Source organism: Kitasatospora sp. NBC_01266 (assembly GCF_036242395.1).
Classification (GTDB): Bacteria; Actinomycetota; Actinomycetes; order Streptomycetales; family Streptomycetaceae; genus Kitasatospora.
The window spans coordinates 6,408,761-6,524,103 of record NZ_CP108458.1; the positions used below are offsets into that span (position 1 = coordinate 6,408,761).

General features: G+C 73.1%; 79 protein-coding genes and 1 pseudogene. 44 read left to right on the forward strand and 36 right to left on the reverse strand.

Features of this window, described 5'->3' with window-relative positions; translation table 11 throughout:
- Positions 1-586: 586 nt before the first annotated feature.
- The 3 genes from OG403_RS27760 to OG403_RS27770 all read right to left on the reverse strand — a co-directional run bounded on the left by OG403_RS27760 (position 587) and on the right by OG403_RS27770 (position 2,719).
- The gene (locus OG403_RS27760; RefSeq protein ID WP_329568978.1) at positions 587-784 is read right to left on the reverse strand and encodes a hypothetical protein; all 198 of its coding nucleotides are present in this window, start codon (positions 782-784) and stop codon (positions 587-589) included.
- 94 nt (positions 785-878) lie between these two features.
- A complete protein-coding gene (locus OG403_RS27765) occupies positions 879-1,673 on the reverse strand; it encodes a hypothetical protein (RefSeq protein ID WP_329568980.1) in 795 nt (264 codons plus the stop codon).
- Positions 1,670-2,719: an ABC transporter ATP-binding protein gene (locus tag OG403_RS27770; RefSeq protein ID WP_329568982.1), complete on the reverse strand. Its 1,050-nt coding sequence runs from the start codon at positions 2,717-2,719 to the stop codon at positions 1,670-1,672. Before OG403_RS27770 ends, OG403_RS27765 begins: the two co-directional genes overlap by 4 nt.
- A 113-nt stretch (positions 2,720-2,832) precedes the next feature.
- Here OG403_RS27770 and OG403_RS27775 point away from each other — a divergent pair, with 113 nt between their 5' ends.
- Together OG403_RS27775 and OG403_RS27780 are read left to right on the forward strand one after the other, a co-directional pair.
- On the forward strand, positions 2,833-3,258 hold the full coding sequence (locus tag OG403_RS27775) for a GntR family transcriptional regulator (RefSeq protein ID WP_329568984.1): 426 nt from the start codon (positions 2,833-2,835) through the stop codon (positions 3,256-3,258).
- Positions 3,255-4,394, forward strand: coding sequence for a DUF1648 domain-containing protein (locus tag OG403_RS27780; protein ID WP_329568986.1), 1,140 nt, complete (start codon positions 3,255-3,257; stop codon positions 4,392-4,394). The genes OG403_RS27775 and OG403_RS27780 overlap by 4 nt, the downstream gene beginning before the upstream one ends.
- 30 nt (positions 4,395-4,424) lie before the next feature.
- On the opposite strand, the gene OG403_RS27785 is transcribed toward OG403_RS27780, so the two are convergent.
- From OG403_RS27785 to OG403_RS27815, 7 genes are all read right to left on the reverse strand, one after another.
- Positions 4,425-4,799, reverse strand: a complete 375-nt coding sequence (locus OG403_RS27785; protein WP_329568988.1) for a hypothetical protein — start codon at positions 4,797-4,799, stop codon at positions 4,425-4,427.
- A 118-nt stretch (positions 4,800-4,917) separates the two neighbouring features.
- Positions 4,918-6,786, reverse strand: coding sequence for an APC family permease (locus OG403_RS27790; protein ID WP_329572609.1), 1,869 nt, complete (start codon positions 6,784-6,786; stop codon positions 4,918-4,920).
- A gap of 1,737 nt (positions 6,787-8,523) precedes the next feature.
- Positions 8,524-8,775, reverse strand: coding sequence for a chaplin family protein (locus OG403_RS27795; protein WP_329568990.1), 252 nt, complete (start codon positions 8,773-8,775; stop codon positions 8,524-8,526).
- A 28-nt stretch (positions 8,776-8,803) separates the two neighbouring features.
- Positions 8,804-9,970: a PLP-dependent cysteine synthase family protein gene (locus OG403_RS27800; RefSeq protein ID WP_329568992.1), complete on the reverse strand. Its 1,167-nt coding sequence runs from the start codon at positions 9,968-9,970 to the stop codon at positions 8,804-8,806.
- A gap of 637 nt (positions 9,971-10,607) precedes the next feature.
- On the reverse strand, positions 10,608-12,146 hold the full coding sequence (locus OG403_RS27805; RefSeq protein WP_329568993.1) for a condensation domain-containing protein: 1,539 nt from the start codon (positions 12,144-12,146) through the stop codon (positions 10,608-10,610).
- Positions 12,143-25,318, reverse strand: a complete 13,176-nt coding sequence (locus OG403_RS27810) for a non-ribosomal peptide synthetase/type I polyketide synthase (RefSeq protein WP_329568995.1) — start codon at positions 25,316-25,318, stop codon at positions 12,143-12,145. The genes OG403_RS27805 and OG403_RS27810 overlap by 4 nt, the downstream gene beginning before the upstream one ends.
- Positions 25,319-25,544: 226 nt before the next feature.
- Complete coding sequence (locus tag OG403_RS27815; RefSeq protein WP_329568997.1) at positions 25,545-26,816, reverse strand: MFS transporter; 1,272 nt, start codon at positions 26,814-26,816, stop codon at positions 25,545-25,547.
- A gap of 378 nt (positions 26,817-27,194) precedes the next feature.
- Between OG403_RS27815 and OG403_RS27820 the strand changes: the two genes are divergently transcribed.
- Together OG403_RS27820 and OG403_RS27825 are read left to right on the forward strand one after the other, a co-directional pair.
- Positions 27,195-28,058, forward strand: coding sequence for a phytanoyl-CoA dioxygenase family protein (locus OG403_RS27820; RefSeq protein ID WP_329568999.1), 864 nt, complete (start codon positions 27,195-27,197; stop codon positions 28,056-28,058).
- A gap of 88 nt (positions 28,059-28,146) precedes the next feature.
- The gene (locus tag OG403_RS27825) at positions 28,147-29,244 is read left to right on the forward strand and encodes a zinc-binding dehydrogenase (RefSeq protein WP_329569001.1); all 1,098 of its coding nucleotides are present in this window, start codon (positions 28,147-28,149) and stop codon (positions 29,242-29,244) included.
- A 12-nt stretch (positions 29,245-29,256) separates the two neighbouring features.
- On the opposite strand, the gene OG403_RS27830 is transcribed toward OG403_RS27825, so the two are convergent.
- Together OG403_RS27830 and OG403_RS27835 are read right to left on the reverse strand one after the other, a co-directional pair.
- The gene (locus OG403_RS27830; protein WP_329569003.1) at positions 29,257-30,801 is read right to left on the reverse strand and encodes an FMN-binding glutamate synthase family protein; all 1,545 of its coding nucleotides are present in this window, start codon (positions 30,799-30,801) and stop codon (positions 29,257-29,259) included.
- Between the two features lie 252 nt (positions 30,802-31,053).
- Positions 31,054-31,914, reverse strand: coding sequence for an NAD(+)/NADH kinase (locus OG403_RS27835; RefSeq protein WP_329569005.1), 861 nt, complete (start codon positions 31,912-31,914; stop codon positions 31,054-31,056).
- Between the two features lie 168 nt (positions 31,915-32,082).
- On the opposite strand from OG403_RS27835, the gene OG403_RS27840 reads away from it, so the two are divergent.
- Positions 32,083-32,703, forward strand: coding sequence for a hypothetical protein (locus OG403_RS27840; RefSeq protein WP_329569007.1), 621 nt, complete (start codon positions 32,083-32,085; stop codon positions 32,701-32,703).
- 71 nt (positions 32,704-32,774) lie between these two features.
- Here OG403_RS27840 and OG403_RS27845 read toward each other — a convergent pair whose 3' ends face one another.
- Positions 32,775-33,479: a helix-turn-helix transcriptional regulator gene (locus tag OG403_RS27845; RefSeq protein ID WP_329569009.1), complete on the reverse strand. Its 705-nt coding sequence runs from the start codon at positions 33,477-33,479 to the stop codon at positions 32,775-32,777.
- A 200-nt stretch (positions 33,480-33,679) separates the two neighbouring features.
- Here OG403_RS27845 and OG403_RS27850 point away from each other — a divergent pair, with 200 nt between their 5' ends.
- Positions 33,680-36,943, forward strand: a complete 3,264-nt coding sequence (locus OG403_RS27850) for a bifunctional cytochrome P450/NADPH--P450 reductase (RefSeq protein ID WP_329569011.1) — start codon at positions 33,680-33,682, stop codon at positions 36,941-36,943.
- 59 nt (positions 36,944-37,002) lie between these two features.
- Here OG403_RS27850 and OG403_RS27855 read toward each other — a convergent pair whose 3' ends face one another.
- Together OG403_RS27855 and OG403_RS27860 are read right to left on the reverse strand one after the other, a co-directional pair.
- Complete coding sequence (locus OG403_RS27855; RefSeq protein WP_329569013.1) at positions 37,003-38,172, reverse strand: hypothetical protein; 1,170 nt, start codon at positions 38,170-38,172, stop codon at positions 37,003-37,005.
- Positions 38,173-38,190: 18 nt separating this feature from the next.
- Entirely contained in the window at positions 38,191-38,952 is a 762-nt protein-coding gene (locus OG403_RS27860) for a hypothetical protein (protein ID WP_329569014.1), read from the reverse strand.
- A 290-nt stretch (positions 38,953-39,242) separates the two neighbouring features.
- Here OG403_RS27860 and OG403_RS27865 point away from each other — a divergent pair, with 290 nt between their 5' ends.
- Together OG403_RS27865 and OG403_RS27870 are read left to right on the forward strand one after the other, a co-directional pair.
- Positions 39,243-40,313, forward strand: coding sequence for a hypothetical protein (locus OG403_RS27865; protein ID WP_329569016.1), 1,071 nt, complete (start codon positions 39,243-39,245; stop codon positions 40,311-40,313).
- 156 nt (positions 40,314-40,469) lie between these two features.
- Positions 40,470-41,057 carry a COG4315 family predicted lipoprotein gene (locus OG403_RS27870; protein ID WP_329569018.1) on the forward strand — a complete coding sequence of 196 codons (588 nt, stop codon included), beginning with the start codon at positions 40,470-40,472 and terminating at the stop codon, positions 41,055-41,057.
- Here the strand turns inward: OG403_RS27870 and OG403_RS27875 are convergent.
- Complete coding sequence (locus tag OG403_RS27875; protein WP_329569020.1) at positions 41,034-41,411, reverse strand: ArsR/SmtB family transcription factor; 378 nt, start codon at positions 41,409-41,411, stop codon at positions 41,034-41,036. The two genes, OG403_RS27870 and OG403_RS27875, sit on opposite strands and share 24 nt — an antisense overlap.
- A 97-nt stretch (positions 41,412-41,508) precedes the next feature.
- Here OG403_RS27875 and OG403_RS27880 point away from each other — a divergent pair, with 97 nt between their 5' ends.
- Positions 41,509-43,497 (forward strand): heavy metal translocating P-type ATPase, encoded by a 1,989-nt coding sequence (locus OG403_RS27880; protein WP_329569022.1) that lies wholly within the window; start codon positions 41,509-41,511, stop codon positions 43,495-43,497.
- Positions 43,498-43,679: 182 nt separating this feature from the next.
- Positions 43,680-44,216 carry a GNAT family N-acetyltransferase gene (locus tag OG403_RS27885; protein WP_329569023.1) on the forward strand — a complete coding sequence of 179 codons (537 nt, stop codon included), beginning with the start codon at positions 43,680-43,682 and terminating at the stop codon, positions 44,214-44,216.
- A 34-nt stretch (positions 44,217-44,250) separates the two neighbouring features.
- On the opposite strand, the gene OG403_RS27890 is transcribed toward OG403_RS27885, so the two are convergent.
- The 5 genes from OG403_RS27890 to OG403_RS27910 form a co-directional block, all read right to left on the reverse strand.
- Positions 44,251-44,688, reverse strand: coding sequence for a DUF1269 domain-containing protein (locus OG403_RS27890; protein WP_329569024.1), 438 nt, complete (start codon positions 44,686-44,688; stop codon positions 44,251-44,253).
- Between the two features lie 194 nt (positions 44,689-44,882).
- Positions 44,883-45,536 (reverse strand): esterase/lipase family protein, encoded by a 654-nt coding sequence (locus OG403_RS27895; RefSeq protein WP_329569025.1) that lies wholly within the window; start codon positions 45,534-45,536, stop codon positions 44,883-44,885.
- 319 nt (positions 45,537-45,855) lie between these two features.
- The gene (locus OG403_RS27900; protein ID WP_329569028.1) at positions 45,856-46,236 is read right to left on the reverse strand and encodes a CBS domain-containing protein; all 381 of its coding nucleotides are present in this window, start codon (positions 46,234-46,236) and stop codon (positions 45,856-45,858) included.
- A gap of 56 nt (positions 46,237-46,292) precedes the next feature.
- On the reverse strand, positions 46,293-47,807 hold the full coding sequence (locus OG403_RS27905) for a DEAD/DEAH box helicase (RefSeq protein ID WP_329569030.1): 1,515 nt from the start codon (positions 47,805-47,807) through the stop codon (positions 46,293-46,295).
- Positions 47,808-48,173: 366 nt separating this feature from the next.
- Positions 48,174-48,377: a cold-shock protein gene (locus tag OG403_RS27910; RefSeq protein ID WP_045694210.1), complete on the reverse strand. Its 204-nt coding sequence runs from the start codon at positions 48,375-48,377 to the stop codon at positions 48,174-48,176.
- A 390-nt stretch (positions 48,378-48,767) separates the two neighbouring features.
- Between OG403_RS27910 and OG403_RS27915 the strand changes: the two genes are divergently transcribed.
- The 11 genes from OG403_RS27915 to OG403_RS27965 all read left to right on the forward strand — a co-directional run bounded on the left by OG403_RS27915 (position 48,768) and on the right by OG403_RS27965 (position 62,300).
- Positions 48,768-49,574, forward strand: a complete 807-nt coding sequence (locus OG403_RS27915; protein WP_329569053.1) for a hypothetical protein — start codon at positions 48,768-48,770, stop codon at positions 49,572-49,574.
- A gap of 208 nt (positions 49,575-49,782) precedes the next feature.
- On the forward strand, positions 49,783-51,072 hold the full coding sequence (locus tag OG403_RS27920; RefSeq protein WP_329569055.1) for a carboxylate-amine ligase: 1,290 nt from the start codon (positions 49,783-49,785) through the stop codon (positions 51,070-51,072).
- Positions 51,060-52,844 carry an N-acetylglutaminylglutamine amidotransferase gene (locus tag OG403_RS27925; RefSeq protein ID WP_329569057.1) on the forward strand — a complete coding sequence of 595 codons (1,785 nt, stop codon included), beginning with the start codon at positions 51,060-51,062 and terminating at the stop codon, positions 52,842-52,844. The genes OG403_RS27920 and OG403_RS27925 overlap by 13 nt, the downstream gene beginning before the upstream one ends.
- Positions 52,817-55,054: an alpha/beta fold hydrolase gene (locus OG403_RS27930; protein ID WP_442911000.1), complete on the forward strand. Its 2,238-nt coding sequence runs from the start codon at positions 52,817-52,819 to the stop codon at positions 55,052-55,054. The genes OG403_RS27925 and OG403_RS27930 overlap by 28 nt, the downstream gene beginning before the upstream one ends.
- Before the next feature lie 541 nt (positions 55,055-55,595).
- Positions 55,596-55,985 (forward strand): transglycosylase SLT domain-containing protein, encoded by a 390-nt coding sequence (locus OG403_RS27935; RefSeq protein WP_329569059.1) that lies wholly within the window; start codon positions 55,596-55,598, stop codon positions 55,983-55,985.
- A gap of 416 nt (positions 55,986-56,401) precedes the next feature.
- Positions 56,402-57,460, forward strand: coding sequence for a polyprenyl synthetase family protein (locus tag OG403_RS27940; RefSeq protein WP_329569061.1), 1,059 nt, complete (start codon positions 56,402-56,404; stop codon positions 57,458-57,460).
- 223 nt (positions 57,461-57,683) lie between these two features.
- Positions 57,684-58,838 carry an NAD(P)/FAD-dependent oxidoreductase gene (locus tag OG403_RS27945; protein WP_329569063.1) on the forward strand — a complete coding sequence of 385 codons (1,155 nt, stop codon included), beginning with the start codon at positions 57,684-57,686 and terminating at the stop codon, positions 58,836-58,838.
- A 45-nt stretch (positions 58,839-58,883) separates the two neighbouring features.
- Positions 58,884-59,132, forward strand: coding sequence for a 4Fe-4S dicluster domain-containing protein (locus OG403_RS27950; RefSeq protein WP_329569065.1), 249 nt, complete (start codon positions 58,884-58,886; stop codon positions 59,130-59,132).
- A gap of 19 nt (positions 59,133-59,151) precedes the next feature.
- Positions 59,152-60,012 carry a UbiA family prenyltransferase gene (locus OG403_RS27955; RefSeq protein WP_329569067.1) on the forward strand — a complete coding sequence of 287 codons (861 nt, stop codon included), beginning with the start codon at positions 59,152-59,154 and terminating at the stop codon, positions 60,010-60,012.
- Between the two features lie 136 nt (positions 60,013-60,148).
- The gene (locus OG403_RS27960; protein ID WP_329569068.1) at positions 60,149-61,429 is read left to right on the forward strand and encodes a lipase family protein; all 1,281 of its coding nucleotides are present in this window, start codon (positions 60,149-60,151) and stop codon (positions 61,427-61,429) included.
- A 175-nt stretch (positions 61,430-61,604) separates the two neighbouring features.
- Complete coding sequence (locus tag OG403_RS27965) at positions 61,605-62,300, forward strand: type 1 glutamine amidotransferase domain-containing protein (protein ID WP_329569070.1); 696 nt, start codon at positions 61,605-61,607, stop codon at positions 62,298-62,300.
- Here OG403_RS27965 and OG403_RS27970 read toward each other — a convergent pair.
- From OG403_RS27970 to OG403_RS27985, 4 genes are all read right to left on the reverse strand, one after another.
- Positions 62,293-62,850 (reverse strand): hypothetical protein, encoded by a 558-nt coding sequence (locus OG403_RS27970; RefSeq protein WP_329569071.1) that lies wholly within the window; start codon positions 62,848-62,850, stop codon positions 62,293-62,295. The two genes, OG403_RS27965 and OG403_RS27970, sit on opposite strands and share 8 nt — an antisense overlap.
- 131 nt (positions 62,851-62,981) lie before the next feature.
- Entirely contained in the window at positions 62,982-63,545 is a 564-nt protein-coding gene (locus OG403_RS27975) for a hypothetical protein (RefSeq protein WP_329569073.1), read from the reverse strand.
- Positions 63,546-63,674: 129 nt separating this feature from the next.
- Positions 63,675-64,118, reverse strand: a complete 444-nt coding sequence (locus OG403_RS27980; protein ID WP_329569074.1) for an SRPBCC family protein — start codon at positions 64,116-64,118, stop codon at positions 63,675-63,677.
- A 320-nt stretch (positions 64,119-64,438) separates the two neighbouring features.
- Positions 64,439-64,768 carry a hypothetical protein gene (locus OG403_RS27985; protein WP_329572735.1) on the reverse strand — a complete coding sequence of 110 codons (330 nt, stop codon included), beginning with the start codon at positions 64,766-64,768 and terminating at the stop codon, positions 64,439-64,441.
- A 259-nt stretch (positions 64,769-65,027) separates the two neighbouring features.
- Here OG403_RS27985 and OG403_RS36785 point away from each other — a divergent pair.
- Positions 65,028-65,090 (forward strand): annotated as a pseudogene (locus OG403_RS36785) (hypothetical protein); the annotation flags it as partial.
- 155 nt (positions 65,091-65,245) lie between these two features.
- Here the strand turns inward: OG403_RS36785 and OG403_RS27995 are convergent.
- On the reverse strand, positions 65,246-65,869 hold the full coding sequence (locus tag OG403_RS27995) for a hypothetical protein (protein ID WP_329572737.1): 624 nt from the start codon (positions 65,867-65,869) through the stop codon (positions 65,246-65,248).
- A 278-nt stretch (positions 65,870-66,147) separates the two neighbouring features.
- Here OG403_RS27995 and OG403_RS28000 point away from each other — a divergent pair, with 278 nt between their 5' ends.
- The gene (locus tag OG403_RS28000; protein WP_329569076.1) at positions 66,148-66,984 is read left to right on the forward strand and encodes an AfsR/SARP family transcriptional regulator; all 837 of its coding nucleotides are present in this window, start codon (positions 66,148-66,150) and stop codon (positions 66,982-66,984) included.
- On the opposite strand, the gene OG403_RS28005 is transcribed toward OG403_RS28000, so the two are convergent.
- Genes OG403_RS28005 through OG403_RS28015 form a run of 3 tightly spaced genes read right to left on the reverse strand, consistent with a single transcriptional unit; the run spans position 66,973 to position 70,999 of the window.
- Positions 66,973-67,491, reverse strand: a complete 519-nt coding sequence (locus OG403_RS28005; protein ID WP_329569078.1) for a flavin reductase family protein — start codon at positions 67,489-67,491, stop codon at positions 66,973-66,975. The genes OG403_RS28000 and OG403_RS28005 overlap by 12 nt on opposite strands.
- Positions 67,492-67,516: 25 nt before the next feature.
- The gene (locus OG403_RS28010; RefSeq protein WP_329569081.1) at positions 67,517-69,700 is read right to left on the reverse strand and encodes a tetratricopeptide repeat protein; all 2,184 of its coding nucleotides are present in this window, start codon (positions 69,698-69,700) and stop codon (positions 67,517-67,519) included.
- Positions 69,701-69,736: 36 nt separating this feature from the next.
- The gene (locus OG403_RS28015; protein WP_329569082.1) at positions 69,737-70,999 is read right to left on the reverse strand and encodes a hypothetical protein; all 1,263 of its coding nucleotides are present in this window, start codon (positions 70,997-70,999) and stop codon (positions 69,737-69,739) included.
- Between the two features lie 437 nt (positions 71,000-71,436).
- Here OG403_RS28015 and OG403_RS28020 point away from each other — a divergent pair, with 437 nt between their 5' ends.
- The gene (locus OG403_RS28020; RefSeq protein ID WP_329569084.1) at positions 71,437-71,712 is read left to right on the forward strand and encodes a hypothetical protein; all 276 of its coding nucleotides are present in this window, start codon (positions 71,437-71,439) and stop codon (positions 71,710-71,712) included.
- Between the two features lie 224 nt (positions 71,713-71,936).
- Positions 71,937-73,598, forward strand: coding sequence for an FAD-binding oxidoreductase (locus OG403_RS28025; protein WP_329569086.1), 1,662 nt, complete (start codon positions 71,937-71,939; stop codon positions 73,596-73,598).
- A 72-nt stretch (positions 73,599-73,670) separates the two neighbouring features.
- On the opposite strand, the gene OG403_RS28030 is transcribed toward OG403_RS28025, so the two are convergent.
- Complete coding sequence (locus OG403_RS28030) at positions 73,671-74,372, reverse strand: GntR family transcriptional regulator (protein ID WP_329569088.1); 702 nt, start codon at positions 74,370-74,372, stop codon at positions 73,671-73,673.
- A 101-nt stretch (positions 74,373-74,473) separates the two neighbouring features.
- Here OG403_RS28030 and OG403_RS28035 point away from each other — a divergent pair, with 101 nt between their 5' ends.
- The 3 genes from OG403_RS28035 to OG403_RS28045 all read left to right on the forward strand — a co-directional run bounded on the left by OG403_RS28035 (position 74,474) and on the right by OG403_RS28045 (position 78,929).
- The gene (locus OG403_RS28035) at positions 74,474-74,896 is read left to right on the forward strand and encodes a VOC family protein (RefSeq protein ID WP_329569090.1); all 423 of its coding nucleotides are present in this window, start codon (positions 74,474-74,476) and stop codon (positions 74,894-74,896) included.
- A 283-nt stretch (positions 74,897-75,179) separates the two neighbouring features.
- Positions 75,180-76,139 carry a LysR family transcriptional regulator gene (locus OG403_RS28040; protein WP_329569092.1) on the forward strand — a complete coding sequence of 320 codons (960 nt, stop codon included), beginning with the start codon at positions 75,180-75,182 and terminating at the stop codon, positions 76,137-76,139.
- A gap of 189 nt (positions 76,140-76,328) precedes the next feature.
- Complete coding sequence (locus OG403_RS28045; RefSeq protein WP_329569094.1) at positions 76,329-78,929, forward strand: collagenase; 2,601 nt, start codon at positions 76,329-76,331, stop codon at positions 78,927-78,929.
- Positions 78,930-79,073: 144 nt separating this feature from the next.
- Here the strand turns inward: OG403_RS28045 and OG403_RS28050 are convergent, their stop codons facing one another.
- Positions 79,074-80,876: an amidohydrolase gene (locus tag OG403_RS28050; protein ID WP_329569097.1), complete on the reverse strand. Its 1,803-nt coding sequence runs from the start codon at positions 80,874-80,876 to the stop codon at positions 79,074-79,076.
- A 39-nt stretch (positions 80,877-80,915) separates the two neighbouring features.
- Entirely contained in the window at positions 80,916-82,019 is a 1,104-nt protein-coding gene (locus OG403_RS28055; RefSeq protein ID WP_329569099.1) for an Lrp/AsnC family transcriptional regulator, read from the reverse strand.
- Positions 82,020-82,158: 139 nt separating this feature from the next.
- On the opposite strand from OG403_RS28055, the gene OG403_RS28060 reads away from it, so the two are divergent.
- From OG403_RS28060 to OG403_RS28070, 3 genes are all read left to right on the forward strand, one after another.
- Positions 82,159-83,325: an alpha-hydroxy-acid oxidizing protein gene (locus OG403_RS28060; RefSeq protein WP_329569101.1), complete on the forward strand. Its 1,167-nt coding sequence runs from the start codon at positions 82,159-82,161 to the stop codon at positions 83,323-83,325.
- A gap of 90 nt (positions 83,326-83,415) precedes the next feature.
- The gene (locus tag OG403_RS28065) at positions 83,416-84,432 is read left to right on the forward strand and encodes a zinc-binding dehydrogenase (protein ID WP_329569103.1); all 1,017 of its coding nucleotides are present in this window, start codon (positions 83,416-83,418) and stop codon (positions 84,430-84,432) included.
- A gap of 274 nt (positions 84,433-84,706) precedes the next feature.
- The gene (locus tag OG403_RS28070; RefSeq protein ID WP_329569106.1) at positions 84,707-87,814 is read left to right on the forward strand and encodes an AfsR/SARP family transcriptional regulator; all 3,108 of its coding nucleotides are present in this window, start codon (positions 84,707-84,709) and stop codon (positions 87,812-87,814) included.
- Between the two features lie 197 nt (positions 87,815-88,011).
- Here OG403_RS28070 and OG403_RS28075 read toward each other — a convergent pair whose 3' ends face one another.
- Complete coding sequence (locus OG403_RS28075; RefSeq protein ID WP_329569108.1) at positions 88,012-88,230, reverse strand: hypothetical protein; 219 nt, start codon at positions 88,228-88,230, stop codon at positions 88,012-88,014.
- 238 nt (positions 88,231-88,468) lie between these two features.
- Between OG403_RS28075 and OG403_RS28080 the strand changes: the two genes are divergently transcribed.
- From OG403_RS28080 to OG403_RS28140, 13 genes are all read left to right on the forward strand, one after another.
- On the forward strand, positions 88,469-89,530 hold the full coding sequence (locus OG403_RS28080; RefSeq protein WP_442911001.1) for an AfsR/SARP family transcriptional regulator: 1,062 nt from the start codon (positions 88,469-88,471) through the stop codon (positions 89,528-89,530).
- Positions 89,531-89,535: 5 nt separating this feature from the next.
- Entirely contained in the window at positions 89,536-91,866 is a 2,331-nt protein-coding gene (locus OG403_RS28085) for a TOMM precursor leader peptide-binding protein (RefSeq protein ID WP_329569110.1), read from the forward strand.
- Positions 91,853-93,796 (forward strand): TOMM precursor leader peptide-binding protein, encoded by a 1,944-nt coding sequence (locus OG403_RS28090; protein ID WP_329569112.1) that lies wholly within the window; start codon positions 91,853-91,855, stop codon positions 93,794-93,796. Before OG403_RS28085 ends, OG403_RS28090 begins: the two co-directional genes overlap by 14 nt.
- Before the next feature lie 33 nt (positions 93,797-93,829).
- A complete protein-coding gene (locus OG403_RS28095; protein ID WP_329569113.1) occupies positions 93,830-95,407 on the forward strand; it encodes a nitroreductase family protein in 1,578 nt (525 codons plus the stop codon).
- Between the two features lie 3 nt (positions 95,408-95,410).
- Positions 95,411-98,185 carry a lantibiotic dehydratase gene (locus tag OG403_RS28100; protein WP_329569114.1) on the forward strand — a complete coding sequence of 925 codons (2,775 nt, stop codon included), beginning with the start codon at positions 95,411-95,413 and terminating at the stop codon, positions 98,183-98,185.
- Positions 98,182-99,300, forward strand: coding sequence for a lantibiotic dehydratase C-terminal domain-containing protein (locus tag OG403_RS28105; protein WP_329569116.1), 1,119 nt, complete (start codon positions 98,182-98,184; stop codon positions 99,298-99,300). Before OG403_RS28100 ends, OG403_RS28105 begins: the two co-directional genes overlap by 4 nt.
- Complete coding sequence (locus OG403_RS28110; RefSeq protein ID WP_329569118.1) at positions 99,297-100,505, forward strand: peptidase M50; 1,209 nt, start codon at positions 99,297-99,299, stop codon at positions 100,503-100,505. The genes OG403_RS28105 and OG403_RS28110 overlap by 4 nt, the downstream gene beginning before the upstream one ends.
- Positions 100,502-102,406: a TOMM precursor leader peptide-binding protein gene (locus OG403_RS28115; RefSeq protein ID WP_329569120.1), complete on the forward strand. Its 1,905-nt coding sequence runs from the start codon at positions 100,502-100,504 to the stop codon at positions 102,404-102,406. The genes OG403_RS28110 and OG403_RS28115 overlap by 4 nt, the downstream gene beginning before the upstream one ends.
- Before the next feature lie 44 nt (positions 102,407-102,450).
- Entirely contained in the window at positions 102,451-103,422 is a 972-nt protein-coding gene (locus OG403_RS28120; RefSeq protein ID WP_329569122.1) for an ABC transporter ATP-binding protein, read from the forward strand.
- A complete protein-coding gene (locus OG403_RS28125) occupies positions 103,419-104,258 on the forward strand; it encodes an ABC transporter permease (protein ID WP_329569123.1) in 840 nt (279 codons plus the stop codon). Before OG403_RS28120 ends, OG403_RS28125 begins: the two co-directional genes overlap by 4 nt.
- 134 nt (positions 104,259-104,392) lie before the next feature.
- The gene (locus OG403_RS28130) at positions 104,393-104,548 is read left to right on the forward strand and encodes a thiazolylpeptide-type bacteriocin (RefSeq protein WP_329569125.1); all 156 of its coding nucleotides are present in this window, start codon (positions 104,393-104,395) and stop codon (positions 104,546-104,548) included.
- 85 nt (positions 104,549-104,633) lie between these two features.
- Positions 104,634-104,840, forward strand: coding sequence for a hypothetical protein (locus OG403_RS28135; RefSeq protein ID WP_329569127.1), 207 nt, complete (start codon positions 104,634-104,636; stop codon positions 104,838-104,840).
- Positions 104,841-105,173: 333 nt separating this feature from the next.
- The gene (locus OG403_RS28140; RefSeq protein ID WP_329569129.1) at positions 105,174-106,190 is read left to right on the forward strand and encodes an aldo/keto reductase family protein; all 1,017 of its coding nucleotides are present in this window, start codon (positions 105,174-105,176) and stop codon (positions 106,188-106,190) included.
- 104 nt (positions 106,191-106,294) lie between these two features.
- Here the strand turns inward: OG403_RS28140 and OG403_RS28145 are convergent, their stop codons facing one another.
- The 3 genes from OG403_RS28145 to OG403_RS28155 form a co-directional block, all read right to left on the reverse strand.
- Positions 106,295-107,527 carry a cytochrome P450 gene (locus OG403_RS28145; protein ID WP_329569130.1) on the reverse strand — a complete coding sequence of 411 codons (1,233 nt, stop codon included), beginning with the start codon at positions 107,525-107,527 and terminating at the stop codon, positions 106,295-106,297.
- Positions 107,524-107,754: an MbtH family protein gene (locus OG403_RS28150; RefSeq protein ID WP_329569132.1), complete on the reverse strand. Its 231-nt coding sequence runs from the start codon at positions 107,752-107,754 to the stop codon at positions 107,524-107,526. Before OG403_RS28150 ends, OG403_RS28145 begins: the two co-directional genes overlap by 4 nt.
- Positions 107,755-107,819: 65 nt before the next feature.
- Positions 107,820-115,328 carry a non-ribosomal peptide synthetase gene (locus OG403_RS28155; protein WP_329569133.1) on the reverse strand — a complete coding sequence of 2,503 codons (7,509 nt, stop codon included), beginning with the start codon at positions 115,326-115,328 and terminating at the stop codon, positions 107,820-107,822.
- Positions 115,329-115,343: the final 15 nt, after the last annotated feature.

Consider the following 115,343-nt stretch of genomic DNA (forward strand, 5'->3'; position numbering starts at 1 on the left):
GTCACCACCAGCGGTTTTCCCGCGCCAAGGGTGCTCGTCGGGGACTCCCCGGCGCTCGTGGCGGCGGTCGGCCGAGGTGGTGGCAGCGGTCCGGATCCGGCTGCCCGGCACTGACGGGAGAAGTTCCGGAGGACGATCCGTACCACTGTTTCCAGAGCGCTTTTCAAGGCGGCTCGATCATTTTCTGAGAGCCGCCGAAAATGCGATTGGAGGGTTACTGCCGCAGGCCTCCGGGCGGACCTGCCCGGAGGCCACCTGAGACAGCCTCGGCGCGTGAAGAAAATGAAAAGTACGGCGGCGACCGACCCGACCGGCGGACTTGGCTCGTAAGTCCCGACATCCGCCGATTTTCCCTGCCTGTCCGATATCGGCGGCTCATTTCCGCTGGGCTGGCCGGAAAAAATGAGTTGCGCCGCCGCCGGCAGCCCTTCGCGGAATGTACTGCCGGGTCGACGGACTCCTCGGCCCCGGCGGTCGGGAATAATTCGGAGTCCGGACACGAAGAAGCGGCAGTCGGCTGGGCCGACTGCCGCTTCGTTGTTTTCCGTACCTGGGCCGGCGATATCGCCGAGGTGGTTATGGCGGGTTAGTTGGGCTGCAGTTGGGTGCGCTGCTGCGCGGTGAGATCGCGCTCGTCGACCCGGCGGAGCAGGGAGACGTGGCGGCCGGCCGGACACCAGCCGAGTCGGCGGGGGCCGAGCCTGACGGTGGTGATCGAGGCGCCGGCGGTCCAGCTGGTCCAGAAGACGTGCTGTTTGCCGCACATGGCGATGGTGTCGGACATGGTGGGTTTCCTCATCTCTGGTGAGCGTCCCAGGGGCAGATCAGCGGGGGCTGGGTCAGCGGGGTGGTCAGTGGGGGTGGTCAGCGGGGACGGGTCAGCCGTCCAGGAGCCGCTGTTCGTCGAAGATCATGGACAGCGTGATCAGGAGCAGTGCCGCCGCTGCGGCACAGCCCGCGATGTAGGACCAGGACAGGACGCCGTAGGCGTCGGGGTCCGCCGTGATCACGACGACGGAGACCAGTCCGGGCAGGATGGCGCCCAGCCGCAGCGGGCCGCCGTTCAGTCCCGCGGCGACCTTCAGCCAGGCCGGCCGGACGAAGGCGATGAACGAGATCAGCGACGCCGTCCACAGCAGGGAGACCAGCGGGAACAGCAGCGTGGTGACGTAGTAGGACCCGGTGACGCGCACGCTGTCGCCGGTCAGGCCGATCACCAGCAGGGCCAGGCCCAGAAAACCGCCGGCCAGGATGCCCCAGGCGAGCAGCGACAGCGAGAAGGCCGCGGCGACGTAGCCGAGGAAGAGCGCTCGCGGCGGCAGGGAGGTGGCCAGCAGGCTCTCCATGACGCCGCTGGAGACGTCCGGGGCCAGCACCGACCTGCTGACGGACAGGCTGATCAGCGAAGCCCCGATGCCCAGCAGCAGGGGGGCGGTGATCAGGGCGGTGGCCATCGCCGCCTGGGTGGCGGTGACGTGTGGGCTGAGGATCTGGACGGTGCCGGTCGCGGGCGGCGTCAGGGTGCCGTGCAGCGCACCCGGCATGACCTGGGGCAGGACGAGCAGCAGCACGACGATGCCGAACGCGGCCGCCAGCGGGATGCCGATCACCTGGCGCCCCTGCTGGGCCCAGGCCCGGACGACGACGGCTCGCCCCAGGCGGCGGACGTTCACTGATCCTCCAGGAGTGAGCGGATGGACGCGTCGGTGTCGGCGGTGGCATGCCGGATGTCGAGCACGGACACGCCCCGTTCGACCAGGGCCGCGACGAGCGCACCGATCGTGCTGCCGGTCTGCACCGTGACCCGGACCAGCTGGTCGCCCAGCGCTTCACCGGCCACCAACTCCGTGGGCCAGCGGCCGCGGTAGCGGATCTCGTAGCCCGCGTCCGACTCCTGGATGAGGTCGTTGTGGGTCCGCAGCGTGCCGTCCTTGAGGACGAGGATCTGCGAGGCCACCGTCAGGGCCTCGGGCAGGTTGTGGGTGGAGTACAGCACCGTCCTGGTCAGTGCCAGGTCGCGGACCAGGGTGCGGACCAGGGCGGAGGTCACCGGATCCAGTCCGGTGAGGGGTTCGTCGAGCAGCAGCACGGCCGGGTCGGGCAGCAGGGTGCGCGCCAGATCGACCCGCTGCAGCTGCCCGCGGCTCAATCGGCCCGCGCGCCGTTCCCACAGGTCGGACAGGTCGAAGGTGTCGCGCAGTTCCGCGAGCCGCTGCTCGCGAACCGCCGGCTGCGGGCAGTAGAGGCCGGCCCAGAACTCCAGGTTGTGGCGGACCGTCAGCTCGGCGGAGACCGCCGCCCGGTGGCCGAGATAGGCGACCCTGTCCTTGGCCCGAGGATCGTGGGAGATGTCCGTGCCGCACACCCGCACTGTCCCCGAGAGCGGCCGGAGGATGCCTGCCATGACCCGCATCAGGGTGGTCTTGCCGGCCCCGTTGCGTCCCAGCAGCGCGTGCACTCCGGTGGACAGGGTCGCCTGGATCGGCCCGATCGTCGTGACGCCGCGATATCCGGCGTGCACCGACTCGAGCTCCAGGCCGGGCACTTGGGCGTCCAGCGGACCGGTTGCCGGATCGGCTGTCGGACCGGTCGTCGGGCCGGTTGTCGGATCAGGGGACGGCGTGTTGGAGGCCGGTCCGCCGGTGTGTCGTAAGTCCATCGCTCCCACCCATGGCGCCTTGATGTAGTGAACATAGAACAGATGGTCCTGACTGTCCATCAAACCGAGTCGGGATGACGATCCGACGGGGTGTGGCTGCCGGGCCGCCGACAGGTGGACCCTCAACGATCCGTTGTTCTACAGTCAGTAGAACAGCGACTCTTGGAGGCGGGATGCTCATCCCACTCGTGCTCACCAGTGAAGTGCCGATCTACCAGCAGATCCGTGATCGGACCGTCGAGGGGATCGCCAACGGGGCGCTTCCCACGGGGACCGTGCTTCCCTCCACCCGGGCCCTGGCCGCTCGCTTCGGCATCAACTTCCACACCGTCAACAAGGCTTACGACCTGCTGCGCCAGGAAGGCCTGCTGCACCTGACCCGCAAGCACGGTGCGGTGGTCGCCCGCGACCACAACAGCGGTCCGCCCGCACCCGGCTTCCTGGCCGACTGGGAGGACCGCGCCCGCACCCTGCTGGCCGAGGCGCACGCCCACGGAATGCCGAGCACCGAATCCCTGGCGCGTTGCCGGGCCCTGCTCGACGGGTTCGAGGCCGCGGCCCAGCCGGCGCACATCGAGACCGCCAGTGGTGGCCAGTGACCGACGCCTTCATCGCTGTTCAGGTGCTGTTCCTGCTCGCGCTCAGCGGGCTGCTCCGGGCCATGCCCGTGCTGGTCCCGCCGACTGTGCCCTTCGGTGTGCGGGTGCCCAGTGCGCGCGCCGACGAACCCGTCATCACCGCCGCCACCCGGACCTACCGCCGCGGCACGCTCGCCTGCGGCCTGGTGGTCGCCTTCGCCTCGGCGGCGACGAACGCCTTCGCCGCCGGCTCCGCCGACACCCTCGCCGCCACCGCCGCCACCTCGCTGGCCGCCCTGTTCGCGCTCTCCTGGGCGCTCTACTACCGCGCGCACCGCAGCATTGCCGCCGCCAAGGCCGAACACGCCTGGTACCAGGACGTTCCCCAGGGCGTCGCCGCCGACCTCCTGTCGCAGGCCCAGCACGAACGGTTCCCCTGGCTCTGGGCCCTGCCGGCCGTGCTGGTCACGGCGGCCACCGCGATCACCGGGGCGTTCCGCTACCACCAGCTGCCGGCCTCCCTCACCACCCACTGGAACAGCCACGGGCGGCCGGCCGGCCACGCGGCCACCTCGCTGGGCAGCGCCTTCGGCCCGGTCCTCCTGCAGGCCGCGGTCACCGCGGTGCTGCTGGCCGCGACCGTCCTGGTGCTGCGCAGCACACCGAAGCTGGACGCCGAGCATCCGATGGCCTCGGCCGCCCAACACCGCATCCTGGTGCGGTGGATCGCTCGCGGAATGGTCCTGCTCGCGCTCGGCGTCGACCTGTCGCTGCTGGGGACCAGCTTCATGATCTGGACCGTCCTGCGGCCCTCCGGTGCCGCCATGCTCACCGTCACCGCCCTGCCGGTGCTCGCGACCGCCGCGGTGCTCGCGATCGCGGTGCTGCCCGTGCGCGCGCTGCGCGCCGCCCGTGCCGCGCAGGCCGACGACCGGCGAACCGGGCACGGCACCGGCCTCGCCAACCGCGACGACGACCGCTTCTGGCGGGGCGGGGTGTTCTATCTCAACTCCGAGGACAGCGCGGTCTTCGTGCCCAAGCGGTTCGGGATCGGCTGGACCGTCAATCTGGGTCGGCCGGCGGGCTGGGCGGTGCTCACCGCGCTGCTGGTCCTGCCGCTGATCGCCGCGTTCATCAGCACCCGCCTGGGCAGCTGAGCCCGGCGCCCGAGCAACCTCGAACACTCCCTAACCGGGGAGCCGCCGAGGCGACGGACGTACCTTGACTCCCGCAGCGCCCGCCCGGTCGGTCCAGGCCTCGGGCGGGTCGCCGACCACGGTGACCTGCACACCTTGCTGCACGAACTCCAGGATCAGCGGCCATGCGAGGTCTGCCAGGATCCGCGCATCACCCTCGAGTGCGCCGGCCCACGCGTCGAGATCGATCGTGACCCCGCCCTGCACCTGGTCGTCGGCCGGGTACGGATCGGCCCCGCCGCCGCTCTCCAGCGGAAGGCGCCGGTTGGCCTCAAGGAAGTCGACGGGATGCCGCAGGCTTCTGGGGACGGGAAGGGCAGGCTCGTCGGGCGTGGCGGGCGACTTCGGCTGGAGGCGTTCGGACACGCTCGCGTGATTTGGGTGTTCGTCAGAAGCCATGGAACACGGGACGCGTAGTGCGAACACGTCGGTTCCTGACGGGTGGTCCAGTCATCAATAGCCCCACGCGCGGTTCCCCGCCGTTCTAGACGTGGAACGGGACGGTGGTGACGACGATCTTCGGGAGGGGCCGTAGCGCTCTGCGCAGGCGGGGTGCGAGTCGGTTGTGCAGGAGTCGGTGGCGCCAGTGCCGTACGACGATCTCCGGGAGGACGACGGTCAGGGTGAGGTCCGGGCGCTGGTGATGGAGCGACTCGATGTAGTCGACCAGCGGTGCGACGATCGCGCGGTAAGGGGAGAGGAGGATCTTGAGTGGCAGGTGGTCGCCCCACAGGTCCCAGTACTCGCGGAAGCGTTGGGCCTCCTGCGCACTGGGGCTGATGTGCAGGGCGAGAACGGGCTGTCGGAGTGAGGCGGCGTAGGCGAGTGCGCGCATGCCGGCCAGGTCCAGCGCGGCGATCGGCACGATCAGCAGGGGGTGGATCTCCTCGGGAGTCTCCTCGCCCTCCGATTCCGCCGCGGTCGGGGACGGTGCCCGGGGTGCCGGGCCCGGTGCGGGTGCGTCGGCTGGTGTCGCGCCGTCCTGCGAGCGTGGCGGTGTGACGGTGTGACTGGGGATCTCGACGGCGTGGGGGTGCAGGGCGAGCGCGGCGGCGACCAGGTCGTAGTGGTGCCGGATCCTGTTCGCCACCAGGATGAACAGGCCCACGGTGAGTGCGGCGAACCAGGCGCCCTCGGTGAACTTGGTGATCGCGGCGGTGATCAGCACGATCGCCGAGAGCAGCGCGCCGACGGCGTTGAAGGTCAGGCTCTTGCGCCAGTGGCGGTCGCGCAGGCGCCACCAGTGCACGACCATGCCGGTCTGCGACAGCGTGAAGGCGAGGAAGACACCGACGGCGTACAGCGGGATCAGCGGTGCGGTCTTGCCGCCGAACGCCGCGTAGATCGCGCCCGCGGCGACCGAGAGCAGGACGATGCCGTTGCTGAAGGCCAGCCGGTCGCCCAGGCGCAGGAAGATCCGCGGTGCCTGGTTGTCGCGGGCCAACAGGTAGAGGACGCGCGGGAAGTCGTTGTAGGCGGTGTTGGCCGCCAGGAGCAGGATCGCGGCCGTGGCGGCCTGGGTGACGGCGTAGCCGAAGCCCGAGCCGAAGGTGCGGTGGGCGAGCTGTGACAGGACCGTCTCCTGTGCGTTGGGGACGACGCCGTCGAGGCGCACCAGCGCGACCGTGCCGGCGAAGAGCGCGATCAGCAGGCCGACCATCCACGTCAGGGTCGTGCGGGCGTTGCGCCATTCGATCGGCTGGAAGGCCGGCACCGCGTTGGAGATCGCCTCGATGCCGGTCATCGCCGTCGAGCCGGAGGCGAAGGCGCGCAGGATCAGGAGCACGCTGGCACCCTCGGTCGCCGTCAACTGCGGTGTCGGGGTCGGGTGGAACCCGCGCCCGGCCGCGTCGTACAGCCCGACGGCGACGAGGGCGAGGACGGCGAGGACGAAGGCGTACGTCGGTGCGGCGAACAGCGCGCCCGCCTGCCGCACACCGCGCAGGTTCCCGGCGAGCAGCACGGCGATCACGACGACGCCGATCGGCACGATGTCGCCTTGGAGCGAGGGGATCGCCGAGGTGACCGCCGCCATCCCGGAGGCGATCGAGACCGCGACCGTGAGGATGTAGTCGGTCATCAGGCCGGCGGCCGCCGCCAGTCCGGGAAGGCGGCCGAGGTTGGCGGTGGCGACGATGTACGAGCCGCCGCCGTGCGGATAGGCACGGATCGTCTGACGGTAGGACACTCCGACCGCGAGCATCAGGAACGCGATCGTCGCGGCGATCGGCACCGAGTAGCGCAAGCCGGCGGTGCCGGCGAGGACGAGGACGGCCAGCATCGCCTCCGGCCCGTAGGCGACCGAGGAGAGCGCGTCGGCGGAGAGCACCGGCAGTGCCACCAGCTTGCGCATCCGCTCGTGCGCGATCGCGGTGCTCCGCAGCGGAGCCCCGAGCAGCAGGTGCCGCACCTTGGCGGCGACCCGGCCGAGCCGAGACGTCCGGGTGTCCTCACTGGTCGTCTCGACCGCCGGCGGCTGCTCGCCGACCGTGGCCACCCGCACGAAACGACCGAAGCGCACCGGCTGAATCTCGGTAGCAGCCGGATAGCGACCGAGCTCCGGGTTCACGGGCAGCGCCCGGCGCCACTCCTGCGGATCCCCGGCCACCCGACCCCACTCACGGCCCACCCGGCGCAACACCCCGAGCTGCTCCTGGTCGAGTGTCGGCAACGAGGCGTCGGGACTGGGCGTGCCGCCCTCCCGAGCGCCGCCGTGGGCGTTCTCTGTATTCGGCACGCCACACAGTGTTACGCATGGCGTCCACCGGCGGGGCAAGGCGCACGCCGGGCCGTTGCACTCCGACCTCGCCGCCGCCGTCCGGCAGCGGCAGGAACATCCGTGTGCCGCCGGCCTGCGGGTGCTCGGCCGGGGAATCGTCGATGGGCGCCGGAATCTCCTGGATCATCCGGGACCGGATTTTGGCAGAAATCGAAAACGGGAATTACTGGCAGCACAATTCTTGCCCGGGATACGAATGCGGTTCGTGCGGAGTATGCTGGACTGTGCCGGAAGACTTACCGGCAGGGCGACTTCGAGGAGGTGCACATGAAACTCGGCAAGACAAGGTCGCTGATTCTGCGCCTCGTGACCGCGAGATTATCGCCCGGCTGTTCAGCGGGAAAGCAATAGAATTCTCACGTGGTCCGCGGAGAGCAGGGTCGGCCTCCTGCCCCGATCGGCGTTCACGCGGGTCGCAGGCCGTTTTCGCAGAGCTGCGGAGGCGGCCTTTTGGCGGGCCGGTCGACCTTCGGTCGGCTGTCGACGGGGTGATCCGAGGACGATCACCTGAGGCACAGTCATGGAATCTCCGGAGGAGGAGGTCTCCGTAGGTGTGGTGCCGGCGGATGGCGGTGCGGTGGCGCAGCAGTCGAACCGCGCGGTCGTGCTCGCCGGTGTCGATCAGGGCGCGGGCGAGCGTGTCCTGGACGATCTCGCGTTCCACCCGCACCCCGCCGATCCGCTCCACCCCCTCGCCCAGGCCGCTCAGGAGGTCCACCGCCGCCTGTGGGCGGCCTGCGGTGACCTCCGCCAGTGCCAGGGCCACGGGGGCCAGCACCTGGCAGCAGTCGGGCCGTTCGTCGTCGGCCGCCCGCCGGGCCAGGGCACGCAGATCGTCGGTGGCGGCCTCGACGGCCAGGGCCAGGTTGAAGGTGTGGAAGACCTCCGCCATCCCGCCCTCGGCCGCCAGCAGCGCGCGGACGTGCGCCAGGTCGCACCGGCGGGCCGGTGTCTGCCCGGCCAGCAGCAGCCGCCAGCTCGTAGGCCGCCTCCGCACGCCCCTGCTCCGCCCGGATCCAGGCCATCCGGCTCACCCATGTCCAGCTGTCCGGGCCGGCCAGCGCGTCCCGGTGGGCGACCGTCAGCTCCGCACGCAACGCGTCGTCGCTCAGGCCCGCGCCGGAGGCCAGCACCAGCAGTGCCCGCGCGCCGCCGAGTTGCGGCTGGTCGGCCACCCACTGCCGCAGGAGCGGCAGTGCGCGCCCGCTCAGGGCCGCGAGCTCCCGCACCGTGGGATCCGCCACCGACGCACCCGGCACCCCGGCAACCATCACCGCTCCACCTGTCTCAGCTGACGCCGGATCAACCGCTTCAGACGCTGGACATGAAAACGGCGGTGCGGATGATGCCGCTGTTGCCGCAGTGGTTGCGGGGCAGGGTCAACGGCAGCGCGGCATGGTTACCGCTGGCCGTGCCGCTGCCGGCGACAGTGCCGCCCGAGGCCTGCGCACCGCCCTGGTTGGTACAGGCGTTCGCGAACGTCGCGTTCCCGATGCCGACGATGTTGGCGTGCGCGGCCCCGGACGGGACGGGGCTGCCGTTTGGGTACGCAGCAGGCCTCAACCGCCTGCCGCGACCGGGGCGATGGACGTCACATGTTCCACAGGGTGGCGCTCGGCCTCGGCGCGGGACTGAAGTTGACGGGCGGCTGCCATTCTCCCGACTTGAAGAACCGCTCGACGGGTTCCATCCAGGCCCGGTAGTCGATGCCCTTCTTGTCCAGCCAGTCGTCGTTGTAGTACTCGGCGGTGTAGCGGGAGCCGGCGTCGCACAGCACGGTGGCGATCGTTCCCCGCTGACGGTTCGCCTGCATGCCGAGCAGGATCTGCACCGCGCCGAACAGACCGGTCCCGGTCGACGGCCCCGGTTCGATGCCCAGGTACTGCGCGGCCACCCGCATGGTGGCCACCGACGCCGCGTCGTGCACCCGGATCATCCGATTGACCAGTGGGAACAGGAAGGACGGCTCCATCCGCGGCCGGCCGATCCCCTCGATCCGCGAGCCCTTGTCGGTCGCCGTGCGGTCATGATCGCGCCAGCCAGGGAGGAACGCGGAGTTCTCCGGGTCGGTCGCACACACCCGCAGCTTGCGGTTGGTGTAGCGGGCGTAGCGGCCCACCGAGGTCACGGTGCCGCCGGTGCCCGCCCCCATCACGAACCAGTCCGGCTCCACCTCGCGGCACAGCTCAGGCGCCAAGCCGTGCTCGCTGCGCCAGTCGTAGGCCCGCTCGGCGTAGGTGAACTGGTCCATGAAGTGGCCGTTGCTCTGCTCCGCCTGCCGACGGGCGACCGTGACGAGGTCTTCCCCGGCCGTCGCCAGGATGACGTTTCCCTTGAGGTCCCTGACGGCTTGCTGCTTCTCCTCGGATGTGCCGCTCGGCATCACCGCGTTGAACTTGATGCCGAGTTCGTTGCTGTACCACGCTTCGGAGATGGCAGTGGAGCCGCTGGATGCCTCGAACACCGGGGTGCCGTCGCGCAGACACCCACTGGCGAGGGCGTTGGTGAACAACGCGTGGGCCAGGCGGTGCTTGTGACTGCCCGAGGGCTGCGCGGACTCGTTCTTGACGAACAGCTTCATCCCGTCGAGCGCGGCGGGCAGCGGGAACTCGATCAGGCGCGTCTTCTTGGGTTGGAGGCGCTGGTCGCGCAGCCGGCTGAGGCACTCGGTGACCCAGCCGCGGTCCTCCGGGTACAAGTCCGAGATGTCCTCCTCGCCTTCCCGAGGCGGCGTCGCCGTGCTCTTCGTCAGACTCATCAACAGCCTCCGCTAGTCATGGTCGGGTGCCGCCCACGGGGGACGGCGGCACCCGACCATGACTAGCAGTGCTGTGCGCGCGGGTGTGAAGCAGCACAGGTAGGACGTATACGTTTCACCCTGGTGGCGCAAGCCGGTTGACCGCCGATGCGACGGTGACACGGCGCGAGAGTCCCGACGTCCACCCAGTCAGATGATTTGTCTACGAAGCATCGGCTGAATCTGTCGCTTCTGTACGCGAATTGGGAAGGTGGAGGTGCGGTCGCGTGACGCGCGCACCGGGGGCGACACCCCCGCGGCAGAAGGAGACGGGAAGATGACGAACGACAACGAATCGTTCTCGAACAGCCTCGAGGAACTTCTCACGAAGATCGGGACGTGGTACCAGGACGACCACAAGGGGTTCAAGACCCTGTACGACTCGGCGGTCAGCCACGTGGTGCCGTACCCGGCCGACACCCCTGAACGAGTGCAGTGCGACTGGAAGAACCAGAAGATCGACTTCCTGTGCAAATGCCCTTCCCCGGCTACGACCCGCAGCAGACGCGCAAGCAGGGCAACGGCGACGCGGGTCTGCGGAAGGGGTGAACGCATTCCGCACGCGGGCGCGGTCCTGGTCGCGATGGGCCTGGTCCTGTCACCGGCCAGGACCGCGTCGCTGAAGCGGGAGATCGAGTTGCCGGGTCAGGTTGCCGACCAGCAGGGCCAGCCAGGACCGGACCGTGGCCGGGTCGAAGAGATCGGCGTCGTACTCGGCCAGGCCCTGCAGGCCGTCCGGGTCCGGGGTCAGGATGAGCAGCAGGTCGGCACGGGCGGAGGGGCCCGGGACGTCCGTCACCTCGGCGGTCAGATCGGGCAGCGCGAGCAGAGCGGGCGGGGTGCTCTGGATGGTGAGCTGGACCTGCGGGAACGCGGCGGGAAATGGCAGCCCGCGCTCGCGCAGCGGCTCCACCAGCAGGCCGAAGGGCACCGCGGCGTGGTCCAGGGCGGTGGCGACCGCGGTGGCGGCGCGGTCGACCAGTGCCCCGAAGCCGTCCGGAGCGGCGGTGCGCAGGCGGATCGGCAGGCTGTTGGTGAGCAGGCCGACCACCTGCTCGTCCGCCGGGCGGGTGCGGTTGGCGTTGGAGAGCAGGACCAGCGTCTCCGGTGCCCCGGTCAGTGAGCCGATCAGCTCGGCCAGCGCGGCCAGGAGCACGGCGGACGGGGTGGTGGAGCGGGCGGCCGCGTAGCGGCCGACCGCCTCGGTGAGGGCGGCCGGGAGCCGGAACCCGGCCGTGCCGCCGTGCCCGGAGCGCTGTTCGGGGCGCGTCCGGTCGGTGGGCAGCTCCACGGTGAGCGGCAGCCCGTCCAGCGTGTCGGCCCAGTGGGCGGTCGCTGCGCGGACGGCCTCTCGGGTGACCACGGTCCGCTCCCAGCAGGCGTGGTCGGTCATCCGGCCGGGGTCCCGCTCGGACGGGTACCCGTCCGGCCCGTACAGCGCGCCGAGGTCCGCCAGCACGGTGGCCAGCGACCAGCCGTCGATGGCGATGTGATGGAAGGTCAGCAGCAGCACCCACTCCTGGTCGGCCAGGCGCAGCAGTCGGGCGCGCAGCAGCGGGGCGGTGGCCAGGTCGAACGGGCGGCCGACCTCGACCCGGGCGGCTTCGGCGACCGCCGCCGCCCGGCTCTCGGGGGCGGTCCCGCGCAGGTCCTCGAACGGCAGCTCCACCGGGCGGTTCGGCTGCACCTGCTGGAGCAGACCGAGCTCGGTGGCCCGGTACCGGGTCCGCAGGCTCTCGTGACGCGCGGTCAGCGCGGTCAGCGCCTCGGCCAGCCGGCCCGGCACCAGCGGTCCGCGCAGGGCGATCCGCTGGGTGATGTTCCACACCGCCGGATCGACCGCCAGGCCGTGCCGCCGGTGCATCTGACGCTGCGCCACCCCCGCCGGGGCGGCGGCCACGGCGGCCCCCACGGCGGCCCCCGCCCCGGTCAGGGTGCTCAGCAGCCGGTCCCGGTGCGCCCGGACGAGCCCGGTCAGCTCCGCGTCCACGGCGCCGGGCGGGGCCAGGTAGCCGAGCCGGTCGCCGGTGGTGCGCAGCACGATCTCGCGCTCGTCGAGCAGAGTGACCAGGCGCTCCCAGCCGTCGGGCACGGCGTCCTCGGCCGCGGCATGCCCGGTCACAGCGCGCCCGGTCACAGCGTGCCCTCCTCGAAGGCCGGGGTCGGCTGGTCCTGGGGCTCGGGCCGGTGGGCGGCCATCGCGCGGATGGTCGGGCGGCGGAAGAAGTCCAGCACGCCGATCCGCAGCCCGGTCGCCTCCCGGACCCGGTTCAGCAGCCGGGTGGCGGCCAGCGAATGACCGCCGAGGTCGAAGAACGAGGTCTCCACTCCGGCGGGGCAGCCGAGTTCCCGCTCCCACAGCAGCTGCACGGTCCGCTCCAGCTCGGTGGCCGGCGCGGCTGCCTCCTGGTCCGCGCCCGGCGCCAGCGGCTCGGGCAGCGCGGCGGCGTCGAGCTTGCCGTGCGCGGTGAACGGCAGCGCCGCGACCGTGGCCCAGAGCGCGGGAACCATGTGGTGCGGGAGGAGGTCGGCGAGCTGGTCGCGGACCCGCGGCAGGTCGGCGGGCTCGCACTGCACGTACCCGGCCAGCACCGTGCCCGCCTCCGTCCGACGCGCCGTCACCGCCGCGCCGCGCACGCCCGGCACGGTCCGCAGCACGGCCTCGACCTCGCCCGGCTCGACCCGGTAGCCGCGCACCTTGACCTGGCGGTCGGCCCGGCCGAGGTACTCCAGGGTGCCGTCCGGCCGCCACCGGCCGAGGTCACCGGTGCGGTAGCGGCGGCCCTCGGGGGAGTCGGCGAAGGCGGCGGCGGTCTCCTGCGGGCGGCCCGGATAGCCCGTTCCGACCTGCAGGCCCAGCAGCTGGATCTCACCGACCGCGCCGACCGGGACCCGCCGCCCGGCGGGGTCCAGCAGCACGATCCGGCTGCCCGGCACCGGGCGGCCGATCGGGGCGTGGTCCGGGCCGTCGGGGGCGATCACCCCGGCCGTCACCGCGTGGGCCTCGGTCGGGCCGTAGTGGTTCACCAGCCGGCAACCGGGGTTGCGGGCCAGGAAGGCCCGCAGTCCGGCGGTGAGCAGCAGCTGCTCGCCGCCCTGGATCAGCTCCCGCAGGTCGGGCACCGGTTCCTCGCCGAACGCCTCCACCAGCGCGGCCAGCGGGGTGTAGGGCAGGTGCAGCCGTTCGGCCCGGGTGGCCCGGACCACGGCGGCCAGTGCCCGCACGTCGTAGCGGGTCTCCTCCTCGATCAGCAGCAGGGTGCCGCCGCCGGCCAGCGTGGTCAGCACCTCCTGGACGCTGACGTCGAAGCCGCAGGAGGCGTACTGCAGGGTGCGGGCCGCCGGGTGCTCGGCCACGTTCCAGGCCACCAGCGCGGCCAGGCCCTGCGTGTGCATCAGCACGCCCTTGGGGCGGCCGGTGGAGCCGGAGGTGTAGAGCAGGTAGGCGGGCGCCTCGGCCGAGGGGACCGGGAGCGCGGGCAGCTCGACCTTCGAGTCGGCGGTGCGGTTGGTGTCGGCGGGGGCGTCGGTCAGCACTGTCGGCAGGTCGAGGCCCATCAGGTCCGCGTCCGAGCGGGTGAGCAGCACGGCCGGCGCGCTGTCCGCGGCGATCAGCCGGCAGCGCTCGGGGCCCTGCAGCGGATCGATCGGCACATGGACGGCGCCCAGCCGCAGCACGGCCAGCAGCGCGGCCACCTGGTCGACCGAGCGCGGCAGCAGCACGCCGACCCGGTCGCCCTCGCGCACCCCGGCCGCCAGCAGCCGCCCGGCCAGCTCCGCCACCCGGGCCGCCAGCTCCTGGTAGTCGGTCGCGGTGCCGTCGGCGCCGAGTACCGCGACGGCCTGCGGCTGCTCGCTCGCCACCGCGGCCACCGCGGCCAGCGGATGGGCGGGCGGCTGCGCGAGCGCGGGTCCGCACTCCAGGGCGGCATCGGCCGGGCCGGCCGTCAACTCGGCCAGCGGGCGCGCCGGATCGGCCACCGCCGCGGCGAGCAGCAGCTCGAAGGCGTCGAACAGCCGGTCCACGGTGGCCCGGTCGAACAGCGCCTCGGCGTACTCCAGATGGCAGCGGATGCCGTCGGGCAGGTTGGTCAGGAAGAGCGTCAGGTCGAAGGCGGAGCGGTCCACCACCTCGTCCAGCGGACGGGCCGTCACCCCGGGCAGGTCCAGCTCGAAGACCGCGTGGTTCTCGAACTCCACCAGTACCTGGAAGAGCGGGTTGCGGCTGGTGTCGCGCTGCGGGTTCAGCTCCTGGACCAGGACCTCGAAGGGCAGCTCCTGGTGCTCGTAGGCGTCCAGCGCGGTGGCGCGCACCCGGTCCAGCGCCTCGGCGAAGGCCGGCTCCCCGGACAGGTCCAGCCGCAGCGCCAGCGAGTTGACGAAGAAGCCGACCAGCTCCTGCGTCTCCTCGGCGCGGTTGGCCACCGGGGTGCCAAGCACGATCTCGTCCTGCCCGGCGAACCGCTGCAGGACCCCGGCGAAGCCGGTCAGCAGCACCATGAACAGGGTCGAGCGCCGGGACCGGGCCAGTTCCCTGAGCTGGGCGGAGAGCTCCGCGGGCAGTCGGCGCACGAAGGCCCGGCCCCGGCCGTCCGGCACCGCCGGGCGCGGCCGGTCGGTCGGCAGCGCCAGCACCGGCAGCTCGCCGCCCAGCACCTTGCGCCAGTACGCCAGGCTGTCGGCGTAGCCGCCGGCGGCCACCTTCGCCCGCTCGCGGGCGGCCTCGGCGGCCGGGCCGGTGGCGAGCACCGGCAGGCGGGCGGCGCGCTGCTGCTGGGCGGCCCGGTACAGCTCGCCCAGCTCCCGGGTGATCACCACGGTGGACAGCGTGTCGATCACGATGTGGTGCATCGACAGCACCAGGACCCGCCGGTCGGCGGCGTGCTCCAGCAGCCGGGCCCGGAACAGCGGGCCCTCGGCGAGGTCGAAGCGGTGCGCACCCTCGGCGGCGACCAGCTCGGCCACCGCCGCCCCGGCGTCCCGACCGTGGGCCGCGACCCGCTCCAGCACCGGGCCGTCGGTGGGCGGCAGCAGCTCCTGGTACGGCTCGCCGTCCCGCTCCCGGAAGACGGTGCGCAGGGCGACATGGCGCTCGATCAGGCCGCGCAGCGCGGTGTCGAGCAGGTGCGGGTCGAGCGGGCCGTCCAGCTCGATGGCCTTGACCTCGTTGTACTGCCCGCAGTCGGGCAGCATCCGGTGCAGGAACCACATCCGCTGCTGGGCGTACGAGAGCGGGGCACCGCGCCGGGCGGCCCGGCGCAGCGCGTCGATCTGCGGCAGTCCGGCGGCCACCAGCTCGGGCGAGAGGCCGAAGTCGATGAAGCAGGCGATCTCGTCCGCGCCGGCCGCCCGCAGCTCGGAGAGCACCTGCTGGGTGCTGTCCGGCGTGCCGATCAGCGCGCGGGAGGCGCAGTAGCGCTCGTAGGCGCGCTCCAGCACGTACTCCAGGTCGTCCTCCTGGGCGTTCTGGTAGTCCAGGGTCAGGCCGAGGCTGTTGGCCATCTGGCCGAAGAGCGAGAGCGAGGAGCGCAGGTAGGTGCAGAACGGGCGGTAGGCCTGCTCGCGCGCGGTGGCCAGGTCGGTGCCCAGGTAGGTGTGGACCAGCACCACCACCCGGCCGGCCTCCGGGTCCAGGCCGTGCTCGGCCCGGGTGCGCCGGTAGAGCGCGATGTTCTCGGCCAGCTGCGGGATGTCCTGGGTCATCAGGTTGGTGATCACCCCGAGGTCGTGCCGGGCGGCCTCGCGGAAGCTGTCCGGGTTGCCGACGATCGCGGTGAACATCGGCGGCTGCTGCTGGAGCGGGCGCGGGTGCAGGGTCACCTCGATCGGCTCCCCGTTGCCGTTGCGGCCCTGGTAGGGCTCGCCGCGCCAGAGCGCCCGGACGGTGTCGATCTGCTGGTGCATCAGCTCCTTGTGGCTGCCGTAGCGCTCGGGGAAGAAGAGGAAGTCGTTGGGGTGCCAGCCGCTGGCGCAGCCGAGGCCCACCCGGCCGCCGGACAGGTTGTCCACCACCGACCACTCCTCGGCCACCCGCACCGGGTGGTGCAGCGGCAGCACGGCGCAGCCGGCGTTCAGCCGGATCCGCTCGGTCTCCCGGGCGAGGGCCGCGGCCAGCACCGAGGGGTTGGGGAAGATACCGCCGAAGGAGTGGAAGTGGCGCTCGGGCAGCCAGAGCGCGTGGAAGTCGTGCCGGTCGGCGAAGCGGGCGCTCTCCAGCACGATGCGGTACTTCTCGTCGTCCGGGGAGTCGAGCGGATAGTCGCCGAAGAAGTAGAGGCTGAAGTCCACCGGCCGCTGCGGGTCGCTGATCGGACGGTAGGACCGCGAGGCGGTGGCGCTCTCGGTGTCGGTGGCGCTGTCGGTGGCGGTGGTGCTCGCCAGGGCGGCGGCCTCGGGGGCGGCCGGGCGCGGGGCCGGCGGCCGGACGCCCGGCGAGGCCGGGAAGAAGCCGCCGCGCCGCAGGTCGCGCAGCGACTCGCGGACCGCGTCGATCACGAATTCCAGGTCGGCGTCGGTGTGGGCGGTGGAGAGGAAGAAGTTGCGCCACTCCCAGACGTAGACCCCGCGGGTCAGCAGGTGCGGGAAGAGCAGTTCCATGTCGGCCCGCGGCTCGAAGCGGAAGAGTGAGCCGAAGTGGGCCAGCCGCAGCGGGAACTCCTCCTCCTCGAAGAACCCGTTGAGGGCGCCGGCCAACTCCTCGGTGCGCGCGTTCAGCCGCTCCTGCAGGCCGGGGCCGGCCGCCTTGAGGTGACGCAGCACGGCGCCGGCGGCGGTCATCGCCAGCGGGTGCTGGATGTAGGTGCCGCCGAAGAAGGTGGTGTCCTTGGGCGGGTAGCTGTCGTCCCCGTACTCCCAGTGGCCGCCGTCGATCCCGTCCAGGATGTCGGCCCGCCCGGCGATCGCGCCGATCGGGTAGCCGCCGCCGAGCACCTTGCCGTAGGTGGACATGTCCGGGGTGACGCCCCAGAAGCCCTCGGCGCCGCGCAGGTGCGGCCGGAAGCCGGTGAGCATCTGGTCGAAGACCAGCACGATGCCGTGCCGGGTGGTCAGCTGGCGCAGCTCGCGGACGAACTCGGCGGGCTGGCGCCCCGGGTGGCGGCTCTGCACCGGTTCGACCAGTACGGCGGCGATCCGGTCGCCCAGTTCGTCGATCACCCGCAGGCTCTCCGGGTCGCCGTACCGCAGCACCACCAGGTCCGCGACCGCGCTGCCCGGGATGCCGATCGAGACCGGGACGGTCTCCCGGTCCGGGCCGTGGCCCAGGGTCCGGCCCAAGGTGTGGTCGAAGTGGCCGTGGTAGGAGCCCTCGAACATGACGATCTTGTCGCGCCCGGTGTACGCGCGGGCCAGCCGGATCGCGCCGGCGTTCGCCTCGGTGCCGGAGTTGGCGAACGCGACCCGCTCGGTGCCGGTCAGCTCGGCCAGCAGTTCGGCGGCCTCGCCGGTCTCCGGACCGCGCGGGCCGAGCCGCAGGCCGTGTGCCAGGTGCTCGCGGACGGCCTCGGAGACGAACTCCGGATCGTGGCCGAAGAGCAGCACGCCGAAGCCCATGGTGATGTCGACGTAGGAGTTGCCGTCGACGTCCTCCAGGCGGGCGCCGCGGGCCCGGCGGGCGGCGATCGGGTACAGCATCTCTTTGGTGGAGGAGCGGAAGCCGACCACGGCGCGGCTGTCCGCGAGGGTGCGGCGGTGGCGCCGGGTGACCTCCTTGGAGGCGGCGGTGCGGGCGGTGAAGCGGGCCACCAGCTCGTCCACGTGGGCGCGCTGCTCGGTGGTCAGCCCGCCGGCGGCCATGCCGGAGTCGCGGGAGACGCTCACCCGGGGGCCGTGCACCTGCGGGGCGGCGGGCGGCTGCTGGGCGGTGGGCGACTGGGGAGCGGCGGCCGCCGGGAGGGCGGCGGGGATGGCGGCGGGGGGCAGGGCGGCGGGGGTGGCCGGCTGGGGGAGGACGGGGGCGGTGCCGGCCAGCAGGCCGAGCTGATCGCGCATCAGGTCGGAGAACTGGCCGAGCAGGGTCAGCTGACGGTCGATCAGTGCGGTGCTGTCGCTCGCGGGGGCGAGCGCGGGCGGGGTGAGCGGCGCCGGAGCCTGGGTGGCGAGGGGCGCCGGGAGTGCCGGGAGCGCCGGGCGGGTGGCGGGCTCGGCGGCAGCCACCGCGGGGGCGGCCGGTTGGACGGGCGCGACCGCAGTCTCGACGGGTGCGGGCGCGACCGCGGGCTCGGCGGCCGGCAGCAGCGAAGCCAGCACCGCCGGCTCCAGCCGTCCGGCGATCAGCCCCGCCAGCCGGGCCGGCGTGTCCGCCGCCTCGAACAGCTCGCGCATCGACACCCGCACCTGGAACGCCCGCTCCAGGTCGCGGATCATGTTGATCATCGAGAGGGAGTCGGCACCGAGGTCGAAGAAGGCCTCCTCCGGGTTGACCGACGCCTCGTCGTAACCCAGCTGACGAGCGGTCTGCTCGACCACCCGGCGCAGCACCGCCTGCTCGGCGATCTGCTCCGGGCCCGCTGCGGCGGCCGCTTCGGGCGTGGTCTGCTGGGGCGGTTCCTGGGGCATGGCGGCGTCCTCGGTGGTAGGCCGGGCGGGTGCGGTGAACCAGTGGCGGCGGCGCTGGAAGGCGGTGGTGGGCAGCGGCACGCGGCGGGCCGGACCGTCCGGCCAGGCACGGGCGGCGGCGAAGCGGGTCCAGTCGAGCGGGACGCCGTGCGCCCACAGCGTGGCGGCCGCGGTGTCGAACTGCTGCTCCGGGGAGGCACCGCGCCGAGCGCCGGCCACGAAGTGACGGTGCGGCAGCTCGCGGCGGCCCAGCCCGGTCAGGGTCCGGTGCGGGCCGATCTCCAGGAAGAGCTCGTGGCCCAGCTCGTCCATGGCGGTCAGCACCTGGTCGAACCGGGCGGTCTCGCGGGTCTGCCGGACGAAGTGCTCGGGCGTCGGCACGGTGCCCGGCGCCAGCACCGCACCGCCGAGGTTGCTGACCAGCGGCACGGTCAGCGGCCGGAAGCGCAGCCGGGACAGCTGGTCGCGGAAGGCGTCGAGCATCGGGGTGAGCAGCCGGGAGTGGAACGCCCGGTCGGCGGCCAGCCGCTCGGTGGTCACCCCGTCGGCGGCCAGCACCGCCTCCGCTGCCGCGACGTCGCGCGGCGAGCCGGCCAGCACGCACTGGCCCGCGCCGTTGACCACGGCGAGTTCCACCCCGGGCAGCCAGTCGGCCAGTTCGGCCAGCCGGTCGGCGCCGACCAGGACCGCGGTCATCGCGCCCGGCTCGGTGGCGCGGTGCATCAGCCGGCCGCGCAGGGCGGTGAGGAACATCCCGTCGGCCAGGTCGAGTGCGCCGGCGGCGTGGAAGGCCGCGTACTCGCCGGCGCTGTGCCCGGCGACCGCGGCCGGCCGCACTCCGAGCTCCTGCCAGAGCCGCAGGTAGGCCGCCTGGACCGCGAAGAGCGCGGGCTGCGCCGCTTCGGTGGTCCAACTGTCGTCGGCGCCCTGCGGCACGGCGTCGAGCAGCAGCGGCAGCAGCGGCTCGCCCCAGGTCTCCCGGTGCAGCCGGTCGCACTCGTCCAGCACGGCGCGGAAGACCGGGAAGGCCTGGTAGAGCTCGGCGGCCATGCCCCGGTACTGGGCGCCCTGGCCGGTGAGGAGCAGCACCGGCAGCAGCTCGCCGCGCCCGGCCTCGCGGCGGACCCGCCCGGCGCCGACGGGCCGGCCGGCCAGGTGGTCGTCCAGGCCCTGGAGCAGCGCGGCGCGGTCGGGGCCGGTGACGGCGAGCCGGTGGCGCAGCGCGCGGCGGCCGCCGCCGAGCGAGAGCGGGAGGTCGCCGGGCGCGAGGGCGGGGTCGGCGGCCAGGCGCTCGCGGACCGCGGCGGCCAGCCCGGTCAGCGCTTCCTCGGTACGGGCGGACAGCGGCAGCACGGTCGGTGCGTCGTCCCGAGCGAGCCGGCCGGTCGCCTCCGGTGCCTGCTCCAGCACCACATGGGCATTGGTCCCGCCGACGCCGAGCGCGCTCACCCCCGCCCGGCGCGGGGTGGCACCGGCGGGCCAGGCCCGGCCCTCGGCCGAGAGTCGGAAGGGGCTGCCGGCCAGGGCGAGCGCGGGGTTCGGCCGGGTGAGGTTCAGCAGCGGCGGGACGGTGCCGTGCCGCAGCACCAGCAGCGCCTTGATCAGCCCCGCCATCCCCGAACAGGTGTCCAGGTGGCCGATGTTGGGCTTGACCGAGCCGAGCGCGCAGAACTCGGCGGCCGTGGTCCGGGCCCGGAACGCCTGGGTCAGCGCCTGCACCTCGATCGGGTCGCCGAGCGGGGTGCCGGTGCCGTGCGCCTCCAGGTAGCCGATGCTCTCGGCCGGCACCCCCGCGAGGTCCAGCGCCCGGCCGACCACCGCCGCCTGCCCGTCCACGCTGGGCGCGGTGTAGCCGACCTTGCGCCCGCCGTCGTTGTTGACCGCCGAGGCGAGGACCACCCCGTGCACGGTGTCGCCGTCTGCCAGCGCCCGGTCCAGGCGCTTGAGCAGCACGGCCGCGACGCCGTTGCCGCCGACCGTGCCGGCGGCCTGCTCGTCGAAGGCGCGGCAGGAGCCGTCGGGGGAGAGGATCGAGCCCTCCTGGTAGCGGTAGCCGGCGGCCTGCGGGATGTGCAGGGCGGCGGCACCGGCCAGGGCCAGGTCGCAGTCGCCGGACAGCAGCGACTGCACCGCCAGGTGCACCGCCACCAGCGAGGTGGAGCAGGCCGTCTGCACGCCGACCGCCGGACCGGTCAGGCCCAACCGGTACGCGACCCGGGTGGCGGCGAAGTCCGCCTGGTTGCCGATCGCGGTCTGCAGCGCGGCCACCGGCTCGGCCGGGTCGGCGGTCGCGGCGAGGGTGTGCTGGTAGTAGTTCCGCAGCGCGTACAGGGTCATCCCGGTGCCGGCGAACACGCCGACCCGGCGCGCCGGGTCGGGGGCGCCGTACCCGCCGTCCTCCAGGGTCTGCTGGCAGATCTCCAGCAGCAGTCGCTGCTGAGGGTCCATCAGCGCCGCCTCGGCGCCGCTGATGCCGAAGGCCTCGGCGTCGAAGTGGTCGATGTCCGGGAGCGCGCCGGTGACCGGGACGAAGTCGGGGTGCCGGTACTCCTCGGGACGCAGGCCGGCCGCCGCCAGCTCCGCCTCGGTGAACCGGGTGGTGCTGCAGACTCCGTCGACGATGTTCTGCCAGTACTGCTCGGGCGTGTCGGCGCCGGGGAAGCGCAGCGCGAGGCCGACGACGGCGATTCGCCGGTCCGCGCCCGGCGTGCTCGGTGCGCCCGCTGTGCCCGGTGCGGCAGGGTGCTCGGTCGACGTGGCGGTGCCCGCGGGGGACGGCGGGGCGCCGGCGGCGGCCGCGCCCAGGTGGGCGATCAGGGCGTCCACCGTGGGGTGGCGGAACAGCTCGGTGGGCGCCGGCGGACTCGGCAGAGCGGCGTTCAGTGCGCCGTGCACCCGCATCAACTGCAGGGAGCCGATGCCGAGTTCGGTAAACGGTAGACCCGGGTCCAGCGGTCCGTCGAGGACCGACTCGAAGGCGTCCAGCACCAGGCGGCGCAGTTCGGCGGTGGCGGGCCCGGTCGGCGCGGCGGCCGTGGCGCGCGGCGTGCCGACCGGCGGCGGCACGGCCTGCTCGAGGACCGGGCGAGGTGCGGTGGCGAGCAGCCGGCGGCGAGCGGCCGGGGCGGCCGGGTCCGGGCCGGCGTACCGGCGGCCCGGCGCGGCGGCCAGCAGCAGCGAGGCCAGCCGGCGGCCCTGTGCGGCGGTCAGCACCGCGATGCCCTGCTCGGCGGCCGCCCGCTCGTGCGCCGCGCCGCGGTTCATGCCGACCTCGCTCCACAGGCCCCAGGAGATGGTCCAGGCCGGGGCCCCGGTCTCCCGGTGCAGCCGCTCGGCGGCGCTCTCCAGATAGCGGTTGGCGGCGGCGTAGGCGGCGGAGCCGACCGCATCCTGCAGGCCGATCATCGAGGAGAAGCCGACGAACTGCGCGCCCGGGCGCTGCCGGACCAGCTCGATCAGGTTGTCGGTGCCCTCGGTCTTGGCGTGGACCGCCGCGCGCCAGTCGTCCGTGCCGGTGTCGCAGAGCATGGCGATGCGGTAGCTGCCTGCCAGGTGGAGCACCCCGTCCAGCGGGGCCTGCCAGTCGCGTTCGGCCTCGGTGACCACTGCGGCGAGTCGCTGACGGTCCGTCACATCGGCCTGGCGGTAGTCCACCTGGCCGCCGTAGGAGGCCAGCCGGCGCAGCGCGGCCCGGCGTTCGGCCGCCTCGGCGGTCGGCGCGTCCGGGTCGGTCCGGCCGACGATCAGCAGCCGGCAGCCGTGGTCGCGCAGCAGTCCGGGCAGCAACTCGGCGGCGACGCCGCCGAGGCCGCCGGTGACCAGGTAGCGCGCGCCGGGGGTGAGCAGCGAACAGCCCTCGGCGGTGGGAGCGGTGGGAGCGGTGGAAGCGTTAGGAACGGCGGAAGCGGCGGACGTGGCGTGACCGGCGGACGGCTCGGGCGGAGCCAGCCGGGGGACCCATGGGCGGCCCGCGCGCCATGCGGTCTCCGGCTCGGGTCGGGGCTCGGACAGCAGCGCCGACAGGGCCGCCGCCTGCTCGGTGACCGGTGCGCCACCCGGCAGGTCGAGGTGCCGGGCGCGCGCGACCAGTTGCTCGACCCGCGCCCCGGCGGTCAGCGCCGCCGTCAACGCGGCACGCGGCTGCGGGAGTTCACCGGCCCGAACGGCATGCAGACCGGCGCTCACGGTGACCAGCTCGAGGCCGTCCGCCCGACCGGCCGTCAGCTCGGACAGCGCCCGCAGCAGGGCCAGCAGTGCCTCGTCGTGGCGCCCGGCCGGCCCGTCGCTCGTGGCGCTCCACAGGTAGACCACCTGCTTCGGCAGGCCGTCGATCGGCGTGTCGGCTCCCAGTACCGCCCGCCACTCGCGCGGGTCGGCGGTCGGCGGCGCGGCTACCACCAGGGCCTGCGGCAGCACCGCGCCCACTGCCTCGGCCAACGTGCCGGGGCCGGCGGGACCGAGCAGCAGGATGCCCGAACCCGGCTGTGCGCCGTCGGCCGGGACAGCGGGGGAGGCCGGCACCGGACGGGGCTCCCAGACGAGCTCGCGCACGCAGTCCGGCAGCGTCCTGGAGTTCGCCTCGGCCAGGTCCAGGGCGACGAGCTGTTCGTCGAGCCCGCCGTCGAGCAGCCGGCCGCGCAGCGCGGTGCGTTGGATCTTGCCGCTGGTGGTGCGCGGGAACTCGGCGAGCGGGATCGGCAGCAGCAGCGCGGGAGCGGGCTGTCGGCGGGCGGCGAGCAGCTCGCGCACCTCGGCGGTGACCGGCGGGGCGGGCGCGTCCGGATCGCTCGGGACGTAGCAGATCACCAACTGCTCGGTGCCGGTGCGTTCGTCCGGCACCCCGAAGGCCGCGACATGCCCGGAGCGGACACCCTCGACGGTGGCGACCACGTCCTCCAGCTCGTGGCAGAAGTAGTGCACGCCGTTGACGATGATGATCTCCTTGCGGCGGCCGGTGAGCACCACCTCGCCGTCGGCCAGGTAGGCCAGGTCGCCGGTGTCGAACCACCCTTCGCCGACGAAGGCCTCCTGGTTCGCCGCCGGGTTGTTCAGGTAACCCGGGGTCACCCGGCCGGAGTTGACCTGGAGCCGGCCACTCTGGTGCTCGGGCAGCACCCGGCCGGTGTCGTCCGTCACCCGCAGCCGGGCGCCCGGCGCGGGCCGTCCCATGCTGAGGAACGCGGTGCCGCGCTCGCCGGTCGCCGGATCAACCGGCTCCAGCCGGCCGGTCAACGAGGCGGTCCGCACCAACTGGCGTGCGCCCGGCTCGTGGTAGCGCTTGTAGGTGATCACGGTGCAGGTCTCGGCCATGCCCCAGGCCAGCAGCAGGTGGTCCGGGCGGACCCCGAACGGGGCGGTGGCGGCCAGGAACTCCTCGAGCACCGCCTCGGTGCACTGCTCCCCGGCGTTGATCAGCGACTTGAGCGCCGACAGGTCCCAGTGCCGCCCGGGCCCGGCCGCCCGGACCGCCTCGGCGACCAGTCGGAAGCCGAAGTTGGGCGACCAGGAGTGTGCCGCCCGGTACCGCTCCAGGGTGTCCAGCCAGCGCAGCGGGTCGGCAAGGACCAGCTCGGTGGGTAACTGCACCTGGTCGGCGGCCAGCACCACGTCGCGCAGATGGAACATCAGCAGTCCGGCGACATGGTCCAGCGGCAGCCAGTTCACCGTGGTGTCCCCGGGTGCTGTGCCCTGCGCGACGGCGCCCGCCACGTACTCCAGGATGCCGCGGTGAGTGATCTGCACCGCCTTGGACCGGCCGGTGCTGCCGGAGGAGAGCTGCAGGATCGCCACCTCGCCGGGGTCCGCGGCGTGCTCGGTGGCGGGGGTGGGTGCGGGGGTGGCGCCGGCCGGGCGGTCGACGGCGATCACCCGCAGGCCGGGTGCCGGGTAGAGCTCCCCGAGACGGGCCAGCCCCGGTACCGCCGCGCCGGAGGCGAGCACCGGCGGCTCGGCCAGGGTCTGCCAGGCGTGCCAGAGCTTCTCCAGCACCGGGTTGCGCTGCCGGTAGTCCGGCGGACGGGCCACCGTGACCGGTTGCAGCCCACCGAGCAGGCAGGCCCACAGGGTGGGGAAGTAGTGCTCCGGCTCCGGGACTTGGAGGATCACCCGGTCACCGGCCCGCAGCCCGGCGGTGGACAGCTCGGCGAGTACGCCGCGGGCCCGGGCGAGCAGCTGAGGGTAGGTCAGCAGGATGTCGCCGCCGTCCGGCCGGACCAGGTGGAGGCCGCGCTCGGGGTGGCGGGCGGCGGCGTGCCGCAGTGCCTCGGCCAGCGTCCGGGGCGCGTTTGGCGCCGGAGCGGGCAGTGCGGCGCCGACCGTCTCCGCGCCGGCACCCTCGGGCACGGTCGGGGACTCCGGTGCGGTGGCGGGCCCGACGGTCGTCACACTGTCGCCGAACGGCCGCCAGTGCGGGGTGAGTTCCCGCAGGTGGCGGCGGGCGGGGCCGGGCGCGGCCGGTGGGCGGTCGACCGCGGCGGCCAGGGCGGCCGGGTCGGGCTCGCCCTCGGGCGTGCGGGCGATGCCGTCCAGCAGGTGCAGTTCCGTGCTCGGGTCGACGTCCAGCAGGGCCGCGGCGGCCTGGCGGCGCAGCGCGGCGAAGTCGCCGGCGGCGGCGGGCACCAGGAAGGCCCGCAGCCCGGGGCGGCCGTCCGCACGCACGACGGGCAGCAGTGCGCAGTCGGCGAGCTCGGGGCGCAGCAGCAGCCGGGCCTCCAGGGTGCGCAGCCGGCTCGGGTCGAGTGCGGTGGAGCTCATCAGGTTCGGCACCTTCCGGATCGGTGCGGGGCGCGGTTGTGGTCGCGCCGGGCAGGGACAGGTGAGGTCGTCGGGTGTGGCCCCCGCGGCGTCCAGCTGGCGGCGTGTCGGATCTCGCCCACGGGTGCTGTCAGTGCTCAGTGCTCAGCGGTCAGCGGTCAGCGGTCAGCGGTCGGCGGTCAGCGGTCAGCGGAACGGTGATCAGGGGTCAGTGGGCAGGCGCGGGTCAGCGCCGGCGGGCGCGGGTGACCAGTAGCAGGAAGCAGAGCGCGAGCCCGATCGGGACCGCGTGCGAGACGCCGACCACGGTCAGCGGGCTGAAGACCGCCAGCAGTGCGGCGCTGAGCAGCATCCCGCTGCCCATGCCGACGCTCTCGGCGGTCGCCAGCAAGCCGAAGGCCTGGCCGCGGTGCTCGTCGGCCAGTGACTGGATCCGGGTGGTGTAGGAGATCTCGGTGAAGCCGTCGCCGAGTCCGGCGCCGATCGCGACCAGCAGGAAGAGCGGAGTGGGCAGCCCGGTGAAGACGAGGATGAAGCAGCTGGACATCAGGCAGGTGCCCAGTGCGAAGGCGCGCTCGCCGGGTTCGATGCCGCGGCGCAGCAGCACCCGGCTGACCAACTGCTGGGCGCCGAGGTTGCCGACCGCCCAGGTGGCCCAGAACATGCCCAGCACGGCGGCCGGGTTGCCGGGGGAGGAGTGGTTGGCGAAGACCGGCAGGCTGATGTTGTGCGCGGCCGAGCCGAAGGCGTCCACCAACCGGATGGCCACCATGGCGCCGACCACCGGCGCTGCCCGCAGCACGGCCAGCGCCTGCCAGCGGCCGGCCGCGCCGTTCCGGCGCCGCCCCGAGGTCTTGCCCGCGTCCCCCGTGTCCCCCGCGTCGCCCGGCCGCTCGGCCCGCGTGGGCAGCGGCAGCCGGAGCACCACCGCCGCGAAGACCACGAAGCTCGCCGCGTCGGTGAGCAGGGCCGCGCGGAACCCGGCCCAGGCCACCAGCACGCCGGCGGAGGCGAAACCGAGCACCATGGCGGTCGAACGGCCGGTCGCCAGAAGGCTGTTGGCCCGGGCCCGGCGCTGCGCGCCGACCATCTCGGGGATGCTGGTGCGGAACGCGACCGCAGACACCGCGGCAGCTCCGCCGAGGACCAGGGCCAGCGGGTAGAGCACGGGGATGCGGGCCGGTGCGGGTGCCAGCGCCACCACCACCAGCGCCAGGGCCTGGGCCAGGGCGCAGCCCGTCATCAGCCGCCGCCGGTCCAGGCGGGCGACCAGTGAGCCGGCCACCAGTCCACCGCCGAAGCCGCCGGCCAGCCGCAGGATCAAGTACCCGGCTGTGCCAAGGGCGTTGCCGGATGCCTGGTAGGCGAAGAGGCTCAGTGCCACCAGGTCGAGCTGGCTGCCGTAGGTGGACAGCGCATCGCCCACGGCCAGCCGGTAGAACGCCCGGGGCATCGTGGCCGCCGTGAGCGGTGGGGCGTGCTGCGCGGTGTTCGGCATTGCTCCCCCCGCTCGCCATGTGACAGTTCAGTGTGACATTGCACAGCAACTCTAAGGGGCTACCTGACGGTAGATCAATATCCTTCCGGCCGACGCTCCGTGCTCCGTCCGCGCTCCGTCCGTACTCGCCGTAACGGCTTGACGGGGGCTCTCGAGCGCTCCTACTGTCAAAGGCGTTGCGCCCGGTGCTGCTGCGACGCAGGAGTCGCGCCGTCGTCACCGGTCATTGACGGGTCGGCAGTTGTCCCCGCGCACCCGTTCCCCTCCCTCCATCGATCGCCGGGCCGGCTGTTGGCACTGCCGCGCCGCGATCGTCCGTGCCCCGCCAGCCGGCCGCCTCCGCACGGCCGCAGCCACCCTGACTGGGAGTCCGGCACCATGCTCACCTCGACCGACGTCGACCGTTACCGGCGGGACGGACTGCTCGTCCTGCCCGCCCTGTTCACGCCCACGGAGATCGCGGCCCTGCGCGACGCGTACGACCGGGACACCCGTGTCCCCGGTGACCACCGCATCGTCGAAGCCGACAGCATGACGGCCGCTTCCGCTTCCGACTCCGACTCCGCCGGCGCCTCAACCGCCGACGCCGACGCGACGCCGGCCGACAAGGTGCGCGCGCTCTACGCCTCCCACCTGCGCCAGCCCGAGTTCGCCGCCCTGGTCCGCGCACCGCGCCTGGTGCGGGCGGCCCGCCAACTGCTCGGCCCCGAGCTCTACCTCTACCAGTTCAAGATCAACGCCAAGCCGGCCGGCGGCGGTGACGGCTGGGCCTGGCACCAGGACTACGTGGCCTGGCGGATCGCCGACCTGCTGCGCACCGCCGAGTTGGTCAGCGCCGTACTGTTCCTGGACGAGGTCACCGCCGACAACGGCCCGATCGCCTTCGTCCCCGGCTCGCACACCGACGGCCTGGTCCGCGCCGACCGGGGCGAGCAGGAGCGCTCCAGCCAGCATCTGGACCCGGACGACATCGCCGTGCCGCCCGCGCTGCTCGACCGGTTGGTCGCCCGCCGGGGTGTCACCGCGCCCACCGGTGCGGCGGGGACGGTGGTCTTCTTCCATCCGGAACTCGTCCACGGCTCCTCGCCCAACAACTCGACCGCCGGGCGGCGGGTCGCCATCGCGACCTACAACAGTGTCCACAACACGCCGTTGGGCGAGCCGCGCGCGGAGTACCTGGTCTGCCGGGACACCCGCCCGCTGCCGGTCGAGGACGACCTGCCGATCATCGCCGCAGTCTGACGTATCGTCAGCTCGCCAGCGCATTCGATCAGTTGCCCGTTGATGCCGGGCCCGCCCGGCTCGCCCTGCCACCTCGGAAGGAAACGCCGTGACCACAGCCCGTGCGGTCGTCCTGCGGGACTTCGCCACTCCGCCCGCCGTCGCCTCGTTCGAGCTGCCGCCCGCACCGGCCGACGGCCTGACGGTGGCCTGCCGGTACGGGGGAATCTGCGGCACCGACCTGCACCTGGCCCAGGGCCACCTGCCGGTGCCGGTCCCGCTGGTCCTCGGCCACGAAGGGCTCGGCACGGTCCACGAACTCGGCCCCGGCACCACTCAGGACAGCGACGGCGCCCCGCTGGCGGTCGGGGACACCGTGATGTGGGCGTCCTCGATCGCCTGCGGCGAGTGCCACTCCTGCCGCACCTTGCGCGAGCCGACGCTCTGCGCGCGGCGCCAGACCTACGGCGTCAACCGCCCCACCAGCGAGGCCTCGCCGCTGCGCGGCTCGTGGGCGCAGTACATCACCCTGGAGCCCCGGACCGCCGTCTTCCGGCTGGCGCCGGGGACCGATCCGGTCGCGGCGATGGCCCTCGCCTGCGCCGGGCCCACGATGATCCACGCCCTCTGGGAGCGCCGCCCGGTCCGGCTCGGCGAGACGGTGGTGGTCCAGGGCAGCGGCCCGGTCGGCCTGGCGGCCGCCTGCCTGGCGCAACTGGCCGGCGCCCGGGTCCTGCTGGTCGGCGGCCCGGCCTCCCGATTGGCCGCCGCCCGCGCGGCCGGCATCGCCGACGAGTACATCGACACCGTGGAGACCGGCACCCCCGAGCAGGCGCTCGCGCGGGTGCTGGAACTGACCGGAGGACTGGGCGCGGACCTGGTGATCGAGTGCGCCGGGGTACCAGTCGCCGTCGAGCAGGGCACCCGGATGGCCCGGCGCGGCGGCTCCTACCTGATCGTCGGCCAGTACACGGACAGCGGCAGCACCTCGTTCAACCCGCACCAGATCGTCCACCGCCAGCTCGACCTGGTCGGCTCCTGGGCCTTCACCGGCGCCCACCTCGGCGCGTACATCCGCCTGCTGCCCCAGCTGCTCGCCCGCTTCGACCTGGCCTCCCTGGTGACCACCTTCCCGCTCGACCAGGTCGGCACCGCGATGGGCGAGGCGAGCCGGGGCACCGCCCTCAAGGCGGTGCTGGCCTGCTGATCCGCCGGCGCGTCAGACGGCCGGCTTCTGGACGGAGCCCGGCTTGCCGGCCAGGAGCGCCGTGATCTCATCGGCGAGGTGCGGGCCGAGCTCGCCCCAGCCGTCCTTGTAGCCGTAGACGCCGGCCAGGGTGCGGGCCTCGTAGTCGCCGTTCATGATCTCGATGTCGTTGGCGGTGATGAGCGCCGGGTGGGCGACACCGACCGCCGCCGAGACCTTGATCAGCTCCCGGCGCAGGGTGCGCAGGTAGACGGCCGCCCGGGTGGCCTTCGAGGTCGGGTCGAGGCCGCGAGCCAGCCACGGGTTCTGGGTCGCGATGCCGGTGGGGCACTTGTCGGTGTGGCACTTCTGCGACTGGATGCAGCCGATGGACAGCATCGCCTCGCGGGCCACGTTGACCATGTCGGCGCCCAGGGCGAAGGCGACCATGGCGTTCTCGGGCAGGCCGAGCTTGCCGGAGCCGATGAAGGTCAGGTCGTCGGTCAGCCCCAGCTCGGCGAAGGTGCCGTAGACCCGGGAGAAGCCCATCCGGAACGGCAGCGACACCGAGTCGGTGAAGATCAGCGGCGCCGCTCCGGTGCCGCCCTCGCCGCCGTCGACGGTCACGAAGTCGACACCACGGTCACCCCGCGCCATCAGCGTGGCCAGCTCCTGCCAGAAGCCCATCTCGCCCACCGCGCTCTTGATCCCGACCGGCAGACCGGTCTCGGTGGCGAGCAACTCGACGAAGTCGAGCATCGAGTCGACGTCGCTGAACGCGGTGTGCCGCGACGGGGAGGCGCAGTCCTTGCCGACCGGGATGCCCCGGATCTCGGCGATCTCCGGGGTCACCTTCGCGCCCGGCAGCATCCCGCCCAGCCCCGGCTTGGCGCCCTGGGAGAGCTTGATCTCTATCGCCTTGACCGGGGCGCCGGCGACCACGTCCTTGAGCTTGTCGAGGCTGAAGGTGCCGTCCTCGTTGCGGCAGCCGAAGTACGCCGTGCCGATCTGGAGCACGACGTCGCCGCCGTTGCGGTGGTACGGCGAGAGGCCGCCCTCACCCGTGTTGTGCATCGTGCCCGCCAGCGCCGCCCCCTGGTTGAGCGCCGTGATGGCCGCGCCGGAGAGCGATCCGAAGCTCATCGCCGAGATGTTCACCACGCTCGCCGGCCGGAACGCCTTGGCGCGCCCGCGCGGCCCGCCCAGCACCTTGGCCGAGGGCAGCGGGGCCTGCGGGTCGTGCGCGTCGGGCAGCGGGCCGGCGAAGGTGCGCTGCTTCAGGTAGGCGTGCCCCTGCACGTGCTCGACGTCGACGTCGGTGCCGAACCCGAAGTAGTTGTTCTCCTCCTTCGCCGACGCGTAGATCCAGGTGCGCTGGTCACGACTGAACGGGCGCTCCTCCTCGTTGGAGGTCACGATGTACTGCCGCAGCTCCGGCCCGATCGCCTCCAGCAGGTACCGGGCGTGCCCGATCACCGGGAAGTTCCGGAGCAGTGCGTGCCTCTTCTGGATGAGGTCGCGGGCAGCCAGAAGCGCCAACGCCGTTGCGGCGGCCGCGCCGATCTTCCGGGCGTGCATGAACGTTCCTCCTCGGTGCACGACTCCATCGCCGTGCGGCGGAGTCGTGGTGTCGTGTTGCGCGTTGGACGGCGGGCACACGACCAGGCGGGCATCAGCGTCCGTCGAAGAATTCGAGATGATAGTAGGAGGCCACGCGGACCGGCATGTGGTCAGGGGCTGGTTCGGGGTTGGTCCGGGGTTCGCCTGATGGGGGAAGCGCTCCCGGACGGCCCGGCTGACACCGCTACCGCAGACCGTCACCGCAGACCGCTACTCGGCCTCCGCCGAGCCGGTGAGCTGGAGTTTGCGCTGGGCGCGCTGGTAGAAGGTGGTCCCGCCGAGCCGGATCACCCGCGCGGCGGCAGGCCGCATGACGACGTCGATGACGTCGCCGGGCCGGGCGGCTCCCACGAGCCGGCCGTCCGCTTCGACGCCCAGCTCTCCGCTGGTGGGCAGGACTTCGAGGGCGAGCTTCTCCCCGGCGGAGAGGAACAGCGCCCGGTTGAACGCGGAGTGCGGGGCGACCGGGATCACGAGCATGCCTTCCGCGCTCGGGGAGACGAGCGGACCTCCGGCGGAGAAGCTGTAGGCCGTCGAGCCGGTCGGCGTTGCCGCGATCACCGCGTCGGCGAGGTAGCGAACGAAGGAGTGCCCGTCCACGCGCAGCGAGACGGCGGCTGAGGGGTGTCCCGGCCTGCGGACCAGCACGATGTCGTTGAAGGCCACGGCCTCCCGCCCGGCGACGACGGCGCTCACCGCGGAGCGGGGCTCGGTGGTGAAGCGGTGCTCGTCGATGGCCGACAGGGCCGGCAGAAGCTCGGGGACGTCGATCTCGGCCAGGAACCCCAGTCGGCCGAGATTGACGCCCAGAACCGGAGCGTGCCCGGCTGCCGCCAGCCGCATCGCCCGCAGCACCGTGCCGTCCCCGCCCAGACCGACGATGAGGTCCGCCCGGCGCGACAGGTCCTCCGGAGTGACCGCGACCGCCCGGTCGGTCGTGCGCCCCACGTCCTGGGCGCACCCGAGGACGACAGCGCCGCGTGCGTGCGCCCAGGTGGCGATCGTCTCGGTGGCATGCCCACAATCACGTTGCGGATGCAGCACCAGCCCGACAGCGCTGACGGCTCGCATGGACCGGCTCCTCAGGTGTCGACCAGTGGACGGCTCTTCCCCTTCGTGGTTTCAGTGACGCACGCGGCAACGGCCCGGACAACCCGGCGGGCGCGCGAGCCGCACCGTGGAGGTCGGGTCCGCCGCTCCGGTGACCGAAGCCGGTGCCACTGTGGGAGAGAGGCCGTCATGGACACCGAATCGCTGGTACGCACCCGCCGCGCCCTGCACGCGGTCGCGGAGCTGGTGCTGGCCGGCCCGCAGTTCCGAACCAGCGGCACGATCAGGCTGCGTGCCTCCCTCGGCGGCTTCGCCACCTGTGCCGAGCCGAACGTGCAGGTCGTCGGTGCGGCTCTGGTGGCATCCGGACAGCGGCTCTTCCTGGAGCGGACCAGCTGCGCCGCGCTGGCGGCTGCGATCGGAGTCACGGCCGGTGCGCCCGCCGGGCTCTACCAGGGCGGATCCGGTGTCGGCCCCGAGGACGTGATCGAAGCCGATCCGCGACCCGCGCACTTGATCGCGCAGGGTTTCGCGGTCGGCGACGCCGCACTGCGCCGGATGTTTCCCGGGGCGGATCCGGTGATCTGGCCCGAGCACTTCGACATCGGCGTGACCGTGGCCGCGGTCGACTACGGAGTCTCCCCGGGCGACGACTTCCGGGCGGAGCCGTACGCCTACGTCGGCCCGCACGTCCGGCAGCAGGGGAAGTACTGGAACGCGCCGTTCGGCGCGGTGGCCACGGTCCGCGAGCTCGGCGGCGTGGACGGGGTGCTGGCCTTCTTCGAGCAGGGCCGTCAGCTCATCGCCTGAGCATCACCGACGGCCGCCGTGACGTTCGCTGTCAGGTCGTCAGGTCGTCAGGTCGTCAGGTCGTCAGGTCGTCAGGTCCGCGGGTCGCGGTGCGCGGGAACCGGGGGCCAGGTCCCCGGTGCGAGGACGCCGGTGGCGTAGGCGCGGGCGACCAGTGCCGCCCTGCTCGTCGTTCCCCAGCGCTGGGACAGCTGCCTGAAGTGGTAGTTGACCCCGTCGTCGGTCAGGCCGACCGCGCCGGCGATCTGGGTGGTCGTGCAGCCGCCTGCGGCCAGGGCCAGTATCTGCGCCTCCACGGCACTGAGTTGAGCGTGCTCCTCCGGGGCCGGGCCGGGGGCGGGCGCGGCGTGCTGGTCCACCATGCGCAGGAGCAGCAGGAGGTTCGGTGACGCGTCCGGCAGGTCGGTGACCACGTCGATGATCAGCTCGCCGTGGCGTTCGGCGCCGCTCGCGCTGGACCAGGAGACCTTGACCGGGTAGCGCGACCTGCGCCGCAGCCGTACCGCTTCGTTGACCGGGTGGAGTTGGGCACCGGCCGTCAGGCGGAAGAGTGCCAGCGCGTTGCGCCCGGTCAGGTGGCCGGGCAGGACGCCCCACTCCAGGGCCATCGCGGGGTTCACCACCCGAATCGTGCCGTCCGACTCGCAGAAGGCGGCCGGCAGCGGTAAGAGGTCGAACAGGATCAGCAGTCGGTTGCGCCAGAAGATGCCTCGCTCACGATCCGACATCGCGGCGTCGGCCAGCCGCCAGCCCGCCTGCTGTCCTTGGGGATCCATTACGCGCTCCTGTCTGTCGCGTCGTGCTGCTCCTATACCAGGGTGCCGGGACTCGCCAGTGCGAGGAGCCCGAGGCCACTACAAAATCATGTAGCCATCCGAGCGATCAACGTGCCCCGGGGGCGGGACGGTGGAGACGGCTGCCGCGGTCGTGGCGGCGCCATCCCGGTAAACCCCATATTCTGGAGGGCAGTTCACCCATGGCCGATACCGTCCCCGCCGTCGACATCCCCGCTGTCGATATCCCCGCTGTCGACATCCCCGTCATCGACATCTCCGCCGTCGACTGGGGCAGCACGCCGACCCTGGGGCTGATGCAAGCGGCCCGGCGCCTCGGCCCGGCCTTCGCGCTGCGCGTGGACGGCCAGGACAACCTCTTCGTCTCCGGCCTGGACCTCGCCACCGAGCTGGCCGACGATCAGCGGTTCACCAAGAACATCGGCCTCGGGGTGGCGAACCTGCGGCCGCTGCTGGGCGACGGGCTGTTCACCGCGCACATCACCGAGCCCAACTGGGCCAAGGCCCACGACATCCTCATGCCCGCCTTCGGCCTGGGGTCGATGCGCACCTACCACCCGGTGATGCTGAAGGTCGCCCGCCGGCTCATCGGGTCCTGGGACCGCCAGGCCGCCACGGGGAGTCCGGTGGAGGTGGCCGACGACATGACGCGGATGACGCTGGACACCATCGGACTGGCCGGATTCGACTTCGACTTCGGCTCCTTCGACCGCGACGAGCCGCACCCGTTCGTCAGCTCGATGGTGCGCTGCCTGGACTGGGCGATGACCTCGGTCGGCCGCAGCGCCGGGGTCGACCACAGCGAGCAGGACGAGGCGATGCGCGTCGACGCCGCCTACCTGGCCTCGGTGGTCGACGAGGTGATCGCCGCCCGCACCGTCGCCCCGGACACCGCACCCGGCCGGCCGCAGGACCTGCTGGGCCTGATGCTCACCGCGACGCACCCTTCCGACGGCGCCACCCTGGACCCGGAGAACGTCCGCAAGCAGATCATCACCTTCCTGATCGCCGGGCACGAGACCACCTCGGGAGCCCTGGCCTTCGCCCTGTACTACCTGGCCAAGAACCCGGCCGTGTTGAGCCTGGCGCAGCACGAGGTCGACGAGATGTGGGGCGACACCCCCACCCCGGAGCCCGCCTTCGAGGACGTCGGACGCCTGCGCTACACCAGGCAGGTGTTGAACGAGGCCCTGCGGCTGTGGCCCACCGCCCCCGGGTTCGCGCGCGAGGCGCGTCAGGACACCGTCCTGGGCGGCCGCATTCCGCTGCGGGCCGGACAGAGCGTCAGGGCCATCACCCCGATGCTCCACCGCGACCCGGTGTGGGGCGACAACCCCGAGCAGTTCGACCCCGCCCGCTTCGCGCCACAGGCGGTCGCCGCGCGCTCCCCGCACGCGTTCAAGCCGTTCGGAACGGGTGAACGCGCCTGCATCGGGAGGCAGTTCGCGCTGCACGAGGCCACCATGGTGCTCGCCATGGTGATCCACCGGTACCGGCTGATCGACCACGCCGACTACCAGCTGAAGCTGAAGCAGTCGCTCACCATCAAGCCGGACGGCTTCACCCTCACGCTCGCCCCGCGTACCCCCGCCGACCGGGCCGCCAACCGCGCCGCACTGCCGATCGCGAGCGCCGCAGAGCCCGACAGCGGCCCGGCTGAGGCCGCCGACCTGCCCACCCGGGTACGCCAGGGCACCGGGCTGCTGCTGCTCCACGGCTCCAACTACGGGACCTGCCGCGACTTCGCCGCCGGGCTCGCCGACCTCGCCGCGGAGCTGGGGTGCGACACCGCCGTCGCCCCGCTGGACGCCCACCGTGGCGCGCTGCCCACCGACCGGCCCGTCGTGATCGTCACCGCCTCGTACAACGGCCAACCCACCGACGACGCGGCCGCGTTCGTGGACTGGCTGCGGCAAGCCCGGGACGGCGCGGCCGAGGGCGTCAGCTACGCCGTCCTCGGCGTCGGTGACCGCAACTGGTCCGCCACCTACCAGCGCATCCCCACCCTCGTCGACGACCGGCTCGCCGCCCTCGGTGCCACCCGCTTGCTCGACCGCGCGGAGGCCGACGCCTCCGGCGACCTGACCGGCAGCGTCAAGTCGTTCACCGCCGCGCTGCGCACCGCACTGCTGGAGCGGTACGGCGACCCCACCACCACCGCCGGGCCGCAGCACGAGCAGGACGAGCAGCACGAGCAGGACGGCCCCGCCTACACCGTCACCGAAGTCACCGGCGACGCGCTCGACGCCTTGGCCGCCCTGGCCGCCCGGCACGGCACGACGCCGATGACGGTCGTCGAGACCGCCGGCCTCACCCACCCGGAGTACCCGCGGGCCAAGCGCCTGGTCCGCCTCGCCCTGCCCGAGGGAACGGCCTACCGCACGGCCGACCACCTCACGGTGCTGCCGGCCAACGACCCCGCGCTCGTCGAGCGCGCCGCCCACCTGCTCCAGGTCGACCTCGACACCGTCCTGAGCATCGTCCAGGGCCGCCCCCGCCGCGACCGGATCCCCGTCGACCGGCTGCTGACCGTCCGTCAGCTGCTCACCCGCCACGTCGAGTTGCAGGACCGCCCGACCGCGGCGCAACTGGCCGTGCTGGCCGCGCTCAACCCCTGCCCGCCCGAGCGGGCCGCGCTCGGTGCCCTCGCCGAGAACACCGACGCGCGCGCCGCCGACCAGCGCACCCTGCTGGACCTGATCGAGGACCACCCCGCCCTGCGCGGGGCCCTGAGCTGGCCCACGCTGCTGGAGCTGCTGCCCCCGATCAGGCCCCGCCACTACTCCGTCTCCTCCTCGCCGACGGCTGACCCGCACCACGTCGACCTCATGGTCTCCCTGCTGGAGGCACCCGCCCGTTCGGGGCGCGGTACCTTCCGGGGCACCGGCTCCGGCTACCTGAACGCCGTACTGCCCGGCGACACCGTGCTCGCCCGGATCCAGCCGTGCCGCGAGGCCTTCCGGATCGGCCACGACGCCGACACCCCGATCATCATGATCGCCGCCGGCACCGGGCTCGCCCCGTTCCGCGCCGCCATCGCCGACCGCCGCGCCCTGCTGGCCGACGGCACCCCGCTCGCCCCGGCGCTGTGCTACTTCGGCTGCGACGCCCCCGACGCCGACTACCTGCACGCCGACGAGCTGCGAGCCGCCGAGCGGGCCGGGGCGGTCTCCCTGCGCCCTGCCTTCAGCAGCGCCCCCGTCGACGGCCGGCGTTTCGTGCAGGACCGCATCGCCGCCGAGGCCGAGGAGGTGTGGGAGCTGCTGACCGCGGGAGCCCGGGTCCACGTCTGCGGCGACGGCGCCCGGATGGCCCCCGGCGTCCGGGACGCCTTCCAGGCCGTCTACCTGCGACAGACCCGAGGCGCCGACCGCACCGACGCCCAGCACTGGCTCCAGACCCTGATGGACCAGAGCCGGTACGTCGAAGACGTCTACAGCGGCTGAGGACCGGCAACGACGACCGGCGGGATCTCGCCCGGGTGGCGTTCGCGGCGGCTGCTCCGCTACGTCAGCCGGTCGCGGTTCTGCGCGGCGACGGCGCGGACGAGTGCGGCGAACCGGGCGCGGCTGCGGCGCTGGTGCCGCTCGGCGGTCTCGTCGTCCGACTCGTCCTCGCCGTCCTCGCCGTCCGGCTCGTCGCCCTCGTCGCCCTCGTCGTCGGGTTCGGCGTACTCGTCGTGCAGGAGCCAGCAGCCGTTGATGCCGGTGAGGAGGTCTTCGAGGAGGTCGCGGGCGGGCCGGCGCGGGTCCAGCGGGGTCAGGCGGACACCGATGAGTACCGCGCCCGACTCGGCGTCGTCGGCGTACTCGGTGATCAGCTCCTCGGCTTCGGCGAGTTGTTCGCGGAAGGCGATCGGGTCGGGCAGCACGCCGTCGGCGACCTTCATGGCGTGGCGCACCAGCCCGGTGACGGCGTCGTAGGGGGACACGCCGTCGTCCAGGAGTTCGAGGACGAGCGTGGGTGTCGCGTGGGGGAGGGCCTCGATGGTGTCCGCCTCGCGCACCACCTCGGTCGGTGCGTGTCCGGACACCTCGGAGACGGCTTCGGCGGCCGCGTACAGCCAGTGGGCGGCTGCCACGGCCGCGGCGGTCGGGTCGATGTCGGAGTAGAGGGCGGCCGGGCCGAACGGGTCCTCGTCCAGTAGCCGGTCGGCGGCGGCGACTTGGACGGGGGAGGCGCCTTCGCGGCTGAGCAGGACGGCCTGCTGGGCGCGGCCGGTGAGGTCGCCGAGTTCGGCGCCCTCGACGGCGGCCAGCTCCATCGCGGTTTCGGCCCGGATCGCCTCGGTCAACTCCGGGATGTCCAGGGCGATGAGCGCTCGGCCGACGCGGTGGGCGTTCTCCAGCACGGGGCTGTAGGAGACGGTCATGGTGCCGCCATGGGGGAGGTTCGGCGCGGCCACGGCCTTGGCGACCTCGCCGAACGCCTTGCGTTCCTGCTCCCGGCGCCAGCCCTCGCTGTTCACCTCCAACGAGTCGGCGGCGCTGGCCGGGTGGGTGTAGGTGCGCCAGGCCGCCGTCGACAGCTGGGTGAGGGCTGCGGCCAGGCGGGAGAGCGCGGCGATGTCGGTGCCGGCCGGGAGTGCGGCGATCCGGGTGGCCAGTTCGCCCTGCCCGGTTCCCCAGGCGGCGATGAGTTCGTGTCGAACAGGGTCGACGCAGTAGCGGGTCATGACGGACCACCTAGCGGGTCAGCCGAAGGTGAAGGAGTAGGCGCTCACCCCCGGGGAGAGCGTGACCTGGAGTGAACCCCGCTCGGGGGTCGAGCGGTTGAGCAGAGTGTAGATGTTCGGTGCGCCGGAGACCGGGAAGGTGGTGGTCTTCCCGTCGGCCGTGGCGGTGATGGTGCCGGTGCCGCCGACGTCGAGGTAGATGTCGTCGGCCTGGTAGTTCAGGGTGATCCCGGCGTTAGCCTTCGCGGTCAGGGACTCGTCGCTGACCGACCAGGTGCCGGTGAGCGCGAACTGGTCGTCGGGGACGGTCGCGGGGTAGTGGAAGGCGGCTGTCCCCGGGGCGAGTGCGGTGTCGCCGGCGTAGCCGGTGGCGCGGGCGGATCCGAGGTAGGTCTCCGGGGTCTGCGCGCTGCTGGTGGGCGTGCGGTCGGCGACCTGGGTCGCGGCGGGCAGGGTGCGGCCCGGGTGTGCGGTGGTGAGGAGTTGGCGGATCAGCGACTCGGTGCCGGGGTAGTCGCCTTCGCCGATGGAGACGTAGCGCACGGTGCCCGTCGAGTCGATCAGGTACTCGGCGGGCCAGGACTGGTTGGCGTAGTCGTTCCAGGTCGTGTAGTCGTTGTCGAGCGCCACCGGGTACGGCCGCCGACCGCCGGGGCCCGCGCCGTCCCGGGCGCCCTGCGCCCCGCCGGACAGGAAGATCACCGGTAGCACCGGCAGGATGCAGGGCGAGATCCCGGTGATCAGACCTCCCACGAGTCCGATCAGGACGAGCGTGATCACTGGGGCCTCCGAGTGGCCGTGCCGGGCGGTGTCACCAGCACCTGGTGCGATCGCCAGCGTAGATCCGCAGGGTGAGAGCCTCCTCGGAGTCGGCTCCCAGCCGCCTTACCGCTTTCTTACCGGTCGCGTGCCCGCGCTGCGGGCCTCGTCCTCCTTTGGCGGGCGTCGGCGCGCGGGATTGCCTGCCCCGGACCTAACTTGGCGTTATGGGAGATAACTCTGAGTCATTTCAGCCGGCTGTAGGGGGACGGGCGAAAGCCTGGCTCCGGACCGGCCTGACCTCGGCGGCCGTGCTGCTGTTCGGGGTTTCGGCCTCGGCCGGGGCCGCCGCCGACGAACCGTTCCTCGGGCCGTTGAACACGGTCACGACGGTGGCCTCGACCGTCCCCGCCAACGGGGACCAGAACCCGTACGGCACCGCGGTGGTGCGGCACAGCGTCGGTGAGCTGCGCCGGGGCAGCGTGTTGGTCAGCAACTTCAACAACGCGCAGAATCACCAGGGCACCGGCAGCACCCTGGTCCAGGTGAGCCCGGACGGCGCCGTCAGCCTGTTCGCGCAGATCGACCCGGCGCACCTTCCCGGGCCGTGCCCCGGCGGCATCGGGCTCACGACGGCACTGTCGATCCTGCCGGACGGCTGGGTGGTGGTCGGCAGCCTGCCCACCTCGGACGGTACCTCGGCCACCGCGCAGGCCGGCTGCCTGCTGGTGCTGGACAGCCACGGCACCGTACGCGAGACGATCGCGGGCGACGGCATCAACGGTCCGTGGGACATGACCGCCCGCAGTTCCGGTGACCGGACCGAGCTGTTCGTGACGAACGTGCTCAACGGGACGGTCGCCGGCGGCGGTTCGGAGGTGGATCGGGGCACCGTGCTGCGGATCACGCTGGACCGGCACGGTGACGAGCCGCCGCGGCGGGTGGCGACCACGGTGATCGGCTCGGGCTTCGGCCAGCAGACGGATCCGGCCGCCCTGGTGATCGGTCCCACCGGCGTCGGGCTCGACGACGAGGGCACGCTCTTCGTGGCCGACACCCTCGGCAACCGGATCACCGCGATCCCGGACGCGGTCAAGCGTGACACCGACGCCGGCACCGGACGGGTCGTCAGCTCCGGCGGCAACCTCAACGGCCCGCTCGGGCTGGCCGTCTCGCCCTGCGGCACGATCCTCACGGCGAACTCCGGGGACGGCAACCTCGTGGAGACCACTGCGGGCGGTGACCAGGTGGCGGTCCGCCAGCTCGACTCCAGCGGCACGCCGCCCGGCGCCGGTGCGCTGTTCGGGCTCGCGGTGAGCCTCGACGCGGACGCGGTGTACTTCGTCGACGACGCGACCAACCAGCTGGACGTCCTGCACTGATCGGATCACCGCGGCGGTGACAGCGCAGTACGCCAAGTGGGTGAGGCTGTTGCCCTGCCTGGCCCGCTCGACCCGCCGGGTCGAGCGGGCCAGGTGGTGGGCGTGGGTGCCGACGCGGACACTGGCCGTATGCCCCTCGCGTGAAAGTAGTCCCTGATGAAGCCTGTTCTCTCAGCAGTTGCGGGTGCTGCCGCCCTGGCGGCCCTGGTGGCCGGCTGTTCCAGCAGCTCCAGTTCCAGCTCCAAGTCCACGTCGAGTTCCGCGTCCGCGCCTTCGGTAAGCGCAACGGCCGCACCGGCCAGTGGGGTTGCCACCCTGAAGACCGCCAACTCGCCCGACGGGCAGATCCTGGTCGACGGATCCGGCCGGACGCTCTACCTCTTCGAGTCGGACACCGGCTCGACCTCGACCTGCAACGGTTCGTGCGCGGCCGCGTGGCCGCCGCTCCTCACGACCGGAGCGCCGAACTCCAGCGGGGTCACCGCGTCCCTGGTCGGCACGAGCACGAGGGCGGACCACACGACCCAGGTCACCTACAAGGGCCACCCGCTGTACCTCTTCGCCGACGACGCCAAGGCCGGGGACGTCAACGGTCAGGGCGCCACGGCGTTCGGCGGGAAGTGGTACGTGGTCAGCCCCAGCGGTGCGGCGATCACCAGCACGGGCACCCCCACGGCCACCAGCACGGCCACCACTCCTGCGGCCACGCCGAGCAGCACGTCAGGCGGTGGCGGCGGCTACTGAACTGTCGGGCAGTCCCAGTCGCAGGTGCTCGACGTGGTGGACGGCCTGGTCGAGGAGTTCGGCGACGTGGTGGTCGTAGAGCGCGTAGACGATCGAGCGCCCGTGCCGTTCGCCGACCACCAGGCCGAGGTTGCGCAGCAGCCGCAGCTGGTGCGAGCAGGCGGACTGCTCCATGCCGACCGCGTCGGCCAACTCGGTGGCCGGCAGCGCGCCCTCGCGCAGCCGGGCCAGGATCAGCAGCCGAGAGGGGGCGGCCAGGGCTTGCAGGGTCGCGGCGACCTTGGCCGCGTTGGACGCGTCCAGCGGGGAGCGCGGGACGGTGCTCTCGGCTGCGCTGGCGACTCCATGGCCCATGGCGACCATCCTACAGCTGATGCTTGAAGAACTGTTCATATGTTCCTGTATGGTGGATGGGTCGCCCCGCCCTGCCTGCGCGAAGGAACAGCAAGCCATGTCCACGACCCTCACCGAGCGCCCGGCCGCCGCCGCGGCCCCGCGCGGCGCGGTTGCTCCCACGCGTCGGACGCGTGTCTTCGCGCTGGCCGAGGCCCGCTGGGCCGCCGCAGCCACCGTCGCGTTCCTGATCGCCCTGCCGCTGCAGCTGACCGGCGCGCCCGCCTGGGCCTGGGTGCCGATGTACGCGATCGCCTACGTCACCGGCGGCTGGGAGCCCGGCTGGGCCGGGTTGCAGGCGCTGCGCGAGAAGACCCTCGACGTCGACCTGCTGATGATCGTGGCCGCGATCGGCGCGGCCTCGATCGGGCAGGTGATGGACGGCGCGCTGCTGATCGTCATCTTCGCCACCTCCGGCGCGCTGGAGGCACTGGCCACCGCCCGCACCCAGGACTCGGTGCGCGGCCTGCTCGACCTCGCCCCCACCACCGCCACCCGCCTGCTGGACGGTGGCGACGAGGAGAGCGTCGCCACCGAGAGCCTGGTCGTGGGCGACACCATCCTGGTCCGCCCCGGCGAGCGCGTCGGCGCCGACGGCCGGGTGCTGGACGGCGCCGGCGACGTCGACCAGGCCACCATCACCGGCGAGCCGCTGCCCGTGGCCAAGCAGGCCGGCGACGAGGTCTTCGCCGGCACCCTCAACGGCACCGGCGCCCTGCGGGTCAGGGTCGAGCGCGACGCCTGCGACTCGGTCATCGCCCGGATCGTCGCCATGGTCGAGGAAGCCTCCGAGACCAAGGCCCCCACGCAGCTCTTCATCGAGAAGGTCGAGCAGCGCTACTCGCTGGGCATGGTCGCCGCCACCCTCGCCGTCTTCCTGATCCCGCTGGCGTTCGGCGCCGCCGTGACCGGCTCGCTGCTGCGGGCGATGACCTTCATGATCGTCGCCTCCCCGTGCGCCGTCGTGCTGGCCACCATGCCCCCGCTGCTCTCCGCGATCGCCAACGCCGGACGGCACGGCGTGCTGGTGAAGTCCGCGGTGGTGATGGAGCGCCTCGGGCAGGTCGACGCCGTCGCGCTGGACAAGACCGGCACGCTGACCGAGGGCACCCCCCGGGTCACCGACATCCGCCCCCTGGCGGGCTCCGGCCTGTCCGAGGCGGAGCTGCTGACGCTGGCCGCCGGCGCCGAGCACCCCAGCGAGCACCCGCTGGCCCGCGCCGTCGTCGGCGCCGCCCGCGAACGGGGCCTCGACATCCCGACGGTCCTGGACTTCGTCTCCACCCCCGGCATCGGCGTGACCGCCACCGTCGCGGGTGACGCCATCGCCGTCGGCGCCCCGGCCCGACTGCTCAACGGCCGCGAGGGCGCGCTGTCCGCCAAGGCCACGGCCGTCGCCGAGGAACTGGAGAACGGCGGGCGCACCGCCGTCCTGGTCGAACGCGACGGCACCCCCGTCGGCGTGCTGGGCATCGCCGACCGGCTGCGCCCGGACGCCGCCGCCACCGTCAGCGCCCTGGCGAGGCTGACCGGCTCCACGCTGATGCTGGTCACCGGCGACAACCCGCGCGCCGCGGCCCGCCTCGCGGGCGAGGTCGGCATCACCGATGTCCGCGCCGGCCTGCTGCCGCAGGACAAGGTCGCCGCCGTCCAGGAGCAGGAGAAGGCCGGGCGCAAGGTGCTGGTGATCGGCGACGGCGTGAACGACGCCCCGGCGCTGGCCGCCGCCCACACCGGCATCGCGATGGGCCGGGCCGGCTCCGACCTCGCGCTGGAGACGGCGGACGCGGTCATCGTTCGCGACGAACTCGCCACTGTCCCCACGGTGGTGGCCCTGTCCCGGCGGGCCCGCGCGTTCGTGGTGCAGAACCTGGTGATCGCCGCGGTGTTCATCTCCGGCCTGGTCATCTGGGACCTGGCCGGCCATCTCCCGCTGCCCCTCGGTGTCCTCGGGCACGAGGGCTCGACCGTCATCGTCGGCCTCAACGGCCTGCGGCTGCTGCGCGAGAGCGCGTGGCAGCGAGCCGGCGCGGAAGGCGCGAAGTGAGCGGGCGCAGCCGCTAGGGGCTGTCGTCAAACCCCCTTCTGCTCGGCGACGAAGGGGGTTTGACGACAGCCCCTGGCGGACCCGGCCGCCGGGCCGGCTCGAGGTGTGCGAGGGTCAGGAGCCATTGCCCGCACCGTCCGTGCTGCTCGAGTCGTACGGCGGAGAAGACCAGGAGCCGTTCCATGTCCGATGAGATCACGCTGCGCCCCGTGACCGCCGACGATCTCGACCTGTTCGAGCGCGAGTTCGGCGGACCGCAGGGGGTCGGCCCGTACCAGTGGTTCGGCTTCGGCTCACCGGCCGGCCTGCGCCGCCGCTTCGCGGAGACCGGCCTGCTCGGTTCGGACGGCGGGGTGCTCTCGGTCGCCGAGGCGGGCGTGACGGTGGGCCGGGTCGAGTGGTTCCCCGGCAGTTGGGGGCGGCCCGACACGTCCGCCTGCTGGTCCCTGGCGATCGGCCTGGTGCCCGCCGCGCACGGCCGGGGCATCGGCACCCGGGCCCAGCGGCTGCTGGCCGAGTACCTCTTCGACCACTCCAGGGCCGAACGGCTCCAGGCCTGGACGGACTGCGCCAACCTGGCCGAGCAGCGCGCGCTGGAGAAGGCGGGCTTCGTCCGGGAGGGCGTGCTGCGCTCCGCCCAGTGGCGCGCCGGACGTTGGCACGACCAGGTTGTTTTCTCGCTGCTGCGCAGTGAGCGATCGGGGGGTGAACCACAGTGAGCACGACGGCGTTACGGTGCGGCTTGCCTCCGGGTCATTGCCCGGCGGCCGGCCCCCGGTCCGCGTCGGACGGGTCACTGAAGGCAGCCCTCAGGCGATCCTCCTGCTGCACCGAAAGGTCCGAGCGCATCAACTCCATGGCGTGTCCCTCGAACGCCTTCGCCACGGTGTCGATTTCGGCGTCGGTGCTCAGCAGCACAAGTGCCGAGGTCCCCAGCGTCATGTCACCTTTCACCGACTCGATCATCGAGCTGTCGATGCCGGCCTTGCTCAGCTTCTTGGCGAACGAGGAGGCCCTGCTGCCCTCGTCGGTCACGTGTTCCTGCACCTGGGGCCCCGCCGCGTACTGCGGCCAGCGGATCACGGCGACATCACGCACATCGATGAGATCCTGACCATCCAGCTGCTTGACCCTGAGGACTGCGTCATCGGCTCCTTCGGTACCACTGAACCGCCATGCCGTCGTTGACATGGAGCCGCTCCTTCCGCCGGGCCGGATGGTTCCGGCCGTGCTCTTGGCCAGTGCGAGTGACCGCAGCAGCCGGCTGACCCAGGCGGCTGGTGGCCATGTCCGGTTCTCCGCGGGGCTGTCGGTGCCGGTCGTCCCAGGCGCTGCCCCCGCCCGTCCAGGCTAACCCGCCATGTCGGGCGTTTCACCTGAGGCTGTCACGGCCGGAGCCGGTGCCCGCGCCCACGGCTGCGGTGGCAGGAGGGGCAGCACCGGGTGGCACTGCGGCGTGACGGGGTGTTCGGGGCGGGGGGAAGTTGGGCTTCGGCGACGGTGATGAGGGCGTCGGTGCGGGAGATGACGGTGGTGTACTGCACGTCGGCACGGGTGTAGCCGCCTTGGGCGGTCTCTCGCATGAAGTCGGATCCGGCGGTGAAGTCGACCGCTGCGGGCAGCGTGGCACCGAGCAGCGCGGAACCGGCGGGCACCGCGCTGATCAGCGGGAGCAGACCGTAGGCGTGGACTCCCCGGCTGGCGGGTTCGAGGCCGACCATGCGGTGGACCTTGGTATCGCCGCCCAGCCGGTTGATGTAGTAAAGCGGAAGTAGGCCGCCCTGGGAGTGGCCGACCAGGTCCGCGGTCCGGGCTCCGGTGGCGGCCAGCACGGTGTCGACGAAGCCGGCCAGCTGCCTCGCCGAGGTGCGCATCGGCCCGGTCTGCTGGATCGGACTACCGGGCGTGCCACCGTAGTTGAACACGTAGACGCAGTACCCGTCGGCGGCGAGCCGGGGTGCGAGCCGGGACCGGTTCGCATCGCTGTCCTCGACGGTGCCGTTGACCAGGACCACCGGTCGCGGACGGGCCGGCGTCAACCGGCAGGCCGCGTCGTTGACGCCCTGCGGGAGCGCGGCGGGATGACGCAGCGAATACGCGAACGCACTCAGCCAGTTGTCCTGGACCGGCCCGTAGGAGGGCCCGCCGACCTGCGTGGCGCCCGCTGCCGCAGCTGCCCGGGAGGCGACCAGGGACAGGTCCTAGGCCGGCACGCACGAGGAGGTGTCTGCGGTACGTCATCACGGCTCCGGCTGCGCGAACTGATCACTGGTTGAATCCAGCTCGTTGCCAAGAGTGGCGACAGTTGCGCCCGGGCACGGCGAACGTGCCCGGGCGCGGGGGAGTGTGCGGCTGGACTCAGAAGCTGAGCAGGCCGATGGCGTGGCCGTCGTGGTCCACCACCGGCCACGCGTCCAGACCGCGGGAGCGCATGGCGGCGGCCGCTGTGCTGGCGGGCAGGTCGGCGGTGGCGAACGGGGCGCGGTCGAGGACGATGTCGCGCACCGCGGTGCGCTCGGTGTACCAGGACCGGGCCTGGAACGGCGCGAGGTGCAGGCGGGTCAGCAACCCGGCGCAGCGGCCGTCGTCGTCACGGACCAGGACGTGGTCCGCGCCGGAGCTCTGCAGGATGTCCATCGCCGTGTCGACCATGACATCGTCGCTGATCTGCAGCTCTGGGCGTTTCATGAGGTCGCCGACCGTGGCGGTGGGCACGGGGCGTTCGAGGGTGATGGTCATGGACGGACTCCTTCGCGTCTCTGTTGCCGGTATCGGCGGTGATCAGGGCGTCGGAACTAGGCGGCGAGTGCGACGCGCCTGGGCGCCGCGCGGCGGGAGCCGTTGGCGGTCTGCGGGTTGCGGCCGGCGTGGGCGGGACGGCCGCGGCGCTTACGGCTCGCGGACGCGCTGCGGCGGGGCCGTTCGACGACGGGGTCGGCGATCACGACGGGGATACCGGTGGGGACGCGGGCGCCGGTGATCCGCGCGAGTTCCTCGTCGGTGGAGTGGACCCGGGCGGAGGCGGGGGTGATGCCGGCGGCGGCCGTCAGGCGGGTCATCTCGCGGCGCTGATTGGGCAGCACCAGGGTGACGACGGTGCCGGACTCGCCGGCTCGGGCGGTGCGCCCGCCCCGGTGCAGGTAGTCCTTGTGGTCGGCCGGCGGGTCCAGGTTGACGACCAGGTCGAGACCGTCGACGTGGATGCCCCGGGCGGCGACGTTGGTGGCGATCAGCGCGGTCACCTGGCCGGTACGGAACTGCTCCAGCGTGCGGGTGCGCTGCGGCTGGGACTTGCCGCCGTGCAGCGCCGCCGCCTTCACCCCGTTCGCGAGCAGGTACTCCACCAGGCGGTCCGCGCCGTGCTTGGTGTCGATGAACATGATCACCCCGCCCTCGCGGGAGGCGATGTGCGCGATCGCCGCGTCCTTGTCCCGGCTCTGGACATGCAGGACGTGGTGCGCCATGGTGCTCACCGTCGCGGCCGAGGGGTCCACCGAGTGGGTGACCGGGTCCTTGAGGAAACGGCGCACCAGCCGGTCGACGTTGCGGTCCAGGGTGGCGGAGAACAGCATCGTCTGGCCGCCCTCGGCGACCTGGTCGAGCAGCTCGGTCACCTGCGGCAGGAAGCCCATGTCCGCCATCTGGTCGGCCTCGTCCAGCACCGTGATGCCGACCCCGTCGAGCTGGCAGTCACCGCGCTGGATCAGGTCCTTGAGCCGCCCGGGCGTGGCCACCACGACCTCGGCTCCGCGGTTCAGCGCCTGCGCCTGGCGGCCGATCGACATCCCGCCCACCACGGTCGCCATCCGCAGCCGCACCGCGTGCGCGTAGGGCGTGAGCGCCTCGGTGACCTGCTGCGCCAGCTCGCGGGTGGGCACCAGCACCAGGGCCAGCGGCCGGCGCGGCTCGGCACGCTGCCCGGCGGTGCGGGCCAGCACGGCGAGACCGAACGCGATGGTCTTGCCCGAACCCGTACGCCCACGGCCCAGTACGTCACGGCCGGCCAGCGAGTTCGGCAGCGTCGCGGCCTGGATCGGGAAGGGTGCGGTGACGCCCTGGCGGGCCAGCACCGACAGCAGTGCCTTCGGCATGTCCAGCTCGTCGAACGACTCGACGGCCGGCAGCGCCGGAGTGGTGCTCACCGGCATCGCGAACTCGCCCTGCGGGAAGGAGCGCTGACGTCCCCCCTGGCCCGAGGACCGCCCGGCGCCCCCTGACGGGGCACGGTGGAAGGCGCTGCCGCCGGAGCGAGAGCCCGCGGTGGCGCGGGAGTTGGCGTTCTGGTACGAGGAGCGACTGGAGCGAGTCATACGAAGACCTTCCTCAGGGCGGCACGTCACGAGGAAGGCTCCGCAGCGCGGGGCGCCGGCGGAGACCGCAAGGGAACGGGCCAGAAGTGTGACAGGCGAAGCGTGGACGGAGAACCGTGCGGCACGTCACCTACGGTCGGCGCTCACCGAACGGGCGGGAGCGGAGACCTCGAACCGTGAGCTGTCACGGCAGGGCGCCGATCCGCACGCGGCGCTGTGCGTCTCGCGTGGGGATGGCCGCCGGTGGCGGAGCCAGGGGGGCCTCAACGGCCGGAGGATGCGTTGTGGCGCAATGCCGAGGGGCCCGCACCGGGCGTGTACGCGGTGCGGGCCCCTCGCTGCTAGGCGGGTGCCATGGCAGAAGAACTACAGCGGACGAATGTTCTCGGCCTGCGGGCCCTTCTGGCCCTGCGTGACGTCGAACTCGACCTTCTGGCCCTCGAGCAGCTCACGGAAGCCGTTGGCGTTGATGTTCGAGTAGTGGGCGAAGACGTCGGGGCCGCCACCCTCCTGCTCGATGAAGCCGAAGCCCTTTTCCGAGTTGAACCACTTCACAGTGCCATTAGCCATAAAGAAATCTCCTTCAAGGGGCTGTCCGAAGCGCGCACAGTGCGGGCTTCGAGTCGCCGCGATGAGCGCCCACCCGGGGAAGAGCCGGGAAACAGAAATGCGCCTGCGAAATACATCAGCAGGCGCACACAAAGTTCATGGGAACCACTACTGCAACTAACACGACTGTAGCAGTCCCCGGCCCGCTGCGGTGGAATATTTCACCCCTGGTTTCGCAGGGGCTCAGTCCAGGGCCGCCGCCCCCGAGTTACCAGGAACAGCGACGCGCCGTGTGCCCGAGATGGTTGACGACGGACCGGGTTGGTGTCAGCGCGGTGCAGTACGGTCTCTGACGACATGTCATTTTGGTTCGAGGGAGCCGAGGTTCGCATGGCCAAGGCGCAAGTTCCGGTGACAGCCGCGATAGTGCTGGCGATCGCCGTCCTGGCGGGGTGCTCCGCCGGCGGCTCAGTCACGCACACCGACCCGACCACGGTGGCCGAGCCCCCGTCGGCCGCCGACCCGGCGGTGCCCGGCGTGACCTCCGCAGGCCCGTCGCCCAGCGCGGCTTCGACAAGCTTCCCGCCGGCGGCGACGCCTGCCCCGGATACTGCGAGTACTGCGAGCGCGGATCCGTCGGTCGTCCTCGGAAGCGTCCTCAAGACGTATCTGCCCACGGCGACAAGCCTCCCGCCGGGCTGGGCCCTCGACACCACCGACAGTGACGAGCAGGAGTCGGACAGCGGAGCGCAGGTCCTCTCCAGGAGCTCGGTGCTGGGGCTTCCCACGGCGCAGTGCAGCCTCCTGAGCAACATGAACGTGCTCGACGGCTACGCGGCGTACGCCACCGTCGAGGTGGAGGACACGGGCGGCAAGTACCACGCCCAGGTGACCGTGGCCTCCTTCAGCACCGGCGGTGCGGCGAACCAGCTGGCCGTCATCAGGGCCTTCATGGCGCGCTGCCCCTCGTACGTGGCCAGTGGCATGGGCGCCGGCGGCAGTGACGTCCAAGTGCTCCTCACCGCCAAACCGGTGGTCGGGCTGGGTGACGAGGGCCTGGACGTCAAGATCCTCCCGCAGGGGGGCTACGTGGGCAACGAGACGGTCCTGGTCCGCATCGGCGATCGAGTTCTGTCAGTCCGCTGCGCCGCCGATCGCGCGGGCCAGTTCCCTGACGTGACATCGCTGGCGCGGCAACTGGCCAAATCCGTCAGGTAGTCACGCCTTCGCCGCTCGACGGGCGCTCAGCGGTTCCGGGCGGTACTGGTGGAACGGTCCGGTCAGGCGCTTGAGCTCTCGTCCTGATGCGGTGCGGGGGCGGGCGTGGGAGTTTGGTCTATCGGGGGTGGGCGACCGTGCGGAGCGGCCGTCCGGGACGCGGCGGCGTAGCAGTCGCCGGGTCGTCGAACCGGTTCGGAGGTACCCGATGGCCGTGTCGATGGGAGTCGAGGAGGAGTTCCACCTCGTCGATGTGCAGAGCCGGATGCTGGTGGCACAGGCCCACGAAGTGCTGGACCGCCTGCCGGACCGCGGCTTCGCCGCCGAGTTCCAGCAGTCGGTGGTCGAGTCCAACAGCGGCGTGCACGTCTCGCTGGAGGCGCTGCACGCCGACCTGATCCGGTCCCGGCGGATCCTGGTCGAGGCGGCCTCCGCGCTTGGTCTGGCGGTCGTCGCGGCCGGCACCGCGCCACTGGCCCGGATGGGGTCGGTGGACGCCACGCCGGACCCCCGGTACCTGCACATGGCCGACGAGTACCGCGTGTTGGCCGACGAGCAGCTGATCTGCGGCGCGCAGTTCCATGTGGACGTGCCCGACCGCGACACGGCGGTCCGCGCGATGTGCGTGGTCTCGCCCTGGCTGCCCACCCTGCTGGCGCTGTCCGCCAGTTCGCCCTTCTGGCTCGGCGCGGACACGGGCTACGCCAGTTGGCGGACCTTACTGTGGCAGCGCTGGCCGACCACCGGCCCGGTCGGCTGCTTCGACTCGGCGGCCGACTACGACGCGGCCGTGACGGGGCTGGTGCGCTCCGGGGTGATCAGTGACGCGGGGATGGTCTACTACGACATCCGGCCCTCCGCCCACCAGCAGACCCTGGAGCTGCGGGTCTGTGACGCCTGCCCCCGGGTGGAGACGGTGGTGATGATCGCCGGGCTGTTCCGCGCGCTGGTGGTCGATGCCTGCGCGGCCGTCCGGGGAACCGGCTGCTGTCAGCACGCCCGGCAGCAGTGGCTGCGTGCGATGACCTGGCGGGCCGCCCGCTCGGGGCTGCACGGCGACCTGGTCGACCCGGCCACCGGGTTGGCGAGGCCGGCCCAAGCCGTGGTCCGGTCGCTGCTGGCGCGGCTGCGGCCGGTGCTGGAGGAGTTCGGCGACTGGGAGGTCGTCTCGGGGCTGGCGGCGGAGACGCTGGGCAGGGGCGACGCCGCCCACCAGCTGCGGCGGGTCGCCGTCGACGGCGGCCTGACGGCGGCTGTCGACTTCCTCGCCGCCCGCACCCGCGCGCGGACCAGCCGCAGGGCTCTGCCGGCCCGCCACCGGCAGCACCAGGCCGCCCGGCTCGCGACCCGCCGACCGGGCGTTCCGCCGCACCGTACGGGCCGGACGGCGGCCGCCGCCGGACCGCCGTTCGAGGGCGGCTGCGACCCGGTGGCGGCCGCCCTCTGCCCGCTCCCGTACCACCGCCCGAACGGGGGTGAGGCGGCATGTGCGGGCTGAGCGGAGAGGTCCGCTTCGACGGCGGGCGGCCCGACCGGGCCGCCGTGGAGCGGATGACCGACCGGCTGGCGGCTCGCGGGCCCGACGGCCGGGGGCTGTGGTCGCAGGGTGCCGTGGCGCTGGGCCATCGGCGCCTGAAGATCATCGAGTTGTCGGAACGCGGCGCCCAGCCGATGACCGACCCCGAGAGCCGGCTCACCGGCGTCTTCAACGGCTGCGTCTACAACTACCGTGAGCTGCGGAGCGAACTGCAGGGGCTGGGGCACCGCTTCTTCTCCACCTCCGACACCGAGGTGCTGCTCAAGGCGTACCGGCAGTGGGGGACGGCGTGCGTCGAGCGCCTGTTCGGCATGTTCGCCTTCGCCGTGGCCGAGCTGGACACCGGCCGACTGGTGCTCGGCCGCGACCGGCTCGGGATCAAGCCCCTCTACCTGGCGCAGCGCGCGGACCGGCTGCGCTTCGCGTCCTCGCTGCCCGCACTGCTCGCGGGCGGCGGGGTGGACACCTCCGTCGACCCGGCCGCACTGCACCAGTACCTGACTCTGCACGGCGTGGTGGCGGCGCCGCGCACCGTGCTCGCCGGGGTGCGCAAGCTCCCGCCGGCCACCGTGCGGGTGGTGGAGCCGGGCGGCGCTCAGCACGACCGGTGCTACTGGCAGCCGTCCTACAGCCGTCGCCCCGAGCACGCCGACATGGACGCCGCCGACTGGCGGGACGCCGTGCTCGACGTGCTGCGTACCGCCGTGCGGCGCCGCACGGTGGCGGACGTGCCGCTGGGCGTGCTGCTCTCCGGTGGGCTGGACTCCAGCCTGATCGTGGCGCTGCTCGCCGAAGCGGGCCAGCACGACCAGACCACCTTCAGCGTGGGGTTCGAGGCGGAGCGTGGTGAGCAGGGCGACGAGTTCAGGTACTCGGACCTGGTGGCCAGGGAGTTCGCCACCGATCACCACCAGATCATGGTTCCCTCGGACCGGCTGCCGATCGCGGTGGACCGGGCGGTGGCGGCCATGAGCGAGCCGATGGTCAGCCACGACGTGGTCGCCTTCAACCTGCTGGCGGAGCAGGTCTCCAAACACGTCAGCGTCGTGCAGAGCGGGCAGGGAGCCGACGAGATCTTCGCCGGGTACCGCTGGCACCCCGCGCTGGCGGCCGTGCCGCGCGAGCGGGAGCCCGAGACCTTCGCCCAGGTGTTCTTCGACCGGTCGCACGCCGAACTGGGCCGGATGCTCCAGCCGGAGCTGCTGGCGGACCGCGACGTCTCCGGCGACCTGGTCCGCGCGCACATGGCGCCCGCGGGGGCCGAGACCGCCCTGGACGCGGCCGTGCGGCTGGACACCCACGTCCTGATGATCGACGACCCGGTCAAGCGGGTCGACAACATGACCATGGACTGGGGTCTGGAGGCGCGGGTGCCGTTCCTGGACCACGAGCTGGTCGAGCTGGCCGCCGCCTGCCCGCCGGAGCTCAAGCTCGCCCACGGGGGCAAGGGAGTCCTCAAGGACGCGGCCCGCAAGCTGCTGCCGCGCGAGGTGATCGACCGGCCCAAGGGCTACTTCCCGGTACCGGCGATCCGCCGGATGGCTCCGCCGGTGCTCGACCGGATCCAGCAGGCCCTGTCGGCTCCCGAGGCCCGGTCCCGGGGGATCTTCCGGGAGTCCTACCTGACCGAGCTGCTGGCCGCACCGGACGCCCACCGCACGGGGCGCGGGGCGAACGCGCTCTGGCAGGTGGCCCTGCTGGAGATGTGGTTGCAGTCCCACGGGATCAGCTGAGCGGGCGGCGGACGGTGGTGGACCAGCGGGCCGATCCCGGGGCCCCGGCGCAGACGGTTCCGCTGGCCGTGGCCCTCCCGCAGGCGCCCGGCACCCGGGAGGGCCACAGCCAGGTGACCGCCCACGGCTGCTGGTACCCGTCGGCGGACCCCACCGGCGCCCGGGTGGCCTTCATCTGCAACCGCGGCGGCGTCCCGCAGCTGTGGACGGGATCGGTGGACGGCGACGACGTGCACCTCCTGGACACCGGGCTCGACCCGGTCATCGAGGTCTCCTGGTCCCCGGACGGCCGCTGGATCGCCTACACCACCGCCCCCGGCGGCGGCGAGCACACGCGGGTGCTCTGCGTCCGGCCGGACGGCAGCGACCGCCGGGTGCTGGCCGGCGCCGTGCCGGGCAGCACCGCCTACCTCGGCCGCTGGACCCGCGACGGCTCGGCCCTCGCCCTCACCGCCACCGATCCGCCGGCCGGCTTCCCCGACCAGGAGCGCGGCGGCGGCCCTCCCGCGCCGTACCAGGCACCCCCGAGCGAGTGGGCCGGCCACGGTGGTGGCGCCGGCCGCCCGGTGCGGCTGGGCGGCGCCCACCGCGGTGAGGTCGGGACGCCGGCCGCGGACGGTGGACCGCCGGGGGCGGCACCGGTCTCGGCCGCGCTGCGCCCGCCGAAGCCGGCCCCGTACCAACCGGCCCCCGAGCCGCATCTCACGGGCGGCGGCCTGGCCGCCTACCTGGCCGATCCGGCCGGAGTGCGGCCTCCTGAACTCATCGCCACCGAACCGGCGGGCGCCACGCTGAGGGTGTGCGACACGACCCCGGACGGCCGGCTCGTCCTGCTGCTGCGAGGGCCGCGCGGCGCGCGTCAGGCCGTGGTGCTGCGGACCGGCACCCGCGAGACGGCCTGCACGGTGCCGGTGGCCGACGGCGATCCCTGGATCGGCCGGTTCTCGCCCGACGGCCGCACGCTGTACCTGCGCAGCGACGCCGACCGCGAGTTCGCGGCGCTGGTCACCGTCGAGCTCGCACCGGACGGCGCCGCTCTGCGCCGGCTGGTGACCGCACAACGCGACGACGCCGACCTGGAGTTGCTGTCGGTGCGGGACGACGGGCGCAGTGCCGTGCTGGCGTGGAACGTCTACGGCCGCAGCGAGTTGGAGACCATCGTGCTGCCCGCCTCGCCCGGCAGCGCGGACGGCGGCCGCTCCCCGTTCGAGCTGCCCCCGCTGGAGCTGCCGCTGCGTGCGCTGCCCCTGGCGCACGAGGTGGTGACCCGGATCAGCCCGGCCGGCCCGACGGGACTGGCGCTGGCTTTGTCAGGTTCGCTGCGCCGGCCCGGCGTCTGGCACCTGGCCGACGGCAGGTCGCCCGTCCGTACGCCGTGGTCCTCGCGCGACGCGGACGCCGTCGCACCCGGCCGCCCGCCGGTGCGGCCCGAGCACCTGCGGCTGCGGGCCCGCGACGGGCTGGCGCTGGCCGGCTGGTACTACCGGGCCCCCGGCCGTGACCCCGGCCGTGACCCCGACCGCCGGGCTCCGTGCGTCGTCCATCTGCACGGCGGGCCCGAACAGCAGGAACGGCCGGTGTTCGACCCGCTCTACCACGAGCTGCTCGGCCGTGGCCTGGACGTCTTCGCGCCCGACGTCCGCGGATCGCTGGGCGCGGGCCGCTCCTTCGTCAACGCCGATCTCGGAGCCGGGCGGTTCGCGGCGATCAACGACGTCGCGGACTGCGCGACGCACCTGGTCACCCTCGGACTCGCCGACTCCCGGCGGCTGGCCGTGATGGGGCACTCCTACGGCGGCTACCTCACGCTGGCCTCCCTGGTCTGGCACCCGGAGCTGTTCCGCACCGGTGTCTCGGTGTGCGGCATGTCGGACTTCCTGACCTTCTTCGCCGGCACCGAGCCGTGGATCGCCCGCTCGGCCGCCGCCAAGTACGGCCATCCCGAGCGGGACCGGGACCTGCTGCACGCGCTGTCCCCGATGAGCCGCATCGACGCGCTGCGGGTGCCGCTGCTGGCCGTCCACGGCGAGCACGACACCAACGTCCCGCCGGGCGAGTCCGAGCAGATGGTCCGGGCGGCCCGGCAGCGGAGGATCCCCGCCGAACTGCTGATCCTGCCCAACGAGGGCCACGAGTTCATGCGCACGCGCAGCCGGGTCCTGTTCCGCCGGACCGCGGCCTCCTGGATCGAACGCCACCTCGCGGGCTGACCGCCGTCGGGCCGCTCCGAGCGCCCCATGACCGTGGGCCAGGTCACCTTGGAGCCCCCCGCCGGGCAGGGTTGCCGGTGACGGTGCTCACGCGCGGATCCGGACTACTACGGCGGGTCGTTGGCAGCCGGGGGCCGGCCGCTGTCATGGTTTCCGGTGATTTAGGCGTTTAGCCACCATTTATGCCGTTTTGGCTGATCAGCGGGGTGGCGGACCGGGCGCCGGGGTGGTGGTTTGGGGCCTGGAGGCGGGGGTAGCGGGTGCCGGTGCCGGATGCCGTCGAGGTGGCGGGTCTACTACCGGAGCTCGTATCAGGGGGTCTTGGCGAGGGGTTCGGGGCCCGCTAACAATTGGCCAGGTCGCCAGCTGCGGCAGCCGGTCCCCTCGGTGGGGCCAGGCGGTCGCGGATCCGGCGCAGGGCTCGTGTTCATGTCGCGGGTCCACCCGGCGCTTCTCCCCGCCACCCGGTCAGGTCTGGTGCCCGACCGGGTCCGGTGCGGGAGTGCGGCGCCGCCCCCGTCCCCCAGTGATTGGCTCCTTCATGCCCGCGTTCTCCTCCCGTATGCGCAAGTCCGCCGCCCTGCTCGTGTCCGCCGCCGGTCTGGCGGGTCTCGGTGCCGCTGTCGCGCCGAGCGCCGCGTACGCCGACACCCCGCAGCAGATCGCGGCGAGCATCGTTCCCGCCGACCAGCTGGCCTCCTTCGACCAGATCATCAGCCACGAGAGCAGCTGGAACGTGACGGCGACGAACCCCTCCTCGGGGGCGTACGGGCTGGCGCAGGCACTGCCGGGCAACAAGATGGCCTCGGTGGGCAGCGACTGGGCGACCAACCCGACCACGCAGATCAAGTGGGCGCTCCAGTACATGGACAGCACCTACGGCAGCCCGAACCAGGCCTGGACCTTCTGGCAGGCCCACAACTGGTACTGATCCACCAGCGCTCCGAAGGGGCCTGGCAGGCGCACCCGCGCCCGCCGGGCCCCTTCGTGCCCCCGAACCGGACTGCCGTAACGATTCACCCGGGAGAGTGGTTTGAGACTGCCTCAACGGTCCGGATCATCTGGGCGTGGTCACATCACATCGGCGCGGATTCGCCGGGCCTTGTTCGAAGGGATGGTTGCGGGGTGTCGGCACAGCGGATACGAATCATCTCTTTCAAACGGCGTGCGTTGAGCAGGAGTTGGGCCCATCGGGCGCTCGCGGACCCGACCCCGGCAGGATGCCTTCAGGGGCCGGAACCGGATGGCCGCATCGGCCCGGCGAACCAGGCCCGCGCACGATGCGCCTCCTGATCGACCACGGCATGGCCAGGACACCGACCCGCGAACGCCGACAGGAGGAGCACGATGCCGTCATCGCCGCTGCCTGATGTCGCCGCCGGGGTGCCCGCCCAGCCCGGTCCCGCCGGGGCGCGTCCGGTCAGCCGGCTCCTCCTCGAAGCCCGCGAGGCGATCACACCCGTCCTGCGCGGCATCGTCGACGACCTCCCCGGCGAGCTGCGCCGGGTGGCGGGCTACCACATCGGCTGGTGGGACGCCGAGGGCCGGCCCACCTCCAGCGCGGGCAAGGTGATCAGGCCCGCGCTGACGCTGGCCTGCGCCCGCGCGGCGGGCGGCGCCGCCACTCCCGGCGTGATCGACGCCGCGGTCGCGGTCGAACTGGTCCATGACTTCTCCCTCCTGCACGACGACGTGATGGACAACGACACGACCCGTCGTCACCGCCCTGCCGCGTGGTCCGTCTTCGGCGTGGACCGGGCGATCCTCACCGGCGACATGCTGCTGGCCGCCGCCATCCGCCGCCTCTGCGGCACGGACCTCGTTTTGGTCCTCGCCGACGCGGTCCTGGAGTTGGGCACGGGCCAGTGTGCCGACCTGGCCTTCGAGCGGGTGTCCGAGGTGAGCCTCGCCGAGTGCCTGGCCATGGCGGAGGGCAAGACCGGTGCGATCCTGGGCGCTGCCTGCGAACTCGGCGCGCGAGCCGCGGGTGCCGCCGCGTCGGCCGCCCTCGACTACCGCACGTTCGGCCGCCAACTGGGCGTGGCCTTCCAGATCGTCGACGACTCCCTCAGCATCTGGGGTGATCCGCTGCGGACCGGGAAGCCGACCGGCAACGACCTCGCGGCCCGCAAGAAGTCCCTGCCGGTCGCCGCGGCCCTGATGTCGGACACCGCCGCCGGGCGTGAGCTGGCCGGGATCCTCGCCACCACCCGCGAGTTCGACCAGGCCACCACCGCCCACGCGGAGTTGCTGGTCGAACAGGCCGGAGGCCGCGCCTGGGCCGCCGCCGAGATCAACCGCCGCATCAGCACGGCCTTGCACGCGCTCACCGACGCCGCGCCGACCGCCGGCGGCGGGGCCGAGCTGCGGGCCGTCGCCACCCTGATGACCAGCCGGGACCACTGACCCCGCACGCGCCTGCGGCGCGGGGTCGGCCGTGGGGAAGGAGCTGCTACTGCTCAAGTCGGCCAGCACGGGAACACTTTGGCTGGGGTTCACTCGATCGGATGATGGCATGGCAGGGACCTGACATCCGGCCTCCGGGTCCCTAGCGTGATCGGAGATCACCGGCGGTCTGCTCCTGGCCCGCTGTGGCGGCTGTTTCGGAGCAACGCGAACGGAGTGGGACATGGTGAGAGCGACTGTCGACTACGACCTCGTGATAGTCGGGTCGGGTCCGGCGGGTGCGACGGCGGCCCGGGCCGCCGTCCGAGGCGGGCTGAGCGTCCTCCTGGTGGACAAGAAGCAGGAGTTGGGCTCGCCCATCCAGTGCTCGGGGGCCGTCAGCGCCAACGCGCTGAAGGAGGTGGAGGTCCTCCCGGCGGACGAGTTCGTGGTGGAGCCGGTGTACGGGTTCAAGGCGTACGACGCCACCGGGGTCTCGGAGACGGTGGACTACCGTCCGTACCGGTCCGAGCCGATCGGGTACGTGGTCGACCGCCGCAGGTTCGACCGCCACCTGGCCGCACTCGCCGAACTGGCGGGCGTCGAGCTGTGGTTGAAGACCGAGGCGACGGGGCACACGCCCCGCCCGGACGGCACCACCGAGGTCCACCTCAGCCGCCTCGGCCGTCCGGTCTCCGTCACCGCGCACGTGGTGGTCGGTGCGGACGGGGTGCAGTCCCAGGTGGGCAAGTGGGCCGGCATCCAGACGCGGATCAAGCTCAGGGAACTGGCCTCGTGCTTCCAGCTCGTCGTCGAAGGGGTCGAGACCAGCGGCCTGCTGGAGATCGTCACCGGCGAGCGGTGGGCGCCGGGCGGCTACGCGTGGATCTTCCCCAAGGGGCACGGCCGCGCGGAGGTCGGTCTCGGGGTCGCCCGGACCATGACCGAGCGGGACGCGCGGTGGCATCTGGACCGGTTCATGAACGAGTCGTTCCTCGCCGACCGGTTGAAGGGCGCTCGGATCATCGAGGTGCAGGGCGGCGGAGTGCCGCTGGCGGCACCGCTCAGGCGGCAGGCCGCCGACCACATCGTGCTGATCGGTGACGCGGCCCGCCACGTCAACCCCATCACCGGGGGCGGGATCCACACGGCGCTGCGCGGCGGGGCCATCGCCGGCGCGTTCCTGGCGGACTTCCTGGCCGGAGACCTCCCGCCCACCGCCGCACACCTGGAGGGCTGTCACCAGCGCTGGCTGGCGGAGCTCGGCGACACCATGTGGAAGCTCTACGACCACAAGACCGCCATCTTCCGCGAGCGTGACCCCGCGCGCCGCGACGCCCTGCTCTACGCGACGATGACCAGCTACTTCCGTCCCGACTCCGAGTACCGGAAGATCTGACCGGCCGCTGCCCGGTCCGGTCGAACGAAGCAGAGGACTGATCCGATGTCCCAGAGCGCCATGGTCTTCCAGGTCAGTTGGAACGCGTGCATCCAGTGCGGGGCCTGCGTCGCGGTGTGCCCGAAGGAGGCCGGGTTCACCACGCCCTTCGACACCATCGCCACCGACACCCCCTGCGACATCGCCTGCATGGCCTGCGAGAAGGTCTGCCCCGTCACCGCCATCGACTCCCGTCCCGCGACACCGCAGGAGCAGGCCGAGCTGCCCGCCGTCCCGCAGATCTCGCTCCGCTGACGGCGGGCGGAACAACGCCGTGAACCGTGTTCGCCAGGCCCTCGACCGGCCTGGGCCGACGATCCGGTCCCAGCTCACGCCGTGGCTCGTCTGGTCGAACCTCCTGATGGCCGGCAGCGCGGCGGGCTGGGTCCTGTGCACGGCGTCGGTCGTGGGCCTGCCCGTCGATCCGGCCGTCGTCGCCCTCGCCTTCGTGCTGACCGCCGTGTTCTACCTGCGCGACCGGATGGCGCCGGCGGAGCAGAGCGCCGACCGCTTCACGATGCCCGAGCGCACCGGCTGGCTGGTGCGCCACGCGGCGGCGCTGCGCCGGCTGGGGCGGGTGCTCGGCACGCTGGCGGCGGTCGCGGTGCTGCTGCGACCGGCGAGCCTGCCCTGGCTGCTGGGCGGACTGGGCCTGTCGGTCAGCTACACGGTGAAGTGGATTCCCCGTGGCGGCGGACGGATCGCCTGGAAGCAGCTGCCGGCCGCGAAGGAGGTCCTGGTCGCGGCGCTGTGGACCAACCTCACCGTCTTCGTCCCGGTGGCCGTGGCCCACGGGTCCTGGGACCGGCGGGTCGTGCTGACCGCCTCGGCGCTCTGGTGCCTGATCGCCACGCAGATCCTCGTCAACGACCTGCGGGACGTCGACGAGGACCGCCGGCGGGGCACCCGGTCGCTGCCCGTGCTGGTCGGCACCCGCGCGGCCCGCCTGGTCGGTTGCCTGCTCTGCGGGACCGCCGGGTTCAGCGCCTACCTGCTCGACAGTCCCGCGCTGATCGTGGTGTCACTCGCCACTCTGGTCACCGCGGTGGGCTACCGGCGCGAGCACGACCCGCGCTGGCGGCCGTGGATCGAGAGCCAGGGCGTGATCGCGGCCGCCCTGGTCGTTCTCAGCTGAGCTGTCATCTCTCTGTACGAATGGCGTACCCACAGGTAACTTACTCGGCAGTCAGGAGTGTGACCCGCCTCACGACTTCGGGGGAGCCATGTCCAGAAGACCTGTTCGGAGCCTAGCCATCGCCGCCGTCGCGGCCATGACGTTGGCCGCCGCCCCGTGCGCCTCGGCCGCGACGACAAACAGCACCACGGGCGATCCGTTCTCCACCTACAACGGGAGCGCCCCGCTCTCCTCGTTCGCGCCCGGCACCGTGCTGAAGACGCGCACGCTGCAGTACCACATCGAGGGCATCGCCACGCCGGTCACCGCGATCCAGCTGCTCTACCGCACGACCGACGCCCAGGGGCGACCGGCCGCGAACGTGACCTCGGTGGTGCGCAGCATCACGGGCAACAGCACGAAGGCCGTGTCCTACCAGTCGTTCTACGACTCCCTGAACCCGCAGGACGAACCGTCCCGGGCCATTGCCGGGAACGTGACCCTGGGCGGCACGATCGCCAACTTCGAATCCGCGGCCCTCTCGGCGCTGCTGCTGCAGGGTGACAACCTCGTCATCCCGGACACCGAGGGCCAGTCGGCGGACTTCGCGGCCGGACCGGAGTACGCCTTCAACACCCTGGACTCGATCCGGGCCGCGACCAACTCCCCGCTGACCGGCCTCAACAGCGCGACCGAGTTCGGGCTGATGGGCTACTCCGGCGGCTCCATCGCCACCGACTGGGCGGCGGCCCTCGCCCCGGGCTACGCGCCCGACGTCAACCGGAAGCTCGTCGGCTTCGCCGAGGGCGGGGTGCTCGTCGACCCGGCGCACAACCTGCAGTACGTCAACGGCTCCCTGGTCTGGTCCGGCGTCATCCCCATGTCGATCATCGGGGTCTCCCGTTCGTTCGGCATCGACCTGACGCCGTACCTGAACAGCTACGGTCTCCAGATCTACGACCGGCTGCAGAACGGCTCGCTCCTCGACGCGCTCGGCCACTACCCCGGCCTGACCTGGCAGCAGATGGCGAAGCCCCAGTACGCCGACCCGGACTCGGTGGGCCCGTTCGTCGAGGCGGTGAACAGGATCAACCTGGGCTCGGCCCCCACCCCGACCGTCCCCGGCTACATCGCCCAGGGTGACGGAGGCGTGCTGGAGGGAACCTTCGCCGATCCGGCCGGCATCGGTACCGGCGACGGCGTCATGGTCGCCGGGGACGTGCGGGCGCTGGCCGACCAGTACTGCGCGACCGGCAACAGCTCGATCAGCTACGACCAGTACGACCTGCTCAGCCACCTCGGAACGGCGCCGGTATGGGCGCTCAAGGCGGGGTCGTGGCTCAACGACCGGTTCGCGGGCAAGCCGGCCCCGTCCGACTGCGGACAGATCCCGGCGGGCAACTCGCTGGCGCCGGAGCGGACGGTTCCCCCGTCCTGACACGCTGACCCAACACCGCTCGTCGGACGGGCAGTTGCAGTGGGTCGAGCACCCGGGTGCGCACGGTGGCAGACGTGCCTAGGCTGGCTGGTAGGGAGAGAACCGAGCGGGGGCGGATCTGCTCGATGGGTCATGCCTCCGAACGCCGGTACACGGCCGAGAGGAGATCCCTGCTATGGCGAAGGTACTGTTCATCGTCAGCGGAGCCACCTACTGGGTGCTGAAGGACGGCACGCGGCACGCGACGGGATACTGGGCCGAGGAGTTCGCGAACCCGTACAAGATCCTGACGGACGGGGGTCACGAGGTCGTCGTCGCGACGCCGAACGGCGTGACCCCGAACGTCGACATGATGAGCCTGCGGCCCGAGATGGTGGGCGGCAACGAGATGGCCCTCGAGTTGGAGGCCATCATCCGGTCCGCGGAGACGATGCGCCGGCCGCTGCGGCTGTCGGACGTGCGCCTCGAGGACTACGACGCGGTGTACTTGCCGGGCGGCCACGGTCCGATGGCGGACCTGGCGCTGGACGCCGATGTCGGACGGCTGCTGACGCAGCAGCTGGCCTCGGGCAACCCGCTGTTCATCGTGTGCCACGGCCCCGCCTCGCTGCTGGCCACCAGGATCCACGGCGAGTCGCCGTTCAAGGGCTACAACATCACGTGCTTCACCAATGAGGAGGAAGAGGGCGTCGGGCTGGCCCCCAACGCTCCGTGGCTGCTGGAGACCGACGTCAAGGAGAAGGTCGGGGTCAACTTCACCCGTGGCCCGATCTGGGAGCCGTACATGGTCGAGGACCGCAACCTGGTCACCGGGCAGAACCCCGCGTCGGCGGCGGTGCTGGGGGAGCGGATGCTGGAAATCCTCAAGTGACGCGGTCCCGGCGACCGCCGGGACAGGCCCTGCCCAGGCTGGCGAGGATCTGGAAGACGGTCCCGGTCGCGGCGCCGTAGGCGAGGTGGGGGCCGAGATCGGCCGCGAGGGTCTTGGCGTCGTACTTCCAGATGGGCTCGTAGAGCCCCGCGATCGGCAGGGTGACGTAGTCGCTGATCCACACGAGCGCGCTGAACGGCACGCCGTAGACCGCACAGGGCTTGCGCACCGAGCCGGCGAGTACGCCGTAGAGCGCCCCGTAGGCCGCGCCGTACGACCAGTGCATGAACGTGCTGACCGGCCAGGCCGCGGCATCCGGGAGTTCGCGCTGGGTGAAGCCCTCGATCAGGCGCTTGCCGACCTGTCCGGGATCCGGAGCCTCCTGCCAGGTGCGGACGGGAGCGAACTCCCAGCGCAGCGCACTGCGCTCACCGCCGGACCGGCGCTGCCGCAGGAACCGGACGGTGTCCATGCACGCGGTGCCGACCAGGCCGGCGGCCAGACCTGAAGCGATCGCGCCGAGCGGAGTCAACTGTTTCGGAGTGCGCATGCTGCATCGCTCCTGCCGGTCTTGGCGATACGGGGCCGGTCCGCGCGGCGTCGCGCGAGCGGGCGACACCGGCATCTCCTCGTAGGCATGCTGGCATGCGGGCCCTCACGGCACCATTCGGAGCGCCGGCCTCAGTGCTCGGTGCCGTCGTAGATCCGCAGCAGCACCTGCTGGACGGTGTCCGGGTCGGCCGGGCCGCTGACCTGCAGCAGGTAGTTCTCGTCGTACCAGGTGCACAGGGTCCGGTCGGCGTGCTGGTCCTGGTAGCACGTGGTGGTGCCGGCGATCCTCAGCCGCGGGTGGGTGAGCGTGGCGCCCTGCGGAGACGGGGCGTGGGCGGCGAGCCAGCCGCCCACCTGGCCGTGGTTGCGGGTCGTGGTCAGCGCCCAGAGGGTGGCGGTGCCCGGGGCGTCACCGTAGACACCCTGGCTCACGGTGGACAGCCCGGAGGAGAGCCCGGTCGTGGTGACGTCCGGATCGCTCGTCAGGTCGGTGGACGAGTCCAACCGGCGCTTCCCCTCGACCGTCTTCGGCAGGTTGATGTTCACCGGGTCGTGCCCGGTGCCCCGCCCGCCGCCGTGCGGGTCGTGCTCCAGGTACAGCAGCCCGAGCAGCACACCCAGCGCGACCACGATCAGCACGCAGCCCGGCAGACCGCCTCCCGAGCCGGCCCGGCCGGTGTCCCCCGTACCCATCGCAAGCCCCCGTCCCCTTCGTGTGACGGATCGTCAGACGGTGCCAGGTCCCTGTCCGGTTGCGACCGCCTGTCGTCGCGGCCGAACGTACGGTGCCTCATACCGTGAACGCCCCCGCCGCAGTGGTGATCAGGAGTCGGTCGACTGCTCGGCGGTCTGCTTGAGTGCCGCGAGCCAGGCGCGCAGCGAGCCTTCCAGCGCGGTGCGCATGCCGTCGGGGTCGGCGTCGACGGCCGGGCCCGCCCAGGATTCGAGCGTGCTGACCAGGACGCCGCCGTCGACCGGTCGGAACGTCCACACGTGGATGCCGTCGATGCCGTGGGCGTGGCCGCCCCACACGATCCGTTCCTGGGGGCGGAGTTCGGAGATCGTGGAGGAGATGGCCAGGCCGTGGCTCTGCCAGTCGAAGACCGTGCCCACGGCCAGGTCGCCGCGCGGCCGCGCGCTGGTGATGTCGCTGTGCCAGGTCGGCCAGGCGGTGATGTCGGTGTGCAGGGGCCACAGCGTCCCGAGTGGGGCGGCGATGGTGGTGCTGAGCTCGACGATGACGGGTGCTGTGCGGTCGATGTCCATGTTCTGTCCGTTCGGTTCCGGTTTCGGGTACTGGGGGAGAAGGGGCCGGGTACGTGACCACGCCGTGGCCGCCGGCGCCGTGGTCGTTCGGGAAGCTGACGGCATGTTGGTAACGATGCGCGTGGCCGAACCGTTCGTCTTTCCTGGCGGCTGGGCCCTTTCTCGGGGGTGGCCCCCTTGTGAAGGTGCGTCACCTTGCTGTGATCTGATGCTGGGTGTCGGCTGACCGTCGGGGGTTCGGACCGAGCCGGGGAACCTGGGTGGAACCTGATGGGCGGTCGGTTCGTCCATGAACTGACCGAAACATCGTCGGAAGGAGTTCACGTGGCCGGGTGGATACGGAAACGCATGGTGTTCCAGACAGCGGGGGTGCTCGTCGCGCTGGCTGCCGCGGCGGCGCCGTCCGCGCCCCTGACCTTTGCCTCGCCGGTGGCATTCGGTGCGCCCGCGGCCGCTTCGGGCGGGGCGACGGCGGCTGGGCAGCCGTCGCTGGACGGTGGTGGCCCGCGGGTTCTGCCGCAGCCGCCGGGGGCGGAGGTGGGGTCGCCCTTCGCGGCGCCGACCGCCGTGCTGCCGACCGGGGCGCCGAGTGCCGGACCGGTGTCGCCGGTGGTGTCGCTGTCCGTGGGCGGAGCCCAGTTGCCGGCCACGGTGTTCGCCGCCTACCGCAACGCCGAGGCTTCGCTGGCCGGCACCGATCCCGGCTGCCACCTGCCGTGGCAACTGCTGGCCGGCATCGGCCAGGTGGAGTCGGGCCAGGCCGACGGCGGTCGGGTCGACGCCTCCGGCACGACGTACACGCCGATCCTCGGGCCGGCGCTGGACGGGACGAGCGGCTTCGCCGCGATCCCGAACGCCGACGGCGGGACCTACGACGGCGGCGGTTCCTGGGCTCGGGCCGTCGGTCCGATGCAGTTCCTCCCCTCCACCTGGGCGGTGTGGGGCGCCGACGGCAACGGCGACGGCAAGGCCGACCCCAACAACGTCTGGGACGCGGCGCTGGCTGCCGGCCGCTACCTCTGTGCGGACGGCCGCGACCTGTCGGTGCCGGGCCAGCTCGACAAGGCGGTCCTCGGCTACAACAACTCCACCGACTACCTCAGCACGGTGAAGAGTTGGATGGCTTACTACCAGACGGGTGCCACGACGGTGCCGGACCTGTCGGCCACGCCTGGCCCGGTGGCCGCCGTGCCGACCGGGTCCGGGGCGTCCGGGGCGTCCGGTACATCCGGATTGTCCCTGGTGCCCGCCACGGCGGCGGTGCCCACGGCCGCGCCGTCGCCCACAGCCGTGCCCACAGCGCAGCCGTCCGCCGCCGCGTCGCCGACGGCCGGACCGACCGCTGGACCCACGGCCGGACCGACGGCCTCGCCGACCGCCTCGCCCTCGCCGACCGCGAAGCCGTCGCCCACGGCCACCGCCTCGCCGTCGCCCAGCGCGACGCCGTCGCCCACGGCCAGCGCGACGCCGTCGCCCACGGCCAGCGCCTCGCCGACGGCCACCCCGAGCCCGACGCCGACCGCCTGCCCGTCCCCGACGGCCGGTGCGTCCGCGTCCGCGTCCGCGTCGGCGTCCGCCTCCCCGAGCCCGTCGGCCTCGGCCTCGCCGACGGCCTCGTCGTCGCCGAAGCCGTCCGCGACCCCGGGCTCCCCGGCGCCCTCCGGCACCCCCTCGCCGGGCTGTGAGTCACCCTCGCCCACCGCCGCCGCGCCGACGAGCTCCCCGAGCCCGTCGCCTTCCGCGACCGCCAAGTGAGCGAAGCGCCGGGCGCCGCGGGCAACGACTCGCGGCGCTCGGTGCCGACCTGATGCGGCGGTTTCACTGGACGCTCGTTCGTGCACTCCTGGGGTGCGGGGTTCGTAGGTGACGTCGAGTCAACTTGTGATGATATGCGGACAGTCGACCGGAATTGGACTGTGTGCCACCGCCCATTAACCAGTACCTATGGCACATGCGTTCTCCGCTTCCTGCCCCGGCCCCCGAAACGCACCCACCCAGGATTCGGCACCGCCCCCCGCTCGAACCCGGCATGCTCGCCAGTCCGAGGTACCGGGTGCTCGGTCCGCTCGAAGTACGTCGCGACGGTCAACCGTGCACACCCACCGCCCTCAAGCGCCGCGCCCTGCTGGCCCTGCTGCTGCTCCACGCCAACGAGCCGCTGTCGGTGACCGTGCTGATCGACGAACTCTGGGACTGCCATCCGCCCAGGTCCGCGACGGCCACCCTGCAGATGTACGTCTCCGGGCTGCGCCACACGCTCGACCCCGACCACCGGTTCGCCGGCCGGGACCCCAGGCAGCATCCGGTGCTGCGGACCGAGGGCTCGGGCTACCGGCTGCGCGCGCGGCCCGGCGAACTCGACCTCGACCACTTCCAGGCGCTGGCCGGGCTCGGCCGCTCCCAGCTGCAGTCCGGCCGGTGCGCGGTGGCCGGCGCGAGCTTCCGCGGCGCGCTGGCGCTCTGGCGGGGGACGCCGCTCGGCGATCTCGGTGAGGCCGCGCTGCCCTCGCACTACCGGGTCCGGTTGGAGGAGGAGCGGCTCGCGGTGGTGCACGACCGGATCGGTGCGGACATCTGCCAGGGCCGCAGTCGCGAAGTGATCGGCGAATTGGAGGAGTTGTGCGCCCGCTACCCGCTGCGCGAGGCCTTCCACGAGCAACTGATGCTGGCGCTCGCCCGCACCGGCCGGTGCGCCGAGGCACTGGGCGCGTACGCGCGGGCCCGCCGTACGGTCGTCGAGGACACCGGGATGGAGCCGGGCCCAGCACTGCGCGCCACCCAGCGGGCGCTGCTGGACGGGCACTGGCCGAACGACACCCGGCACGAGCGGTGTCGCCCGGCGCCGCCCGCACAGCTAGCCGTCTGAGTCGTAACCTTCCCCGGCGATCCGCCAGTTGAGGCGTCGGCGGAAGTAGATCAGTGGCTCGCCGTCGTCCAGCACGCAGTCGGCCGCCTCGCCGACCAGGATCGCGTGGTCACCGTGCTCGAACACCCGGCGGGCCACGCAGCGCAGATAGACCGGGACGCCGAGCAGTCTGGGGACCGCGCCGTCCCACTCCCAGGGCGGCGCGGCGAACTTGTCCTCGCCGCTGCCCGCGAAGACCTCGGCGAGCCCGGCGTCGGTGTGCCCCAGCAGGTGCACGCCGAACGCCCTGCCCGGGCCCAACTCCCGGCCGGTGCGCGAACTCCTGGACAGGGCCAGCAGGACGGAGGGCGGGCGCACGCTGTACGAGCAGATCGAGGAGACGAGCAGCCCGCACGGGCGTCCGTCCGCCCGCCGCGCGGAGACCACGGCCACGCCCGACACCAGTCGCGACATCGCCTCGGTGAACTGGCCGGCCAGTTCGGGCGCGGTCGCCTGCTGTACCTTCATCCGCCCAGTCCCTCCGTCCGGTCGCTCACCGGTCCTCGCCCGGTCCGTGCTGGTCGCTGTCGCTGTCGCTGCCGGTGGAGCCGTCCTGGCCCGCGGCCCGCAGGCAGGCGTCCCGGTGCGAGCGCGCGTCGGGGTCGTCGGTGGCGGTGAGCACCGCCTCGAAGTCGGCCGCCGCCTGGGCGAACCGGCCGGCCGCCTGGTGGACCATGGCCCGGTTGAACCGGAACTCCGGCCGGTCCGCGAGCTGGAGCGCCTGGTCGAAGTCGGCCGAAGCGGCAGCCAGGTCACCTGCGGCATAGGCCAGTTCGCCCTTGAGTGCCCAGGCCTCGGCCAGCTCCGGATCGCTGCGCAGCGCTGCGTCCAGCGCCTGCCCGGCTTCCTCGCCGGCACCCTGCTCGGCCAGCAACCGCCCGCGCAGGCAGAGCAGATGGGCGTGCTCGGGAGCGAGCGCGAGCCCGGCCTCGACGCCCTCCAGCGCGGCCTTGGCATCTCCCAGGTCGGCCAGCACGCCGGCGCGGTTGAGCAGCGCGTCCAGGTGCTCCGGTTCGAGCTCCAGGGTCCGTTCGAAGTCGGCCAACGCCCCTTCGAGATCGCCGAGTTCCAGCCGGGCGTCGCCGCGGTTGTAGTGCGCCTCGGGGAACGGCGGTTCCAGGCTGAGCGCCTTCTCGTAGTCGGCGATCGCCTCCTCGGTGCGGCCCAGCCGGCGCAGGATGTTGCCCCGGTTGAAGTAGTGGTCGGAGAAGTCGTCGTCCGCGCCGATGACTTCGGCGTAGTCGTCCAGCGCCGCTGCCATCCGCCCGCTCATTCCGTTCACCTGGGCCCGGTTGTAGCGCAGGCCGACCCGGTGCCAGGTGTGCTCGCCGAGACCCAACTCCTGGTCCAGCCGGGCCATTCCCTCGTCCAGCAGGCGCAGCGCCACCTCGGGGCGCTTGGCCCGCACCTCGACCAGGGCCAGGCCGTTGCGGTTGAACACCGAGTAGAAGGCGCGTTCCTTGGGGTCCGGCAGCAGCGCGGCGATCGCGATCGACTGGTTGACCCAGGCCCGGGCCAACCGCTCGTCGCGCTGCGGCTCGGGGTAGTGGCGGGCGTAGAGCATGCCGGTCTCGTAGGCGAGCTTCATGTGGACCACCGGGTCGAGCGAGGTGCGGCGCGCCTCGTCCTGCACGGCGAGCGACTCGTCGGCCCGGCCGGCCGCCGCCAGGCAGACCTCGGTGTCCCGGGTGAAGACCCACCACAGCTCGGGCTGCTCCTCGGCGCTGACCAACGCGCGTCCCTGCTCGGCGAGTTCGGCGGCGGTGTGGTAGAAGCCCAGGTACTTGCACCGGGTCTGGGCGAAGCGCAGCGCGGCCAGCCCGGCGCCGCCCGGGTCGCCGCCGCGCATCAGGTGGTACGGGATGGCGCCCAGTCGAAGCGAAGGCTCCTCGAGCGCCGCGAGTTCGGCGGCCCGGCGGTCGTGCAGCGCCGCGCGTTCGGTGGGGTCCAGCCGCAGGTAGGCGGCGGTGCGTGCGGGGTCGTCGTCGGCGCCGTCCGCGTCGACGTGCGCGCGGGCGAGCTCGGCCGTCCGTTGCCGGTCGGCCTGGTGATGATCCGTCAGATCACCGGCCGAACCGGCCGCGGTGACCTGGGTGACCTGGGTGGTGTGGGCGGCGAGGGCGGCCGGCAGCGAGACGGAGACCGGGCCGGGCGGGTCCAGCAGCGGCTCGACTCCGGTGCCGACGACCAGGGTGAGCAGCTCGGCGGGGATCCGCCGGAGCGCCGCGGCCAGGAACTCCTGGTCGGTGACGTCGGAGTGCTGCACGTTCTCGACCACCAGGGTGCGGGGGCCCGCGCCGAGGTCGGTCAGCGCGCTGAGCAGGAAGTCCACCAGTCCGTGCGAGACCCGCAGCGAGTGCAGCCGCGCCGGGTACCGGCTGACCTCGGCCGGTCCGACCGTCGACTGCTTCTCCAGGACCCGCACGATCGGCGGCACCAGGTCGGTCAACTCCGGTGTGCTCTCCTGGAGTTCGACGTAGTGGCGGGCGGCCAGCGCGGGCCGGCGGCGCAGCGCGTCCGGAGCCAGCAGCCGAAGCAGCGTGCCCGCCGCGGTGTACGGCCCGCGCAGGTGCCGGTGCGCGTCCACGACGGCGAGCACGGGGGGCAGTTCGAGGCCGGCGCGCAGCCGGTCGCGGTCGGCGCGCAGCGGCGCCGAGATCCAGTAGTGGCCGCGCATGGTGCCTGCCTTTCACACAGTGGTCGGCGGGGGGCGTCAGGCGATGACGTGGTGGAGCCGGGAGCGGCGGCTGCGCAGGCGCTCGCGGAGCGCGATCCAGACCGTGAGCATGACCTGCGCCAGGGTGAGCAGCAGGAAGACCGTGGAGTCCAGCAGTTGTACCCAGCCGGCGTGGTGGCCCGGGCTGAACCGGGCCAGCGAACCGGTCACCATCCGCAGGAAGACCGGGCCGAGGGCGAGCAGGAAGGTGCTCAGGCTGGCCGCGTAGCCGCCCAGGATCAGCCAGGAGTACCAGCGGGCGATCCGCCGGTCCACCGGGTGCCAGAGCGACTCGTCCAGCAGCCGGTCGCGGCGGCCCAGCACCCGGTTCAGCCGGTTGCGCAGCAGCCGCATCGCGGTGGTGTGCAGGTCGACGCAGCCGAGCACGGTGGTGATCAGCACGTAGATGTCGGTCCGCAGGTAGAGGAAGAACTGCCAGAGCAGCCGGACTCCGGTGGCGAAGGCGAGCCCCAGGCAGACCCGGCTGGCCAGGGTCGCCGCGCCGCCCGGCCCCCGGGTCGCGTCCGCCACGATGATGAGCAGGCTCAGCAGCACGACGTCGGCCACCATCCCGGCCAGGATCGGCAGATAGCGCTTGCGGCGCTGGACCGCGACCAGTCCGTCCAGCGCGGTCTCGATCACCAGGAAGTAGAACCGGTACGACATGCTGGTGCGCGACCGCACCCCCAGGCGGCGGGCGGCCAGCGCGTGGAACGCCTCGTGGACCGCGATCAGCGGGACGGCGGCGACCAGCAGGGTCAGGTTGATCACCGCGTAGTAGCTGCTGAACAGCATGTCCTTCGACCGCGGGAACAGCTCCGGCGCGCGGACCACGCAGACCGCCGCCCAGGCCACCAGCGCCGCGTAGCAGAGCCAGGCGACGGGTGAGAAGAGCGCCCGGCCGAGCCGCTGCCAGCGGACCGGCTCCAGCACCGCCGCCGCCTCGCCCGCCTCCCGGACGAAGCCGAGCTCGCGCAGCGCCTCGACCACGTCCGCCACGTCGGCGCTCTCGCCGTACTCCGCCTGGTACCAACGGGCCGCCTGCGCCGGGGTGTCGCCGGCCGCGAGACGGCGGACCAGTTCGGCGCCGTCGGGTGGGAAGATCGCGTAGGAGTCGGTGTCCGCGCGCCCGATGGTGACCTCCTCGCCGTCCTCCAGGTAGACCAGCGGGTGGAGTGCCAGCGGGGCGTCGGGATCCGCTGCGGGGTGGGTGTCGGCGGGTTCGGCCGCGGCGGAGTCGAGTTGCCCTTGGTCCGTCATGGTGCTCCTCCTGGGCGGCGGCGCCGACGTGCCCGGGCCGCCCGACCCACTCGGGCGGGTACCCGCGGCACGCCGACGCCTTGGATTCCATTACCGCTGAACCGGGTCGGCCGACCTGGGTCAGGCGGCCGGGTACATGTGACAAGCGGCGGTGGTCAGGCGGACCGGGCCGGCCTTGCGAATCTGGATCTTCTTCATCTCTGCACCTCCTTCTCTCGGGCGGGGGCTGGTGGTCCCATCCTCGACAAGGTGGCCATAGTCCCTCCAGAATCCCGCCAAACTCCTGGCGGACGGCTGGAAGCGGCCAGGAATTGGCGCCGCCCGGCAGTGGATTCGCCGGGCGTTCTGCGGGAATCAAGCGGAGGTCCTATTCGCGCTGCGGCTGGCATTTGTCCGGCGGGGTCGGGGAGTCCGGCGCCGCACGAAAGTCGGCGCGTGTGCGCAGGAAGTCGGCTCGTCCGGAAAGATTCATCGGCAGTTCATTTACCGACTCAGTGGCATTCGTCCTCGGCACCCGGCCGGAAATCGTGAAGCTGGCTCCGGCGGCCCGGCATTTCCCGCTGGCGGCCCGGGACGCGTACACCGGGCAGCACTACGACGCGGCCATGTCGGACGTGTTCTTCAGCGAGTGCGGCCTGCGCCGGCCCAGTGCGCGCAGGCGGCGTGCCTCTCTTTGCTCGCTGTCGGGGACGTCTGACCTGTTCAGGCCCTGATGCCCTTTGTGGGCGAACGAGAGGGTCATGAATCGCTCGGGTGAGTGAACCTGAGCGCGGGGGTGGGCATGGCCGGGGTGAGGACGGTGAGCAGGCCGGCGGCGACGGGAACCGGGCGGGCCGTGCCAGGTGTCGTCGAGGTGACAGCGGCCGCGCGGTATGCGAGGGTCGGGGCCGGCATCGTGCCGGCGTGCCGGGGCCGGCATCGTGAAAGCAGCGTGACCATGACCGACAGCTCCACCTCCTCGCCCGCTGCCGGGCGGCTGTCGCGGCGTGCCGCGCTCCGGCTGGCCGCCGGTGGTGCCACCGCGGCGGTGGTGGCCGGGTGCGGCCCGAGCCGGCCGGGCGGCGCGGCCTCGTCCGCCCCCGCGCGGTCGGCCACGCCCACGCCCGTGCCGAGTGGTGCGCCGACCGGCGGCGCGGCCACGACCCCCGCCGCCTCCGGCGGCAGTGTCGGCCCGGCGGACTGGGCGGCGCTGGCCAAGGATCTCCAGGGCACGCTGGTGCAGCCCGGCGAGGGCGCGTACGCCGAGGCGAGCCGGCTCTACCAGCCGCAGTTCGACACGCTGCGCCCGGCCGCGGTGGCCTATCCGGCCGGTGCCCAGGACGCCGCCACCTGCCTGGCCTTCGCCCGCCGCTACGGCGTGCCGATCGTGCCGCGCGGCGGTGGGCACAGCTACGCGGGCTGGTCCGGCGGACCCGGGCTGATAGTCGACGTGGGCCGGCTGAACGGTGTGTCGGCCTCCGGCGGCACGGCGACGATCGGCGCCGGCGCCCGGCTGATCGACGTGTACAGCGGGCTCGCGGCCCAGCAGCTCACGGTGCCGGCCGGCTCCTGCCCGAGCGTGGGCGTCGCCGGACTGGCCCTGGGCGGCGGGCTCGGGGTGACCTGCCGGGCGTACGGGCTGACCTGCGACAGCCTCACCGGCGCGGAGATCGTCACCGCGGACGGCCGGATCCGCCAGGTGTCGCCCGACAGCGACGCCGACCTGCTCTGGGCCCTGCAAGGCGCCGGCGGCGGCAACTTCGGCGTGGTCACCTCGCTGTCGCTGCGCACCCACCCGGCCGTGGACTGCTCCTACGGCTTCCTCTCCTGGCCCTGGTCGCAGGCGGCGGCGGTGATCGCCGCCTGGCAGCGGTGGGCGCCCGGTGCGCCGGACCAGCTCTGGGCGGACCTGCATCTGCAGGCCTGGCCGGACGGCCGTCTGACCCTCAGTAGCACGGTCAACTACCTCGGTCCGCAAGGAGAGTTGGCGAACCTGGTGGACCAACTCGGGGTCCGGCCGCAGTCGGTGTCGCTGCACTCCGCTTCCTACCTCGCGACCATGCAGGTGATGGGCGGCGTGTCCGGCTGGTCGCCGGCCGCCGCCCACCTGGCCGGCACGCTGCCCGGGCACTCCCCGCAGGGCCGGCTCACCAGGGAGTCCTACGGCGCCCGTTCGGACTTCTACACCCGGCCGATCGACCCGGCGGGCGCCGCCGCCCTGGTCGCCGCCGTGGCACGCTACGCCCGGACCGCGCCGCAGGGCGGCAGTTGCGCGGTCGCCTTCGACTCGCTCGGCGGCGCCGTCAACCGGGTCGGCCCGCAGGACACCGCGTTCGTCCACCGCAGCGGCCTGTTCCTCGCCCAGTACATCGCCAACTACCCCGATCCCGGCGCGGGTTCGGGCCCCGGGGTGGACCAGTCGCAGGCCTGGCTGCGGGACGTCTGGTCCACCATGCGCTCGTACGCCAGCGGCGAGGCCTACCAGAACTACGCCGACCCGCAGCTGGCCGACTGGGAACAGGCCTACTACGGCGTGAACGCGCCCCGGCTGCGCCAGGTCAAGCAGAGCTACGACCCCGACGGACTGTTCCGCTTCCCGCAGGGCATCCCGACCTCCTGACCGAGGTTCCGCGGGGGAGTGCCGCCCGTGCCCGGGGCCTGGGCCGGGACCGTTCTCAGCCCGGGACCGTTCTCAGTCCGGGAGGGCCTCGCCGGCCGGCCCGGCGAGCAGGGCGAGCAGGCTGCGGCGGGCGAAGTCGACGTGCTCACCGGCGAGTTGGTCGAGCTGCTCGGGTGTGCCGCCGTCCCGCAGCAGGCGGGCCAGCTCGCGGTGCTCGCCGACGACCAGGGCGCGGTACTGCCCGCGGGCCAGCGACGCCCGTTGCAGCTGGAACAGGAACACCTGTGAGCGCAGGGCCTGCCAGGCCTGGGTGAGCCGGTGGTTTCCGGCGGCGGCGTAGATCTGGTCGTGGAAGGCCATGTCGAGGGCGAGCAGCCGCGGCACCGGGGCGCCGGCGGCCAGTTCGGCCGCCATCTCCTCGACGAGCCGGTCGAGTTCGTCGAGCTGCGGCGCCGTCGCCAGGCGCCGGGCGGTGACGGCGGCGAGCCGGTCGAGCGCGGCGCGCACGCGGTAGACCTCGTCCACGTCGGCGGCGGTCGCCGCCACCACGGTGGTCGGCCGGTGCCAGTCGGTGCGGATCAGCCCCTCGCGCCGCAGTTGGGCGAGCCCCTCGCGCACCGCGCCGCGGCTGACGCCCAGTGACTCGGCCAGTTCGGTCTCGCGCAGTGGGGCGCCGGGCGGGAAGCGGCCTTCGAAGATCGCCTCGCGGACCCGGTCGGCGACTTCGTCGGCCAGCCCTCGCCGGGCCGCCTTCTGGAGGGGTTCATCCTTCATGTTCGAATGTTGACATTGGCAGCGCCCCAGGATCAAGGTGGGGTCAGCACCGCTTTCCACGGGGTCTTCCCTTCCCAACTCCCCTTCAGGAGCGCCAGACCGTGACTCGTCCTGCCTTCCACCTCGCCATCCCGGTCGACGACCTGGCCGCGGCCCGCGCCTTCTACGGCGGCCTGCTCGGCCTGACGGAGGGCCGGTCGACCGACGGCTGGGTCGACTGGGACTGCCACGGGCACCAGGTGGTGACGCACCTGGTGCCGGGCGTCCGTTCGCAGGCCGCCGGGTACGGCACCGTGGACGGGCACCGGGTGCCGGTGCCGCACTTCGGGCTGGTGCTGGGCGTCGAGGAGTTCCGGTCGCTGGCCCGGCGGTTGGCGGACGCCGGTACCGGCTTCGTGATCGAACCCTGCCTGCGTTACGCCGGGAAGCCGGCCGAGCAGTGGACCATGTTCCTGCTCGACCCGGCCGGCAACGCCCTGGAGTTCAAGGCGTTCCGCGACGAGGCCCAGCTCTTCGCCCGATGAGGGGCGTCCTGGTCACCGGGGCGTCGCGCCTGCGGCTGTGACCCGCACCCGCACCCGCGCTGTGCCCGCACCCGCGGCTGTCGCCCGCACCCGCCCCCACCTGCGGCGATGACCCAGCAGCCGGACAGTCGTCACTCAGCAGGGGCTTGACGCGACCTGAGCACGGAGCGAACCTGATCAGCGAGATCTGACATGTTACGTGTGCCATTACACAGACGGGTTGGCGGCCGCACTTGTCCGACGCCGCCGGAAGGCCGGGTGGACCGCCGGACAAGGGGGGTCCATGGAGCTGGAGCTTCGGCACCTGCGGGTGCTGTGCACGATCGCCGACAGCGGGAGCGTGGGACGGGCCGCCATGGCGCTCGGGGCCTCGCAGCCGGCCACCAGCACCCAGCTGCGCCGGATCGAACGCATCCTGGGCGCACCGCTGTTCGAGCGGACGGCCGCGGGCGTCGCGCCGACCTGCTTCGGAGTCGAGGTGCTGGGCACCGCGCGCGAGGTGCTGGCCCGGATCGACGGTCTCGGCCGGCCGGCGGGGGAGGAGGCCGCGCCCGCCCGCCAGGAGGTCCGCCTGGTGGCGACCAGCACGCTCATCCTGCCCGGGCTGCTCGGCCGGACCCGCCGGCAGCGGCCCGATCTGCTGCTCACAGTGAACGCAGTCCAGCGCATCTCGGAGGTGGTCGAGCTGCTGGAGCTGGAGAAGGCGGACGTCGCCATCGCCGTCGACTACCCGGGCCTGGAGCTGCGCCACTCGCGGGCCGTGGCGCACCGCGACATCGCCACCGAGCCGGCCTTCGTGGCGCTGCCGGCCGGCCACCGCCTCGGCCGGCGCACCGAGATCGCCCTGGCCGACCTGGCCGAGGAGACCTGGTTGCTCGCGCCGGACGACGGGGCCGGGTGGCCCGAGGTCTTCCATCGGGCCTGCGCGGCGGCCGGCTTCGCGGCGGTGGCGGTGCGGGAGTTCTGCGGCGGCCGGCTGGAGCTGCAGGACATGATCGCCGCCGGCCTCGGGATCTCCATCGTCCGGGCGAGCACCCGGCCGCTGGGCGAAGTGGTCGTCAGGCCGCTGACCGGCATGCCGATCCGGGTCCGCCACCTGCTGGTCTGGCGGACCGCGGCGGTGGGCGGCGAGATCGCGGAGGCGCTGTTCGGTGCCGCGACGGCGGCCCACCGGGACCTGGTCGCCGGCGTGCCGCAGGTCCAGCCGTGGATCGGTGGTGTCCACGGCGAGGCGCGCCCATAGCCGTGCCGGGCCGTGCCGTGCTGGGCCGGTCGCGCTGTCGCGCCGGGGTCAGGCGTGTTATGGCCGAAGCCGCACTGTCATATGACCTGTGACATTGTTCTGACTCTCATTTGATGACAGGCTGCACGCCATTCCCCCTCGCTTCACCTGATGCTCAGTGAGATACCCCCACAGGAGAAGGAATTCGCCGTGCGTCTGCGTATACCGATCCCCACCCTCATGGCCGTCGTCGCCACCGCCGCCACGGCGGCCGCCATGCTGCCGGCCCCGGCGCTCGCCGCGTCCGGCCCGGCCACCGTCAAGGCGGCCACCTCGGCCACCGCGGCCTCCGCCGCCCTCCCCAAGCCGTTCGGCCCCGTGGTCCGGACCGGCTCCGAGGACCTCGCCCCCACCGCGGCCCCGCTGGCGCCGGCCCTGCTCGGCCAGGCCACGCTGGCCCAGCCGGCCGGCACGGCCGTGCAGACCACGCCGCGCCCGGCCGACCAGCAGGCGGCCCCGGCCAATCCGGCCGCTGCCGGCACGAAGACAGCGAAGACGGCGAAGACGGCGAAGGCCGCCGCCGCGCAGAGCTGCACCCCGGCCGACTTCGGCAGCCGGAGCGGCGCCGACCTGGTCTCCTTCGTCGAGAACTCGACCACCGACTGCGTCAACACGCTGTTCAACGTCACCGGAACCGACGCGGGCGACATCTTCAAGCAGCAGCAGATGCTGACGGTCGCCCAGGCCTTCCAGAACCTCGCGACCAGCTACACCGGCGACGACTCGACCGGCATCTGGCAGCTGGTGCTCTTCCTGCGGGCCGGCTACTACGTCCAGTCCTACAACTCGGCGGCCGTCGGCAACTACGACGCCACGCTCGCCGCCGCCACCGAAGCCGGCCTGGACGCCTTCTTCGCCGGCCAGCACTGGACCGACGTCACCGCCGCCAACGGCAACGTGCTCTACGACGTGCTGGTCCTGACCGACAGCGCCAACCTGCAGAGCAAGTACCTGAACATCTACAAGCAGGTGCTGACCAGCTACAACAACTCCTACAACGCGTTCCCGACCATGGTGAACGCGGTCAACGCCGTCCTGTTCGCGCCGCTCTGGCGGGCCAACTTCAACCCGGACTTCGTCAACGCGGTCAGCGCCGACCCGAGCATCGTCAACACCCTGAGCACCTTCGCGACCGCGCACGAGGACCTGCTCAGCGGGGCGAACGCCTTCCTCGACGTCAACGCGGGCAACGACCTGGCCCGGATGGCCGGTGACAACGCCACCATCGAGGCCGTGGCCAAGCCCCTGGTGAAGACGGTCCTCGACGCCGCCCCGATCAAGGGCGCCACCGGCGCGCTCTACGTGCACACCGCCTACCAGGCGGACCAGTACGACGCCGCCCAGTGCTCCTACTACGGCACCTGCGACCTGCCGGCCGTGCTGAGCGCGGCGATCCTGCCGAACACCCTGGTCTGCGACAACCGAACGATCGCGACCGAGGACCTCTCGCCGGCCGACCTGGCCGCCGTCTGCACCAGCCTGCGCGGCGAGGACACCTTCTTCCACAACATGGTCAAGGACGACGGCCCGGTTCCCGGCCAGTACGCCAAGACCGTCACGATGGCGATCTTCGCCAACCAGGCCGACTACGTCACCTACTCCTGGGCGATCTTCGGCAACTCCACCGACAACGGCGGCCAGACCCTGGTGGACGCCACGGACCCGACCGACCAGGCCGTGTCGGTGATGTACCGGAAGGCGTGGAACGACGGCTTCACGGCGAACGTGTGGAACCTGAACCACGAGTACACGCACTACCTCGATGCCATCTACGACATGAAGGGCAACTTCACCGCGCAGACCAGCGTCCCGGACATCTGGTGGATCGAAGGGGTCGCCGAGTACGAGTCCTACACCTACCGCGGCACCACCGACACCCAGGCGATGACGGAGGCGGCCGCGCACACCTACAAGCTCAGCACCATCTTCCAGAACACGTACGACAACTCGGACTCGGTCCGCACCTACCCGTGGGGCTACCTGGCCGTCCGGTACATGTTCGAGAAGCACCCGGCCGACATCACCGCCATGCTGAACGACTTCCGCGCGGGTGACTTCGCGGGCGCCTACGCGGTCTACAACAGCATCGGCACCGGCTACGACGCCGACTTCGACAGCTGGCTCAACACCTGCGCCGCCGGCGCCTGCTACGCGGCCGGACCGACGTCCCTGTTCAACCAGTCGGTGAACGGGGCCACGGTCAGCCTGACCGACACGTCCGTCGAGACCGCCAGCTCCGCCCAGATCAGCTCCTGGCACTGGACCTTCGGTGACGGCAGCTCGTCCGACCAGCAGAACCCGACCCACACCTACGCGGCCGCCGGCACCTACACCGTCGACCTCACCGTGACCGACAGCAGCGGCAAGAGCGCCAGCACCCCGGCCTCGGTCACCGTCACCACCGGCGGCGTGGCCACCCTGCCCACCTGCACCGACACGCGCACCGACGCGATGGGCCAGAACTGCTCCCGGGCCAACCGCGCCGAGGCCGCGGGCAACTCGGACTACATGTACATCTACCTGCCGGCCGGCACCAGCACGCTGACGGTCTCCACCTCCGGCGGCACCGGCACCGCCTACCTGTACTACAACCCGTCCACCTGGGCCTCGCCGAGCGCCTTCACCGCCTCCTCCACCAACCCCGGCACCGCCCAGAGCATCACCGTCACCAACACCACGGCCGGCTACCGCTACCTCAGCCTCTACGCCGACACCGCCTTCAGCGGGGTCACGGTCAGCACGCAGTACTGAGCCCTGAACTCCGGATTCTGCAGCCTGAGTTCGGCAGCTGATCCAGCGGGCAGTCACGGGTACGGCGATCAGCCGTCCGGTGGCTGCCCGCTGGTCTCTGCGATGAGCGCGCGGGGCGGCACCCGTGCGGTGCCTACCGGGTGGTCAGCAGCAGCCGTGCCACTGGTAGTTGGTGGGGACCTCCGGGCCGGGCTCGGGATCGTCGCTGCTGACGGCGAGGACGGGGTGGATGGTGGTGCCCTGCTTGATGGTCTCGGTGACCTTGATGTCCTTGATCTCGTCCTCCGGGATGGTGAGGGGGTTCGCGGAGAGGATCACCAGGTCGGCGAGTTTGCCGACCTCGATGCTGCCCTTGCGGTCCTGCTCGAAGTACTGGTGGGCGGCGTTGATGGTGATGGACCTGACCGCGTCCAGGGCCGACACGCACTGCTCGGGCCCGAGGACGACGTCGTCGCCGCGGGTGCGGCGGGTGACCTGGCTGGACAGGATGGCGATCGAGTTCGGCAGGGCCACCGGGGCGTCGTGGTGCGAGGTGTAGCGCAGCTGCCGGTCCAGGGCCCAGCGGGCCGGCGAGATGGTGGCGGCGCGCTCCGGACCGAGGACGGTCTTGCGGTACCAGTCGCCCCAGTAGTAGGTGTGCATGGAGAAGAACGACGGGATGATGTCCAGGCGGGCGAAGTCCTCGATCTGGTCCTCGCGGGCGGTCTGCGCGTGGATCGCCACCGTCCGCCGGTCGCCGGGGCCCGCCTCGGCGGCGGCGGCCTCGACCGCCTCGACGAACTGGTCGATCGCGGCGTCCCCGTTGACGTGCGCCAGCACCTGCCAGCCCTTGGCGTACGCGGTGCGGACCTGGTCCAGGACGACCTGGGGGTCCTTGACGGTGGGGTAGCCGCAGTAGCCCTCGGGCGTGCCCTCCGGCCGCTCCTCGTAGGGCTCGGTGAGCCAGGCGGTCCTGCCCTGCGGGGATCCGTCCAGGTACATCTTCACCCCGGCCGCCCGCACGCCCCGCTTGTACTCCTGGCTCGCACCGACCGGGTCCGCTTCCGGTGATGCCGTCGCCTCGTCGGCCCGGGCGTAGGCGACCACGTCGATCTTGAAGGGCAGGACGGCGGCCGCGTCGCGCAGCGCCTGGAGGTTCTCCAGGGTGGCGCCGCCCTCCTGGACGGTGGTGAAGCCGAACCGGGCGGCCGATGCCACGCCCTTGCTGAAGAGGGTGGCCAGCGCGGTCAACGGCAGGCCCTTGGTGGCCTTTTCGGAGGCGGGGGTGAAGGCGGTCTCCTCCAGCACGCCGTTGGGCTCGCCGAACGGGCGGGCCACCGGGCCGGGTTGGCGGCGGATGACGCCGCCGTCCGGGTCCGGCGTGGCCTTGGTGTAGCCCAACTCCCGCAGGCCGCGGCTGTTCACCGCGCCGAGGTGGAAGGACTGGTGGATGGCCAGCACCGGCCGGGTGGTGGACACCTCGTCGAGATCCTCGCGGGTGGGGTGGCAGCGTTCGGCGAGCGTGGCGTCGTCGTAGCCGAAGCCGATGATCCACTTGGAGGTGAGGCCCACCGGGGTCTTCGCCCAGGCGCGCAGCTTCTCCTGGAGCGAGGCGATGTCGGTGACGTCGCCGTCGGGAGCCGCCAGCAGATTGGCGAGCGTGGCCTGCAGCCCGATGCCGCCCAGGTGGCCGTGGGCGTCGATGAACCCCGGCAGCAGCGCGCGACCGTCCAGGTCGCGCACCCGCGTTCGCGGCCCCTGCCAGCGGCGGACGGCCTCCTGGTGGTCGCCGACGTGGACGATCACACCGTCCTTGACGGCCACCGCCTCGGGACCGGGATCGGACTGCTGCGCGTCGGCGGCGACCGTCACGATCTCACCGCCGTGGAAGATGACATCAGCCTCCTCGTACCGCTCCACCGCGTCGACCCCGTCGGCGTCCGTCGTCCTGCCCGGCTGACCGCTCATTCCGATTCCCTTCGCTGGCTACGTTCGGTGCCCGCTTGCCTACCCAGGGATATCGGGTTGAACCTGCTCCCGGCCTGCCGCGGGATCCGCGGTGAACGGGTCCATGGTGCGACGGTGCTCGGGAACCGGGGTGCCGGGGGCGGACCAGAGGTCCGCCGGTACGACGCCCAGGGACCTGCCGTGCGGGTCCAGGAGGTGGCCCAGCAGCTTGTCCTGACGGAGCATGATCGCCCGGTCGACGATGTCGAGGCTGGGGTGCATGGTCGCGAGCTGCGTCTCGAAGCGCAGGACATCGGCGAGCGAGTGCAGGCTCGCTTCCAGGACGAGGTTGTACGGGCCGCTGACGGCGGCGCAGTTGCGGGTCTCCGGGTAGCGGACCAGCGCGTGGCCGACCTCCGGGAGATCCGTGGGCGGTACTCGGGCCCAGAAGGTGGCCGCGACCGGCCAGCCGCCCAGCGGGCGGGCGAAGTCGCAGCGGAAGGTGATCAGTCCGAGGTGGCCGAGCCGGTCGATCCGGCGCTTCACGGTGGCGGCGCTGGTCTCCAGCGCGGTGGCCAGCGCCTGGTAGGAGGCTCGGCCGTCGACCGCCAGCCGCCGCAGGATCGCCCGGTCGAAGGGGCTGATCTCCGGCGATCCCCGGCGGGCGCGCGGTTGCTCGGGTGACGCGGTCAGTTGGGCGCGTTGGCCGGGGTCGAGCGCGGCGATCCGCCAGCTGCCGCCCTCGGTGAACAGGTGGGTGGCGATCCGGGTGCGCACGGCGGTCACGCCCGCGATCGCCGGCAGCTGGTCGAGGGTGTAGCGGGACATCGCGAGCAGGTCGCGGGTCGCCACCGTCACCAGCAGGTCGTGGCTGCCGGCCGGGCGTTCGATGGTGAGCGCGTGCGCCTGGCCGCTCAGCGCCCGGGCGACGGCGGCGGCGCTGCCGACGGCGCACTCGATCTCCACGAAGGCGACGCAGATGTGCTCGAAGAGCAGCGGGCCGGGCGAGCCCAGGATCCAGGCCTCACCGCGCTGCGCCAGGCGGGTCCACCGGCGGGCGACGGTGACGGGATCCACCCCGAGCGCGGCGCCGAGGACGGACCAGGACGCCCTCGGCCGCAGTTGGAGGGCGTGGATGAGCGCCAGATCGTCCTCGCTCAGCATCCTCGCTGGTTCCTGCATCCAAGGGCCCTTCGCTGCGGGATTCCTGCGTTTTCGTCATGACGGATGACAAGCATCGCACTGTGGGCACAACGGAGTTCGGGGGCCCCGGGAGGCGGGGTCCGGACAGGAGGAGCGGTTCATGAGCCAGTCGTTCGGTTCGTATCAGGACGAGATCTACGGCGGCGGCCTGCGCGGGATCGTGCCGTCGTACCCGATGACCTACGAGGGTTGGGAAGCCGGCGCGCAGGCCGCGCTGCCGCCGTCGGTGTGGTCCTACGTGGCGGGCGGCGCCGGCAACGAGCACACGCAGCGGGCCAACGTCGCCGCCTTCGAGGGCTGGGGGCTGGTGCCGCGGATGTTCGTCGGGGCCGCGCGACGCGACCTCTCCGTCGAGCTGTTCGGGATGCGGCTGCCGACGCCGCTGTTCATGGCCCCGGTCGGCGTCATCGGTCTCTGCGCCCAGGACGGGCACGGTGACCTCGCCACGGCCCGGGCCGCCGCGCGCACCGGGGTCCCGATGGTCGCCTCGACCCTGTCGGTGGACCCGATGGAGCAGGTCGCCGCGGAGTTCGGCCAGACCCCGGGCTTCTTCCAGCTCTACACCCCGACCGACCGGGAGCTGGCCGAAAGCCTGGTGCGGCGGGCCGAGTCGGCCGGCTTCAAGGCCATCGTGGTCACCCTGGACACCTGGGTCACCGGGTGGCGTCCCCGGGACCTGGCGACGAGCAACTTCCCCCAGCTGCGCGGCCACTGCCTGACCAACTACACCAGCGACCCGGTCTTCCGGGCCCAGTTGGCCCGCACGCCGGAGGAGGACCCCGGCGCGGCCATCCTGCGCTGGATGCAGGTCTTCGGCAACCCGCTGACCTGGGAGGACCTGCCGTGGCTGCGGTCGCTCACCGCGCTGCCGCTGATCGTGAAGGGCATCTGCCACCCCGAGGACGTGCGGCGCGCCAAGGACGGTGGAGTGGACGGCATCTACTGCTCCAACCACGGTGGGCGCCAGGCGAACGGCGGGCTGCCCGCGCTGGACGCCCTGCCCGGCGTCGTCGAGGCGGCCGGTGACCTGCCGGTGCTCTTCGACTCCGGCGTCCGCAACGGCACCGACGTGGTCAAGGCCGTCGCGCTGGGAGCCACCGCTGTCGGCATCGGCCGCCCGTACGCCCACGGCCTGGCCCTGGGCGGCACGGAGGGCATCGTCCACGTGCTGCGCTCGATCCTGGCCGAGGCCGACCTGACCATGGCGGTCGACGGCTACCCCGACCTCGCCAGGCTCACGCCCGAGGCACTGCGCCGAACCCGCTGACCCGCTGACCCGGTGACCCGGTGACCCGGTGACCCGCTGACCCGGTGACCCGCCCCCGCCAACCCGACACAGAGAGACAGAGGAACCCCCATGGCTGTCATGCGCGCCGTGCGCCTGCACCTGCCCACCCACGAGCTCCGGTTGGCGCAGGTCGAGCGCCCCGTGCCCGGTCCCGGCGAGGTCCTGGTCAAGGTGGCGGCGGCGGGCGTCTGCCTGTCCGACGTCCACCTGATCTCGGGGGAGCTGGGCGGCGTCTCCTCGCACCTCGAGGGCGACACCGTGACCCTGGGACACGAGGTCTCCGGCACCCTCGCCGAGGTCGGCCCGGAGGTGGCCGGCTGGCAGGTCGGGGACCGCGTGGTCCTCCAGGCCGGCGAGCGCCGCGAGGGCGCGATCTGGACCCGCGGCGTGGACTACGACGGAGGCTGGGCCGAGTACGCCCTGGCCCGGGTGCAGACCCTCGTCGCGCTCCCCGACTCGATCCCCTTCGAACAGGGCGCCATCATCCCCGACGCCGTCTCCACCCCCTGGGACGCGATCGCGGTCACCGCCGGTGTACGCCCCGCCCAGGCCGTGGGCGTCTGGGGCATCGGCGGCCTGGGCGCCCACGGCGTGCAGCTGCTGCGGGCGGTCGGCGCCTGCCCGATCATCGCCGTCGACCCGTCCGCCGCCGCCCGGGAACGCGCGCTCGCCTTCGGCGCCGACCTGGCGCTCGACGCCGCCGACCCGGACCTGGCCGACAGGATCCGGGCCGCCACCGGGGGCGCGGGGATCGAGATCGCCTTCGACTTCGCCGGCGTCACCGCGGTGCGCGAACAGGCCCTGTCCGTCCTGGCCATGGGCGGCAAGCTGGTCCTGGTCGGGCTGAGCGGACGGCCGTTCACGGTCGCCGACAGCACCGGCTTCAGCGCCCGCCGCCTCGAGCTCCTGGGCCACTACGGCTCCGGCGCGAACGCCGTCCCGCAGCTGATCCGCCTCACCGAGGCCGGCCGGCTGGACTTCTCCCGCTCCGTCTCCGAGGTCCTGCCGCTGGAGCGGGCGGCCGAGGCCGTGCGGCGCCTGCGCGACAAGGAGGGCGACCCGATCCGCCTGATCCTGCGTCCCTGATCCGTGGGGCTGCCACGCGAGTGGGCCCGGCAGGTGGGTGGGTGGTGGCCGCCGGCGCGGTGGCCTCCAGGTGCGGGGGTGTCGGGTGGTGGCGGGCCGCTGACCGCCGGTCAGCGGCCCGCCCGGGCTGCCGCGCAGGCAAATTCGTCGGCTCGTGCAAGTGTGCTACTAATAGCCGACCTGCCAGTGGAGCTGGAAGCCCCGGCAGTCCTGGGAACGGCGGTGGGGGCCGCGCCGGAATCCAGTCGTCCAGCAGAAATACGGGGGTGCCCGCGTGATCCAGCCTGTCCGCTTCTTCCTGCTGGGCGCCGTGCGCGCGCGGTACGGGGACGAGGAGTTGCCGGTCGGCTCGCCACTGCAGCAGGCGATGCTCGCCGTGCTGCTGCTGCGCGACGGCCGGTCGGTCGGCGCCGGCGAGCTGATCGAGGCGCTGTGGGGCGAGGCGGCGCCGACCAGCGCCTCGGCGATGCTGCGGACGTACGCCTGGCGGTGGCGCAAGGTGCTGGATCGGGAGGAACGCGAGCCGGGGACTCCGGCGATCCTCGCCTCGGTGGGCGACGGCTACCGCACCGTGCTCGCGCCCGAGGCGATCGACGCGCTGCGGGTGGAGCAGCTGGCGGCGGCGGCGCGGGGCGCGATCCGCGGCGGCGAGGGCCCCGAGCAGGGCCGCCGGCTGCTGACCGAAGCGCTCGACCTGTGGAGCGGTGAGCCGCTGAGCCGGGTGCCCGGCCCGTTCGCCGAGCAGCAGCGGGCCCGGCTGGGCGACCTGCGGGTCGGCCTGCTGGAGCAGCGCTGCGAGTTGGACCTGGAGCTGGGCGACCCCGCTCCCGCGGTGTCCGTGCTGCGTGAGCTGACCGCCGGGCACTCGCTGCGCGAGCGGCCGTACGCGCTGCTGATGCGGGCGCTGTACCAGAGCGGCTACCAGGCGGACGCGCTGGCCGTGTACGGCCGGATCCGCCGGTTGCTCGCCGAGGAGCTGGGTGTCGACCCGGGACCGGAGCTGCGCGACATCCACCAGCGGATCCTGAGCAGCGACCCGGCGCTGCTCGGTGCCCGGGGCGGACCGGTCACCGTCGGCGGACGGGGGACGGGCGAGCTGGAGCGCCGCACCGCGCCGGCCGGCCCGCCGCCCGGCGAGCCGGCCGCGTCGGCCACCGCGCAGGCCACCGCGCAGGCCTCCGCGCAGGCCTCCGCGCCGGCCGCTTCGGAGCCCGTCGAGTCTGCCGAGTCTGCCGAGCCGGCCGCTGTCCCGGCCCAACTCCCGGCTGGGATAGCCGACTTCACCGGGCGTCAAGCCGAACTGGACGCCCTGCACGCGGTGTTGGGCGAGGCCGTGCTGGCCCGGGACGAGGACGCGGTGCTGCCGATCGCGGCGATCTCCGGCATGGGCGGGGTGGGCAAGACCACGGTCGCCCTGCGGGTCGCGCACCGGCTACGGCCGGGCTTCCCCGACGGGCAGTTGTACGCCGACCTGCGCGGAGACCAGGCCGAGCCGGTGGACCCGAACGTGGTGCTGGCGAGCTTCCTGACGGCGCTGGGCGTGCCCGCGGCCGGCGTCCCGCAGAGCCTGGAGGACCGTGCGCGGCTCTTCCGCTCGCTGCTGGACGTCCGGCGGGTGCTGATCCTGCTGGACAACGCCCGGGACGCCGCCCAGGTCCGCCCGCTGCTGCCCGGCTCGGCCCGCTGCGCGGTGCTGGTGACCGGCCGCGCCCGGCTGTTCGGCCTGGCCACCGCGGCCCAGATCGACCTGGACGTGTTCAGCGTGGCCGAGGCGACCGAGGTGCTGACCCGGGCGGCCGGCGCCGAGCGGATCGCCGCCGACCCCGGCGCGGTCCGCGAGTTGATCCGCTACTGCGGTCGGCTCCCGCTGGCGGTGCGGATCGTGGCGGCCCGGCTGGCCTCCCGGCCGGCCTGGACGGTGGCCCACCTGGCCGCCCGGCTGACCGCCGAGCAGGACCGGATGGCCGAGCTGCGGCTGGGCGACCTCGCGGTGGCCGCCGCCTTCGACTGGGGCTACCGCCAGTTGACGGCCGAGCAGGCCAGGGCGTTCCGGGTGATCGCCGAGGTCAGCCGGCCGGACATCGGCGTGCCGACGGCGGCTGCCGTGCTGGGCGTCGACCAGCGGCGGGCCGAGGGGCTGCTGGAGTCGCTGGTCGACGCGGGCATGGTCACCGCGCCGCGCTCCGGCCGCTACCGCTACCACGACCTGCTGCGGGTCTTCGCCCTGCAACTGGCCGAACCGGTCGGACTGGAGGAGGGCACCGCGCTCCACCGCCAGCTGGACTTCCTGCTCGCCACCGCCACCGGCGCCTTCCAGCACCTGGTGCCGGGCGACCCGATCGGCACCGCGCTCTGCGCCACCGTGCTGCCCGGTCTGCGCTTCGAGGAGCTGCGCGAGGCGACCGCCTGGGTGGCGGAGGAGTTCGACGCCGCGCTCACGGCGGTGCTGGCGGCGGCCGGCGAGCACAGCTCGGACGAGGACGTCCGGATGGCCGCCGACCTGCTGATCGCGCTCAGCCCGTTCGACGCCGACCCGCGCCACGAGCGGCGCGCGGCGGCCGCCGCGGCGGTGTCGGCGGCGGCCCGTGCCCGCGGGGACCAGCGCTCGCTGGGCCGGGCCGAGTTCATCCGCGGCAACCTCGCGGTGCAGGCCGCCCGGCTGGTGGAGGCCGGCGAGCACAGCCGGCGGGCGGCCGACGCCTGCCGCGCGGTGGGCGATGTGGTGGTGCTCCAGCAGGCCCTCAACGACCTCGGCCTGCTCGCCCAGCACAGCCGCCGCTTCGACGAGGCGGTGCAGCTCTACGAGGAGGCGAACATGCTGGCCCGCGCCCTGGGCCAGCAGGCGGGGCAGACCGCCACCACGTTGAACGCCGCGCTGGCCCGGGTGCGCGCCGGCCTGCCCGCCGAGGCGGCGGCGGCCTGCCGCGAGCTGCTGCCGGCGCTGACCGCCGCGAAGGACTGGGGCGGCAGGTCGTACGCGCTCTACATCCTCGGCCTGGCCGCCCACGAGTCGGGCGACTACCAGGAGGCCGCCGCCGCGTACCAGGAGTGCCTGGAGCTCTGCCTGACCGCGCGGATCCCGCTGCGCCAGGCGCAGGCCCGCTACCGGCTGGCCGACACGCTGCGCCTGCTGGGGCGTTGCGGGCCGGCGGTCACCCAGGCCCGGCTGGCGCTGGCCGGCTGCGAGGAGCTGCTGGCCGAACGCGACCAGGGGCACGCCCTGGTCGCGCTGGCCCGGGGGCTGGCCGAGCTGGGGCAGTTCACCGAGGCCCAGGAGCGGCTGCGGCAGGCGGCGGCACTCTTCGCGCGGCTCGGCCTGCCGGACGGCGAGGACGTGCGGCAGCTGCTCGCCGAGCTCGACAGCCGGTCGGCGGCGGCCTGAGGCGTGCGGCGCTGACCGTGCCGTCCTGCGCTGTGCCGTCCTGCGCTGTGCCGTCCTGCGCTGTGCCGTCCTGCGCTGTGCCGTCCTGCGCCGTGCCGTCCTGAGCCGTGGTGTCCTGCGCCGTGGTGTCCTGAGCCGCGCCGACCGACCACGCGCTGAGCCGCGCCGTCCTGAAGCAGGCCCCGGGGAGCCGTGGTTCAGGAGCCGGTGTTGTTCCAGACCTTGTGCGGCGGCCGCCTCGGCTCGACGAAGTCCAGCTGGGCAGCGTGCTGTGCCATCGGCCTGAGCTGGTGCACCGCGACCGGGGCAGGCGTGGCGGCGGCGGCCGGGGACGCGCCCGCCCCGACGGCCGCGCCGAGCACGGTCAACACCGCCGCGCTCCAGCGGGCGGCGGAGCGGGTTCGGGCACTGCTCATGGTTCTACCTCCGGACGGCGAACTGTTCTTGCCGGGCCATCCTGTCGCCCCTCGATATCCGTTCGATCTTCGCCGATCTACGCGCGTCCCCGACGCCCTGCTCCACGGCCCTCACAACGCGCGTAGATCCGCTGGGGATCCGTGCCGGGCAGCCTGCGTACCACCGACCGGCCGGTGCCGGCGGTCCTGGGCAGGCGGTCCTGGGCAGGCGGAGTCGGCGAGGAACGGAGTACGGGTTTTGAGCGCGGTCCTGGTCAACGGGCAGGTCAGGTTCACCGTCCTCGGGCCGTTGGGGATCACCGACGGCCAGCAGACGGTGATCCTGCCGTCCTCCAAAACGTCGGTGCTGCTGGCCTCGCTGCTGCTGCACGCCAACACGGTCGTCCCGGTGCCGTATCTGCAGCGCGCGATCTGGGGCGAGGATCCGCCGGAGACCGCCAAGGCCGCGGTGCAGAGCTGTGTGCTGCGGCTTCGCCGGCTCTTCGGCAGCCACGGGATACCGGCCGGGATGATCGAGACGCTCCCGTACGGCTATCGGATCAACGCCGATGCCGGGACGCTGGACCTGATGCGGTTCCGCGAGCTGCTGCGGCAGGCGTCCGCCGCCGGGAACCCCGGTGCCGAGGTCGCCCTGCTGCGCCAGGCGGTGCTGCTGTGGCGCGGCAGGGCACTGCTGGAGAACGTCAACTCCGATCTGCTGCAACGGGATCTGGTGCCCCGGCTGGCCGAGGAACGGCTGCAGGCGGTGGAGCGGACCTTCGACCTCGAGTTGGCGCTCGGCCGGTGCCGCCAGGTGCTGGCCGAGACCCTGGCGATGGCTCGCAGCCACCCGGAGCACGAGCGGTTCTGCGAGCAGCTGATCGAGGCGCTGTACCGCACCGGGCGGCGGGCCGAGGCGCTCGCGGAGTACCGGCGGGTCAAGGAGCACCTGCTGGAGGAACTCGGCATCGACCCGGGTCCGGCCCTGCAGCGGCTCGAACTCGCGATCCTGCGCGGCGACTCGCTGGGGCCCGACCCGGGCGCACCAGGGCCGGGCACACCAGCGCCGATCGCACCCGCGTCGAGCACACCCGCGCCGGCTGCCGCGCCGTCGGGTGCCCAGGTGCTGCGGCTGCCGGCCGCCGCGCCGTCGGGGGCGAAGGTGCTGCGGCGGCTGCTCCAGGCGGGGCTGCTGGAGGAAGGCCCGCACGGCGAGTACCGGATGAACGAACTCCTGCACGTCTTCACCTGCGTGGCGGCAGGCGAGCACAACACCCCCGCGCTCCAGGGCGCGGACTCACAACGATCGACAAGGGCGTGACGAACGTGGCCACCGCATACGACGAGACAGCCGAGACCCGGCCGCGGCTTCGCCGGGACATCCTCTTCACCGAGACAGCGTCAGGGGTGCTGTTCCACAACGCCCAGGGCGGCTTCAGCCTCAACGGCAGGTCGGCCTACCGCTTCGCCTCGCTCTTCGTCCCGCACTTCGACGGCGGCACGACCGTGGCGGCGCTCGCCGAGGGGCTGGGTGAGGGGCAGCGCGACCTGCTGGCGGGGCTGGTCGCGGCGCTGTACCGGCACGGCTTCGCCCGGGACGCGGCGGTCCGGGGCGGCACGGCCGAGCCGGGACCCGCGCCCGAGGTGGCGGCCAGGTTCGCCGCGCAGATCGCGTACGTGGACCACTACGCCGACAACGACGGCGCCCGCTTCCAGCGCTTCCGCGACACCCGGGTGGCCGTCCTCGGTGACGACCCGTCGGCCCGCTGGTGCGCGCTGGGCCTGCTGCGCAACGGCTGCGCGGCCGTCGGGGTGCTGGACGGTCCGGGCCTGGACGAGGTCCTGGACGAGGCGCGGGCACTGACCGAGGCGGGCTGCCCGGTGTCGGTCGAGCGGCTGGCGGCGGGAGCGGACCGGTCGGGAGCGGACCGGGTGGGGCGGGCCGTGACCGGCTGGGCCGAGCTCGACGGTTACGACCTGGTCGTGGTGACCGGCGGGACCCTCGGCGCCAGGCGGCTGTCCCGGCTGCTGGCGGAAGGTGTGCCGGCCGGCCGGACGCTGCTGCCCGCGTGGACCTTCGGCCGCCGCGCCGTGATCGGCCCGCTGATGGAGTCCGGCACGGCCGGGTGCTGGCTCTGCGCCGTCCTGCGGCTGGGCGCGAACGGTACGGCGGCGGCGAGCGCGGCCCTGTGGCGCGGCATCGCCCCGGATGCGCCGCTGGGGCCGGAGCAGCCGGAGCCGAGCGGCCCGCTGGCCGGGATGCTGGGCAACCTGCTCGGCTTCGAGGTCTTCCGCCACACCACGGGCGCGCTGCCGACGGAGACCGCCGGCCGGCTGATCATCCAGGACCTGGACTCGCTGGACGTGGTCTCCGAGCGGCTGCTCGCCCACCCGCGCTGCCCGTACTGCGCCCTGTCTCCCGTCACCGGTGGCGTGGACGCCGCCGCCGCGTCAGGGCTGCCCGCACTGGACGAGGACGCTTCGACACCGGACGAGGCCGCTTCGGCACCGCACGAGGGCGCCTCGACCGGGCTGCCGGATGCCGCCGGGGAGGAGGCCACCAAGGCCGCCCTCGCCGAGCTGACCGTCCGGGAGAGCCTGATCGGCGCTCGGGCCGGGCTCTTCGACGGCTTCCACGACGAGGAGTGGAGCCAGAGCCCGCTCAAGGTCGGCACGGTCGGCCTGGGCGTCGGCGACGGGCAGTGCCGCCAGGTCTCGGCCTTCGATCTGCACCACGTCGCCGCTGCGCGGCTGCGCGGGCTGCGGCGCGCCGCCGAGACCTACGCCGAGCACGTCGTCCCCGTCGCCGGGGTGCTGAACGCCGGCGAGGCGGCGGCGGTCGGCGTGAAGTGGCCGCTGATCGCGCCCGAGCGCCTGGGCACGGCCAGCGGGAACGGCATGGGCATCGATCAGATCGCGCGCTGGGCCCCGGCGACCTCGCTGATCAGCGCGCGCACCGTGCTGGTGCCGGCCGCCGCCCTGCGCACCTTCGGTCCGGACAACCGGGACCGGGTCTGCGAGCTCACCTCGGCCGGAACCGGCGCGGGCGCCGACGCCGCCGCCGCGATCCGGCGCGGCCTGCGCACGGCGCTCTCGTACGACGTGCTGCGCCAGGCGCTGCGGCGCGCGGTGCCGGTCTCCCGGGTCGACCCCGAGAGCTTCGCCGAGGACGTCGAACTCACCTTCCTGGCCCGCTCCGCGAAGAACCTCGGGGTGGACCTGGAACTGCTGGAGCTGGGGGAGCCGGCGCGGCGCGCGGTCCCGGTCATGCTGGCCCGGTGCGCGGACCGCGCCACGGGTGCCTGGCAGTGGGCCGCCGGGAGCTCGCCGCACCGGTCACGGGCGGCCCGCGAGGCGGTCCGGGAGCTGCTCGGCCGCGTCCAACTGGGCCGGCAGTCGGGCGTCGAAGGCGCGGTGGACACCGGGGACCCGCTCTTCGGCGATCTGGACGCCGGCGCCATCGCCGTCAGCGCCGAGGGCCTGGCCGGCGGCGGCGGCGACTGCGCGGCGGTGAGCTGGGCGGACGTGCTGGACCGGCTGCACCGCGGCGGCAGGGACGTCCTGGTGGCCCCCGTGCCCGCGCCCGACCTCGGCGTCGGCGGGATCAGCGTGGCCCGGGTGCTGCTCGTCGAAGGCGGCGGCCGTGACGAGCACTGAGCCGCTGGACCGCACCGCGCCGCTGGACCGCACCGCGCCGTGGCAGCGGACCTGTGCGGAGCTGGCGCCGCTGCTGGCCGACGGGTTGGCCCGGTTCGGCGCCGACCACGCGGTGCGGGTGGGGACCCTCGGGGTGCGCGACGAACTGGACCGGGCGCCCTCCCCGGGCGGGGTCGACCGCCGCACGCCGGTCGGGCTGTACGGGCACCACGCGGTCGTCGGGCCGTTCCAGGACGGCCGCGGCGGCCCGTGCCCGCGCTGCCTGGCCCGGCGCTGGCAGGCTGTCCGGGCGGCGGCGCTGCGCGACGCGCTGGAGACCGGCGGCCCCACCGGGGCCACCGGGAACCCGCCGTGGGCGCTGCCGTTCCTCGCCGACACGCTCGCCGCGCTGGTCGCCGCGCACCTCGCGCACGGGGAGCGCGACCGCTACCCGTCCGTCTACCTGGTCGACCTGGAACGCCTGACGGTCGACCGCCACCCGCTCGTCCCGGACACCGACTGCCCCGACTGTGCCCGTGAACTGCCTGCGGACTCGGCCGAGTTGGCGGCGGTCGAGCCGACCGAGGTGCCCAAGCTCGCGCCGGACGTCTTCCGCCGGCGCCGGATCGGCGACTACGCGCTGCCGGTGCGGGCGCTGGCCAACCCGGTCACCGGGCTGCTCGGCGCCGCGGTCCGGCCCGACCTGGCCTCGGTGTCCACCAGCGCGACCCTGGGCTGCCTGTCCACCCGCGCGGCCGGCTACCTGGACGAGTGCTTCTGGGGCGGGCACACCGACAGCTTCGGCAGCAGCGTCACGGTCGGGCTGCTGGAGGGGCTCGAGCGCTACGCCGCCATGCGCTCCAGGGGCAAGCGGACGGTGGTGCACGGGAGTTACCGCGAACTCGCGGAACACGCGCTCGACCCGCGCGACTACGGGCTCTACCCGCCGGAGGTCTACCGGCAGGAGCGGGTGCACCCGTTCACCCCGGATCGCGAACTCCCGTGGGTCTGGGGGTACTCGCTGCGCGATCGGCGGCCGGTGCTGGTGCCGGAGGTGCTCGCCTACTTCCACGCGCACGGCCGGCCCGAGGACCGCTTCCTCCAGGAGAGCTCCAGCGGCTGCGCCTCCGGTGGCTGCCTGGAGGAGGCCGTCTACTTCGGTCTGATGGAGGCGATCGAGCGGGACGCGTTCCTGATCGCCTGGTACGGGCAGCTGGCCCTGCCGGAGATCGACCCGCGCAGCAGCGACCGCGCCGACACCAGGGCGATGGTCGACCGCCTGGAGATGTACGGCTACCGGGCCCGGTTCTTCGACACCCGGATCACCTTCCCGATCCCGATCGTGACGGCGGTGGCCGAGCGGATCGACGGCGGCATGGGGAGGTTGTGCTTCGGCGCGGGCGCGAGCCTCGACCCGGAGTCGGCGCTCTCGGCCGGTCTGTGCGAGATCGCCACCGACTCGGTCAAACTGCGCCGGATGGCCGTCCAGGACCAGGACCGCCTGCGGCCGATGGTGGCCGACCGGAGCCTGGTCCGCGAACTGCACGACCACCCCATGCTCTACGGGCTGCCGGAGATGGCCCGGCACGCGGACTTCCTGCTGGCCGGCGGCGGACAGCCGCGCTCGCTCGCCGAGACCTTCGGGGCGCCCGGCGCCGGCACCATCGCGCCCGGCGCGGATCTCGGCGAGGACGTCCGGGCCTGCGTCGAGGCGTTGGCCCGGGCCGGCTTCGACGTGCTGGTCGTCGACCAGAGCACGCCCGAGCAGCGGGAGTTGGGCCTGAGCACGGTCAAGGTGATCGTGCCGGGGCTGGTGCCGATCGACTTCGGCTGGCAGTGGCAGCGGGCGCTGCACCTGCCCCGGGTGCGGACCGCGCCGCGCGACGCCGGCCTGCGCGCGCACGTGCTGGGCGCGCGGGACCTCAACCCCGCGCCGCACCCCTTCCCCTGACCCGCCCTGCTCCAGAGCAGAAAGGAACTGACCATGGGTGTCGCCCATGAGTACGCCGAGGCGGTCCTGCACCGGACCAGGAGCCCCATGGAGGGCGACCTCCGCAAGCCCGACTGGGGCGACCAGCCCCGGACGGGCAAGTACTACCCGACCGCGGCCGACTTTCCGCTGCCGCGCTACCGCGCGGTGCCCGAGGCGACCACGCAGCGCGGCCTGTTCGGCCCGCGCGGCACCGGTGCCTTCTCGCTGCCGCTGCTCAGCGGGATGCTCCAGGACTCGCACGGCCTGCTCAGCCGCCGGCTCGCGGTCCACGGCAACGCCAACCTGGAGACGCTGCCCTGGTACGACCGCGCCCACTGGGCGCGCGGCACCGCCTCCGGCGGCGGGCTCTACCCGGCGACCGTCTACTGGGCCGGCGGGGCGAGCGGGCCGATGACCCCCGGCGTCTACCACTACGACGTCCAGCAGCACGCGATGCGGCGCCTGCTCACCGGCGACGTGTCCGGCGAGCTGCGGGCGGCCGTCGGTGACGACGAACTGACCGGCGGGACGGACCAGTTCCTGATCCTGGGGGTCAAGTTCTGGCTCAACACCTTCAAGTACGCGGGCTTCGGCTACCACGTCGTCACCATGGACGTGGGCGCGCTGCTGCAGAGCTGGCGGATGTGGGCCGGGGCCCAGGGGCTGCACCTCGGCGAGGCGCTCTGGTTCGACGAGCCGAGGCTGGGCCGGCTGCTGGGCCTCGGCCCGGACGAGGAGGGCGTGTTCGCCGTCGTCCCGCTGCGCTGGGCGGGCGACGGGGGCGGTACTCTCCGGGCCGCCGAGTCGGGCGAGTCGGGCGAGCTGATCGAGGCCCTGCGGGTCCGGATCACCGACCAGGAGCAGTCCCGCTCGACCCTCGGCTTCGACACCGTGCGGCGGATGCACGCCGCCACCCTGGTGGACGCCGCCCGCCACCCGGCCCGCCCGGACCTCGCCCCGCCCGTCCCCGCCGGGGGAGAGCGGACACCGCTGCCCGTGCCCTCGGCCCTGACCCTGCCGATCCGCGCCGCGCTGCGCGCCCGGTGCAGCAGCTTCGGCCGGTACAGCGGTCAACACCCGATGGAGCTCGAGCAGTTGGCCGCGATGCTGGCCGCCGCCCAGTCCGCCGGGGGCACCGTGACCAGGCTGTACGTCTTCGTCAACCACGTGGTGGGCGTGCCGCCCGGCAGCTACCTGCTGGACGGCCGGGTGGCCGAGGGCAGCGGGAACCTGCGGCTGGTCAAGGCCGGGGCGCCCGGGTCCTTCCTGCAGCGCAGCTACACGATGCACAACTACAACCTGGAGCAGACCGGTGCCGTGATCGTGCCGGCCGTCCGGGTGCCCGCGCTGCTGGACGAGGTCGGGGGCCGGGGCTACCGGCTCGCCAACGCGGCGGTGGGGGCCACCGCCCAGGCCGTCTACACGGCCGCAGCCGCGGCCGGCCTCGGCTGCGGGGCGGCGCTGGCCTTCGACGGGGCGGCGTACACGCAGGAGCTGGGCCTGGCGGACACCGGCGAACTGCCGCTGCTGATCATCGCGGTCGGCCAGGAGCGCCCCGACGCCGCCGACTACCGCTACGAGGTGGTCTGACCCGTGAGCCACCGAAGCATCCCGAGCGCCCCGAGCATTCCGAGCACCCCGGAAGGAAGCACCGTGACCGTCCTGGAGACCACCCGGGCGAACACCCTGAGCCGTCGCTTCATGCTGCGCGTCGCCGGACTGCCGATCGAGGCCGTCCAACGCCTGCGTTCCCCGCGACTGCACCAGCGGGCCGAGGAACTGCTCACCGAGGAGCAGCGGTTGAGCTCGGCGGGGGCCGAGCTGAGCGATCGACTCGGCGCCCTGGTCTCGCAGTTCGAGGACGACCAGCTGCGCCGGTCGGTGCTGTCGCTGCGCCGCCAGGTGTTCAACAACCGCCTGCCGAGCGGCCTGCCGGCGGCCCTGGACCTCGCGCGGCGGCTCGGTGGCCCGACCGGCGAGGCGCTGACCGACTGGCTGACGGCGCGCCGGCGGCACGCGCTGGCGACGGCGGCGGTCGAGTCCCTCTACCAGCGGGAGCTCGAAGCCGGTCGCGCCGAACTGCGCGGCCTGGCACAGCAGGACCGGATCCGGCTCGGCCTGCTGCTGGCCTCGCCCACCCTGGAAGGCCAGTTGAACGCGTTCGTCCGAGCCGCCGGGCTGATGCCCGACAAGCGCGGGCGCAAGCTGGAGCGCTCGCTGCTGGCCTACCTGTACCGGACGGCCTGCAAGACCAGCCCGTTCTCCACCTTCACCAGTCTGGCCGTCGGACGCTTCGCACCGGGTGCGGCGGCCGAGGTGGCCGTCGGGCAGGAGTGGACCGGGCACCCGCGGCTCAACGTCGTGGTGCTGGCCCGGCTCGCTCAGGCGATCGTCGACAACCCGCGGCGCCGGGGCGACCTGCCCATCGCGCCCGCCTCCGGACTCGCCCTGGGGGAGGGGCGGATCCGCTACGTGCGCCGCTCCACCACGGCCGGCGACGACAGCCGGTCGGTGGCCTTCGACCGGGCGACCGACCGGGTCTTCTTCCTGCGCCGCAGCGGGCTGCTGGAGCGGCTGCTGGAGCTGTTCCGGCAGCGGTCCGACCTGCGCTGCGCCGAGGTGCGCGACTGGCTCGGCGAGCACGCCGGCGCCGAGCCCGAGGAGGCCGAGCGCTATCTGAGCGCCCTGCTCGACCTCGGCCTGCTGCAACTGCCGGCGCTGGCCGTCGATGTGCACGACCATGACCCGCTGCGCTCCTTCCAGGCCGCACTGCGCGCGCTGGACCGCCGGTGGGCCGAGGCGCTCGCCGATCGCCTGGACGGGCCGGCGGACTGGATCAACGACTACCGGGGTGCCGAGTTGGCCACCCGGCGTGCGATCCTGTCCCATCTGCGCACCGAACTCCTCTCCCTCCAGATGGAGTTGGGTGCCGAGTCGGCCTCGCTGCCGCAGCTCCTGCTCTATGAGGACGTCACCGCCGCGCCGACCCGGGCCGACCTCGGCCGCTGGCAGCGGTTGGCCGCCGAGCCACTGCGCGAGCTGTCCGCGGTGTTCCCGGCCTACGACCCGATGCTCGTCCAACGGCTCACCCTCAAGGGCTTCTTCGTCATGCGCCACGGCCGGGGCGGGCGCTGCGACGATCTGCTCACCCTGGTCCACGACTTCCACGAGGACATCTTCGACCGCTACCTGGAGTACTCCGCCGCACTGCCGGCCGACAGCGCGGCGGGCGAACTGAACTGGCTGGGGCTGTCCGAGATCACCGCGCTGGACCTGGCCCGGGACGATTTCGCCGCCGGGATGCGCCGCTGCTGGGCGGAACTCCCGGAGGGCGCCGATGAGTTGCGGATCGATCCGGAGCAACTGCGGTCCGCCGCCGAGCACCTGGTGCCGGTGGCCCGGGGCTTCGAGCCGCAGAGCCACTTCCTGCAACTGGCCGAGCGGGAGGGCGATCCGCTGGTGGTGCTCAACAACTCCTACGGCGGGATCGGCTTCCCGTTCACCCGCTTCACGCACTGCTTCGAGCAGCGCGCCGAGCAGGGGGAGTGGCCGCAGGCGTCACTGGCCGATGGAGTCAGCAGGAGCCTGCGCGACTGGCAACCCGACGGAGCGGTCTTCGCCGAGATCACCGCGGGCCCGGCGACCACCAACCTCAACCTGCACAGCCCGCTGACCGACTACCAGATCGCCTGCCCGGGGGAGGTCAGCAGCGCCCCGCCGGCCTCCCGGCTGCCGCTGGAGGACCTCTACGTCGTGCACGACGAGGCGGCCGACCGGCTGGTGCTGCGTTCGCGGCGGCTGGATCGCGAGGTGGTGCCGCTGTACTTCGGCTACCTCGTCTCCGAGGCGCTGCCCGAGATCCCGCGCACCCTGCTGCTGTTCGCGCCGACCTTCCGGGTGCACCTGGACGCCTGGCGCGCCGTGCCGCAGGGCCCGGCCGTGGACGGCGTGACCCGCCGGCCCCGGGTCCGCTACCGCAGCGTGGTGCTGCACCGGCGCAGTTGGAGCGCCGACTGCGCCGTGCTCCCGGCCCGCGAGCCCGGCGAGGCCGAATCCCACTGGTACCTGGGCTGGCAGCGCTGGCGGCGGCGCCACGGCCTGCCCCTCCAGGTCTTCGCCAGGTTCCAGGAACAGCGGGCGAAGGAAGGCGAGTTCGGCGGCGGCAAACCCCAGTACGTCGACTTCGCCAGCCCGCTGTCCCTGCTCGCGCTGGAGGCCGCCATGGCCGGGCGGCCGGGCCGGATCGTCTTCGAGGAGATGCTCCCGGCCGAGGACGAACTCCAGACGCACTCGCCGCAGGGCCGCCATGTGGCGGAGTTCGCGGTGGAACTCGTACCCGACCGGACCCAGCAGGAGGAGCGCGCATGACCGCGACCCTGGAGCAGCACCCCACCGCCTTGGCGCAGCCCCCCACCGACCCGGAACAGCACGCCGCCCCCGCCGGGGAGTGGCAGTCCTTCCACATCTTCTACTCGGCCAGCCCGCGCCCGCTGCTGCTGCAGTGCGTCGAGCCGCTGGTCGAGTCGCTCGGCCGGGACGGGCTGCTGGCCGGCCACTTCTTCATCAACTACTGGCTGCAGGGCCCGCACGTCCGGCTGCGGCTGCGGCCCGTCTCGGCGGCGGCAGCGGCCGAGGTCCGGGAGCGGGCCGAGGCGGCGATCACCGACTTCCTGCGTCGGCGCCCGGCGCTGTACGAGATCCCGCCGGGCTACCTGGACGCCCACTTCGAGAAGGCGTTCGCGTTGGAGTACTCCCCGGACCAGCGCGCGGCGCTGACCGGCCCGGACGGCCTGATGCGGTTGCGGCCGAACAACAGCTTCACCCGGGAGGCCTACGAACCCGAGTACGGCAAGTACGGCGGCCCGGCCGGGGTGGCCCTGGCCGAATGGCACTTCCAGCACTCCAGCGAGCTGGTCATCGACGTCAGCCGCACCCTGAACCTGCACCTGCGCACGGTCGCGCTCGGCCTGTCCGCCCAGCTGATGATGGTGATGTCCGCCTGCCTGCTGCCGCGTGAGCAGGAGCTGGAGGAGTTCTTCAGCGACTACCACGGCTTCTGGCGGGACGCCTCGACCAGCCTGCCGGGTGCCGACCTGGACGGCTTCGGGCGCGCCTACCAGGCGTCCGGCGAATCGCTCGGGCCGCGCTTCGAGCGCATCATCGCCGCCATCGCCGCCGACGACCTCGACGGGTTGCCGGGCACGCTGCGCCGCTGGGCCGATCACTGCCGTGAACTGCGCCGCCGGGTAGTGGAGTTGACCACCTCGGGCCGACTGGTCCTGGACGACGGGGCGGCCCCGGGCGAGCCCGCCGCCGGAGCGGCGCTGACCGACCCGCAGCAGACCCTGCCCCGGCTGCTGGTCCCCTACCTGCACATGACCAACAACCGCCTGTCGATGGGCCTGCAGGACGAGGCCTACCTCGCCTACGGGCTGGCCCGTGGGCTGCGGGAGTCACGCGAACTGCGGGAGGCGGGCGCGTGAGCCCGCTCGACACGCTCCGGCCCCGGCTCCGCCCCGACCTGCTGGTCAGCCGTCCGCTGCTGTGCGGGCCGACCCGCATCCACCTGCTGCTGGACCCCGGCACCGGCGCCCAGCTGGCCGTCACGCCCAAGACCCGCTTCGTCATCGACCAGCTGGACGGCAGCCGCAGCCTGACGGAGGTCGGCGAGGCCTACGCGGACCGGTTCGGCAGCAGGCTCGGTGAGCCGCAGTGGCGGCAGCTGCTGGACCTGCTCCACGAGCGCTGCCTGCTCGCCGGCGCCGCGCCACCGCCGGTGGCGCGCCGCGTCGAACGCCAAACGGTGCTCGCCGGCCGGCTTCCCCTGGTCGCGAACACCCCGGCGCTGATCGAGCGGCTGCACCGGGCCACCGGCTTCGCCCGCAGGCGCTCCGTCCTGGTCCCGGTGCTGCTGCTGATCGCCGCCATGCTGGTCGACCTGACCCGGCACCTGCCCGCGCTGGTCACCGGGACCGCCGCGCTGAGCCATCGCCCGCTCGCCCTGGCCGGGGTGGCCGGCGCGCTCTGGTTGAGCATGGCGCTGCACGAGCTCGCCCACGGGCTGGTCGCCCGGGCGGCCGGCGGCACGGTCACCGAACTCGGCCTGCGCTGGCGGCTGCCGACGGCGTACCTGTACTGCACGGTGGCGGACCTCCGCTTCCTGCCCAGCCGCGGGTGGCAACTGGCCACCGCCGGGGCCGGGGCGCTGGCGAACCTCGCGGTCCTGCTGCCGGTCTACCTGGTCTGGGTGCTGCTGGGGGCCGGCGCGCACGCCCACCCGGTGCTGGACGGACTGCTGCTGCTCGGCACGCTGGCGGGGCTGGTCAACCTGCTGCCGCTGCCGCCGCTGGACGGCTACAAGCTCCTGGAGTACCTGCTCGGCACGGCGCAACTCGCCGCCGAGAGCCGCCGGTTCGCGCGGCTGTCGGCCGGCCGGCTGCTGCGGCGCGGGCCCGGTGTCGCCAGGTATCCGAGCCGAGCCCGGCTGGTCCTGGGCGGGTACGCGCTGGGCTGGGCGGTGCTGACCGGCGCGCTGGCCTGGGCGTTCGTCCGGTGCTGCCTTCGCCGGCTGCCGGTCGACGGCGCCGTCGAGCGGCCGGCGCCGGCGCTGGTCGCGGTGGCCGTGCTGTCCGTGCTCGCCGTCCTGCCGTTGCTGCGCCGGCGGACCGCCAGGGCGGACGAGCGGTGACCGGGGCGCTGGAAGCGGCCCGGTCCGAGCTGGAACGCCGACTCGCGGACCACGCACGGCGGTCGGGCGCCACCCCGCCGACCGTCTGCGCGCTCGGCGAGACCGACGCCCTGCGACCCGAACCCCCCGCCGCCATCGCCCGCCGAGCGCTGGCCGACGTCCAGCTGACCGCCGAAGCCGTCCTGATCGGCCCCTGGGGCGGGCGCGCGGCGGCGGGTGGCGCGGCGCCGGGCGGTGCGGCCGGCTGCGGCAACTGCCTCGCCGTGCGCTGGCAGCGGCTGCGGGGCCGCGCGCAGCGCGACGCGCTGGAGACCGGGACGGCCACCACCGGCACCGGCGGCTGGCCGCTGATCAGCGACTTCGGCGCCGCCGCCGTCTGGGCCGCCTACCGGCTGACGAGCGGCGACACCCGCCCCGCGGACACCGGGCTGCGCCAGGTCACCGCGGTCGACCTGGCGACCCTGCGGAGCAGCACGGTCCCGCTGCTGGCCGAGCCGTGCTGCCCGTACTGCGGCGAATCCACCACCGAAGAGCATGAGTTGAGGCTTCTCTCGCGACCGCGCGAGCCGGGCCGCAGTGGCGAGCAGCGGCTGCGCACGCCCGCCTCCTACCAACTGCCGGTCGAGGCACTGGTCAACCCGGTCTGCGGGGCGCTCGGCGCCGGCACCCTGACGGACATCGGCTCGCCGACCATCGCACCGGTGGCGGGCGCGATCCTGATGCGCACCCAGAGCGGGCTGGGCGAGATGACCTGGAGCGGCAAGGCCGACAGCTTCCGGGCGAGCCGCGACCTGGCGCTGCTGGAGGGCCTCGAGCGCTATGCCGGCACCCATCGCCGGTACGGCGCACCGCCGTTGGTCGCGTCCTACGAGGCCCTGGTGCGCCGGGGCGAGCACGTGCTGGACCCCCGGGACTGCGGCAGCTACGCCCCCGGGACCTACGCCGACGAGCCGGAGATCAGCCCCTTCGAGCCGACCCGGCCGATCCCCTGGGTGTGGGGCTACTCGCTGCGCGGCGAGCGGCCGGTCCTGGTGCCGCTGCGGTTGGCGTACTACTGCGAGGGCACGCCGGACGACGCCTTCGTCGACGACTGCTCCAACGGCTGCGCCATCGGCAGCTGCCTGGAGGAGGCGGTGCTGTCCGGACTGCTGGAGCTGATCGAGCGGGACGCCTTCCTGCTCGCCTGGTACGCCGACACCCCGGCGACCGCGATCGACCTCGACGCCTGCGGTGGCGACTCGATCCGGGGCATGCTGGACCGGGCCCACCTGCAGGGCTACGACCTGTATGCCTTCGACTCGCGGGCCGACCTGCCGATCCCGGTGGTGACCAGCCTCGCGGTGCGGCGCGACGGCGGCCCCGGCACGCTCTCCTTCGCGGCGGCGGCGGCCTTCGACCCCGCCGCGGCCATCGAGGCCGCACTGGCCGAGACCCTCACCTACCTGCCGCAGCTGCCTGCCCGGGTCGCCGCACGACTTCCCGAACTCACCGTCATGGCAGCGGATTTCAGCCAGGTGCGGGAGCTCGCCGACCACTCGGCGCTGTTCGGCCTGCCGTCGATGGCGCGGCATGCCGACGGCTACCTCCGGCCCGCCTCGGTGCAGGCACCGCGGTCGCTCTACGCCGACTGGCAGCAGCGGCGCCCGCGTTCCCAGGACCTGCGGCAGGACGTGCTGTTCTGCCGGGACGCACTCGTCGGCGCCGGTTTCGACGTGATCGCCGTGGACCAGACCTCGCCCGAACAGGCGCGGCTGGGTCTGCGGACCGTCCGGATGCTGGTGCCCGGCCTGCTGCCGATGGACTTCGGCTGGAGCAGGCAGCGCGCCCTGCGGCTGCCCAGGCTGCACGAGGCCCTCGCCAACGGCCGTTCCCCGCGCGAAGTGCCGCACCCCTTCTCCTAGTTCGCCCCGCTCCAGCCGCCAGCCACATCGAGGAATCGGAACACATGACCTACCCACCCGACGCAGTGACCGTGGACGGCCTGCACAAGAGCTACCGAGGCCAACCGGCGGTGCGCGGGGTGAGTTTCACCGTCGCCCGGGGGGAGGTCTTCGCCCTGCTCGGCCCCAACGGCGCGGGAAAGACCACCACGCTGGAGATCCTCGAGGGCTTCCGGGCCCGCGACGGCGGCCACGTCGAGGTGCTGGGCCACGACCCCGGCGACCGGGCGGGCGGGCGCCGGCTGCGCGAGCAGATCGGGCTGGTGCTCCAGGACATCGCGGTGGAGCCGTATCTGACGGTGCGTGAGACCATCGCGCGCAACGCCGGGTACTACCCCGACCCGCGCGGGGTGCAGGAGGTCATCGAGCTGACCGGCCTGGACGGCAAGCAGCAGGCCAAGGTCAAGGACCTCTCCGGCGGGCAGAAGCGCCGCCTCGACCTGGCCCTGGGGGTGGTCGGCAATCCGCAGCTGCTCTTCCTGGACGAGCCGACCACCGGTTTCGACCCCAACGCGCGGCACGGCGCCTGGGAGGTGGTGAAGAACCTCCAGGCAGCCGGCACCACCATCCTGCTGACCACCCACTACATGGACGAGGCCCAGGCCCTCGCCGACCGGATCGCGGTCATCGCGGCCGGCCGGATCGTCGCCACCGGCACCCCCGCCACCATCGGCGGCCGGGACAGCGCCCGCAAGCGGATCAGCTTCGTGCTGCCCGCGGGCTTCAGTCCCGCCCAACTCCCGCTCCCGGTACGGGCCGGGGCCGGTCCGCTGGTCGTCGCCGAGGTGGCCGACCCCATCCGGGCGCTGCACGAGCTGACCGGCTGGGCGCTGCGCAACGACTGCCCGCTCGACGGGCTGACGGTGGAACAGCCCACCCTGGAGGACGTCTACCTCGGTCTCACCGGCATCGAGTCGGCCCCCGACACCCCGCAGCCCCCGCAGGAGCCCCAGCCGACGACTCGGAGCCGTTCATGACCACCGCGACCACCGCGACCACCGCGACCACCACCACCGGCACCGGCACTGCCGCGAGCACCGCGAAGGCCGCACCGCCCCGGACCTACCGGCGCCTGCTGGCCCACCAGATCAGGTACGAGCAGCTCTCGTTCTGGCGTAATCCGCAGTCGGTGTTCTTCACCTTCGCCCTGCCGGTGATGACCATCCTGATCTTCGGCCTGGTCTTCGGCGGCAACTCCGGGGACAGCTTCTTCTACGGGCTCTCGGGCATGCAGTACTTCACCCCGACCGTCGCCGCCCTCTCGGTGTTCGGCTCGTGCTACGGCCAACTCGCGATCACCCTGTCCGTCCGGCGCCAGACCGGCGTGCTGAAGCGCCTGCACGCCACCCCCCTGTCGCCCGGGACGTACTTCCTCGGCCTGCTGGCCCACAGCGTGACGGTCAGCGCCATCGACGTGGCCCTGATCATCGGCACCGGCTCGCTCTTCGGCGTGCCGCTGCCCGCGCACTGGGCCGCGGTGCTGCTCACCCTGGTGCTCGGCGCGATGTGCTTCTGCGCCCTCGGGGTGGCCGTCGCCTCGCTGATCAGCAACTCCGAAGCGGCCTCGGCGGTGGTGCAGTTCGTCCAGTTCCCGCTGCTGTTCATCTCGGGGAACTACTTCCCGATCCACTCCGCGGTCCTGCACACCGTGGCCGGGCTGCTGCCGATGCAGCCGTTCGACGAGGCCCTGCTCGGCTCGTTCGCCCAGCACACCGGCTTCCGCTGGCCCCAGCTCGGGGTGCTGCTCGCCTGGGGCCTGGCCGCCGTGGTCGTCGCGGTCCGACGCTTCCGCTGGGATCCGCGCCCCGAATAGCGCCCACCGCGCCCACCGCGCTCGGTCAGCGAAACGGCAGCGGCAGGAAAGCGGTTCGGCAAGTGACCGGCCATAGAACTGTTCCAGCAGAGAGAACCGGGCAACGCCCGGCAGCACCAACTTGAGGAGAAGCCATGAACGACACCACCGCTCTCACCACCCTGTCGCGCGAGCTGCTGGAGCTCGAGTCGGAGACCTTCGAGATCACCGACTACGCCGACGCCAACGAGGTCCTGAACGGCTCGACCTGCTCCAGCACCACGAGCTCCAGCTCCTGCTGCAAGAAGTAACCAGCCTCAGCTGGACCGCCGTGAGCCCTTCCCCGGACCGCAGCCGGGGGAGGGCTCACGGCATCTGTCGTGCCCGGAACACCCCTTGGCTTTCCGGCTCGGGCGTTTGTACGGTTCACGGGTACAGATCACGAAGCTCCTGAAGTTCACCCTGCTGGCCACGGCCTGCGTCCTCGCGCTCGACGTCGTGCTCACGCTCCTCGGCGTCCCCGCCAAGGTGACGGGCTATGCGTGCGCCACGCTCGGCCTGGCCATGGCATTCGGCCGGCGCTGGAGGAACCGGATGCGGTAGCGGCCGTTCTGCGGGAGTCCGCCGCCGAAGTGCCGAACGCCGGATCGGCGCCGGCGCCTTGGCGTGGCTATGGTGCGCATGCGGATGGCTTCCCTGGGCTCTTCCTATTCACAGCCCTGACCTGATCGAGATCATCGACCCGCAGTTCCCGAAGGCCGGCGAGTTCTTCACCTCCTGCTCGGACGTCGACTTCGGCTGACCGGTCCGCTGCCCACCCGCCCGCCCGTCCGGCCGGGCGGGTACCCCAATCACTCGTCCAGGACCGGCTTCTGAAGTGGCCGGCTGTTTCGGCATTCTCCCGCGACGGAGTAATTCCGTTGGTAGCGTGGCGGTATGAATTTCCGTCATCTTGGACGCAGTGGCCTGATTGTCAGTCAGCTCGCTTACGGCAACTGGCTGACCCGGAGTTCTTCGAGGAGCGAGGAGACGGAGCTCGCCTGTGTGCGGGCGGCACTCGACGCCGGAATCACCACCTTCGACACCGCCGATGTCTATGCCGACTCCGCGGCCGAGGAATCCCTCGGCCGGGCCCTGAAAGGCGAGCGCCGGGAGGGGCTGGAGATCCTCACCAAGGTCTTCGCGCCCACCGGCCCCGGGCGCAACGATCTCGGGCTGTCCCGCAAGCACATACGGGAATCCATCGACAACTCGCTGCGGCGCCTGGGCACGGACTACGTGGACGTCTACCAGGCCCATCGCTTCGACGCCTCCACCCCGCTGGAGGAGACCATGACGGCGCTGGCCGACGTGGTGCACTCGGGCAAGGCGCACTACATCGGCGTCTCCGAGTGGACCGCGGACCAGATCAGGCGCGGCCACGCGCTCGCCGGCGAGCTGCGGATCCAGCTGATCGCCAACCAGCCGCAGTACTCGGCCCTGTGGCGGGTCCCCGAGGCCGAGGTGATGCCGGTGTGCGAGGAGTTGGGCATCGGGCAGGTGGTCTGGTCGCCGCTGGCCCAGGGGGTGCTGACCGGCAAGTACCTGCCGGGCGGGCAGTGGCCCGAGGGTTCGCGGGCCACCGACAGCAACGACGGCTCGGAGGTGCTGGCTCCCTGGCTGACCGACGAAGTGCTGGGCCGGGTGCAGCGGTTGCGGCCGATCGCCGCCGACCTCGGGCTGACCCTCGCCCAGCTCTCGCTCGCCTGGGTGCTCCAGCATCCGGGGGTCTCGGCCGCCGTGCTCGGCGCCTCCCGGCCCGAGCAGATCACCGACAACGCCAAGGCGGTCGGCGTCACGCTCGACGCCGAGGTGCTGGGCGCGATCGACGCGGTGCTCGGCCCGGTGGTCAGCCGCGATCCCGCCGCCACCGCGGACAGCAGCCCCGCCGATCCGGCCTGGCGACTGGCCTGACGGCAGCGCGCGCCGGCCGCGCGCGCCGGCCGCGCGCAGACCCGGCGCGGGCCTTTCCGGAACAGCCGACGGCTGCTCCGGAAAGGCCCGCTACGCGTTTACCGCTACCAGCTGACCGGCAGTTCCAGCAGGCTGCGCACCTGCATGCCGTCCTTCCATTCCAGCTCCTCCACCGCGACCGCGCAGCGGAGTTCGGGCAGCCGGGCGAAGAGCGATTCCAGGGCCACCCGCATTTCCAGGCGCGCGAGCGGTGCGCCCAGGCAGCGGTGGATTCCGTAGCCGAATCCCAGATGCGGATTGTGCGCCCGCGTCAGGTCGAATCGCTCCGCGTCCTCGAAGACCGATTCGTCGCGGTTGGCCGAGGGAATCGCGGGCAGTACGGATTCGCCGGCCCGGACCAGCGTCCCGCTCAACTCCACGTCCTCCGTGGCATAGCGCGCGAAGGTGACGTGGGAGATCAGCGGCACATAGCGCAGCAGTTCCTCGATCGCGCCCGGCAGCAGTTCCGGCTCGCGCTTGAGCCGCTCCAGCTGGGAGGGATGGGTGAAGAGCACGTGCAGCGAGTCGATCAGCTGCGAGGAGACGGTCTCGTGGCCCGCGATCAGCAGCACGCTCGCCAGCTCCACGAGTTCCTTCTCGGAGAGCTTGTCCTCCTCGTCACTGGCCTTGACCATGGCGCTGATCAGGTCGTCCTGCGGCTCCGCCCGCCGGCGGACCATCAGCTCGCCGATGTAGTCGTACAGCCGCTGGGTGTCCTCCTCGATCTCCTGCTCGGACATCACGGTCGTCGCGGAGAAGGCGTCCAGCCAGGTGCGGAACTGCTCGCGGTCCTCGAACGGGACGCCGAGCAGGTCGCAGACCACGGTGCCCGCGAACGGCACGGCGAAGCCCTCCATCAGGTCGCCCGGCGCGCCGGCCGCCACCAGCGCGTCGATCAGCCGGTGCGCCTCCTGCTCGACCCGCGGGCGCAGCAGTTCCACCCGGCGCATGGTGAACACCTTGGAGAGCAGCCGGCGCAGCCGCGGGTGGTCGGGCGAGTCCATGCCCAGGATGCTGGTGTTGATGGGCAGCGGGGTCAGCCGCGACTCGTCGTGCTCGGCGGCCAGCGCGCGGCTGAACCGGGGATCGCCGAGGATCGTCTTCATGTCCGCGTGGGTGGTGACCAGCCAGGCGTCCTCGCCGTAGGGGCAGGAGACCCGCACCACGGGCTCCTCGACGCGCAGCTTCTGGTAGAGCGGGTCGAGGTCCAGTGCCACGGCCTCGCTGAAGGGGTAGCTGCGCGGGGCGCGCTTGCCGGTCGTCGTGTCGTCCAGGTACTCGTTGATGATCTCGCTCATGCGGAACGCGCCTCCGAGAGTTCGCTGTGGTGGTCGACCAGGCTCTTGGGCCGCATGTCGGTCCAGTTCTCCTCGACGTACGCCAGGCACTCGTCCCGGGTGACCGGCCCGCACACCGTGCTCCAGCCGGCCGGGACGGCGGTGAAGGCGGGCCACAGGGAGTGCTGGCCCTCGTCGTTGACCAGCACCAGGAAAGTGCCGGCGCTGTCGTCCCAGGGATCGCTCACAGTTCTTCCTCCATGCGGGAAAAGGGAGTTGGTGGTGCGCCGGGGTCAGTGGGCGGCCGGGCGGTTCAGCGCGCGGCCGGCGGGGGCGGGAAGAAGCCCGAGGTGATGAAGTAGTCGGTGTAGGTGCGCAGCAGCGCGTCGTCCAGCGGCGGGCACCCGATGCCCGAATCCGCCAGTCCGGCCAGGGTGTTCGCCTGGTCCAGCCGCACCCGGCCGAGCCGGGCGAGCGCGGGCAGGGTGTCGGTGAGCAGCACCGCCCCGTCCAGCGTGCCGGCGCCGGTCTGCGCGTCCGCCTCCGCGCGCCGGTGCAGGGTGCGGATCCACTGCGCCTGCTCCATGGCGTCCAGGCGGTAGCCGTAGCCGCGCAGTTGGTCCAGCACCTGCTCGACCGGGATTGGGGTGGGGCAGGTCAGGTGGTGGGCCAGGCCCGCGCCGGCGGGGCGGCGGGAGAGTCGGACGATGGCGGCGGCGGTGTAGTCGACCGGCACCAGGTCGACCACCGCCGCGGCCTGCTCGCCGGGTGCCGGGCGCGGGGCCGCGCCGATCACCAGCATGGCGCGGACCAGCTGCCAGAACACGTCCCGGCTGGAGCCGGCGCCGCTGCCGGTGTCTCCGCTCACTCGCCCGCACCGGTAGACGCTGACCGGCAGGCCGCGTTCACCGGCCGCCCAGACGAGCTGCTCGGCCACCCACTTGCTCTCGGGGTAGCCGCCCGCCATCAGCTCCTCGGCGCCGAGCCGGCGCGCCTCGGGTACGGTGGCGAGCCGCTCGTGCGCCGCCACCGAGACGGCGGCCGTGGAGACGTAGTGCACCGGCACCGGATCGGCCACCGTGGCCAGCCGCAGCACTTCCTGAGTGCCCGTCACATTGGCCGCGCGCAACCGCTGGTACGAGTCGACCGCGCTGACCCGGGCGCCGTTGTGGTACACCGCGTCGACCAGCCGGGCCAGTTGCTCGAAGCGCGCGGGGGACAGGCCGAGCAGCGGCTGCTCCAGGTCGCCGGGGACGGGGACGATCCGGCGGCGGGAGAACTCGTTCCACAGCCCGTACTCGCTCAGGTTGCGCCGGATCCGCCGGTAGGCCCCCGCCTCGTCCTCCGCGCGCACCAGGCAGTGGATGTCCGCGCCGGTGCGGTCGAGCAGTTCGCGCAGCAGGAAGGCGCCGAGGAAGCCGGTCGCGCCGGTCAGCAGCAGGTTCTCCCGGCCACCCGCCGGCCGTTCGCCCGCTGGCCGGCCACTCGCCGGCCGGCCGCCCCTTGGCGCACCGCCCGGCACGACGGTGATCGCGGGGTCGAGCACCGCGTCCGCCGTCAGCTGCGCCGGGGTCGGGCCGCCGACGCTGCCGCTCTCGGCGGTGCCGTCGACCGCCGCCAGCAGCGCGGCCACCGACTGCCGCTCGAAGAGCGCGCGCACCGCCAGCTCCACACCCAGCCTCCGGCGGATCCCGCTGATCACCCGGGGCACCAGCAGCGAGTGCCCGCCCAGCGCGAAGAAGCTGTCGTCGATGCTGACCTGCGGCACCCCCAGCACCTCGGCGAAGAGCTCGCACAGGATCCGCTCGCGCGGATTGCGCGGCGCCCGGCCCGCCGAGAGCGCCGCGAAGTCGGGCACCGGCAGCGCGGCCCGGTCGACCTTGCCGGTGGCCGCGACCGGCAGCGCGTCCAGCACCAGCACCACGGCCGGGACCAGGTAGTCGGGCAGCAGGCCGGCCAGGTGGGCCCGCAGCTCGCGGCCGTCCGGCGGCGCGGCGGCGTCCACCGGCACCGCGTACCCGGTCAGGAAGGTGCCGCCGTGCTGGTCGGCGCGCGGCACGACCACCGCCTGCGCCACGCCCGGGTGGCTGCCGAGCGCCGCGGCCACCTCGCCCGGCTCGATCCGGAAGCCGCGGATCTTCACCTGCCCGTCGGCGCGGCCGACGAACTCCAGCTCGCCGTCGCCGTTCCAGCGCACCAGGTCGCCGGTGCGGTACATCCGGCTGCCCGGCGCGCCGAACGGGTCGGCGACGAAGCGGTCGGCGGTCAGCGCGGGCCGGTGCAGGTAGCCGCGGGCCACCCCGGCCCCGGAGACGTGCAACTCGCCCACCACACCGGGCGGCACCAGGGTCAGGTCCCGGTCCAGCACGTAGACCCGGGCGTTGACGGTGGCCCGGCCGATCGGCGGGGTGGCGCCGCCGGAGAGCGGGGCGCTGAGCGTGGCGCACACCGTCGTCTCGGTGGGGCCGTAGCCGTTGAGGAACCGGCGCCCGGCCGACCAGCGCCGTACCGTCTCGCCCGAGGAGGCCTCGCCGGAGACGATCATCGAGGTGAGCGAGGGCAGTTGGGCCGGTTCCAGCACGCTCAGCGCGGCCGGCGGCAGGGTCGCGTGGCTGACCCGGTGCCGCCCCACCAGCGCCGTCAGCGCGGGGCCGGGGGCGGTGACGTCGGCGGGTGCCATCACCAGCGTCGCCCCGGTCAGCAGTGCGCCGCACAGCTCCCAGACCGCCCCGTCGAAGCTGTGCGAGGCGAACTGCAGGATCCGGCTGGAGCTGGTCACCCCGAAGCGCCGCAGCTGCGCGGTGGCCACCCCGGCGATGCCCGAGTGGGTCACCACCACGCCCTTGGGACGGCCGGTGGAGCCCGAGGTGTAGACGACGTAGGCGGGGTGCCCGCAGGTCAGCGGCCGCAGGCGGTCGGCGTCGGTGACCCGGGTCAGTGGCCGGCGGCTCACCGCCTGCCGGGTCTGCGGCGCGTCGAGCACGAGCCGCGGCACCCCCGCCGTGCCGGCCGGCGGCAGCTGGGTGGCCGAGTCGGTCAGCAGCACGGTGGGGCGGGCGTCCTCGGCCATGAACTCGAGGCGCGCCGCCGGGTAGTTGGCGTCCAGCGGCAGATAGGCGCCGCCGGCCTTGAGCACCGCGAGGGTCGCCACCACCGAGTCGATGGTGCGCGGCAGCGCGATGCCCACGAAGCGCTCGGGGCCGACGCCGTGGGCGATCAGGTGCCGGGCCAGCCGGTTGGAGCGCAGGTCCAGCTCGCGGAAGCTGAGGGTGCGCACCGGGCCCGTGCCGTCGTCGTAGAGCAGCGCGGTCGCCTGCGGGGTGCGCCTGACCTGGGCCTCGAACAGCTCGGGCAGGGTCCGCTGCGCCACGTCGTGGCTGCGGTCGCCGCTGTGCGCCAGCAGCTGCTCGCGCTCCTCGGGCAGCACCACGTCCAGGTTGCCCAGCCGGCGCGCGGGCTCGGCGGTGACCTCCGCCAGCAGGCCGGTGAAGCGCCGCAGCAGCAGTTCGACGCTGCTCCGCTCGAACAGGTCGGTGCTGAACTCGGCCACCCCGGTCATGCCCTGGGGCTGCCGGTCGGGGCCGTGCCGCTCCTGCAGGCTGATCGAGAGGTCGAACCGGCAGGCCCCAGTGCCCACTTCGCGCGGCGCCACGCTGAGCCCCGGCAGCTGCGGCCCGCCCTGCGGGGCGTTCTGCAGGGCCAGCAGCACCTGGAAGAGCGGGTGGTGGGCCAGGCCGCGGCTCGGCGCGAGGGTGTCCACCAGGCGTTCGAAGGGCACGTCCTGGTGGGCGTAGGCGGCCAGGTCGCCCTCCCGGACCCGGGCCAGCAGGTCGCGGAAGGCGGGGTTGCCGGAGGTGTCGGTGCGCAGCACCAGCGTGTTGACGAAGAACCCGACCAGGGCTTCCAGCGCGTGGTCGGTGCGCCCGGCCACCGGGGTGCCGATCGCGATGTCGGTGCCCGCACCGAGCTTGGTCAGCAGGGCCGCCAGCGCGGCGTGCAGCACCATGAACGGGCTGGCCCCGACCTGCTCGGCCAGTTCGGTGATCCGGCGGTGCAGGTCGGCGTCCAGGGTGAAGGGCACGGTGTCGCCGTGCTGGGTGGCCACCGGCGGCCGGGGCCGGTCGGTGGGCAGCTCCACGCACTCCGGAAGCCGGGCCAGCGCGCCGCGCCAGTAGGCGAGCTGACGAGAAGTCAGGCTCTCCGGATCGTCCTCCGCGCCCAGTAGCCGCTGCTGCCACAGGCTGTAGTCGGCGTACTGGACGGGCAGCGGCTCGACCTTCGGCGCCCGGCCGGCCCGGCGCGCGGTGTAGGCGGCGGCGAGGTCGCGCCAGAGCGGCGCCAACGACCAGCCGTCGCAGGCGATGTGGTGGATCACCAGGACGAGCACGTGCCGATCGGGTGCGGTGCGCAGCAGCGAGGCCCGCACCGGCAGGTCGTGCGCCAGGTCGAAGGGCCGGCGGACGGCGGCGGCCACCGCCTCGGTCAGCTCCTCGGCCGCCACCTCACCGGCCTCCAGCGGCAACCGGGCGGCGACGCTGTCCAGCACCTGCTGGCGGGGCACCCCGGCGGTGGCGGGGAAGACGGTGCGCAGGCTCTCGTGACGCGCCACCAGATCGGCCAGCGCCGCCTCGAGCGCCGCCCGGTCCAGCTCGCCGGTCAGGTCGAGCACCAGCGGCACGTGGTAGGCCGCGCCCTGGGTGTGCAACTGGTCGAGGAACCAGAGCCGGCGCTGGGCGAAGGAGAGCGGGAGCGGCTCGGGCCGCTTCCCGGCCACCAGCGCGGGCCGCTCGCCGGCCGACGCCAGGTGCACCGCCTCGGCCAGCGCGGCCACGGTGGGCGCCTCGAAGACGCTGCGGACCGGCAGTTCCAGACCGAGCACGGCGCGCAGCCGGGCGCTGAGCCGGGTGGCCGAGAGCGAGTGCCCGCCGAGCGCGAAGAAGCTGTCGTCGATGGTGACCTGGGAGACGCCCAGGATGTCGCCGAACAGCTCGCAGAGCAGCCGTTCCATCGGGTCGCGCGGCGCCCGCCCGCCCGGCGTGGAACCGGTGTCCGGCTCGGGCAGCCGGCGGCGGTCCACCTTGCCGTTGGGCGTCAGCGGCAGTGTCTCCAGCACCACGGTGGCCGCGGGCAGCAGGTATTCGGGCAGCCGGTCACGCAGGAAGGCGCGGATCGAGGAGAGCAGCGCGCCGGTGTCCCGGGTGGTCGCCGGGGCGTTGACCAGCGAGGCCAGCGGCGCCCCGGTCGACGCCGGCGACTGCGCTGACTGGAGTGACTGGGGTGGCGACGACTGCGGGCCCGGTTCGCCCGGGCGGCGGGCGGTGAGCGTGACGTCCAGGGCGTCCGCGACGGTGGCCGACCAGCAGACCGAGGCCCGCAGGCCCAGGCGCTCGGCCACCCGGTGGAACTCCTCCAACTCGGTGACCTCGGCGTCGTCCCGCTCGCCCAACGCCGGTATCAGGTCGCCCTGCTGGGCCGCTTCGAGGTCCCGCAGCGCCTGCGCGACGGGCGCCATCCGGGCGTCGGGCACCCCGGTCACCCGCAGCTCGCGATGGCCGGTGGCGGCCAACTGGTCCGCGCTGGTGAGGTCCTGACCCCAGCTCAGCTCCACGGTCGGAGCCGGCGGTTCGGCGCCGGCCGGCTCGGCCACCGCCGAGACCTTGCGCAGCACCGCGTCATACCGGTACCGGGTCAGCTCGTTGACGGACCGGCCCCGCTTGACCCGCACCTCGCTGCCCGCCACCGCGGGCAGTCGGTGCGCCAACTCCGCGAAGAAGGCCGGGTCGACCAGCAGCTCCTTCTCCCGCACCATGGCCTGCTCGACGGCCGCGCGGACCAGCTCGGGATCCGCGGGCAGCTCCGGGCGGCGCAGCCGGACATCGGTGTGGAAGGCGCGCAGCAGCCGCAACTGCCGTACGTCGCCGACGAAGACGGCTCCGCCGGGGGCGAGCAGCTGCACCGCCTTGGTCAGCACCTCGGCGAGGTAGCCGCCGTCGGGGAAGTACTGGCAGACCGAGTTGATCACCACGGTGTCGAAGAAGCCGACCGGCAGGCCCTCGGTGTCGTCGGCGGCCCGGGCCCGCAGCTCGACCCGCTCGGCCAGCGCCGGGTCCTGGCGCACCAGCGAACCCAGCGCCTCGACCACTTGACCGGACAGGTCGGTGCCCCAGTAGGACTCGCAGTGCGGGGCAAGCCGGGAGAGCAGCAGACCGGTGCCCACCCCGATCTCCAGCACCCGGCGCGGGCGCAGCTCGCGGATCCGGTCCACCGTGGCATCGCGCCACTCGCGCATCTGCGCCGCCGGGATCGGCCGGCCGTCGTAGCTGCTGTTCCAGCCGGCGAAGTCCTCGCCGAACCGGGCCTCGGCGGCGCGCCGGTAGAGCGTGTCGTAGATCTCCTGCCACTCGGCCACCGGGTCGGGCCCGTCCTGGCCGGCCTGGGGATCGCGCTGCTCGGCCGGCACCACGTAGCCGACCAGCCGCTTCTGGCCGGCCTGGTCGGCGCGGACCACCACCGCGGCCCGGGCCACCTCGGGGTGCGTGCCGAGCACGGCCTCCACCTCGCCGGGCTCCACCCGGAAGCCGCGGATCTTCACCTGGTCGTCCCCGCGGCCGACGAACTCCAGGGCGCCCTGGGCGTCCTGGCGCACCAGGTCGCCGGTGCGGAACAGCCGAGCGCCGGGCCCGCCCTGCGGGTCGGCGACGAAGCGCTCGGCGGTCAGGCCCGGGCGCTGCCAGTAGCCGCGGGCCAACCCCGAGCCGCCGACGTAGAGTTCGCCGACCTCGCCGGGTTCGACCGGGCGCAGCCGCGGATCGAGGACCACGGTGCGCATCCCGGCCATCGCGGTGCCGATCGGCGTCACCGTGCCGAGCGCACCGGCCTCGGCCACCCGGTGGCAGGTGGCGAAGGTGGTCGTCTCGGTGGGCCCGTAGCCGTTGACCACGGCGAGGCCCGGGCAGGCGGCCAGCACCCGGCGCACGGCGGCCGGTGGGACCGCGTCCCCACCGGTCCACACCTCGCGCGCGCCGGTGAAGCAGCCCGGGTCCTCCTCCGCCAGGACCGAGAAGAGCCCGGCCGTCACCCAGAGCGCGGTGACGCCCGCACCGGTGACGGCGGCGGCGACCGCGCGGGCGTCCAGGTCGCCCGGCGGCGCCACCACCACCGTCCCGCCGGAGAGCAGCGGCACCCACAACTCGTAGGTCGAGGCGTCGAAGGCGTGCGGTGAGTGCAGCAGGACGCGCTGCTGCGCGCCGCCGCCGAAGGCCGGGTCCCGGGTCAGCCCGACCACGTTGCGATGGCTGACGGCGACACCCTTGGGGGTGCCGGTGGAGCCGGAGGTGAACATCAGGTACGCCAACTGGTCCGGATCGACCCGGACCGGGGAGGCGGTCCGGTCACGTGGGCCGTCGCCGGTCGGCGCGGTGGCGGTCACCGGGAGCGTGCGCAGGCCGGCGCCGATCGGTGGTGCCGAGACCTGGTCGGTGGTGAGCAGCAGCCGGGCGCCGCTCTGCGCGAGCATCCAGTCCAGCCGGGCGGCGGGCTGGCGCGGGTCCAACGGCAGGTAGCAGCCACCGGACTTGGCGACCGCGAGCAGTGCCACCACGAGTTCGGCCGAACGCTCGGCCAGGATCGCGACCGGGTCCTCCCGGCCCACCCCCTCGGCCACCAGCCGATCGGCCAGCAGGTCCGCACGGGCTTTGAGTTGACGGTAGGTCAGCACCGTGTCTCCGCTGATCAGCGCGGTCGCGCCGGGGGTGCGCTCGACCTGCCGGGCGAAGGCCGTCGGCAGTGAAAGGGACTCGTCGGAGGGGCGCTGGACGGACACGTGGCACGAACTCCT

Bases quoted from the DNA above. Each gene is read 5' to 3' on its own strand.
- OG403_RS28010 (WP_329569081.1), bottom strand. From the start codon at position 69,700: ATGCGCGGCCACTACTGGATCTCGGCGCCGCTGCGCGCCGACCGCGAC.
- OG403_RS28015 (WP_329569082.1), bottom strand. From the start codon at position 70,999: ATGACGGACCAAGGGCAACTCGACTCCGCCGCGGCCGAACCCGCCGAC.
- OG403_RS28040 (WP_329569092.1), top strand. From the start codon at position 75,180: ATGGAGCTGGAGCTTCGGCACCTGCGGGTGCTGTGCACGATCGCCGAC.
- OG403_RS27890 (WP_329569024.1), bottom strand. From the start codon at position 44,688: ATGTCAACGACGGCATGGCGGTTCAGTGGTACCGAAGGAGCCGATGAC.
- OG403_RS27935 (WP_329569059.1), top strand. From the start codon at position 55,596: ATGCCCGCGTTCTCCTCCCGTATGCGCAAGTCCGCCGCCCTGCTCGTG.
- OG403_RS28030 (WP_329569088.1), bottom strand. From the start codon at position 74,372: ATGAAGGATGAACCCCTCCAGAAGGCGGCCCGGCGAGGGCTGGCCGAC.
- OG403_RS27790 (WP_329572609.1), bottom strand. From the start codon at position 6,786: ATGCGCAAGCTGGTGGCACTGCCGGTGCTCTCCGCCGACGCGCTCTCC.
- OG403_RS27845 (WP_329569009.1), bottom strand. From the start codon at position 33,479: ATGGATCCCCAAGGACAGCAGGCGGGCTGGCGGCTGGCCGACGCCGCG.
- OG403_RS27875 (WP_329569020.1), bottom strand. From the start codon at position 41,411: ATGGGCCATGGAGTCGCCAGCGCAGCCGAGAGCACCGTCCCGCGCTCC.
- OG403_RS27970 (WP_329569071.1), bottom strand. From the start codon at position 62,850: ATGCGCACTCCGAAACAGTTGACTCCGCTCGGCGCGATCGCTTCAGGT.
- OG403_RS27830 (WP_329569003.1), bottom strand. From the start codon at position 30,801: ATGCACGCCCGGAAGATCGGCGCGGCCGCCGCAACGGCGTTGGCGCTT.
- OG403_RS28065 (WP_329569103.1), top strand. From the start codon at position 83,416: ATGGCTGTCATGCGCGCCGTGCGCCTGCACCTGCCCACCCACGAGCTC.
- OG403_RS27775 (WP_329568984.1), top strand. From the start codon at position 2,833: ATGCTCATCCCACTCGTGCTCACCAGTGAAGTGCCGATCTACCAGCAG.
- OG403_RS27855 (WP_329569013.1), bottom strand. From the start codon at position 38,172: ATGACCCGCTACTGCGTCGACCCTGTTCGACACGAACTCATCGCCGCC.
- OG403_RS27835 (WP_329569005.1), bottom strand. From the start codon at position 31,914: ATGCGAGCCGTCAGCGCTGTCGGGCTGGTGCTGCATCCGCAACGTGAT.
- OG403_RS28130 (WP_329569125.1), top strand. From the start codon at position 104,393: ATGAACGACACCACCGCTCTCACCACCCTGTCGCGCGAGCTGCTGGAG.
- OG403_RS27925 (WP_329569057.1), top strand. From the start codon at position 51,060: ATGTGCGGGCTGAGCGGAGAGGTCCGCTTCGACGGCGGGCGGCCCGAC.
- OG403_RS27965 (WP_329569070.1), top strand. From the start codon at position 61,605: ATGGCGAAGGTACTGTTCATCGTCAGCGGAGCCACCTACTGGGTGCTG.
- OG403_RS27905 (WP_329569030.1), bottom strand. From the start codon at position 47,807: ATGACTCGCTCCAGTCGCTCCTCGTACCAGAACGCCAACTCCCGCGCC.
- OG403_RS27770 (WP_329568982.1), bottom strand. From the start codon at position 2,719: ATGGACAGTCAGGACCATCTGTTCTATGTTCACTACATCAAGGCGCCA.
- OG403_RS28000 (WP_329569076.1), top strand. From the start codon at position 66,148: ATGCTCGCCAGTCCGAGGTACCGGGTGCTCGGTCCGCTCGAAGTACGT.
- OG403_RS28060 (WP_329569101.1), top strand. From the start codon at position 82,159: ATGAGCCAGTCGTTCGGTTCGTATCAGGACGAGATCTACGGCGGCGGC.
- OG403_RS28095 (WP_329569113.1), top strand. From the start codon at position 93,830: ATGGGTGTCGCCCATGAGTACGCCGAGGCGGTCCTGCACCGGACCAGG.
- OG403_RS27885 (WP_329569023.1), top strand. From the start codon at position 43,680: ATGTCCGATGAGATCACGCTGCGCCCCGTGACCGCCGACGATCTCGAC.
- OG403_RS27880 (WP_329569022.1), top strand. From the start codon at position 41,509: ATGTCCACGACCCTCACCGAGCGCCCGGCCGCCGCCGCGGCCCCGCGC.
- OG403_RS27960 (WP_329569068.1), top strand. From the start codon at position 60,149: ATGACGTTGGCCGCCGCCCCGTGCGCCTCGGCCGCGACGACAAACAGC.
- OG403_RS28050 (WP_329569097.1), bottom strand. From the start codon at position 80,876: ATGAGCGGTCAGCCGGGCAGGACGACGGACGCCGACGGGGTCGACGCG.
- OG403_RS28005 (WP_329569078.1), bottom strand. From the start codon at position 67,491: ATGAAGGTACAGCAGGCGACCGCGCCCGAACTGGCCGGCCAGTTCACC.
- OG403_RS27850 (WP_329569011.1), top strand. From the start codon at position 33,680: ATGGCCGATACCGTCCCCGCCGTCGACATCCCCGCTGTCGATATCCCC.
- OG403_RS28075 (WP_329569108.1), bottom strand. From the start codon at position 88,230: ATGAGCAGTGCCCGAACCCGCTCCGCCGCCCGCTGGAGCGCGGCGGTG.
- OG403_RS28125 (WP_329569123.1), top strand. From the start codon at position 103,419: ATGACCACCGCGACCACCGCGACCACCGCGACCACCACCACCGGCACC.
- OG403_RS28120 (WP_329569122.1), top strand. From the start codon at position 102,451: ATGACCTACCCACCCGACGCAGTGACCGTGGACGGCCTGCACAAGAGC.
- OG403_RS27975 (WP_329569073.1), bottom strand. From the start codon at position 63,545: ATGGGTACGGGGGACACCGGCCGGGCCGGCTCGGGAGGCGGTCTGCCG.
- OG403_RS27910 (WP_045694210.1), bottom strand. From the start codon at position 48,377: ATGGCTAATGGCACTGTGAAGTGGTTCAACTCGGAAAAGGGCTTCGGC.
- OG403_RS27980 (WP_329569074.1), bottom strand. From the start codon at position 64,118: ATGGACATCGACCGCACAGCACCCGTCATCGTCGAGCTCAGCACCACC.
- OG403_RS28105 (WP_329569116.1), top strand. From the start codon at position 98,182: ATGACCGCGACCCTGGAGCAGCACCCCACCGCCTTGGCGCAGCCCCCC.
- OG403_RS28025 (WP_329569086.1), top strand. From the start codon at position 71,937: ATGACCGACAGCTCCACCTCCTCGCCCGCTGCCGGGCGGCTGTCGCGG.
- OG403_RS27820 (WP_329568999.1), top strand. From the start codon at position 27,195: ATGCTCACCTCGACCGACGTCGACCGTTACCGGCGGGACGGACTGCTC.
- OG403_RS27815 (WP_329568997.1), bottom strand. From the start codon at position 26,816: ATGCCGAACACCGCGCAGCACGCCCCACCGCTCACGGCGGCCACGATG.
- OG403_RS27840 (WP_329569007.1), top strand. From the start codon at position 32,083: ATGGACACCGAATCGCTGGTACGCACCCGCCGCGCCCTGCACGCGGTC.
- OG403_RS28055 (WP_329569099.1), bottom strand. From the start codon at position 82,019: ATGCTGAGCGAGGACGATCTGGCGCTCATCCACGCCCTCCAACTGCGG.
- OG403_RS27920 (WP_329569055.1), top strand. From the start codon at position 49,783: ATGGCCGTGTCGATGGGAGTCGAGGAGGAGTTCCACCTCGTCGATGTG.
- OG403_RS27870 (WP_329569018.1), top strand. From the start codon at position 40,470: ATGAAGCCTGTTCTCTCAGCAGTTGCGGGTGCTGCCGCCCTGGCGGCC.
- OG403_RS27800 (WP_329568992.1), bottom strand. From the start codon at position 9,970: ATGAGTCTGACGAAGAGCACGGCGACGCCGCCTCGGGAAGGCGAGGAG.
- OG403_RS28145 (WP_329569130.1), bottom strand. From the start codon at position 107,527: ATGAGCGAGATCATCAACGAGTACCTGGACGACACGACGACCGGCAAG.
- OG403_RS27950 (WP_329569065.1), top strand. From the start codon at position 58,884: ATGTCCCAGAGCGCCATGGTCTTCCAGGTCAGTTGGAACGCGTGCATC.
- OG403_RS27900 (WP_329569028.1), bottom strand. From the start codon at position 46,236: ATGACCATCACCCTCGAACGCCCCGTGCCCACCGCCACGGTCGGCGAC.
- OG403_RS27945 (WP_329569063.1), top strand. From the start codon at position 57,684: ATGGTGAGAGCGACTGTCGACTACGACCTCGTGATAGTCGGGTCGGGT.
- OG403_RS27940 (WP_329569061.1), top strand. From the start codon at position 56,402: ATGCCGTCATCGCCGCTGCCTGATGTCGCCGCCGGGGTGCCCGCCCAG.
- OG403_RS27760 (WP_329568978.1), bottom strand. From the start codon at position 784: ATGTCCGACACCATCGCCATGTGCGGCAAACAGCACGTCTTCTGGACC.
- OG403_RS28140 (WP_329569129.1), top strand. From the start codon at position 105,174: ATGAATTTCCGTCATCTTGGACGCAGTGGCCTGATTGTCAGTCAGCTC.
- OG403_RS27810 (WP_329568995.1), bottom strand. From the start codon at position 25,318: ATGAGCTCCACCGCACTCGACCCGAGCCGGCTGCGCACCCTGGAGGCC.